Raw genomic sequence first — 113,151 nt, 5'->3', positions numbered from 1 at the left:
CAGGCCGAACAGCTGCAGGCCGCGATCGCCTACTTCCGCCTCGATGAGAAAGCCGAGCAAGCGCAGCAGGTGGCATTGCCCGCGCGCGGTGCCCGGCCGCTGTCGTTGCCCGCCGCTTCACAGGCAGTAGTAAAAAAAGCTCCCCGGCCCAAGAGCGAGGCGGCCGATGGAGGCTTCGCCTTCGACATGCGTGAAGAAAACGATGCATGGGACGCCGAGTTCAGGCGTAGCGAAACCGCCTTACAGGGCCTATCTGATACACAACCTCTGGATACGAAACCCCTCACCGCCTTCGGGAGGTGGGGGGCACGCCGTGTGCCCAACAGGTAAGGGCCAAGGCCGATAGCGCTTTCGCATTCGATATGAGTGCTGACCGCGACGTGTGGGACGCTGAATTCTAGAATCACGCAAACACTTGATGGTCAGTCCGAATGCTCCGGGTCGGGTGTTTTTTCTTTTGGTGCTGACGAGGCCCCCGAACCGGGAAGTCGCTATCCCTGGTAGAGCTGACAGGATGAGTGTCATTTTGTCTATTTATTATCCAGTTTATGTGCCTGGTGTCCGAATTGCGATGCCTGGGGCTGGGCAGGCTTCAGTCTCGTTTGCCGTGGTCGATAGATGGGGTCAAGAAAATGGTTCGATGAGAGTTCTGAACCCACTGAAAAGCCAATCGAAGGAAAGCGAAAGACCATGAGATTCCTGCGTATCTCCATGCGACTCAATCTACTGGCCGTAGTGATGGTTCTGGGAATGGCCAGCCTGGGGGTATTTAGCCTATTCCAGGAGCAGGGTCATCTGGTCGACGAACGCCAGGAAGCGCTGGCCTCTCTGGTTGAGAGCGCCTTGGGCGTTCTGGTGAATTATCATGAGTTGGAACGCAGCGGCGCGCTCAGCCGCGAGGAAGCGCAAAGGCAAGCACTCGATACCATCAAGGCCATGCGCTACGGCGGGGGAAACTATTTCTGGGTCAATGACATGACGCCGGCCATGGTCATGCATCCAACGGTACCTGATCTGGATGGCCAGGACTTATCGGGTTTCGAGGATCCCAATGGCAAGCGGCTTTTCATTGAAATGGTCGATACCGTAAAAGCGCAAGGTCAAGGGAATGTCGAGTATTTTTGGCCTAAGCCTGGCTTCGATGAACCCGTGCCGAAGTCTTCCAATGTCGCCGGCTTCGAACCATGGGGCTGGGTCGTGGGCACGGGACTTTACATTGATGATCTTGACGACATTTTTTGGAGCAATGCTCAGCAGTTGAGCATCATGTTCGCCATTTGCGGGCTCATTCTCTTTATTTTCATCTTCAGCATTTCACGCCATATCAAGGATGGTTTGGCTAGTGCATTGGGATTGGCCAATGCGGTTGCCACCGGCAACCTCGACGCCACGGCAACGGTGAAATCCAATGATGAGATCAAGGAAGTGATCGACGCTCTCAACGCCATGGCTACCAAGCTGAAAGAAGTGGTGGGCGAGGTGGCGCTGGTCACGGGGCATGTGGCTTCCGGTAGCCAGAAGATGGCGGCGGCCTCCGAACAGCTCAGCCAGGGCGCCACCGAGCAGGCCGCCTCGGCAGAGGAGGCCTCGTCCTCGATGGAGCAGATGACCGCCAACATCAAGCAGAACGCCGACAACGCCGTCCAGACCGAAAGCATAGCCCGTGACGCGGCCAGCGATGCCGAGGCTTCGGGCCGCGCCGTGACCGAGGCGGTGGGCGCGATGGAGGCCATTGCCGAGAAGATCCTGATCGTGCAGGAGATCGCCCGCCAGACCGACCTGCTGGCGCTCAACGCGGCGGTCGAGGCGGCACGTGCCGGCGAGCACGGGCGCGGCTTCGCGGTGGTCGCCGCCGAGGTGCGCAAGCTGGCCGAGCGCAGCCAGGCGGCGGCCCAGGAGATCTCGGGGCTTTCCGGCGGCACCGTCAAGGCGGCTCAGTCGGCCGGCGAGATGCTCACCCGGCTGGTGCCGGACATCCAGAAGAGCGCCGAGCTGATCGCCGAGATCTCGCTGGCCAGCAACGAACAGAATGAAGGGGCCGCGCAGATCAACGTCGCCATCCAGCAGCTCGACAGGGTGACCCAGCAGAACACTGCTGCTGCTCGCGAGATGTCGATTACCGCCGGGGAACTCTCCGGCCAGGCCGAACGGCTGCAGGTCGCGATCGCCTACTTCCGCGTAGATGAGCAAGTCGAGCGAGCGCAGCGGGCGGCGTTGCCCGCCGCTTCAAAGGCAACGAAGACTTCAAGGTTCGGGCAGGAGGAGAGCGCCGGGCGTCAAGCGGCCGGTGGTGGCTTCGCCTTCGGCATGCATGAAGAGAATGATGCATGGGGCGCCGAGTTTAGGTGTAACGAGCGCCCTTGATGGCATTGGCCTGAGCTTGCCAGAAATACTGTCGAGCGAAGCTGTTTTTGAGTAACACTTGTTAGTCCCCTTTCCGCCCGGATCGGATCACCCGTGATGGGCGTTTTTTTTTGCGACTCATGTCCGCTTTGCGCGGCAATTATCCACACAGCGTAGGTAGGTCGCAGGGAGGGGTTTAGCCCGAATTGGTGCTGTCGATATTAAAGGTATAGCGCAGTGGGAAGGCCTGTCGTCGTTGTATTTCAACCATGCGCCATTGTGAAACAATGAAAGAGGAAGGATGATGCTTACTCGGCAGCAAAACAGAGTATGGAACGCCATGTCGCTTCGCTCCCTTCAGGCGAAAGTCGGCATCTCGATGGCCGTGCTTCTCGTCTTGGGTTTTGGCGGTGCGATTGGCCTGCTTGCCGAGCGTACCGCCAGGTTGCACGAACAGGCCATTTTGGAGTTGGTAAATGAAATGGCACGTGCCGAGGCGGAGCAGGTCGGCACCGCTTTGGAAAAATCCATGCGAACGGCTCACACCCTATCTGGTGTCTTGACCGGCCTGAAGTTGGAAGGGGCAGCGAACCGCCAGGCGGCGGATGCCATGTTGCGCCAGGTGCTGATCGATGACCCTTCGCTGGTGGGCGTATATACGCTATGGGAGCCTGGCGCGTTCGATGATTACGATGCCGACCATGTCAATGCCAAGGGGCATGATGAAACGGGCCGCTACATTCCTTACTGGACGAATGGCAGCGGTGCCGTGGAGGTCGAGCCGCTCGTCAGTTATGAAGTGCCAGGCGATGGCGACTACTACTTGCTGCCCAAACGGACCGGTAAACCCGTCCTGACCGATCCCTATTTCTACCCCATCGCAGGGGAAGATGTATTACTGACCAGCTTCGTGATTCCCATCGTGATCGATGGTCGGTTTCAGGGCATCGCTGGCGTTGACATGCCCTTGTCTGGGCTTCATGAAACCATCTCCAGGATCGAGCCCTTCGACGGTGCTCGTGCAAGCCTGATTTCTTCCGGCGGCTTCTATGTCAGTACCCCCGATGTTGCCCTGCTGGGCCAGAGTGTGAGCGACACCGATGCCTTCGCTCAGGCCAAGTCACGTATCGTGGCTGGAGAAGCATTCTACGAAACCGTGGGCGACCCCGAAACGGGGGATGAACTCTATCGTACCTATATGCCCGTCACCGTCAGCGGTACCGATACGCCCTGGATGCTGGAGATTGCCGTATCGACGGACGTCATTCTGGATTCGATTGTCGATATACGTAACTTTGCCGCCCTGATCGGGGGTATCGCGGTGGTCGTGCTGCTTGGGCTATTGCTGTGGCTCCTGAACCGGCTGGTCGTCAGGCCGCTCGATCGTGCGGCCGCTGCGGCGGACCGCATGGCCCAGGGAGACCTGTCACAGCGGGTCGAGGTGACATCGAATGACGAAATCGGGCGACTGCAGCATTCCTTGCTGGAGATGGCTGCCAAACTCTCGAACGTCGTCGGGAATGTCACGAAGACCGCCCGCAACGTCGCCTCCGGTAGCCAGGAGATGGTAACGGCCTCGGCGCAGCTTAGCCAGGGTGCCACCGAGCAGGCCGCCTCGGCCGAGCAGGCCTCGTCCTCGATGGAGCAGATGACGGCCAACATCAAGCAGAGCGCCGACAATGCCGCCCAGACCGAGAGCATCGCCCGCGATGCGGCCAACGACGCCGAGGCCTCGGGCCGCGCCGTGACCGAGGCGGTGGGTGCGATGGAGACCATTGCCGAGAAGATCCTGATCGTGCAGGAGATCGCCCGCCAGACCGATCTGCTGGCGCTCAACGCCGCGGTGGAGGCGGCGCGGGCCGGCGAGCACGGGCGTGGCTTCGCGGTGGTTGCCGCCGAGGTGCGCAAGCTGGCCGAGCGTAGCCAGGCAGCGGCCCAGGAGATCTCGGGGCTCTCCGGCGGCACCGTCAAGGCGGCTCAGTCGGCCGGCGAGATGCTCGCCAAGCTGGTGCCGGACATCCAGAAGAGCGCCGAGCTGATCGCCGAGATATCGCTGGCCAGCCGCGAGCAGGATGCCGGGGCCAGCCAGGTCAACGTCGCCATCCAGCAGCTCGACAGGGTGACCCAGCAGAACACTGCTGCTGCTCGCGAGATGTCGGTTACCGCCGAGGAACTCTCCGGCCAGGCCGAACGGCTGCAGGCTGCGATCGCCTATTTCCGCCTCGATGAGAAAGCCGAGCAAGCCGCGCCAACGCAGCGTGCGGCATTACCGGCCGCTTCTCAGGTGGTGGCGAAGGCTCCGTGCTCCAGGCGGGAAGCGGCCGATGGTGGCTTCGCCTTCGGCATGGGTGAAGAGGACGATGCATGGGACGCCGAGTTCAGTCGCAATGAGCGCGCTTGATGGCACCGGCCAGGGCTTGCTCGTGAACTAGCCCCCTTCCGTCCGGCATGGCACCCCTGTGCCGGGCGGCTTTTTCTTCCTTGAGTGGGAATGGACGCCGGGAGTAAGAACATGATGAAGCTGAAAAGCCATCAAAAGCAGGCAATGGTGGAAGAGCTGGTACAAACCATGGAGCGCTTCCATCGGGAGGTACTCGGCACCCCTCAAGCCTATGAGGCGATACATTTGGAGATCGATGCCGCCGGGCGTATTACCATCTTGATTCGCCCCCAGAAGGCTGAGCTGCCTTTTCTTCCTCTGGAGTGAGCTCTTCCTCTGGAGTGGCCTGCGCATTGTCTGAAAACTGCCTGTGCTCGATGTCTTTTTCAGACAACGCATGACGTCATATCGGCCCGTTTGGTCGTGCCGTTCAGACCTGTAGTGCCTCCTGCACCAATGCGTGCCCTTTGTTTTTTGGTCATTTCGTATACGTTTAACGCACAATTTATCCGAAAAGCGCTTTCGGGGGCTGGACGAGCTTTAGTTACTGTTTGCCATTTCCGATACAAAGCCTGAAGAAGGAAAAATGGCAGTGATTTCACGTATGACGGCCTGCCGAAATCCTGGAAGACATTCATGACGACGAAAAAGTGAAAAAAATGCTTGACAAAATTGTTTTTGGGGGGGGGGGGGGGGGGGGGGGGGGGGGGGGGGGGGGGGGGGGGGGGGGGGGGGGGGGGGGGGGGGGGGGGGCGGGGGGNACGACGACGAAAAAGGGAAAAAAAGGTTTGAAAAAGTTGTTTTTACCCCCCCCCCCCCCCCCGAAAAATCCGGGCGGTGAGTCGATCCCTACTGAATGAGAATTGCACGCTGCCTTTGCGCTGCCTCCAGCTGAAGCAATAGAAGGCGTCGAGCGCTGAATAACGACAAGTTCCAGTTCTCAACATGGGGATGAAAGAATGAGGCTGACACTCAAGGCCAAACTCACTGCTGCTTTCGGCGCGGTAATAGTAATCGCTGCAGCAGGCATGGGCATCGGTATCGTCAACCTTGGCAACCTGAACGCCAATGTGGAGCGGATCAGTCAGGAAGACTGGCCAAAGGTCGAGCGATCCAAGGAGTTTCTGGCGCTGGTCAATGAAAATTCACGCGCCAATTTCGAGATGATTCTTGCCGAAGCGGCCGATGAGCGTTCTAGGTTAAGTACACAAATATCGAACAATGCCGCTACCATCACCGATCAGATCAACCAGGTCGAGGCGATGCTCTACGCCGCCGAGGGCCGGGAGTTACTCGCCCGCGTCAAGGAAACCAGAGTGCCTTATGTGGCCAGTTTTGGCGAGATCACGGGACTTCTCGATGGGGGTGACCGCCAGGGTGCCATTCACGTTGCCAATAGCATCATGGTTCCCGCCCTTGAAGAGTTCGTAGGTGCCATCAATGCATTCGTGGCGTTCCAGGGCGACCTCGTGAACCAGGCTGGAGAAGAGGCAGCAGCGGCCTATTCGGATAGCCGCACGATGATGCTGGCCATTTTGGCTCTGGCCGTACTGGTGGCAATGGGCGTGGCATTCTGGATCATTCGCGACGTCACCAGGCAGCTTGGTGGAGAGCCGGCCTATGCCCAGGAAGTCATGCGGGAAATCGCCGCCGGCAATCTCGATGTGGCGGTAGCCACGAGGAAGGGAGACAGCTTGAGCCTGCTGGCGGCTGCCCGGGACATGGCCGCCAAGCTGCGCGAGGTGGTCGGCGAGGTGACCGGCGCGGTGCGCAACGTGGCTTCGGGCAGCCAGGAGATGGCCGCTGCTTCCGAGCAGCTCAGCCAGGGGGCCACCGAGCAGGCCGCCTCCGCCGAGGAAGCTTCTTCCTCGATGGAACAGATGACCGCAAACATCAAGCAGAGCGCCGACAATGCCGCCCAGACCGAAAGCATCGCCCGCCACGCGGCCAACGACGCAGAGGCCTCGGGCCGCGCCGTGTCCGAGGCGGTAGCCGCCATGGAAACCATCGCCGAGAAGATCCTGATCGTGCAGGAGATCGCCCGCCAGACCGACCTGCTGGCACTCAACGCGGCGGTGGAGGCGGCGCGGGCCGGCGAGCACGGGCGCGGCTTCGCGGTGGTTGCCGCCGAGGTGCGCAAGCTGGCCGAGCGCAGCCAGGTGGCGGCCCAGGAAATCTCGGGACTCTCCGGCGACACCGTCAAGGCCGCGCGCAGTGCCGGGGAGATGCTCGTCAAGCTGGTGCCGGACATTCAGAAGAGCGCCGAGCTGATCGCCGAGATATCGGCGGCCAGCCGCGAGCAGGATGCCGGGGCCGCGCAGATCAACGTTGCCATCCAGCAGCTCGATAAAGTCACCCAGCAGAACACCTCCGCGGCCGAGGAGGTGTCGGCTACCGCCGAGGAGCTCTCCAGCCAGGCCGAGCAGTTGCAGGCTGCCATTGCCTACTTCCGCGTCGATGTGCAGTCACGACCGGCGGCTTTGCTGTCGGGCCCTGCCCGGCCAGCTGCGGTCTCGAAGACGCTAGCGACCACGGCCAAGGCGCCACGTGCTCAGCCGGCCAAGTCCGCTGGCGGCTTCGCTCTCGAGATGAGCGATGCCGATGACACCTTGGATGTCGAGTTTGAACGCCGCGAAAACGCATAAGGCAACTGACTCTACTGGTCTGGGCATGTCCGAACCTTCGGCATGAGAAGGCCAGTGGCGGCTTCGCTTGCGACATGCGTGATAGCCGTGATGTATGGGACGCCGAATTCGAGCGTTGCGAAACCACGTGATGAACGGGGTCGCCCGCGGCCCCTGTGTTTGGAAAGTAGCCGGGTGAATCCCCGATCGAGGAGAACTACAATGAGACATCTTTTGGCAGCTTTGGCAATTTCGACTGCGGTAATTTCCGCGCCCGCCCAGGCCGCGGAGCGTGGCACAATGGCGGAGGCTCAGGCCATGGCCGAGCGGGCGGCAGCCTTTCTGAAGGAGCATGGCCGCGATGCGGCACGGGAAGCCTTTTCCACCAAGGGCGGTGAATGGCACGACCGCGATCTATATGTCTTTTCCATGACCGGTCAGGCGGTCATGACCTCGCACGGCCAGATTGAAAGCATGGTCGGTAACGACACGCTCGACATGACCGACGCCGCCGGTCAGCCCTACCGTCGCGAGATGGTGGCGATCCAGGACGCGGACTGGGTGGATTACCTGTTCCGCCACCCACAGACGGGTGAAATCGAACCGAAGTCGAGCTACTGTATCCGCGCATTGCCCGACGATATCGTCTGTGTCGGTGCCTACAAGGAATAACGGCAGAACGCAGGCGGAGCGACAGTTGGCCAAGCCGTGTGCCTTGTTTTCGTTCCGCCTCAACGATTCATTCAGCGCTTTCTGAAGCCCATGAGCACGCATTCCTGCCGGAATGCCAATGTCAGCGACATTCTCAATATCAAGGTCTGGCTGTCTCCGTAGCGGGATGGTTGCCGATGAAAGCCTGCGGCAACGAGGCGATCTCGGCCTCCGGCAACGGCTTGCTGTAGAGGAACCCTTGCGCTAGCTGGCAGCCGTGGGCCGTGAGGAAGGCTGCCTGTTGAACCGTTTCGACACCCTCCGCCACCACCTGTTGCCCGAGGCTGCGTGCGATGGACAGTATCGCTTTCACGAGTTCGGCGCCGTAGTGGTCGGTAATGGCGCTTTGAATGAACGACCGGTCGATCTTCAAGGTGTCGATGGGGAACCGCGCGAGATAGCTCAATGCCGAATAACCCGTGCCGAAGTCGTCGATGGCGATGGTAATACCCATGGCCCGCAGTGCCGACAGCGTATCCAGCGTCCCGTCATTATTGTCGAGGAGCAGACTTTCGGTGATTTCGAGTTCTATCCATTCCGGGCGGCAGGCAGTGTCGTCCAGGATGTCGGCGACTGCCCCGGCCAGGTCCTGTAACTGGAATTGTCTGGCCGACAGGTTGATCGCCACCTTGTGGGCAGGTTTGGCTTCGCCGTTCCACTTGGCAGCCGTGCGGCAGGCCTCTCGCAGCACCCATGCACCGAGATCGACGATCAGTCCGGTGTCTTCGGCGATCTGGATGAACTGCATGGGTGGCACCATGCCAAGCCGTGGATGGCGCCATCTCAGCAAGGCTTCCGAGCCGACCATCATGCCTTCGTGCAGCAACACCTTGGGCTGGTAATGCAGCTCGAGCTCGTTGCGCTCGACGGCCCGTCGCAGTTCCGATTCCAGCACGAGGCGCTGCTGGGCGTTGGCCGTCAAATCCTCCGAGTAGTAACGGAAATTGTTGCGCCCTGAGCGTTTGGCGCAGTACATCGCCGAGTCCGCGTACTTTACGAGATCATCGGCGTTGCTGCTGTCATCAGGGTATACCGCGACCCCGAGACTGCACGAGACGAAGACCTCCTTGCCATCCAGCAGGAAAGGCTCATCGAACTTGCCGAGTATCCTGTCGGCGATACGGCCCAAGCCATCGCCGTGACTGATCTCGGGCAGCAGAATGGCGAATTCGTCGCCACCGAAGCGTGCCACGGTGTCATGGTTGCGTACACACGCTCTCAGTCGTGCAGCCACCTCGCACAGCAGCTCGTCGCCGACGGCGTGCCCCATGGTGTCGTTTACCTCTTTGAAACGATCCAGGTCGATCAGCATCACGCCCGCTATCTGGCCGTGGCATGAAGCGTCGGCGATCATCTGTCGCAGGCGGTCGTTGAACAGCGCTCGGTTTGGCAGCGAGGTAAGGGGATCGTAAAAGGCCATTTGATGGATCTTCTGGCGGGAGGCATTTAGCTCGGTGATGTCGCGCCCGACTGCCAGGACGCTTTCTACCGTGCCATCTTCACCAAATTCCGGTGTCAGGCGGATCAGGGTGCAGAACTCCCGACCACCCTTGTTTTTCCACGTGAACTCGAATTCACGATCTTTCGCGGTCGTGAATACCTTACGCATTTGCTGCTCGTAGATGACGCTGGTTGGTCCACCGGGGCATTCCGAAGGTGTCTTGCCAATCAATACCGTGGCCCCGCCCTCGATCAGTGCAGCGAAGGCCGGATTGACGTACAGGCGCCGGAAATCACGATCGTAGCGCGCCACCGTGTCGGGTGTGTTTTCGACCAGGGTGCGGAATTCCCGCTCGCGCGCGGCGAGTGCCTCCTCCATGTGCTTGCGCTGGGTGATATCGCATCCGACGCCAAATACTCCGGTCATCCTGCCCTTGGCGTCGAATACCGGAATCTTGCGCGTTTCCAACAAGATACGCTGGCCAATCCCGCGGTGTGTGATCCACTCCTCGTCGATGCAGAGGCGCCCGGCCTCTATGGCGGCCCGGTCCGTTTCACGGCAGCGAGTGGCAGTCTCGGGATCGAACAGATCGTAGTCGGTTCCTCCGATGACCTCGGCTTCCGGCTTGCCCACGGCCTGCTCGAATGCCTGGTTGCAAAACAGGAAAATGCCATCCATGTCCTTGAGCCATACCGCATCGGGAATGGCTTGCACCACGCTGAGCAGGCGTGTGCGTGCCTCTTCGAGGGCATGTTCCACCTTCTTGCGCTCGGTAATGTCACGCGACAACACCAGAAAGGAATCTTCGGAAGGTCGTTCGCCGTGCTTCTTCGCCAGGGAGTGCTCGAACCAGAGCAACGTACCGTCCTGCTGGGGGATACTGATGATATGGCCGTAAGACACCCCTTTTTCGTCAGCCGTTGCAAGAGCCTCCATCGCCGAGGTGGCCTGTTCGGGCGGAAGTATCTCGTGGACCGTTCTGCCCAGTAGGGCTTCCTTTGGTGCAGCCAGCAGGTCGAAGTTCTTCGTCCAGACATTCAGATACCTGCCGTCCCGATCTACCTCGAACAGCACGTCGGGGATGGCATTGATGATCCCCTGGGCCAGCTCGAGTGCTTCCCTGGAACTCCACTCCTCTCGCTCGAGCCCTGTACCATTCGTCGTGCAGACGGCAGGTGGCAGGGGCTTGTCGCAGTTATCGTATCGAGTCATTGAACCTCTGTGCTCCAGGTCGGGCAGCTGCGGGGATGGGCTTGGGCAAGGCTGCCCTGGCGATGTGAGGCGGAATTGCCAGGGCCGCTATGCTGCGATTCGAAAGCCCGGTCGAAATCGCTCGGATCATGCCGCGGTCAGGTGGGTGCCATCGGTTAGACGCAGCAGCGCATCAGGCTGCGGTTGCGGCGCCGGAAGAGCGATTGCCTGATCGGTGCCTTCGAGCTTGAATACCCTCACTGCTTCTACCAGGTGTCTGGCCTGCCGGTCCAAGCTGTCGGCGGCCGCTGCGGCCTCTTCTACCAGCGATGCGTTCTGCTGGGTCACCGCATCGAGCTGGGTGGTGGCATCGCTTACCTGGGCGATCCCTATCGTTTGCTCGGCGGTTGCGGCACTGATCTCACCGATCATCCGGGTAACATTGCGCACCTGCTCGACGATCTCGCGCATCGTGCCGCCCGCCTGGCTGGCCAGCTCGCTGCCGGCATCTATCTTGGCCACGCTGTCCTGGATCAATTGGCGTATCTCCTGGGCCGACGCGGAGCTCCGCTGGGCCAGGCTACGCACTTCCTGAGCCACTACGGCGAAGCCTCGACCCTGCTCGCCGGCACGCGCCGCTTCCACCGAGGCGTTCAAGGCCAGGATGTTGGTCTGGAAGGCGATCTCGTCCATGACCGCGATGATGTTGGCAATGCGCTTTGAGGAGGACTGGATGTCCGCCATCGTCGCTACCACCTGGGACACCACCTCGCCACCCTGATTGGCAGCCTCGCTGGCACCGTTGGCCAGTTTCTCGGCATGGGTGGCCGTCTCGGCGCTGTTTTGGACGGTGCTGGTGATCTGCTCCATGGAGGCGGCGGTCTGCTGCAGGTTGGAGGCTTGCTCCTCGGTACGCTGGGAAAGGTCGGTATTGCCTGCGGCAATCTGGGCGGTACCGGCCGCCACCCCCTCGCTGCCTTCACGTACCGTTTTCACCACCTTACGCAGGGCGTCCTGCATCCGTGCCAAGGACGACAGCAGGCTCTGGGGCTTGATGCCTTTCAGCTCGATCGTGGTCGAGAGGTCGCCTTGCGAGATACGCTCTACCAGCTTCCGGACCTTGGCCGGCTCGGCGCCGAGTTGGCCGAGTATGCCGCGGTAGCCCCACCAAAGCAGGGTGGCCACGGCAATGACCAAAGCAGCGGCCAGCGCCAGGGCAATGTTGCTCCACAGATCCCGCATGCGGCTGGCATCGGCTACCGCTCCGGCGGTGCGGGCATCCAGCAGTGCGTAGAACTCATCGATCGGCTCCATGATGTTGGCCTTGTAGCGATGATAATCCTCGCCATACATCATCCGTCGCGCCCGCTGCAGGTTCGCTTCGACCGCCCGTGCGGAAGCCCCACCAGTGGCGCGATGAGCCCGCTCGGCCAGCGCCATGGCCTCGGTCTCGAGTTCGACCAGGTCGTTAGAGCGGCGCTGCGCTTCGGCCAACTGCTCCAGCTCCTGCTCGCTGAAGCCGGCCTGACGCATCAGGTCGAGCAAGCCCGCGGGTTCACCCATAGGGTGGGGGGACGGCTGGTCCGCCGCCAGGAAGTCCCAATGTATCCGCTCGTAATGCTGTGGCCTTGGCTGGCTGCCCGCCCGGATATCGATCACCTCCTGATATTGCTGGGTCCATTTGGGGTCCCCGGTGATGACGAAGGTCCTCGCCAGGCGCGTGAGGGCATCGGAACTCTGTCGCAATTCGGTGGCCAGGAGGAACGACTGGTAGCGCGATTCCGTGGCCGTCTCGAGTGTCTTTTCAGCCTGCTGTGAGGCGTAGGAGGCTGCCAATATCAGAAGCGTGAGTCCGAAAACGACGGAGAACAGAATACGGAATATTGCCTTGACCGACAGTGATTGACTGGAGTCCATTTTCATCTCGCACTGGAAAAGTTCGTTTCTACATGTGTGTTCACTCTTTATCGGCAGATGAGCAGGAATATATTGTCCGTTTTGCGCCGAAGGTATCCAAATTGCGCGCATGAGTGGCGAGGTGGGCTTGGGTCTTTGCAATCGTGGCCGATAGGAGGAGTGTCAAGACGCTGAATATGGAGCAACACGCATGAAACGCCTGTCCATGGTCGCCATGGCCATCGTTCAACCCGCTAACGAGGCTGGCTTACGCTGATAATGATGAAATCGCTTATGACCCTACGTATGCGTCTGCTTCTGATGGCTGCAATCCCGTTCCTGGGACTGTTGTTCTTCGCAGTAACGGACATGATCGAAAAGCGAGAGCTGCTGAACGAGGCGGAAACTGTCAGCTTGCTCAGCGAGTTTTCCGGCAGGGCGGGCAATCTCGTTCATCACCTCCAGCGCGAGCGCGGCGCTTCCGCAGTTTATCTGGCCAGCCGGGGGCAGGAGGGCGGCGACACGCTCGCCAGCCAGCGCCGGCTCACCGACGAGGCACGCACGGCGTTCGATGACTTCATGGCGGGGTTCGACGTCGATTCCTTCGGCGGCGAATTTCGTGCCCGACTCGATGTGGCTTTGACCGGGCTCGGCCAGTTCGATGCCCATCGCGAGACGGTCCAGGCCCAGGGAATATCGGCGGCCGATAGCAATGGCTGGTTCACCGCCACCAATGCCGACCTGCTGAACGCGGTGGCACTCATTGCCGTGCTGTCGAGCGATAGCGAACTGGCCAGAAATGCCATGGCCTATGTCAATTATCTGCGCGGTAAGGAACTGGCGGGCCAGGAGCGGGCGACCGGAGCGGCGGGTATCTCGGCGGGGCGTTTCCCACATGGGGTCTATATGCGTTACCTGAGTGTCGTCGGCGAGCAGGAAACCTTTTTCGGCCTGTTCGAGGATGTCGCCACGCCTGAGATACAGGCATTCTACGCGCAGACGGTAACGGGCCGGTCGGTCGAGGAGGTCGAGCGCATGCGTGGGGTCTCCATCAAGGGAGGGCTCATGGGCCTGCTCGAAGACCTGACCGGGCCTTACTGGTACGAGATGGCGACCGCGCGCATCGACCTGATGAAGCAGGTCGAGGACTTCATCGCCGGGGAACTGGTGGCGCGCGCCGAGACGATGCATGCGGATGCGCGGAATAGCTTGCTCGTCGATGTCTCGGTGCTGCTCGTCGGGCTGCTCGTCATGCTCGCTGCGGTGTTCTTGATTACCCGCGGCATTCTCAAGCAGCTCGGTGGCGAGCCGGCCTATGCGCTCAGGATCATGCGCGCAGTGGCCGATGGCGACCTGGGTATCACCATCGAGGTGAAAAAGGGTGACGAGTCGAGCCTGCTGGCCGGGCTCAAGGACATGGTGATTCGCCTGCGGCACATGATGAAGGACGTCAATGCGGCTTCCGCGGCCGTTTCCACGGGCGCCGGGAATGTTTCCTCGAGTTCCGGGCAGTTGAGCGAGGGGGCAGCCGAGCAGGCGGCTTCCTCGCAGGCGGCGAGTTCCGCGGTCGAGCAGATGACGGGCAGCACCGCCCAGATGGCGGAGAACATGGCGCGCACCGAGCAAATCGCTCGCCAGTCGGCCGGCAATGCCCGCAAGAGCGGCGAGGCGGTGGCCAAGGCGGTCGATGCCATGCAGACCATCGCCGAGAAGATCCTAGTCGTCCAGGAGATCGCCCGCCAGACCGACCTGCTGGCGCTCAATGCGGCAGTGGAAGCGGCACGCGCCGGCGAGCACGGCCGCGGCTTCGCGGTGGTTGCCGCCGAGGTGCGCAAGCTGGCCGAGCGCAGCCAGGGGGCGGCGCAGGAAATCTCGGGGCTTTCCTCCGACACGATGGAGGCGGCACTGCAGGCGGGCGGGATGCTCGACGAACTGGTGCCGGACATCGAGCGGACCGCCCAGCTGGTCGTCGAGTCGGCCGCGGCCACCAATGAACAGAATGCCAGTGTCCAGCAGATCAATACGACCGTCCTGCAGCTCGATGACGTGACGCAACAGGTCGCCAATGCCTCCGAACAGCTTTCCTCGACCGCTGAGGAACTGATGGAGCAGTCTGGGAAGCTTCAGGAGGCGATTTGCTATTTCCGCCTGGAGCGCGATACCGCCACGGCGCAAGTAAGGTCGAGTTCCGAAGCAACCGGAGTCGTGGAGGGCAGGGCGCTGTTGGTGAGCGGAAGTGTGGGTGGCTAGCGATACGTATGACGCTGGTTTCGAAGACGAACGCATCATGTGAATGTAAAGGAGATCCGCCATGGCGGAAGCCGTGCAGTACGTGACTCTCGGCATCGCGAGCGAACTGCTTGCGGTACCGGTCGAGAGAGTCAGGGAAATTCTGGAAAGCCAGCCGCTCTCGCGATTGCCCCATGCGCCGCCCTGGTTCCTGGGCATGATCGATGTGCGCGGACAAGGGGTTCCGGTGGTCGACCTGCGGGTAAAGCTCGGCTTCGAAGCGGGTGAGGATAACGAAAATACCCGCATCATCGTGCTCGAGCTGAGTGGGGAGCAGGGTGAGTTGACCGTAGGGCTCAAGACCGACCGCGTTTATGAAGTCACGCCTCTCGATCAAGCCGAGCTTACTCCACCACCACGGGTTGGTTCTGGCTGGCGGGCCGAGTTCATCGTCGGTATCGGCCGTTGTAATGGAAGCTTCGTCACCGTGCTCGATCTCGATCATTTGTTCGCCAGCACGGAGGTGGCGTTGATCGCACCGGTAGTGGAGCAGGCCAGCATTGATGCTGCCCGATATGGAGAGGGCTAGCTCGATGCCGTTGCCGTCTGGCGGGCACTCAGTGCCGATGCCTGAGCACGACCGCCTGAGCGAGCGGGATTTCGGGCGTATCGCGGAGCTGATCGGCGAGCATGTCGGCATCAAGCTGCCACCGACCAAGCGCTTGATGGTCGAAGGGCGGTTACGCAAACGTGTACGTGGCCTCGGCCACCAGAGCCTGGCGGATTATTGCCATTTTCTGTTCGATGGCCAGGGCCTGGCCAGTGAATGGGTTCATGTGATCGATGCGGTCACCACCAACAAGACGGACTTCTTCCGCGAGCCTACGCACTTCGAGGCCCTCGAGGAGCAGGTCGTGCCGGCTTTGCTCGCCCGGCACCATGGCCCCGAACCACGGCTCAAATTGTGGAGTGCAGCCTGTTCCAATGGCGCTGAGGTCTACACCATCGCCATGGTGATGGCAGAGATCGCTGCCAGGCGGACTCTGCGCTTCTCGGTGCTGGGCACCGATATCAGTACCGAAGTGCTCGAACACGCGGCTCGGGCCATCTACCCACAGGCCATGGTCGAGCCGGTACCGTCGGCACTGCGCCAGCGTTACCTGATGCAGGGCAGTTCGCCGTCGCGTCGCAATGAGGTACGCATCGTACCCGAGTTGCGTCGTATGGTGCGCTTCGGAAGACTCAATCTGATGGAACCTCGTTACGCCATCGACCGTGATGTGGATGTCATTTTCTTGCGCAACGTACTGATTTATTTCGAGAGAGCGACTCAAGAGGCGGTGGTGTCTCGGTTGGTCGATCACCTGCGCCCCGGTGGCTTTCTGTTCCTGGGGCATTCGGAATCGATGATTGGTAGCAACTTGAACCTGCGTCAGGTGGCGCCGGCAGTGTTCCAGAAATCCTGAGAAATGGAGAACGGCGTGGCTGGCAATTCCCTTGACCGCACGACTCCAGCGGAGAAGATCCGGGTCCTGATCGTCGATGATTCGGCTTCGGTAAGAAAAACACTCACCGAGATCATTGCGAGCGCTCCCGATCTCGAGGTGATGGCGACCGCATCCGATCCCTATGTGGCGGCAGAGCGCATCCGCAATGAGATACCGGACGTCATCTTCCTGGATATCGAGATGCCGCGCATGGATGGCTTGACCTTTCTGCGCAAGATCATGGCCCAACGCCCGATCCCGGTGGTGATCTGCTCGACCCTCACGGAGGAGGGGTCGTCAACCTTCCTGCAGGCGCTGGAAGCCGGGGCGGTGGATGTCGTCACCAAGCCTCGAGTCGATACCGCGCGCGCGCTCAACGATGCGCGCATACGCATCTGCGACGTGGCACGGGCGGCGGCACATGCTCGCTTTTCGCGAACCCGCAGGGCGTTTCCCAACAAGGTGGAATCCAAGCTTTCGGCGGATGTCATCATTCCTCCACGTCCTCTACGGCGAGGAGGGAGCCCGCTATCCGACAGGATCGTGTGCATCGGATCTTCCACCGGAGGAACCGAGGCGCTGCGCGTCATTCTTACCGCGATGCCTGCTGACTGCCCTGCCATTGCCATCGTTCAGCACATGCCGGAAACCTTTACCGCTGCCTTCGCCCGGCGCCTCGATGGCCTGTGTGACATCACCGTCAAGGAGGCCGCGGAAGGCGACCTGCTACGACCGGGGCAGGCACTGATCGCGCCGGGTGACCGGCACATGCTGCTGGAGCGGATGGGGCGTCATTATCGGGTCGTGCTCAAGCAGGGGCCTCCGGTTTCACGCCATCGACCCTCAGTCAACGTGCTGTTCCGCTCCGCCGCTTACAATGCCGGTGCCAACGCAACGGGCGTTCTGTTGACCGGCATGGGCGATGACGGTGCCAGTGGGTTGTGCGAGATGAAGTCCGCCGGCGCGCGCACCCTGGCCCAGGACGAGGCGAGCTGTGTGGTGTTCGGCATGCCCCGCGAGGCGATCCGGCTAGGCGGTGCCGACGAGGTGGTCGCTTTGGAGCGTATCGCCGGTGAAATTCTAGGCAACAGGGAGACACGTGCCTCATGACCACATCCAATGCCGGCGCCACGCCTGCCCGGGCCAGCGAGACCTGCAGTACCAAGTTGGACCCGATCCGCGAACGCCTTGCCGTTCCGCGTGCCGATATCGAGCGCGTCTTCCTGGAAATGGGCGATAACCTCGTTGGCTGTGCCCAGTTGCTGAACGACATTGCCACGGCCCATGAAGGAATGCCGGCGGAGTTGGGGGGCGAGGCCTTCCACCAGGCTTCGCAGCGCCTGGAAGCGATTCGAGATCAGGTGATGGAGATGGGAGCTTCGCATTCCACCGGAGGAACGCCCATTACCCGGTTGTCTTCGATGGCGGCGGCAGTGGCCTTTCCGCTGCAGGATCTCAGCCGGGCGGCTGCGACCATCGAGATCATCACCACCAACGCACGCATCGTGGCAGCCGATCTCGGTGGCCAGCAGGGCGAGTTCGCGGTTTTCACTACCGATATGGGGGAACTGGGGCGGCTCGTGGAGCGTGTGGTAGGTGAGTTTTCCCTTGCTTACGCAAGGCTGATGGAAAGCCTGGGCGCCGCGGAGCAGGCCAATGTTGCCTTCGCGTCTCGTCATGGCGATACCCTGCGACACATCGCCGGGCAAATGGGAACTCAGTTGGAAAGCGTGAAGCAGCATCGTGAGCGAGGAGCGGCCAAGGCAGCCGAGCACTCGCGCTTGACCGGCCAGATCTCGGTGCGTGTGGGCACTGCGGTTTCCGCCTTGCAGATCGGTGACATTACCCGTCAGCGAATCGAGCACGTCGAGGAGGCGATGAGCGAGCTGGTGGAGCAGGAGGCGAACGATGGCGAGGCTGCCTTCGGTGAGAAAACCGTCGCCGTCGTGTGCCGCTTGCAAGCGGGGCAGTTGGCCGAAACGGTCGATGATTTCGACCGGCAGGTCACGGAACTGACGGAGACATTGCGTCAACTGGCGGATGATGCGACGGAGGCTCTGCGTGACAATGGCCGGGAATCCGAGGCGTTGCTGGCAACCAGTGGTTCCGCTCTCGTCGCGATGGCAGATGAGCTGCGCAACATTGGTCCCCTCTTCGAGGATTTCGAACACACCCGTGCTGGCCTGGAAGCGGTTGCCGGCCAAGCCGCGCATGCCATGGGCGATATGGTGGAGCGGCTGGATGCGATTCGCGATGTCCAGCAACGCATACGCCTGCTCAGCCTCAATACCGCTATCCGCTGCAGTCAGTTGGGCGAGCGTGGGGGCGCGCTCAAGGTGGTGGCTGGTTTCCTGGGAGAACTCGCCGGCCAGACGGTGGCTGCTTCGGGGGCCATTCTGAGCGGTTTGGAGGAAGCTGACGTCTTGGCCCGAAGCCTCGTGCGGGAATATTCGGCCGATGCGGATGGCAAGGTTGCCGTGCTCGAAAAGGAAATTGACGCCGTGCAGCTCGAACTCGATGGGGTGGTGGCGCGCCTTCGCGAGCGTGCCGAGACGGTGGCCAGTGCCGGGCCGAGGGCGGTGAGCCTACTCGAGGAGGCGGCGGCGAATGCAGCCAGTCATCAAGGGTTCAGCAGCGCTTGGCGAGACGCGCTGTTGGAACTCGAACCCTTCGCTCATCAAGACGATGAGCCTTTCGAACTGGCCGATATCGATGCCGACCTGATCGCTCGACTGCGAACCCACTATACGATGGATAGCGAGCGACGCCTGCACGACAAGTTATTCGGAGAGCCCGAAGCGGAAGAAGAAGCGGCTGCCGATGCAGATGCCGATCTTGAGGATATTTTCTTCTGACAAATAGCAGCTGGAACGTTATAGTTTTATGGAATTAACAAGCATGGAAGGAGAGTGATTGTCGAACCCCTTGGTTTCTAAGCGGAATTAAGAAAAATTAGGAATGAAAATAATTAAAATATAAATTAGTAAAGTCAAAATAAAATCTAATTCAATTGCCAAAGAGAGAGAATAGATGAGCGAAAGTTCGCTCTTGAGTGCACCGCACACGCAGGCGGGGAGGGGCTTCGATGAGTTTCAGGCGCGGTGCGGCGCCTATTTCGATACATTCCGTATTTCATCGGTAGTTGCTAATAATGACTTCCGCTGGTGCTCGAACGTCAAGACCGTCGAAGGACTTACTCTAGGGCGGATCAAGTTCAACGCTGGTTGGTCGATGGCTCAGACGGATGAGAAGCGAGGCCTCAATCTACTCATTCCACGCAATGGTGGTTATGAGGCGACACTCGACAAACGGCAGGTTTCGGTCCGGCCAGGAAAGCTACTGCTTGCTCGCACCCAGCAGTTTCGGCGCATCAAGATAGAGAGCAACGAGATGCGTCCCGGCATTGCCCTGTTCTTCGACGACTCAGCGGTTACCAAGGTGCTCTCCAGCCTGGCCGAGGACATGGCTGTGGACTGTCTCGATATCCAGCCGGTGCTCGAACTTTCGAGCCAGCTGGGGACGGCGCTGAGTGGTGTTGCCCAGTTCCTTGAACGAGGCGCGTTCCTCGAGCAGTCGCTGCAGAGTTCGCCCAAGGCGGCGGCACTGTTGATAGAAGCCGCACTGACTTTCATTTTCGAGAACGTGCCCCATCGTGGTAGCGAAAGAATACCGTGCCAAGTCCCTCTGGTGGCACCACGCCATGTGCAGGAAGCCGTCGACTTCATGCGTGCCAACTTGCACCAACCGTTGACCATGGCCGAGATTGCGGAGGCCACCGGAGTTGGCGTTCGTTCGCTGCAGGCCGCCTTTCGCCACTTCTATGGCACGACGCCAATGGCTCATTTGCGCAAACTTCGCCTCGAGGCGGTGCATGAAGAACTCTCGTCACCGGTAAATCGCCTGTCCGTGGGGGAGGTGGCCTTGAAGTGGGGTTTTCTGCACATGAGTCGCTTTGCTGCCCAGTATCGCGCCGCTTACGGCACCTACCCCTCCGACACCATGGCCAAGGCGCAGCGTCTGCTGTAGTAGCCTTGGCCTTCAGCGCTTGTTCTTCTTGTGTTGTGCGGGCTTCTTCTTGCGCGGCATGGGCTTGGGCGTCTCGGGCGGAACACGGTAGTGCAGGTAGAGGTCCAGCACCAGGTCCGGTAACTGGCCGACCAGCGACTCCAGGCGCGCGGTGTCCGTCGCCATCTCGGCCATGTCCGGCTCGTCGTCGAACAGCCCGGAAAGCGCCATGAACGGCAGCAGCAGGGTGGCGACGGTCTCCTCGTCCTGCTCGAACCAGGCGGCCTCGTCGAGGAATACTCCTTCCATGAAACCGGCGCACCAGTCGCCAATAGGCGTCTCCTCCGGGGCCGTGCCGTCCAGGGTCAGCTCGAAGGGCAATTCCGGCAAGCCACCCTGCTCCAGGGTCTGGATGGCGTTGCCGCGCAGTTTCTCCAGTAATCCCAGGATCTCGCTGCGCTCGCTGGCGTCGGCAAAGGTCGGCTCGCCGTGGAACAGCTCGGCCACCCAGGTAACGGCATCGACTTCGCGCGGTGCCACGGCCAGGGCAACGAGGAAGCCGTGGGCCGAGATCAGGTCCAGGGCGTCGGGGTCGACGCTTTCGGAGTCGAGGAACTCATCGAGTCGCTCGAGCTCCTCGTCCTCGAGCAGGGGCTGGGGCAGGGGCGTGTCGGACATGGGTCTCTCGCATGGCATGGTGAAGGCGGTGTGGCCTCGTAAGGCTGGACACCGCCGTGGCGGGACGTCATTTTAGCACCCATGAGACAACCCGCGCTTCCCGATCCTTGCCCCGAGTGGCTGGCAAGCCTTGACGACGCGGCACTTCACCGGGCCCTGCTGGAACGGGTGGAGGCCGCCTGGCAGCTGTGCCGCCACTACCACCCCGAGCTGCCGCGGCCCAAGGTCTGGTGCGACCTGCGCGGCAAGTGTGCCGGCCAGGCCCACTACGGCCGGGGCGGGCTGCGTTTCAACCCGGTGCTCTACCGCGAGAATCGTCACGCCTTCCTGGTCGAGGTCGTGCCCCATGAGATGGCCCATTGGCTGGTGCGTCACCTGAGCGACGGACGCCAGGCGAGGCCGCATGGGCGCGAGTGGCGCACCGTGATGGAGCGCCTGTTCGGTCTCGAGGCCAGCGTGACGCACTCCTTCGATACCCGCCGGGCGAGCCCGACGCCTTACCGCTACCATTGTGGTTGCCAGGCGCACTTCTTCACCGCGCGGCGCCACTCGCTGGCTCGCAAGGGGCGTCGTTACCGCTGCCTCTCCTGCGCTGAGACCTTGGTCTATCAGTCGTTTGTAGAGCATGAAAAACATGCTACAAATAACTGATTACTAAAGAGAAAATCCTGATACCAATGTCTAAGAGGAAGGCCTGCGCCGAGGGTATATGCTGATGGGCGAATCTGAAGCCGGCGCGACTCACAACAAGGCTGCCGGTAACATCCACCGTGAGGGTGCATCTCCTGGAAGAGGCTAGCCAATGACCGAACAGCACAAAATCCATCCGGTACGCGACGACTTTGCCGCCAACGCCTGGATCGATCGCGAGAAGTATCAGGCCATGTACCAGCAGTCCGTCGACGACCCCGAGGGATTCTGGGCGGAGCAGGCCAAGCGTATCGACTGGTTCAAGGCGCCGACGAAGATCAAGAATACTTCCTTTGACCCGCATAACGTCGACATTCGCTGGTTCGAGGACGGCACCCTCAATGCCAGCGTCAGCTGCCTCGACCGCCACTTGGAGAAGCGTGGCGACCAGACCGCCATCGTCTGGGAGGGCGACGACCCCAAGGATTCCAGGCACGTCACTTACCGTGAGCTGCACGCCAAGACCTGCCAACTGGCCAACGCGCTCAAGGAGCTCGGCATCGGCAAGGGCGATGTCGTCACCCTCTACATGCCGATGATTCCCGAGGCGGCCGTGGCCATGCTGGCCTGTGTCCGCATCGGCGCGGTGCACTCGGTGGTGTTCGGCGGCTTCTCCCCCGACGCCCTGGCCCAGCGCATCGTCGGCGCCGATTCGAAACTCGTGATCACTGCCGACGAGTCGGTGCGTGGTGGCAAGCACGTACCGCTCAAGGACAACGTCGACGCCGCCCTGACCCGCAAGGGCACCGAGGTATGCGAGACGGTGCTGGTGGTCAAGCGTACCGGCGGCGAGATCGAGTGGAAGGAAGGGCGTGACGTCTGGTATCACGACCTGGTCGACAAGCAGGCGACCGATTGCCCGGCCGAGGAGATGAACGCCGAGGATCCGCTGTTCATCCTCTACACCTCAGGCTCCACCGGGGCGCCCAAGGGGCTCAAGCATACCACCGGCGGCTACCTGGTCTATGCCAGCCTCACCCACCAGTACATCTTCGACTACCAGGATGGCGAGGTGTACTGGTGCACCGCCGACGTGGGCTGGGTCACCGGCCACAGCTACATCGTCTACGGCCCGCTGGCCAACGGTGCCACCACGCTGATGTTCGAGGGCGTGCCGAGCTACCCCAGCCATGGCCGCATGGGCGAAATCGTCGACAAGCACAACGTCAGCATCCTCTACACAGCGCCGACCGCGATCCGCGCCCTGATGGCCCATGGCGACGGCGTGATGGACTCCAGCAAGCGCGACAGTCTGCGCCTGCTCGGCTCGGTGGGCGAGCCGATCAACCCCGAGGCGTGGGAGTGGTACCACCGCGTGATCGGTAATTCGAAGTGTCCCATCGTCGATACCTGGTGGCAGACCGAAACCGGCGGCATCATGATCGCGCCGCTGCCCGGCGCCATGGACCTCAAGCCGGGCTCGGCCACGCTGCCGTTCTTCGGCGTGCAACCGGCACTGCTCGACAGCGAAGGCAACGAGCTGAAGGGTGCCGTCGACGGCAACCTGGTAATCCTCGACTCCTGGCCCGGCCAGGCGCGCTCCATCTGGGGCGATCACGATCGCTTCGTGCAGACCTACTTCTCCACCTACAAGGGCGTGTACTTCACCGGGGATGGCTGCCGTCGCGACGAGGACGGCTACTACTGGATCACCGGTCGCGTCGACGACGTGCTCAACGTCTCCGGCCACCGCATGGGCACCGCCGAGATCGAATCCTCGCTGGTGGCCCACGAGGCCGTGGCCGAGGCCGCCGTGGTCGGCTTCCCCCACGACATCAAGGGGCAGGGTATCTACATCTACGTGACCCTGACCGACGGCGTCGAGCCGAGCGACGAGCTCAAGAAGGAGCTGACCCAGTGGGTGCGCAAGGACATCGGGCCGATTGCCTCGCCGGATGTCATCCAATGGGCGCCGGGCCTGCCCAAGACCCGCTCGGGCAAGATCATGCGCCGCATCCTGCGCAAGATCGCCGCCAACGAAACCGATGGCCTGGGCGATACCAGCACCCTGGCCGATCCGAGCGTGGTGGATGACCTGATCGAGAACCGCGCCGTACGCTAACCATCCCGGTTCATGGCTCTCTTCGCCGGCCCTCGGGCCGGCGTTTTCGTCTCAGCCGGCGCTGGCAATCGCCTCGACCAGCTCGGCCTTGCTCATGCGGCTGCGGCCGGGAACGTCGAGCTGCTGGGCGCGTTCGTAGAGTTCGTCGCGGGAGAGGCTGTCCAGTTCGGCAGGGCGGTGCTTGGCGGCAGGGCGCTTCTTCCCCGGGCTGCGCTTGGCCGATGTCTTGCCGTGCTTGCCTGACTTGCCTTTCCTGGCGTTGGAGCTGCTTCCTTCGCGCTCGCTCTGCCCGGGTGGTCGTCCTTCGGCCAGGCTCTGCTTGAGTACCTGCATCAGGTCGATCACCTCGCCGCCCTGTTCCGGCTCGACGTCGGGTTCGTCCTCCTTTCCCAGCGCGATTACGTCCTCGCCGCGGGAGCGTTTTTCCTCGGCGCGCGCCATGATGCGCTGGCTCTGCAGGTCCTGAAGCGCCTCCCGCGCGAGGTCGTCCTCCACCAACGCCTCGATGGCCTGCTGCATGGCCTTGACCTTCTCCTTGTCGGGTTTGGCAGCTTCGGGCAGGTCGATCTCCTCGGGCGCCCTTATCTCCTCGGCGAAACGTAGCGTCTCGGCGCGCAGGATGCCTTTCTCCGCGATGATCGCCACCAGGTACTCCTTGCCGCGCATGACGAAGGTGGCGATGCCGGCGCGCTCGGAGGCTTCCATGCTTTCGGCCAGCAGTCGGTAGGCCTTGGTTACGCCCTTGTCGGGGGTCATGAAGTAGGCGCGCTGAAAGTACATCGGGTCGATCTCGTCGAGCCCGACGAAGCGCTTGAGGTCGATCTCCTGGGATTTCTCCGGGGCGAGCGATTCGAGTTCGCGATCCTCCACCACCACGAACTCGTTCTTCGCGACTTCGTAGCCGCGAATCAGCTCGTCGTAGTCGAGCACGCGCTCCTCCTTCTCGCAGAAGTAGCGCCGCGCCAGCGGCGTGCCGTGGCGGTCTACCATGCGCAGCGACACCGGCTTGGGCCGGTTGGCCGGGTAGAGGTTGACCGGCAGGCTGACCAGCCCGAAGGTGATGGTGCCCGACCACAGCGGGCGCGGACCGCTGGCGTGAAAGCGCTTCTTCTCGTCGCGCTTCGCCGATGGGCCCTTGCGCTTGTCCTTCTCCTTCTCTTTGCGCTTGCTCTGGCGCTTGCTCTGGCTAGGCACGCTTGCGCTCCTTCTTCAGGCTGGCCTCGAGCGCCTTGGACAGGTCGTCGGAAGCCTTGCGGCGACGAATGGGGGTGACCTTGACGCTCTTGCCGCGCTGCTTGGCCTCGATCAGCTCGAGCACCCGCTCGCGGTACTCGTCGTGATACTCCTCGGGGTCGAACTCCGCTTCCAGCATGCCGATCAGTTGGCGTGCCATGTCGAGCTCCTTGGCGTCGAGCGCCTTGCCCTTCGGCGGCTCCAGGGCGTCCACCGGGACCACCTGCTCTTCGTGGCGCAGCGACATCAGCATGGGGGCGCCGCGGTGCAGGCGCAGGGCACCGACGTAGCTCTTCTTGCGCATGACCCAGCGGGCCAGTCCCTCCTTGCCGCTGTTGCCCAGCGCCTCGGCCAGGGCGAAGTAGAGCGACTCGCTGCCGTCGGGGCCGAGGTAGTAGGGGCGGTCGTACCAGCGGTGGTCGATCACCTGTGGGGGCATGAAGCGAATCACTTCGATGTCGCGCCCCGAGTCCGGCTCCAGCGCCTCGAGCTCCTCCTTGTCGAACACCACCAAGCTGTTCTCGTCGGTGCGATAGGCGCGCCGGGTTTCGGCGTAGGGCACGACCTCATCGGTCTCGGGGTTGACCATGGCCTGTTTTACAGGCGAGCGATCCTTCTCGTGCAGCAGGCGGAAGTGAACGCTGCGGTCCTGCACCGCCGAGTAGAGCTTGACCGGAACCTGGACCTCGCCGAAGAGGATCACGCCCTTCCACATCGCTCTTGCTGCCATCAGTCTTCCTCCTCTCGAGGTTCCCCTTCCTCGTGGCATTCGGGGCAGACCGTCTCGCGGCTCTCGAAGCGTGTCGCCACGCACGACGGGCAGATCGGCCTGTCGCAATAAATGCAGTGATAGCCCGCCTCGTAATAGAAGGTTCGGTGGCAGAACTGGCAGGTTTCGGGGCCGGATTCAAGCCACCAGGGCGCTTCGCTCATGTCCTCTCCCTCGCTCCTTGCTGCCTATTTCACGCCGACGCGCTTGAGCAGGTCGGCATCCAGCGGGCGTGCCGCCTCGGTGAAGTCCGCCCAGGGGTCCTGGCGCAGGGCCGTGAGCCGGCGGCGCAGGTTCTCGACGTTGTAGCGGTCGGCGCGCAGCGCGGCGTTGAGCTCATCCCAGCGGATCGGCACCGCCACCGGAGCGTTCTCTCGAGCGCGCACCGTATAGGAGGCCACCGCCGTGGCACCGCGACCGTTGCGCAGGTAATCGATGAAGATGCGCCCCTCGCGCTTGGCCTTGGACATGTTGGTGGTCAGCCGCTGGGGGTCGTCCTGGGCATGTGCTTCGGCGAGGCTCTTGGCGAAGGCCTTGGCCTGGTCCCACTCGGCGCTGGGTTCGAGCGGCACCACCAGATGCAGCCCCTTGCCGCCGGTGGTGCGCAGGAACGGCGTGAGCCCCAGCGATTCGATTCGCTCGCGCAGGGTGCCGGCAACGCGCAGGATCTCCTTCCAGGCCATGCCCTCATCGGGGTCGAGATCGAATACCAAGTTATCTGGCTGCTCGAGATGGTCGATGCGGCTGCCCCAAGGATGGATCTCCAGCGCGCCGGCCTGGACCAGGCCCACCAGGTCGGCGGCGGTCTCGACATAGACGTATTCGGCGCTGCCTTTCTTCTCGGGCACGTCGATGCGCGGCACGCTGGCCGGGATGGCGCGGCGTGGGTGTTTCTGGAAGAAGCACTCGTCGTCGCGGCCCTGGGGGCAGCGCACCAGCGACAACGGCCGCCGCGCCAGGTGGGGCAGAACCCACTCCTGAATCTGCTCGTAGAAGCGCGCCAGGTCGAGCTTGGTCAGGCCCTGCTCGGGAAACAGCACACGGTCGGGGTGGGTGAGACGGACGCCGAGCAGCGAGGTCTCGTCCTTGCGCTTGCGCGTGGTCGGCTTGTCGGGCTTGGCCTCCTTTTCCGAGGTGCCTTCGGCGGCCATCTCCTTGGTCGGGGTCATGCGGATCTCCTCCGGATTACGATCCTCGCGCAGGCCGCGGAAGGCCGGGTGGCGCAGGCGGCCGTCGCGGGTGCGCTCGGTGAACTCCACTTCGATCACCAGCTCGGGGCGCACCCAGTGGGCCGAACGGCTGTCCGGCACGCTGCCGTGGAAGGGCGAACGTTTCACTTCGAGTTCCTGGAGTGTGGCACTCAATTGCTCCAGCAAACGATTGCTGAAACCGGTGCCGACGCGGCCGGCGTAGACCAGCCCGTTCTTGCCGTAGGCCCCCATCAGCAGCGAGCCGAAGCCGCTGCGCGAGCCACTGGGCTCGGTGTAACCGCCGACCACGAACTCCTCTTGGCTGACGCACTTGACCTTGAGCCAGTCGCGGCTGCGCTTCTGCTGGTAACGGCTGTCGGCGCGCTTGCAAATGATGCCCTCGAGCCCCATCTGGCAGGCGCGTTCATGGAAGGCTTCGCCCTGGGTCTCGATGTGATCGGAGTAGCGGATGGTGCCTTCCTTCATTCCCGCGGCATCGAGCAGCACTTCGAGGGTGCGCTTGCGCTCGAGCAGCGTCACGTCCGAGAGGTCATGTCCTTCGAGATAGGGCAGGTCGAAGACCTGGTAGACCAGGGCGGACGTACGACCGTCGGAGAGCGCTTCCTGCAGTTGGCCGAAGCGGCTGACACCGTCGTTGCCCATGGCCACCACCTCGCCGTCGAGCAGTGCCGAGTCCACCGGCAGCGGTGCCAGCGCCCGGGCGATTTCGGCAAAGCGCTGGGTCCAGTCCTTGCCGTTGCGGGTAATGAGGTGCACGTCACCGTTTTCGATGCGAGCGAGCAGGCGGTAACCATCGAGCTTGATCTCGTGGATCCAGTCGCCCTTGCTGGGCACGTCGCGGGCCAGGGTGGCGAGCTGCGGTTTTACCTCGCGGGGCAGCTTCGCGCGCCGGGCACCGTCGAGGTCTGACGGATCGGGCAGGGCACGGCTTTTCGAGGACCAGGTGGCGTCTCGGTCCTCGGCGATCTCATCCATTCTGCGACCGCTGGCGACGCTCGCGTCGAGATCGACCGTGAGCGAATCATCCATGCGTGGCTTCTCGTCGTGGCGCTTGATCAGCAGCCAGTTGCGGCCGTGTTTGTCCTGGCGCTTGCCGCTCATGCGGGTCAGGGTCCAGTTGCCCTTGAGCCGTTCGCCGTCGAGTTCGATGTCGATGCGATCCTGCTTGGGCCGCCCCTTGACCTGCCAGGTGCCCCGGTCCCACAGCATGACGGTACCCCCGCCATAGGACTTTTCGGGGATCACGCCCTCGAACTCGCCATACTCCAACGGGTGATCCTCCACCTCGACCGCCAGGCGCTTCTCGCCGGGCTCGAGGCTCGGCCCCTTGGGCAGGGCCCAACTGCGGAGTACGCCATCCTGCTCCAGGCGCAGGTCGAAATGATCGTGGCTCGCCGCATGCTTGTGCATCACGTAGAGATTTCCCGACGCGGCCTTGCCTTGCGCCTTGCCGGCGGGTTCCCTGGTTCGCGTGAAGTCGCGCTTGCGGCGGTACTCCTCGAGTTTCTCCATCGGCTCCATCCTTGGCCGCTGAATCCCAGGCCACAAAGGCCTCGTCTTTCAGACTAGTCCCGCTTGGCGTAGGCACCAAACCCATAACGCAGCGCAACGGTCTTATCATTTCCCAAGCCCATGCATCGCCGAGTCATGAGGCTTTGCGTGCCGATTTGTTTCACTGGGGTTTGGAAGGGTAAAGAATCGTCTTCCTCATGGAACCTTGGGCAGCGCCTACTTATCTTGATGAATGTAGGGAAGCGAAGAGAGCCTCTCAGTGCGGCTCTCCAAAAGGACTGTCATGGAGATAGACGGATGAAGCGGAACATTTTTGTCGTAGCGCTGGAAGAACAGCAGCGCCAGGAATTGGAAACCTTGCGCCACTCCGATGGGTTCAACGTGCACAGCCTGCTGTCGGTCAAGACGGCCGTGGAGTCGGAGCGTTTTTCTTTCAATGCGTTATTGGATGAAGCGCGCCGCAAGCTCGAGGCCTTCGATGGCTCCATCGATGCCATCGTGGCGCAGTGGGACTTTCCCACCAGCGTGATGGTGCCGATCCTGTGCCGGGAATACGGCATCCCGTCGGCCTCGGTCGAGAGCGTGCTCAAGTGCGAGCACAAGTACTGGAGCCGGCTGGAGCAACAGAAAGTCATTCCCGAAGTCGTGCCCGAGTTTTGTGGCGTGGACCCCTTTGCGGACGATCCGCTGTCCCAGGTCACCCTCGGCTATCCGTTCTGGATCAAGCCAGTCAAGGCGTTCTCCTCCCATCTCGGGTTCAAGATCGAGAACGAGGAGCAATTCCACGCAGCGATCAAGGAAATTCGCGAGGGCATTCGTCAACTGGGCGACCCTTTCAACGAGGCACTGCGCCATGCCGAGCTGCCTCCTGAAATCCAGCAGATGGATGGTAATTCATGCATTGCCGAACAGATCGTTGCGGGTGTGCAGGGTGCACCCGAAGGCACGGTCTATCGTGGCGAATTCAACGTCCATGGCATCATCGCCCAGCCCAATTCGGTCAACAAGGACATTCCCTATGATCGTCTGGAGTATCCCAGCAACCTGCCCGAGCACATTCATCACGAAATGATCGATGTATCGCGCCGATTCCTCGAGCATATCGGCTATGACAACGGCTGCTTCAACGCCGAGTTCATGTGGGACGAGAAGAAGGACAAGCTGTGGCTGATCGAGGTCAATACGCGGATCTCACAGTCCCATAGCGAGATCTTCATCATGGTCGACGGGATGTCGAACCATGAGGTCGCCATCGATATCGCCCTTGGTGAACGGCCCTCACTAGTCAATCGGCAAGGCGTGGCCGCCGTGGCGGCCAAGTGCTATATCCCCTACGAGCACAAGGACGGCATTGTCAGGCGGATACCCAGCGAAGCGGAAATCGAGGCGCTGTGCGAGCGTTATCCCGGCACCAAAGTGCGAATCGATGTGGCGCCTGGTACGCGGCTGGGAGAGCTGCTGCACCAGGACAACTTTTGCTATCGCCTGGGTACCCTCTATGTTGCGGGTGAGGACCATGAACAGATCGAAGAGCGCTACCGGGCATGCCTGGAGGCGCTCCAGTTCGAGATCGAACCCACCGAATGAACCCGCAAGGAGGAATCGTGAGTGTCGTAGATTCGTTTCCCTACAAGGTTCGCGTGATCGAGAACGTCTTCATTCCCATGCGTGATGGGGCTCAGCTGGCAGCCAGGATCTGGCTGCCGGAGGGGGCCGAAAGTGCCCCAATGCCGGCGATCATGGAGTACATCCCTTACCGCAAGCGCGACATCACCCGGGCTCGTGACGCCACCAACCACGCCTACATGGCGGGCCATGGCTATGTTTGCGTCCGTGTCGACATGCGTGGTAGCGGTGACTCCGACGGTGTAGTGACCGACGAGTACACCCGGCAGGAGCAGGAGGATGGCGTCGACGCCATTGCCTGGCTCGCCGAGCATCCCTGGTGCGACGGCAACGTCGGCATGATGGGCATCTCCTGGGGCGGCTTCAACAGCCTGCAGGTGGCCGCCAAGCAGCCGCCGGCGCTGAAGGCGATCATCAGCATCTGCTCGAGCGATGACCTCTATGCCGACAACATGCACTACATGGGCGGCTGCCTGCTCGGCGACAACCTGTCGGAAGCCACGGTGATGTTCGCCTTCAACACCCTGCCGCCGGATCCCCTGATCGTCGGCAACCGCTGGCGCGACATGTGGTTCGACCGTATGGAGAACAGCGGCCTGTGGCTCGAGCCGTGGCTGGAACATCAGCGACGCGGCCCTTATTGGTCGACCAGTTCGGTGAATGAGTATTACTCGGCGATCCAGTGTCCGGTGTATGCCATCGGTGGCTGGGCCGACGGCTTTACCAATACCGTTCTGCGCCTGATGCAGCATCTGGAGGTGCCGCGCAAAGGCTTGATCGGGCCTTGGGGGCACAAGTATCCCCATCAGGGACTTCCAGGACCGGCCATCGGTTTTCTTCAAGAGGCCCTGCGCTGGTGGGATCACTGGCTCAAGGGCCAGGACACCGGCATCATGGACGAACCCATGCTGCGCGCCTGGGAGCAGGACAGTGTGCCGCCCGATACTTCCTATGAGGAGCGTCCAGGGCGCTGGATCGGTGAATCCAGCTGGCCATCCGACAATATCAGCACGAGGCGCTATGGTTTGGCCCCCTATACCATTGCCATGGGCGAGGGGCATGGCGCTCTGCATCAGCGTGAAGGACAGGAGAGTGTGCTGGCGCTGCAGTCGCCGCTCAGCGTCGGCCTGGCGGCAGGCAAGTGGTGCTCCTATGCCGCCACGCCGGACCTGCCGGGCGACCAGCGTGAGGAGGATGGCGGTTCGCTGATCTTCAGCAGTCATCAACTCGCCGAGCCGCTCGACATCTTCGGCATGCCGGTGGTGGAGCTCGAACTCTCCTGCGACAAGCCGCAGGCGATGTTGGCGGTGCGCCTCTCCGACGTGGCACCGGACGGCAAGTCGACTCGCGTCACCTATGGCCTGCTCAACCTGTCGCACCGCGACAGCGACGCCGATCCCGAGCCGCTGGTACCGCACCAGCGCTATCGTGTACGAATCCCGATGAACGGTATCGCCCAGCACTTCCCGGCGGGACATCAGCTACGCGTGTCGATCTCGTCCTCCTATTGGCCGCTGGCCTGGCTGCCACCGGAGTCGGCCCAGGTCGATATCTACCCTGACAGCAGTGTGCTGGTACTGCCTGAGCGAACGCCGGGCGAAGAGGATGGACGCCTGCCCGAGTTCGACGAGCCCCAGGAAGCGCCTCCTCTGGACATCCATACCTTCGCTGCCAGCGAGCACAACTGGCTGTTGCACCGCGACCTGGCGACCAAGGAATCGACCCTCGAGGTGATCAACGACCAGGGGCACTTTCGTATCGAGGACATCGGTACCGAGATCAGGCGCAGCACCCGCGAGTGGTATACCACCGTCAACGACGACTTCACCTCGGCGCGCGGCGAGACCTATACCGAGCGTACCTTCAAGCGCGATGACTGGAACGTGGAGGTCTATACGCGCACCGTATTGAGCTGCGACGAGAGTAATTTCTTCGTCCATGCCCAGCTCGATGCCTACGAGGACGAGTACCGGGTCTTCTCCAAGAACTGGGAAAGGGTGATTCCGCGCGATCACATGTAGGTACACGCCGTCCACACCACGCCGCCCCATCCTCGGGCGGCGTTTTTCATGTCACGGCAGGAGCTGAACGCAAAAAAGCCCCCCGGCCGAATGAAACGCCAACTATTGGGGGACAGTTCAGAACCGGGGGAAGCGAGGGGCTTGGTCTCTCACTGCACGTATCCTTTCCCAGTGGCTCCATGGCCGAGGACATGGCGACACGAGCGAGAAAACTGCCGGAGAACATTCCCCGGCAGCTTCGGCTGCTCAAGACCGGTGATCGATCATGAAGGCATGGATTCAGCTGTTCTTGCCTCCCTTTCGACCAGCTTCGGAGGCCTTCTGACGGTCATTGGCGAAGTTGCCGCCACTCTGCTGTCCGCCTTTCTGACCGGCCTGAGAGGCCTTCTGCCGATCGTTGGCAAAGTTGCCGCTGCTGCGCTGACCGCCTTTCTGGCCGGCTTCAGAGGCCTTCTGCGGGTCGTTGGCGAAGTTGCCGCTGCTGTTCTGACCACCCTTCTGGCCGGCCCGAGAGGCCTTCTTCGGGTCGTTTGCAAAGTTACCGGGGTTCTGGTCGCGCTGTGCCATGGTAATCTCCTTGGATCCTTTCTGCATGGTCGTTCATGCATGTACTTCCATTTACCGGGAATCCGGCACTGCTGGCGTCTGCCATCGTCTTTGAAGATAGAAGCCGCTTTAAAAGCCCATCAAGGAAATTGCTGTTTCCAAGTGAAAAGAAAGTTGTACCGGTTCACTTTCGCAACTCATTTGCATCACGACTTTGGCACATCGTTGTCGACAACGTGCTCCATTCGCTTGGGAAGCGCCCGAGCATGGGGTAACATGCGGTGAACAATCGATGAGCCCGAAGTGGCGGCCCCAGGGCCCCGAGCTCGAGGAACCGGAGGAGAATCCATGGCCTTTGCCCAGAAATTCATCGTTGCCGATGACCATCCGCTGTTCCGTGCAGCGCTGACGCAGGCGCTGCGCCAGCTGGCGCCCCAGGCCGAAATCGTCGAGTCCGACACCATGGAGGCAACCTGTGAGGTCGTCAACCGCCATCCTGACGCCGATCTGATCCTGCTGGACCTGCATATGCCGGGCGCCCATGGCTTTTCCGGCCTGATCCAGCTGCGTGGACAGACCCCGGACATTCCGGTGGCGGTGGTTTCCGGCAGTGACGAGCCCCACGTGGTGCGTCGCGCCATCGACTACGGGGCATCAGGCTTCATTCCCAAATCTTCCTCCCTGCAGCTGATTGCCGAGGCGGTCGGCGAAATCCTTGACGGTGAAGTGTGGTTGCCCCAGGAGTTGGCCGACTCCCTGGGCGATGCCAACGAGGAGGAGACCCGCTTCGCCGAGGCCATCGCCTCGCTGACGCCGCAGCAGTTCCGGGTTCTCAACATGCTCACCGAAGGCCTGCTCAACAAGCAGATCGCTTACGAGTTGAACGTCTCCGAAGCCACCATCAAGGCCCATGTGACGGCTATCCTACGCAAGCTGGGCGTGCATTCGCGCACCCAGGCGGTGATCGCGGCCCAGAAGCTCGAGGTGGAGCCGCCCAAGGTGGAATCCTAGCTTCGAGCTTCGAGCTTCGAGCTTCGAGCTTCGAGCTTCGAGCTTCGAGCTTCGAGCTTCGAGCTTCGAGCTTCGAGCTTCGAGCTTCGAGCTTCGAGCTTCGAGCGAGGGGCCCACGACATGGTCGTGGGCCCCTCGTGTTTTGCATGATGCTCGTTGCTCGTTGCTCGTTGCTCGTTGCTCGTTGCGCTAGGCGCTTGGCGCCCGACTGGCCTGCAGCGTGCGGGTCAGCAGGGCGCGCAGGGCAGCAGGGCGCACCGGCTTCTGCAGTAGATGGTAGCCGCTGCGGCGGATCTCTTCGGCCACCTCCTCGGTACGGTCGGCGGTGATGACGATACCTGGTACCGCGCTCTGCAGTCGTTCGCTGAGGGCTTCCAGCGCCATCAAGCCGGTCACCTCGTTGTCGAGGTGGTAGTCGGCGAGAATCGCGTCCGGCTCGCCGTCGAGGTTACGCAACACCGACTTGGCGCCGCCAATGGTGGTGGCGGTATAGACCTCGCAGCCCCAGCCCGAGAGCATCGCTTTCATGCCTTCCAGGATCAGCGTCTCGTTGTCGACGCACAGGATGCGTGTACCCACCAGCTTGTTGCCCACGCGCCGTGGCGAGGCGGCTTCCTCGGCGCGCTCCGCCTCGCTGCGCGGGGTCACCACCGGCACGCTGACCGAGAACATGGTGCCGACGCCCTCGCGGGAGGTGACCTTGATCGGATGATCGAGCACGCGGCTCATGCGGTCGGCGATCGACAGCCCCAATCCCAGGCCCTTCTCGCTCTCCTTGTGTCGTGTGGTCTGGTCGAGGCGGCGGAACTCCTGGAAGATCTCCGCCTGCTTGGATTCGGGGATGCCCGGGCCCGAGTCCCATACCTCGATGGTCAGACGCGCGCCGCGCCGCCGGCAGCCCAACAGCACCCGCCCCTCCTGGGTGTAGCGCAGCGCGTTCGACAGGAAATTCTGCACGATTCGCCGCAGCATCTGGGGGTCGCTGTCGACCCAGGCACGGGTCGGGACCACCACCAGATCGAGGCCGCGCTCCTCCGCCATGACCTCGAATTCGGCACGCAGCGGACGGAAGATATCGGCCAGCGCAAAGTGGTTGCGCCGCGGGGTGAGAGCACCTGCGTCGAGCTTGGAGATGTCGAGCAGGGTGCCGAGCAGCTCCTCGGCGGCCTGCAGCGAGTTGTCGATATGGCCGATGGTGCGCTTCATGTCCTCGGCGTCCATCTCATGCGAGAGGGCCGAGGTGAACAGGCGTGCGGCGTTCAACGGTTGTAGCAGGTCGTGGCTGGCGGCAGCGAGGAAACGGGTCTTGGAAGCGTTGGCGTCCTCGGCCACCTGCTTGGCCTGGCGCAGGGCCTGCTCGGCCTCGGCCCGTACGCGGTTCTCCTGGCGCAGCGCGGTATTGGCTTCCGACAGTGCCTGGGTACGTTCGCGCACCCGTTCCTCCAGCGTCTCGTTGGTCTCCTTCAGGGCGATCTCGGCCAGGCGCCGCTCGGTAATGTCCTGGTAGAGAGCGAAGAAACCGAGGATGGCACCGCTGTCGCCGAAGTGTGGCGTATAGGTCACCAGCATGTAGCGCAGATCGTCGGCGAGGCGCAGCGATACCTCGAAGTTGACCCGTTCGCCAGCCAGCGCCCGGTGGATCCAGGGCTCGCGCTCGAGCGCCATCTCATCGCTGATGACACTATTGACGTGCTTGCCGATGACCTCGTTGCGATCGATGCCGAAGGCCTGCTCGTAGGCGCGGTTGGTGAAGAGGTAGCGGCACTCCTTGTCGAAGTAGGCGATCAGCGCCGGCACGTTGTCGGTGTAGATGCGGATGTTGTTCTCGGAGCGTATCAGCGCCTCCTCGATGCGCTTCTGCTGGGTGATGTCCTGGTAGGTATAGACGAAGCCGCCGCCCGGCATGGGGTTGCCCTGTACCTCCAGCACGCTGCCGTCCTGGCGGTAACGCACGTAGCGGTGGGGCTGGCCCTCGCGAATGTTGTCGATCAGCAGCTGCACGTGCTCTTCCGGGTCGCCGGGCCCGTATTCGCCGTTGTGGGCGTTGTAGCGGAAGATCTTGTCCATCGGCGCGCCGACCCGGATCAGGTGGTCGGGGAAGCGGAACAGCTCCAGGTAGCGCTGGTTCCACACCACCAGGCGCATGTTCTGGTCGACCACGCTGATGCCCTGGTTGATGTTCTCGATGGTCGCCTGCAGCAGGGCGCGGTTGAACTCCAGTACCTGGGAGGCTTCGTCGACGATGGAGATCACGTCGGAGATGCCGATGCCGCGCCCCTGCAGTGCCGAGTTGACCACGATGCGCGCCGAGGAGGCCCCCAGCACCGAGGCCAGGAAGCGTTCGGTGAACTGGATCACGTCGATCGAGGCGCGGTTGCCATCCTCCAGCGGTTTGCCGGCACGCCGCGCGTAGTCGTCGAAGGCGCGAGCCACCTGGCCGGCGCCGAGGAAGCGCTCGCACAGCACCTTGAGGTCGCCGACGGTAGTGGCGCCGGTCCAGGGGCGGTTGACCGAGGTCTGGCGGGTTTCGACGCTGTCGACGAACAGCGAGGCCTGGATACGTTCGACCACCCGCTGCGAGGTGACCTGGGAAACGAAGATGTAGCAGAACAGGTTGACCCCGAGCGAGAGCATCACGCCATGGGTGAAGGAGTCGCCGAAATTGAGCCCGAACAGCGCGGTGGGCGTCAGCCAGGGATGGCCGAAAGGGCCCCCGGCGAGCCAGTCGGCCGGCAGCACGCCAGCCTGGATCATCCCCGGCATGAGCAGGCTGTAGGCCCAGATGGCGAATCCGGCGTTCATGCCCACCACCACTCCGAGCCGGTTGCCACGCTTCCAATAGAGCCCGCCGATCAGGGCGGGAGCGAACTGGGCCGCTGCGGCGAAGGAGAGCATGCCGATCGATGCCAGCGAGGTGAACTCTCCGATCAACTGGTAAAAGCCATAGGCCAGCGCCAGGATCACGCCGATGGTGATGCGTCGGGCCTGGAGCACCAGGCGCCCGTAGTCGCGCGGGCGGGCATCCAGCCAGCGCAGGCGGAACAGCAGCGGAATCACGATTTCGTTGGAGATCATGATCGACACAGCGACCGTGGCAACGATGACCATGCCGGTCGCCGCGGAGAAACCGCCGATATAGGTGAGCAGGGTCAGCCACTGCTGGCCGGCAGCCATCGGCAGCGCCAGCACGAAGGTGTCGGGCTCCACCGAGCCGTCGGGGAACAGGGCCAGGCCTGCGGCGGCAATGGGCAGAATGAAGAAGGCGAAGGCCACCAGGTAGAGCGGAAACAGCCAGCGTGCCTTGGCGGCATCGTTGGGGTGGGTGTTCTCCACCACGGCGACATGGAACTGGCGTGGCAGGCAGAAGATCGCCAGCATTGCCAGCAGCGTCTGGGCCCAGAAGCCGCGGCCGAAGTCCTGGTCGGCGAGCTGGCGCTGAAGCTCCATTTGGGTGTCGGCCAGTGCCATCAGCTCACCGAGGCCATCGAACATGCCCCAGGTGACATAGGCGCCAAGGATCAGGAAGGCCAGCAGCTTGACCATCGACTCGAAGGCGACGGCATGGATCAGCCCCTCATGATGCTCGGTGGCATCGGTGTGGCGCGTACCGAACAGAATGGCGAACGCTGCCATCACGATGGCAACGAAGAAGGCCGTATCGGCGAAGAGCGGGGTGTGGGTGATGTCGGCCGCATCCGTCAGTACGGCGAACGAGGTCGACACGGCCTTCAACTGCAGGGCGATGTAGGGCAGTGTGCCGATCAGCGCGACCAGGCTGGCGAAGGCCGCCAGGGATTGCGCCTTGCCGTAGCGCGAGGCGATGAAGTCGGCGATCGAGGTGATGTTCTGTCGCTTGGCCACCCGGATCATCTTGGCGAGTATCGGCCAGAACAGCAGGAAGGTCAGGATCGGCCCGACATAGATACTGGCAAAGGACCAGCCGGAAGTCGCTGCCTGGCCGACCGCCCCGTAGAAGCTCCACGAGGTGCAGTAGATGGCCAGGGCCAGGATGTAGATGACCGGACGCTGGCGACTGGCGCCGCGCCGACGCGCATTGCGGTCGCCCAGCCAGGCGATGCCGAACAGTATGGCGATGTAGAGCAGTGAAACCGCGATCAGCAGCCAACCGGCAAACATGGATTCTCCCCCCGGTAACTGCGGACCATTCTAAAGCGATATCGACCCGAGGACACTCGGGCCGGTGATGCCTGGCCCCTGGCCAGGTTGACTGTGCTGACGCCTCACCAGGGGGAGCATACCGCCTGGAAAAGACGCGATTCCTGTTCGATCTGGCGCAGGGCATCGAGGCGTGGCTGACGGCTGCCATTGGTCAGCGGCACCATCTCGGCCGTGGAGCAGTTCATCAGGTAGGGCTGGTGATGAAGCTGATCCACGTACTCCTTCTCGAAGCGGTAGAGGATGAACTCGACCAGCTGCTGCTCTTCGGCCTGCCGAAGCACCATGCTGCTCTGGTCGACCACGCTGAAAGCCTTGGTCATGGGGTATAGGTAGGTCCAGGGCCGCCAGGGCATGCTGTCCTGCTCGGTATCCACCACCCGAGCCGTGGTGGGCAGCTGGCTTTGCTTGTGGTCGAACCAGGAGTATTCGTAGTGGATCTGGTAGCCGAGCATGCCCAGGCCGGCGCAGACCGGGATGATCCATGTCGGCAATCGCTTGCCGCTGGCCAGGCGCAGCATCAGGCCAATGCCGGCAGCACCCAGGCCGGCGAAGATCGCCGCAATCAAGTGCCATATCATAACGCCACCTTTCTCAAAGCAATCGGGCTTCCCGATGGGAAGCCCGATCTGGTTCGGTCCCCGACCCGCAGCGGGCCGGGAGGCCATTATGGCTTAGTGGTCGAGTGCGGCGCCAGCGCCTTTCGGATAACGCACGCTCTGCACCAGATCCTGGATCTCCTGCGGCGGTTCCTCGGTGGCGGTGGAGACCGCATAGGCCACGGCGAAGTTGATCATCGCGCCCACGGCACCGAAGGAGAGCGGCGAGATACCCATGATCCAGTTGTCCTGGGTATTCGGCAGCATGTTGGTGCCGGGAATGAAGAACCAGCCCAGGTAGGTGAAGATGTACAGCAGGGTGGCGATCAGGCCGGCCAGCATGCCGCAGATGGCGCCCTTGCTGTTCATCCGAGTGGAGAAGATACCCATCATCAGCACCGGGAACAGCGAGGCGGCAGCGATACCGAAGGCGAGGGCCACGGTCTGGGCGGCGAATCCGGGAGGATTGAGGCCCAGATAGGTCGCCAACAGGATGGCGCCTGCCATGGAGATCCGCGCCGCCAGCATTTCACCCTTCTCGGTGATGTTGGGGTTGATGGTGTTCTTGATCAGGTCATGACTGATGGCGGAGGAGATCGCCAGCAGCAGGCCCGCCGCGGTGGAGAGCGCCGCCGCGATACCCCCGGCTGCGATCAGACCCACGACCCAGCCCGGCAGGTTGGCGATTTCAGGATTCGCCAGTACCAGGATGTCATTGTTCACCGTCAGTTCGTTGCCTTCCCAGCCGCGCTGCTCGGCGATCGGTTGGAAGGCCGGGTTGGCATCGTTGTACATCTGGATGCGCCCGTCGTTGTTGCGATCGGTGAAGGTGATCAGCCCGGTATCTTCCCAGGTGCGCACCCACTCCGGACGCTCTTCGTAGAGAAGTGCCTGGTCCGCGGCTTCCTCGTAGTCCTGCACCTGACCGGCCATTTCCGGGAAGATGGTGGTGGCCAGGTTGAGGCGTGCCATGGAGCCTACGGCCGGTGCGGTCAGGTAGAGCAGGGCGATGAACACCAGTGCCCAACCTGCGGACCAGCGCGCGTCGGCGACCTTCGGTACGGTGAAGAAGCGGATGATGACGTGGGGCAGGCCGGCAGTACCGATCATCAGCGACAGGGTGAACAGCACCATGTTGAGCTTGTTGTCCACGTCGGCGGTGTAGTCACGGAAGCCCAGCGCATTGACCACTTCGTCGAGCTTGGCCAGCAGCGGCATGCCGGATTCGGTATGGGTGCTGAACATGCCGAACATCGGGATCGGGTTGCCGGTCAGCTGCATGGCGATGAACACGGCGGGGATCGTGTAGGCGATGATCAGCACGATGTACTGGGCCACCTGGGTGTAGGTGATGCCTTTCATGCCGCCGAATACTGCATACAGGAAAACGATGGCCGCGGCGATCCAGATACCCACGCTGCTGGGCACCTCGAGGAAGCGCGAGAAGGCCACGCCGGCGCCGGTCATCTGGCCGATGACGTAGGTCACCGAGGCGACGATCAGACAGACGACGGCAACGATGCGGGCCGTCTTGCTGTAGAAACGATCGCCGATGAAGTCGGGCACGGTGAACTTGCCGAACTTGCGCAGGTAGGGCGCAAGCAGCATGGCCAGAATCACGTAGCCGCCGGTCCAGCCCATCAGGAAGGTGGAGTTGGCATAGCCGCCGGAAGCCAGCAGGCCGGCCATGGAAATGAAGGAGGCCGCGGACATCCAGTCGGCCGCAGTGGCCATGCCGTTGGTGATCGGATGGACGCCGCCGCCGGCGACGTAGAAATCCTTGGTCGAACCGGCACGTGCCCAGATGGCGATGCCGATATAGAGAGCGAAAGAGCCGCCCACGAAGAGAAGGTTGATGGCAAACTGACTCATGCTGGCTTACTCCCCGAGGCCGAACTTCTGGTCGAGCTTGTTCATCTTCCAGGCGTAGAAGAAGATCAGGCCGATGAAGGTCAGGATGGATCCCTGCTGGGCGAACCAGAACCCGAGATCGGTACCGCCGACCGGGATGCCGGAAAGAAGGGGGCGAAACAGGATGGCGCAGCCATAGGAGACGAATGCCCAAACGATCAGGCACCCGGTTATCAGGCGTACGTTCGCCTTCCAGTATGCAGCAGCATTGGTTTTATCATCTGCCATAGTGATGCTCTCCACTTGTTGTTGAGGTTGGGAAGTCGCCAAGAGGGTTGCCAAGCTTCATCAGGGGTTCGCACTAAGCGATTCGAGTCGGGTGGTATGGACGCTGGCGCTGGCAAGCGCCTGATGTTCCCATGCTCCCTGCGGACGAGCCGCACTTCCCACCACGTCTGGTTACCGATCGTCGAGCCGCGTTATCAAGGTACGTCTGCCCCGAATGACTCATGGGCAATAGTGGTCAATAAATCAGAAAAATAAAATCCCAGACTTTGGTATCATGAGCAAACTATAATGATCTTATTCTTACTTTTTCCCTTTTGTATCATGTGGTTGTGATTAGCTTCCGCTGGGATTTGCAATGTTTCCGTCTGGGCGTTAGGACGATTGTCTATCATTGGACTTTTGTCTACGTCTCTTCCTTGTAAGACCATTGTCTAGTGCAGATTGAAAACTCCCGGAGGCAACTCCCTTGGACGTTGGTCTAGGTTATGTCTTGAAAGTCGGGGCTGTTATTCTGCCCTAGGAAGTCCTATTCGATGTGAATGACATCGGAATATAGCGAGGGAATGTTTCTTTATTGTTTCGGGCGACAGGGACGTAGATGGCCCAGGCTGGGTTTCCCTTGGTATTGCGACCTGCTCGCCAGGCCTCCTTTCGGACTCGTTCGGATGCCGATGGCGATGGCGGCCGCACAACGAGGGCTACAACATGGTCGATGTCGATCTTTCCCAACCCCCGTTCTCCTTTCTGGATGAAGAGGGGCGTGAGCGCGTCCGCAATGGCATCGACCTGGCCTATTTCGATCGCGACGAGGTCATCCTCGAAACCGGCCAGCCCGGGGAGTACGTCTTTCTCATCCACAAGGGAGAGGTTGCCGAGCTTGATACCACGCAGCCGGGTGCGCGTGAGCGAATCGGCCATTATACGGCCGGCGATCTCTTCGGGGCCATCAGCATCCTCAATGGCAAGAGCCGCTACCGTTTTCGCGCCGAGCAGGAGAGCCTCTGTTATCTGCTGCCCAAGGCGCTGTTCCTGCAGCTTGCCGACGATTACCCCGCTTTCGCCGAGTTCTTCCGCCAGACATTGGCACACAAGACGCGCCTGCTGACCGAACAGCGCGCAGAGGGGGGCGTGACCATGGCCGGCTTCATGCTGGCAAGGGTCGAAGAGTGCATGCGCCCGCCGCTGTGCATGGGGCCGGGGGCGACCATCGCCGAGGCGGTGGCCAGGCTGCACGAGAGTCATGCCGACAGCTTGCTGGTGGAAGGCGGGGACGGTGCGGGCATGGTGACCAAGACCGACCTGCTCGAAGCATTAGTGCTCCATGAGCGCGGGAAGGAGAGTCCACTGCAGGATATTGCGCACTTCGAGCTGGTCACGGTACGCCCCGAACAGTATCTGTTCGAAGTGCTCGTGATGATGACCCGCCATAAGGTGGAGCGGGTCGTGGTATTGGAGCAGAAGCAGGAACAGGAAAAAGGCTCACCGATCGGTGTCGTGGAACTCACCGACGTGCTCAGCTACTTCTCCAGCCGCAGCTATGTGGTGAGCCTGCAAGTGGAACAGGCGGACAGTCTCGATGCCCTGTTCCGCGCCAGCCGCCGCACACCCGAGCTGGTCAAGGCGCTGATGGCACAAGGCGTCAAGCTGCGCTTCGCCATGGGTCTGCTGGCGGCGCTCAACGGTCGCATCATGTCCAAGGCCTGGAGCTTTCTGATCGACGAGCGTTACCACGCCGACAGCTGCCTGATGGTGATGGGCAGCGAAGGGCGGGGCGAGCAGATCCTCAAGACCGACCAGGACAACGGCCTGATACTTGCCGATGGACTCGAATGGCCGGATGTGGGCGAACAGATGCAGCGGCTCACCGAAACGCTGATCGAACTGGGTTACCCGCCCTGTCCCGGCAACATCATGGTCAACAACCCCGACTGGGTGGGGTCCGTTTCCCAGTGGCGCGAGCGCATCGCCCGCTGGGCCGAGAAACGTGACGGCGACAGCCTGATGAAGCTTGCCATCATGCTCGATTCCCACGCCGTGGCAGGCAATCCAGCGCTGCTCGATCGCGTGCGTCAGGCCCTCTTCGAGCAGTGCTCGCGTGACGAGATCCTGCTCTCCTATTTCGCTCGCACGGCGCTGCGCTTCTCCACCCCCCTGACCCTGTTCGGTTCACTAAAGAAGCCTCAGCACGGCATCGACATCAAGAAGGGCGGCATCTTCCCCATCGTACATGGGGTGCGCACCATGGCGCTGGAGCGGCGCATCAAGCCCACTTCGACATTGGAGCGGCTCGAGGCCTTGGCGGCGGATGGAAGGTTGGAAGAGCGAGTCGCCGAGGATCTGGCCGAGGCGCTGTCGTTGTTCACCGAATTGCGCCTCAAGCAGCAACTGGAGCGCCTGGGCGGCGATACCGACAACCAGAGCCCGGACCGTGTCGTGGTTCAGCAGCTGTCGTCACTGGAGCGCGACCTGCTGCGGGAAGCATTGCACATCGTGAAGGACTTCAAGCAGAGCCTGTCGCAGCGTTACCACCTCGAATACTCCTGAGGGCGGCGACTGCGAGAGGTAGAAAGGAACCAAGGAGGAACGGCATGTTTCGAGCTTTGCGCCGGGCCCATGATCGTCGTCGCCATGCCGGCGGCGAGTATGGCTGGCTTTTTCATCCCTACACCGGGGATGAGCTGGTGGCCATCGATTGCGAGACCACCGGTGTCGATACGCGTACCGCCGAGCCCGTGTCCATCGGTGCGGTCAAGGTGCGCGGCGATAGAGTGCTGACCAGCGAATCGCTGGACCTGCGTCTCAAGCGACCCGCTACGCTGACTGGCGACTCGATCCGTGTGCATGGGTTGCGGGGCATCGACCTCGACGATGGCATCAGCCTGGACGAAGCCTTGGTGACACTGCTCGACTTCATCGGCAACCGTCCGCTGCTGGGCTGGCGGCTCGACTTCGACCTGACCATCCTCAATCGCCAGATTCGTCCGCGCTTCGGCTTCGACCTGCCCAACAGCGGCATCGACGTGGCGCAGCTGTACCACCGGCAGCAGCGTCGCAGTGTCATGGAACCCGAGCCGCGCTCGCAGCGTTTCGAGGCGGTGGCGGAGGCCCTGGGTGTGCCGGTCATGGGGCGCAATACCGCCCTCGGTGACGCCGTGACCACGGCATTGATGTACCTGCGCCTGGAGCGGGCCGCAATGCTGGACCGCCGCGAGGCGTGAGGCGGCAAGACGCCTGGGAAAATTGCCCTGGCAAGGCGGCATGGCGTCGCCACTGAGTCGAGGCGATGGTAGGATGGCCTCCGTCATCCACCACGCTCTGGCAGTCCGTGACCATGCAAGACGCCGTGATTTTCAATCCTCATATTGCCGACGACCCTGATGCTCATCAGGAGCAGGGCAATGGGAGCGAGGAGACCTCGCCCCTGGAGGCGCTCGATGCCAAGGCCCGGCGCGAGTTCAACAAGCTGCAGAAGCGCCTGCGCCGCCAGGTGGGCAATGCCATTATCGACTACGGCATGATCCACGAGGGCGATCGCGTCATGGTCTGCCTATCGGGCGGCAAGGACAGCTATACCCTGCTGGAGATCCTGCGCAACCTGCAGCGCAATGCGCCGGTGAACTTCTCGCTGGTGGCGGTCAATCTCGACCAGAAGCAGCCGGGTTTCCCCGAGCACGTGCTGCCCGAGTATCTCGATTCCGTTGGCGTCGAGTACTACATCCTCGAGCGCGATACCTATTCGGTGGTGAAGGAGAAGACGCCGGAGGGCAAGACCACCTGCGCGCTCTGCTCACGGCTGCGTCGCGGCTCCCTCTACGGCTTCGCCGAGGAGATCGGCGCGACCAAGGTGGCGCTGGGCCACCATCGCGAGGACATCCTGGAGACGCTGTTCCTCAATATGTTCTACGGTGGCTCTCTCAAGGCGATGCCCCCCAAGCTGCTCTCCGACGACGGCAAGAACATCGTCATCCGCCCCCTGGCCTACTGCCGCGAGGCGGATATCGCCGAGTTTGCCCGGCTGATGGACTTCCCCATCATTCCCTGCAACCTGTGCGGCTCACAGCCCAACCTGCAGCGCCAGGTGGTCAAGGAGATGCTGGCCGAGTGGGAGCGCAAGCACCCCGGGCGCATCGAATCCATGTTCAAGGCGGTGACCAACGTGGCGCCGTCGCAGCTGGCCGACCGCGAGCTGTTCGACTTCGAAGGGCTCGAAGCCAAGCAGGTGCGAATGCGCGAGCGCCGGATCGACGCGCTGGATCTTTCGCGCAGCAGCTGACCGGCCGATTCATCCTGTCCAAAGAGAAACCCGCCCGGCATTGCCGGGCGGGTCTCGTTCATGCGTAGGGTGACGTGGGGGCTCGGCTCAGTGGTCGTCCTGGGCCTGGGCCACCAGCTCCTCGAGATTGAGAATGTTCACTTCGCGCCCGGAGACCTCGACCAGCCCCTGCTGCTGGAAGCGGCCCAGGATACGGCTCACCGTTTCCACGGCCAGGCCCAGATAGTTGCCGATGTCCGCCCGCGACATGGAAAGGCGGAAGCTGTAGGGCGAGTAGCCGCGGCGGCGGAAGCGGTCCGACAGGCTGGAGAAGAAGCTGGCCAGGCGCTGATCGGCGGTCTTGCGTGACAGCAGGCGCATCATCTTGCGGTCGTCACGCAGCTCCTTGCTCATGCTGCGGTAGAGCTGGCCGCGCAGCTCGGGCAATTGCTCGGAGAGGCTATCGAGGCGATCGAAGGGGATCTCGCACACGGTGGTGGTTTCGAGCGCGATCACGCTGCCGGGATAAACCTGTTCGTCGATACCGTCGAGGCCGACCAGTTCACTGGGCAGATAGAAGTTGGTGACCTGGTCGTCGCCCGAGCCCTCGGTGGTGACCTGCTTGAGGCTGCCGGAGCGCACGGCAAAGACGCTGCTGAAGGCGCTGCCTTGGCGGAACAGCGACTCGCCCTTCTTCAGCGGCGAGCGACGCCGAATGATGGCGTCGAACTGCTCCATGTCCTCGAATTCCAAGGCAAGAGGCAGGCACAATGAACTCAAGCTGCAGTTCTGACAGCGGGTTTCATGCAGCAGCGAACGCCGCTTGCTGACCGCATTGGCCGCGTTGACTGGCATGCTCCACCTCCTGGGCCGTAATCATTCGTGCATTATGGAGCATTATTGTAGCCGGTAAAATGCCTCTTGCGACCTTTGGCCGCAGTATGATTAGAATTTTCTGGGTAGCGCTTTAAGGTCAGACGATGCGTGAGAACTGGGCATCGGGCTCCAGCGGCAAGCGTGCATCGAAGGCCATGGCCAGGTGGCGGATCAGCAGCCGGCCGATGGGGGTGGCGACCACACGCCTCCCTTCCATGATCGCCAGCCCGTCACGCTGGAGAGGCCCCAGCCGCGTCAACGCATCCGCCAGGTAGCGGGGAGCATCGATGCCGAAGGTTTCGCTCAGTTCATCCAGATCCAGTTCCATCTCGCACATCAGCCGCTCGATGGCATGCCGCCTGACCTGGTCGTCGAAGCTTAGCCGGATGCCGCGTGCGGTGGGCAGGCGGCTGTCGTCGAGGGCCGCTTCGTAGGCGTCCAGGCTGGTGTGGTTCTGGGCATAGACGTCATCGATGCAGGAGATGGCCGAGACGCCGAGCCCCACCAGGTCGCACTGGGCATGGCTGGAATAGCCCTGGAAATTGCGCTGCAGGGTGCCTTCGCGCTGGGCGATGGCCAGGCTATCGTTGGCACGGGCGAAGTGATCCATGCCAATGTGTACGTAGCCAGCTTCGGTCAGCATGGCGACGGTGGTGCGCAGTATCGCCAGCTTCTCCTCGGGCTTGGGCAGGTCCTCGGCACGAATGTGGCGTTGGGCCGCAAAGCGCTCCGGCATATGGGCATAGTTGAAGACCGAAAGTCGCGCCGGCGCCATGGCGATCACCTGCGCCAGGGTGGCGGCGAAGCTGTCGCGGGTCTGCAAGGGCAGGCCGTAGATCAGGTCCAGGTTGAGCGAGCGGAAGCCGAGGCGATCGGCCTCATCGAGCAGCGCTTCGGTGAGGATGCGTGGTTGGACCCGATTCACGGCGCGCTGCACCCTGGGGTCGAGGTCCTGGACACCGAGGCTCAGGCGGTTGAATCCCAGCGCCTGCAGGTGGCGCAAGGTGAAGACGTCGGCCTCGCGTGGGTCGATCTCGATGGCATAGTCGCGGTCGCGGGCGCTCGAGAGGCCGAAGCGCGCGTCGAGCCGGTCGATCAGGTCACTCATCTGGTCGAGGTTGAGAAAGCTCGGCGTGCCGCCGCCCCAGTGCAGCTGCGCCACCTCGCGGCGCGTATCCAGGTAGGGCTTGACCAGCACCATTTCGCGATCCAGTCGCGAGATGTAGGGCTCCACCACCTTGGCGTTCTTGGTGGCTATCTTGTTGCAGGCACAGTAATGACAAGCCTTGCGGCAAAAGGGGATATGAACGTAGATGGACAGCGGCCTGCCGTCGGCGTTGCTGCGGGCGAGGGCGGCCTGGTAGGCCTCCACGCCGAAATCATCACTGAACGAATTGGCTGTGGGGTACGAGGTATAACGTGGGCCATGAGTGTCGTAGCGCCGCAGCAGGGCCTCGTCCCAGGCGAAAGGATCGGCCATCGCTCGATGCACGGACATCGCGGGGACGGACATGATGGCACTCCGAAAGGCTAGCGTTGACATAATGTAGCGGTATGCTGCCCAAGGCGGATTGAGCTGCGTCAAACGAAGTGGCAATGCCGCCTTGAAGCGACGCCTTCAATGACCTGTCGCGCCATGCGGCAGCAGCGAAACGAGCTGCCACAGGGCGAAGGCGATGATGGAAAGTGCTGCGATGGTGCGGGTCGCCGAATGACGGATCAGCGCGCCCAACTGGCGGGCGGCGAAACCGGTGACCAGTAGCGAGGGCAGGGTACCGAGCCCGAACGCGCCCATCAGCGCCGCGCCGCGCAGCGGATCCGCCGTGGCCAGGCTCCAGGCCAGCATCGAGTAGACCAGCCCGCAGGGCAGCCAGCCCCACACGGCGCCCAGGCCGATGGCCTGCGGGATCTTCACCACCGGCATCAGGCGCTTGCCGATGGGCTCCAGGTAGCGCCACAGGTGCCGGCCGACGGCTTCCACCCTGAGCAGCCCCTTCCACCAGTTGGCGATGTAGAGCGCCATCAGGATCAGCATGGTGGCGGCGAACACCTGCAGGACGATCCGTGCCGTGGGAGCGAGTGCCACGACGGTACCGAGCGAGGCGACCAGCGTTCCGGCGACCATGTAGCTCAGGATGCGGCCCAGGTTGTAGCCAAGCAGCAGCCCGGAAAGCCTGGCGGGGCTGCGCATGCTGGGCGGCACGGCGAAGGTCAGCGCACTCATGATGCCGCCGCACATGCCGATGCAGTGTGCGCCGCCGAGCAGGCCGAAGACGAAGGCCGCCAGCAGTGGTGGCAAGCCGAGTCCGGTGGGATCCATCAGCGCTCTGCCGGGTCGTCGTCACCCTCATTGGCCGGCTTGCGCTGGGCGGCCTGGCGCCGTCTCTCGCGCTCCGCCGGGGTCAGGTCGTTCTCGTCTTCGTCGAAGAGGATGCGGTGGGCAGGGCCCTCGAGGTCCTCGAACTGGTCGTTCTTGACCGCCCAGAAGAAGGCCCACACGGCCAGGCCGAGCAGGATCAGGGAGAGCGGAATGAGCAGATAGAGGATGGTCATGCATTCACCAGTTGCGCATCGGGGCTCGGCGTCGGACGGGGGCGCAGGCGGAAGCGATTGAGCCGCAGCGCATTGCCCACCACCACCAGCGAGCTGCCCGACATGCCCAGCGCTGCGACCCACGGCGGTACGATGCCGATGGCGGCCAGGGGCAGGGCCGAGAAGTTGTAGCACACCGACCAGATCATGTTCTGGCGCATGATGCGTCGGGTGGCACGGGCGATCTCGATCGATTCGACGATACGCATCAGGCGCGGGCTCAGCAATACGGCGTCGGCGCTGGTGCGGGCCAGGTCGGTGGCACCGTTCATGGCAATCGATACGTCGGCCCCGGCCAGTACCGGCACGTCGTTGATGCCGTCGCCGATCATCGCCACCTTCTCGCCGGCGGCTTGACGCTCACGAATTCGAGCCAGCTTGTCTTCCGGGCTGGCGCCGGCCTGCCAGGTATCGATGCCGAGCTGCTGTGCCATGCTGCGCACGGCATCGGCGGTATCGCCGGAGAGTAGCTCCACCTGCATGCCGCGGGCCTTCAGCGCCGCCACGGTTTCCGCGGCATCGTCGCGTAGCCGATCACGCAGGGCGAACCAGGCGCGGGGCTCGCCTTCCTCCGCGAGCAACAGCCACTGGCCGTCGCCCGGGGCGGCGAGCTTGTACTCGGGGGCGGCGAAGTCGGGGCGCCCCAGGCGCCAGCGGTGGCCTTTGATCACCCCCTCCACGCCCAGGCCGGTGCGGCTGGCACGCTCGCTTGCCTCTACCGTGGCCTGGCGCCAGGGGCGGAAGGCGCGGGCGATGGGATGTTCCGAGTGGGCCTCCAGCGCTGCCGCGATCGCGTTGGCACGCTCCGCCCCAAGTTCACCAAGTGGCCGGGTGTCGACGAGCTGCATTTCGCCGCAGGTCAGCGTGCCGGTCTTGTCGAAGATCACTCGGTCGACCTGGGACAACGACTCAATGGCATCGGCACGGGTAATCAACACCCCGCGGCGGCGCAGTTGGCCGTGCCCCGCAGTCAGCGCGGTGGGCGTGGCCAGCGCCAAGGCGCAGGGGCAGGTCACCACCAGTACCGAGAGCATCACCCACAGCATGCGACTGGGGTCGATGAACCACCAGGCGGTGGTCACGCAGACGGTCACTACCAGCAGGCGCAGCACGAACAGATGCGACATGCGCGCGGCCATCTGGGCCAGACGTGGGCGGCTGGCGAAGGCGCGGTCGGTCAGGTCGACGATGCTCGCTACCCGCGCTTCCTTGCCGGCGTGGGTCACACGCACCACCAGCGGGCTTTCGATGTTCTGGCTGCCGCCGGTGACGGTGTCGCCGATGCGTCGATTGACCGGCAGGTACTCACCGGTAAGCATCGACTCGTCGAGGCTCGACTCCCCTTCCTCGATCACGCCGTCGGCGGGCACGCCATGGCCGGGTTTGATTAGCACCCGGTCGCCGGCGGCGAGCTCGCTGGCCGGTAGGATGCGCTCCTCGTCATTGGCCTCCAGGCGTACGGCGGAAAGCGGCAGGGCACCGGCCAGGACGTTGCCGGTATGGCCGCTGCGTCGCCGGGCGCGGGCCTCCACGTAGCGCCCGAACAGCAGGAAGAAGGTGAACATCGCCACCGAGTCGAAATAGACCTCGCCGGTGCCGGAGAGCACGGCATAGCCGCTGGCGAGATAGGCGCCGCCAATGGCAATGGAAACCGGCACGTCCATGCCTAGCACCCGCGCGCGCAGGTCGCGCACGGCATTGCGGAAGAACGGCATGGCCGAGAAGAACACCACCGGCGTGGCCAGGGCGAACGACAGCCAGTGGAACAGCGCCAGGAAATCCTCGCTGATCTCGCCGGGGCCGGCCACGTAGATGGGGATCGAGAACATCATCACCTGGGCCATGCCCACGGCGGCCACGATCAGCCGGCGGATGTTCATGCGCTCCTCGAACTGCAGCCGCTGCTGGGCGGCGTCGGGTTCGTAGGGCTGGGCGCTGTAGCCGATGGCGGCCATCTCGGCAAGAATCCGCGACAGCTTGAGCCGGGCCGGATCCCAGGCCACGCGTACGCGGTGATGGCTCAGGTTGACGGCACTGGAGGTCACGCCCTCCAGGGCGTTGAGGCGATGCTCGATCAGCCAGGCGCAGGCGGCGCAGGTGATGCCGTCCACCGCCAGGGTGGCATGCACCATTCCCTCATCGCCCTCGGCATGGACGAACTGGCGCTGCAGCCCGGGATCGTCGAATACCGCCCAGGTTTCCGCCTTCACCGCCTGGCGCTCATCGGGGCGCTCGGGCAGCTCGGTGCGGAAGCGGTAGTAACTGGCCAGGCCGCCATCGACGATGGCATGGGCTACCGCCTCGCAGCCGGGGCAGCACAGTGGGTGCCTGTCGTCATCGAGGGCGATCGACCAGGGCGCACCGGCCGGCACCAGGCTGCCGCAGTGGTAACAGCTCTCGGTGGGCTTCACGTCGTTGGCGGCCAGGGTCATGTCGTCATGCGTCAAGGATGATCACGTCGCTCGTGTCAGCTGCGCTGCTGCACGCCCGGCGTGAGGCTGAAGCTCTCCTCGCTGGGGAGACTTGCCTCGCCGACCAGGCGCCACGCAGGTTGCTCTTCGCTGGGATGAAGCTGCAGGTACCAGCGATGGCGCAGGTTGTCGGGCGCCTGCCCCAGGTAGCGGCCGTCGCGGACGTGTTCGAGCACGAGATCCTGGTCGCGATCGTCCTGGGTCGGGAAGATCAGCCGCAGGTAGAGCCTCTCGGGGCGGTCGTCGCCGTCGAGCTGAACGATGATGTCGCTGGTCATGGGGTCGATGCGCAGGTCCGCGGCCAGGTTCAGCTCATGGGCACGCTGCTGCTTGGCCAGCACCATGTTGATGGCGCGGCCGTGCTCGTAATAGTCCTCCTGGACCATGCCATCGGCCGAGCGGATGGCCAGCACGGCAAAGGTCGAGCTGACACTGATCGACAGCATCAGCAGCCCGAGCAGGAACCACGGCCAGAACTGCTTGTACCAGGGGGAGGTGGGCGTCATGTCATTCATCTCCGGGTTTCACCGATGAAGCGGGTTTCACGCTCGAGCACGATGCGTTCGTTGTCTTGTGACTGCAGCAGCAACTGAATGGCGTGGCTTGGCAATTCCAGTACTGCCGGGTCGGCGGTGACCTGGACGGCGAACAGCCGCGAGGTGCCGGCCGGTACCCGCAGCGTTTCGGTATCCAGTTCCAGGCCGGGCAGGCCGCTCACTTCGAGGCGGTAGGTGTGGTCCCGGTCGTCGAGATTACGCACCGTTAGGGTATAGACGTTGCTGATGCGCCCGTCACGGGTCATCTGGTAGAGCTGGCCACGTTCGCGCTCGGCCTCGAAGTTGAGGGGCATTCTATCGCCCAGTGCCCAGACGAACAGGCCGACCATCACCACCAGCGCGGCGAAGTAGCCAAGCAGGCGGGGGCGCAGGATATGGGACCGCTTGCCTTCCAGGGCGTTCTCGGTGGTATAGCGAATCAGCCCACGAGGGTAGTTCATCCGCTCCATCACGCTGTCGCAGGCATCGATACAGGCCGCGCAGGTGATGCATTCGTACTGCAGCCCATCACGGATGTCGATGCCGGTGGGGCAGACCTGTACACAGAGGTCGCAGTCGATGCAGTCGCCATGGCCAGCCTCGCGGGCCTCGGCATGGCTCAGGCTCTTCTTGCGCGATCCCCTGGGCTCGCCGCGGCTGGCGTCGTAGGAGACGATCAGGGTGTCGGCGTCGAACATCACCGACTGGAAGCGGGCATAGGGGCACATGTAGATGCACACCTGTTCGCGCAGCCAGCCGGCATTGAGGTAGGTGAAGACCAGGAAGAACCCAACCCAGAAGTAGGACCAGCCGTGGGCCTCGAGGGTGGGCAGCTCGATGACCAGTTCACGAATCGGCGTGAAGTAGCCGACGAAGGTCACGCCGGTGGCGAGCGCGATGGCCAGCCAGACGGCATGCTTGGCGCCCTTGCGCCAGGCCTTGCCGACGCTCATCGGCTCGCGGTCGAGCTTGATGCGTCGGTGGCGTGAGCCCTCGAGACGGTGTTCCACCCAGATGTAGAGAAAGGTCCACACGCTCTGGGGGCAGGTATAGCCGCACCATACGCGGCCGGCGAATACGGTAATGAAGAACAGGCCGAAGGCACAGATGATCAGCAGCCAGGAGAGCAGAATGAACTCCTGGGGGTAGAAGGTCGCCGCGAAGATGTGAAACTCGCGCCCCGGCAGGTCGAACCAGATCAGCGGGCGGTCGCCCCAGGTGAGCCAGGGCAGGCCGAAGAAGGCCAGCATCAGGAACCAGTTCGACAGCCGGCGCACGCGCTGGAACAGGCCCTTGATCTCGCGCACGTAGATGTGGCGCCGTTTGGCGTACATCTCTTGCTGTACCATGCCACGCGGCGTGTGGTGGCCCACCGGTTCCGGGGTCACGTCTCGAGTGGGAATCTTATCGCTCATGTCGGACTCGCGGCGGGCAACGCTGGCCCGCAGAGGGAAGGCAATGAAGTGGCTTCATTGTATCGAGAGCCCTGGGCGAGGCGGGAGAGTGCGACTCGACGTCGCACTCCCGCCCCTGTGCGGGCCTCAGTCGCGATCGCGCAGGCTGTAGACGTAGGCGGCCACCAGATGGACACGCTCTTCGCCGATATAGGCTTCCTGAGCCGGCATATGACCGTTGCGGCCATTGCGCAGCGTCTGGCGTACCGAGTCGGCAACGCTCTGACCGGGCGCCTGGTAGAGCCAGGTATCGTTGGTCAGGTTGGGTGCACCCAGCGCCTGGTTGCCGGTGCCGCTCGGGCCGTGGCACGCCGCACACACCGAGGCGTAGACCGCCGCACCCTGCTCGGCGCGCTCGGCGTCGTGTTCCAGGCCGGACAGTGACAGCACGTGGTTGGTGACGTTCTCGATGTTGTTCTGGCCGAGCTGCTGCCAGGAGGGCATCAAGCCGTTGCGTCCGCGTACCAGGGTGGTCACGATCTGCTCCGGCTCGCCGCCGTAGAGCCAATCGTCGTCGGTCAGGTTGGGAAAGCCGTAGCCGCCTTGGGCGTTGGCGCCGTGACACACCGCACAGTTGTTCTGGAAGATCCGCTCGGCCACCTGCATCGCTTCGGCGTCCTGGGCCAGCTCGGGAATGGGGATCTCCTGATACTGGGCGAAGATCGGCGTGAAGCGCTCCTCGGCGCGGGCGACTTCTTGCTCCCATTGGCCTTCCTGGGTCCAGCCGAGCAGGCCGGCAAAGTTGCCCAGCCCCGGATAAAGCAGCAGGTAGCCGAGCGAGAACACCACGGTGGCGACATACAGCTGGAACCACCAGCGTGGTAGCGGGTTGTCGTATTCCTCGATCTCATCGGCGGCATGACCGGTGGTTTCCACGTTGCCGTCGGCATCGGGCACCTTGTCGGTCTTGCGGTTGGCGTAGAGGATCCAGAAGGCGAAGGCGATCGAGCCCAGCGTTATCACGATGATCCAGGCGCTCCAGAACCCGGAAAGGGAGTCATCCCAAAGATTGCTCATGTGTTTTTATCTCCCCCTGTCTTTACGGGAATCGGCGTCGCTTTCCGACTCGTTCTTCGAGTGCCGCTGCGAGGCGCTGGTACTGTCACGGTTGGGTTGCTCATCGTCATCGGCGAAGGGCAGGTGGGCCGCCTCGTCGAAGTCCGGCTTGCGGCGCCGGGAGTAGGCCCACCAGGTGATCCCCAGGAAGGCCACGATCAGCAGAAAGGTGATGATGCCGCGAAAGGTCCCGGTATCCATGATCAACGCGTGCCCTCGAGCACGGTACCCAGCTGCTGCAGATAAGCGACCAGGGCCGTGATCTCCTGCTGGCCACGCACCTCGCGCGTGGCGCCCGCGATGTCCTCGTCGGTGTAGGGCACGCCGAGGGCGCGCAGCGCCTGCATCTTGCGCGGTGTGTCGTTGCCGTCGAGGGTGCGCTCGAACAGCCACGGGTAGGCCGGCATGATCGATTCCGGGACCACGTCGCGCGGGTTGTACATGTGGGCGCGGTGCCAGTCGTCGCTGTAGCGGCCGCCGACACGGGCCAGGTCCGGGCCGGTACGCTTGGAGCCCCACAGGAAGTTGTGCTCGTAGATCGACTCGCCGGCCACGCTGTAGTGGCCGTAGCGCTCGGTCTCGGCGCGGAAGGGGCGGATCATCTGCGAATGGCAGCCGACGCAGCCCTCGCGGCGATAGATATCACGCCCTTCCAGCTCCAGGGCGGAGAGCGGGCGCAACCCTTCGACGGGCTCGGTCGTCTGTTTCTGGAAGAACAGCGGCACGACCTCGGCCAGGCCGCCGAAGCTGATCACCACCAGGATCAACACGGCGAGTAGGCCCACGTTCTTTTCGACGATCTCATGTTTCATTGGTGTCGGTTTCCCCGGTTACTCAAGCAGTCTGCGGAAGCGGCTGCTGGCTGACGGTTTCGCTGCGCTTGACGGTCATGAAGACGTTGTAGGCCATGATCAGCATGCCGATGACCCAGAACAGACCGCCGATCAGGCGCACGATGTAGCCCGGGCCGCTGGCCTCGACCGACTCGATGAAGGTGTACATCAGGGTGCCGTCGGGGTTGATGGCGCGCCACATCAGGCCCTGCAGGATGCCGTTGACCCACATGGCGGCGATGTAGAGCACGGTGCCGATGGTGGCCAGCCAGAAGTGCACGGCGATCAGGCCGACCGAGTGCATCTCGGTGCGCCCGAACAGGCGCGGGATCAGGTGATACATGGAGCCGATGGTGATCATCGCCACCCAGCCCAGGGCGCCGGCGTGCACGTGGCCGATGGTCCAGTCGGTGTAGTGGGACAGTGCATTGACCGTCTTCACCGCCATCATCGGGCCTTCGAAGGTGGACATGCCGTAGAACGACAGGGCCACGACCAGGAAGCGCAGGGTCGGGTCGGTGCGCAGCTTATGCCAGGCGCCGGAGAGGGTCATCATGCCGTTGATCATGCCGCCCCAGGAGGGTGCCAGCAGGATGATCGACATCACCATGCCCAGCGACTGGGCCCAGTTGGGCAGGGCGGTATAGTGCAGGTGGTGCGGGCCGGCCCACATGTAGATCATGATCAGCGCCCAGAAGTGGACGATGGACAGGCGGTAGGAGTAGATCGGACGCTCGGCCTGCTTGGGTACGAAGTAGTACATCATGCCGAGGAAGCCGGCAGTCAGGAAGAAGCCCACCGCATTGTGCCCGTACCACCACTGGACCATGGCATCGATGGTACCGGCATAGATCGATGTGGAGTACGTCAGGGTGACCGGGATCGCGGCATTGTTGACGATGTGCAGCACGGCCACGGTCAGGATGAAGGCGGCGAAGAACCAGTTGGCCACGTAGATGTGGGAGGTCCTGCGCTGCTTGATGGTCATCAGGAAGACGATGGCGTAGCTGACCCACACCACGGCGATCAGGATGTTGATCGGCCACTCGAGCTCGGCGTACTCCTTGGTGGTGGTGATACCGAGCGGGAGCGTGACCACTGCCGACAGGATCACTGCCTGCCAGCCCCAGAAGGTGAAGGCGGCCAGCTTGTCGCAGAACAGCCGTGTCTGGCAGGTGCGCTGTACCACGTAGTAGGAGGTCGCCATCAGTGCGGAACCGCCAAAGGCGAAGATCACCGCGTTGGTATGCAGCGGGCGCAGGCGGCCGAAGCTCGTCCAGGGCAGGTCGAGGTTGAGTTGCGGCCATACCAGTTGTGCGGCAAGGATGACACCGAGGAACATGCCCACGATGCCCCACACCACTGTCATGATCGCGAACTGCCGAACTACCTTGTAGTTGTAGGTCGGATGCTCTAATGCTGTGCTCATGTCAGGTTCCCATCGAACGCGTATCGAGAACTCGCGGTGGCATGGCCACGACGAACTCCCGGTTGGCTGAAGCAGGTCAGAAAGCAGGGCGGATTCTAGCGCAGCCGCCTGACAGACTGAAACAAGGATACAGGTGAAACTCGTATAGGAATTTGACGTGTGTCGAACTTTGCACGATTAGATCCGGTTTCGATTGGCCCCCATCAGCTGCGCGAACAGGGGCTCGATCGCGAGCCTGGCGACTGGCTCGTCGAAGGCGTCGGTCCGCTCGAAGTGAGGGGGAGCGGAACCGCCGGACGATTGCTGATCGCCCATGGCGCGGGGGCTGGGCAGCACTCTCCCTACATGAGGCAATTACGGGATGCGCTTGCCGGCCAAGGGGTTCAGACCCTGGCCATCGAGTTCGGCTACATGCAGCGCATGCAGCGCGAAGGGCGGCGGATCCCACCTTCCAGGATCGACCGCCTGGTAGAAGAATTATCGCGTTGGTGCGACATTCTGACACAGCCGCAAGGAGGTACCCTTTGGCTCGGCGGCAAGTCCATGGGCGGCCGTGCCGCCAGCCTGTTGGCGGCACGTGACCAGGCGGCCGGCCTGGTGCTGTGCGGCTATCCTTTCCATCCGCCGAGCAAGCCCGATAGCCTGCGGCTTGCACATTGGCCGCTGATCGACTGCCCCACCCTGGTGGTGCAGGGCACCCGCGATCCCTTCGGCACGCAAGAGGAAGTCTCACACTATGAGTTCGCCGCCCAGGTGCACCTGCACTGGCTGGAGGACGGCGACCACGACTGGAAGCCACGGCAGCGGTCGGGCCGTACCCAGGCGGAACTGATCGAGGAGGGTGCGGCCGTGATTGCCACTTTCATGCAAGCGCGTCGGCCGCCGGAGTGAGCAACGTTACGGTTGGCGCGGGCTGCAGCAGTTTTCGCCTCGAGAGCCTGGGTTGTCGATAGCGTTTTGCATGGCCAGGGCATTGACAACCAAGCCGATCCCTGTAGAATTCAGCGCCACGTGACCAGGGGTGGTTAGCTCAGCTGGGAGAGCACCAGCCTTACAAGCTGGGGGTCACAGGTTCGAACCCTGTACCACCCACCATCGCGCTCGAGCACCAAGCGATAGCGAGCGGTAGTGATCACGTAGGAAGCATGCAGCGGACCGGTAGTTCAGTCGGTTAGAATGCCGGCCTGTCACGCCGGAGGTCGCGGGTTCGAGTCCCGTCCGGTCCGCCATCGTTTCCGTCGCAGGTGTCATCTGTCGTGGACCGGTAGTTCAGTCGGTTAGAATGCCGGCCTGTCACGCCGGAGGTCGCGGGTTCGAGTCCCGTCCGGTCCGCCATGATGCCCTGCCTGTATGTCCTCATCGCAGCAGTGCGATATGCGTGGGTGATTAGCTCAGTTGGTTAGAGCACCAGCCTCACATGCTGGGGGTCACTGGTTCGAGTCCGGTATCACCCACCACGCGGACCGGTAGTTCAGTCGGTTAGAATGCCGGCCTGTCACGCCGGAGGTCGCGGGTTCGAGTCCCGTCCGGTCCGCCATTCGATTTCAGGCCCCGAGCTTCAGGCTCGGGGCCTTTTCGTTTCGTCTATACTCCCTCCGTCTTGCCTTCGCCCGATATGCATGAGTCGCGGCGTCTCCCGTAGCGAGAGCAAAGCGTACTTCGTCTTCGGGCGGAAGCGTCGTTTTTCTTTGCGCCTGCCGCCTGGCTATCATACAGTTGTTTGAAATCTACCGTGACTCGACCCAAGGAGGAGTTCGGCGTGCGCTATCCTCATCTTTTCCGTCCGCTCGAGGTGGGCCATCTGACGCTGCCCAATCGCGTGCTGATGGGCTCCATGCATACCAACCTCGAGGAGGCGCCGAACGGCTTTGCGCGGTTGGCGGCCTTCTATGCCGAGCGCGCCCGCGAGGGCGTGGGCCTGATCGTCACCGGGGGTATCGCTCCCAACGCGGAGGGTGCGGTGTTCCAGGGCGCCGCCACGCTGGAGCGGGCCGAGCAGGTGGCCGACCATCGCGGCGTGGTCGAGACGGTACATGCCGAAGGCAGTCATATTTGCATGCAGATACTGCATGCCGGACGCTACGCCTATTCGCCCGAGCTGGTGGCGCCGTCGCCAATCCAGGCGCCGATCAACCCCTTCACTCCGCGCGAGCTCAGCGACGCTGAGGTGGAGCTCCAGATCGACGCCTACGTGCGCTGCGCTTCCCTGGCCCGCGAGGCCGGCTACGACGGCGTCGAGGTGATGGGTTCCGAGGGCTACCTGATCAACCAGTTCCTGTGCCTGCGCACCAACCATCGTGACGACCGCTGGGGTGGCCCTTTCGAGAACCGCATGCGCTTTGCGGTCGAGATCGTCTCGCGTATCCGTGAGGCGGTGGGCGCCGATTTCCTGATCATCTTCCGCCTTTCGATGATCGATCTGGTGGAAGAGGGCAGCACCTGGGAGGAGGTCGTGACCCTGGGCCATGCCATCGAGTCCGCCGGGGCCAGCCTGATCAATACCGGCATCGGTTGGCACGAGGCGCGCGTGCCTACCATCGTCACCAGTGTGCCGCGGGCGGCCTTCACCGAGGTCACCCGGCGTATGAAGGCCGAACTCTCCATTCCGCTGATCACTACCAACCGCATCAACATGCCCGAGGTGGCGGAGCGCGTACTTGCCGAAGGGCACGCCGACATGGTCTCCATGGCGCGCCCCTTCCTGGCCGACCCGGCCTGGGTGAGCAAGGCAGCCGAGGGGCGGGACGACGAGATCAATACCTGCATCGCCTGCAACCAGGCGTGCCTCGATCATACCTTCCAGGGCAAGCTCACTTCCTGCCTGGTCAACCCTCAGGCGTGTCACGAGACGGAACTCGTCGTTGAGCCGGCCGAGACGCCGTGTGATGTCGCCGTGGTAGGGGGCGGCCCGGCAGGCATGGCGGCGGCGCTTACCGCCGCTCGACGCGGTCATCGTGTGGTGCTGTTCGAGCGTACCGGCGAGCTGGGCGGGCAGTTCAACCTGGCGCGCAAGATTCCCGGCAAGGAGGAGTTCGACGAAACCCTGCGCTACTTCAAGGTGATGCTCGCCAAGCACGGCGTTACGGTCAAACTCGGCAGTGAACCCGACGTGCAGGCACTGCGCGCCTTCGATGCGGTGATCCTGTCCACCGGCGTGCGCCCGCGACGCCTGGAATTGCCGGGCATCGAGCATCCCAAGGTGATGAGTTACCCCACGGCCATCCTGCACCCCGAGCGGGTCGGGCGGCGGGTGGCGATCATCGGTGCCGGCGGCATTGGCTTCGACGTGGCCGAGCTGCTCACCCACGTGGGCCATCCTTCGCTGGATCGTGAGGCCTGGTGCGCCGAGTGGGGCGTGGACCTCGGCGTTTCCGAGCGCGGCGGCATTCGTCCGCCCGAGCGCCCCGACACGCCGCGCCAGGTCTTCCTGCTGCAGCGCAAGTCGTCCAAGCCGGGCAAGGGGCTGGGCAAGTCTACCGGCTGGGTGCATCGGGCATCGCTGCGCCACCGCGGCGTCGAGGCATTGGCCGGCTGCGAGTATGTCGGTATCGACGACGCAGGCCTGCATATCCGCCATAACGAGGAGCCGCGCCTGCTCGAGGTCGACAGCGTGGTGATCTGCGCCGGCCAGGATCCGGTGCGCGAGCTGCTCGAGCCGCTCCGGGAAGCCGGTGTGGCGGTGCATCTGATCGGTGGCGCCGACGAAGCCGCCGAACTCGATGCCAAGCGTGCCATCGAGCAGGGCACTCGGGTGGCAGCAGGGCTCTAGCGTGCAGCGTTGACGACAGAATCCGCCAAGGTAGCTAAGCTGAAGAAATCACATGCTACCCACCCAATGACATTTCTGCAGCACGTGACGGCCGGTTGCCCGACCAGCCGTCACGTTGTCGATCCTCGGGGTTGGGGCGTTTAGACTTCGAAATGGGTCCCAGGCCACGTGCCATGCGCCTTCAGGAATTTCACCGCCCGTTCGGTCGATGCGAGCGGGGCGTGCTCGGCTGCGTCCTAACAGCGTTTAATCCCATCTTTCTCAGCCATCGAACCCTTGGCGTCTCCGGCGTTCTCATGATTATCCTTACCTTGCGTTGATTCTTTGCCACCCACTCCGTCCCGAAGTGTCTAGGCTGATGAGTAACCCAAGGGGGTCATTCCGACCGGGTGGCCAACAGGGTAGGCAAATAGGAGGCTTCGATGAGCATCTTCGATCATGTGCAGAACCGCTTCTCCCGTGTTCAGCAGGAGGAAATGAGCCTGCAGGAATACCTGGAGCTGTGTCGCGAGGACCCTATGGCCTACGCCAGCGCCGCCGAGCGGATGCTGAAGGCCATCGGCGAACCCGAGGTGATCGACACTGCCAAGGATCCGCGGCTCTCCCGAATCTTTTCCAACAAGGTGATTCGCCGCTATCCAGCCTTCTCCGAGTTCTATGGCATGGAGGAGGCGATCGAGCAGATCGTGGCTTACTTCCGCCATGCCGCCCAGGGGCTCGAGGAGCGCAAGCAGATCCTCTACCTGCTGGGGCCGGTGGGCGGTGGCAAGTCGTCGCTGGCCGAGCGGCTCAAGCTGCTGATGGAGCGAATTCCGTTCTATGCCATCAAGGGCTCGCCGGTGTACGAGTCGCCGCTGGGCCTGTTCTCGCCCGAGGAGGATGGCGAGCTGCTCGAGAAGGAGTACGGCATCCCGAGCCGCTACGTGAAGAGCGTTATGTCGCCCTGGGCGGCCAAGCGGCTCAAGGAGTATGGCGGCGACATCTCGCAGTTCAAGGTGGTGCGGCTGTATCCCTCGCGGCTCAACCAGATCGCCATCTCCAAGACCGAGCCGGGCGACGAGAACAACCAGGACATCTCCTCGCTGGTGGGCAAGGTCGATATCCGCCAGCTCGAACTCTACTCCCAGGACGACCCGGACGCCTACAGCTTCTCCGGCGGCCTGTGCAAGTCCAACCAGGGGCTGATGGAGTTCATCGAGATGTTCAAGGCGCCGATCAAGGTGCTGCACCCGCTGCTGACCGCCACCCAGGAGGGCAACTACAACCCCACCGAGGGCATGGGTGCGATTCCCTTCGAAGGCATCGTGCTGGCCCACTCCAACGAGAGCGAATGGCAGGCGTTTCGCAACAACCGCAACAACGAGGCGTTCCTCGACCGTGTCTACATCGTCAAGGTGCCCTACTGCCTGCGTGTCACGGAAGAGATCAACATCTACAAGAAGCTGCTCGAACACTCGTCGCTGGCCGAAGCGCCCTGCGCCCCCGATACCCTGCGCATGCTGGCCCAGTTCTCGGTGCTCTCGCGGCTCAAGGAGCCGGAGAACTCGAGCATCTATTCCAAGATGCGGGTCTACGATGGCGAGAACCTCAAGGACACCGACCCCAAGGCCAAGTCGATCCAGGAGTATCGCGATTCGGCGGGCGTCGACGAAGGCATGGACGGGCTCTCCACGCGCTTCGCCTTCAAGATCCTGTCCAAGGTGTTCAACTTCGACAACCACGAGATTGCGGCCAACCCGGTGCACCTGCTCTACGTGCTGGAACAGCGCCTCGAACAGGAACACCTGCCCAAGGAGACCTTCGAGCGCTACCTGCGCTACATCAAGGAGTTCATGGCGCCGCGCTACGTCGACTTCATCGGCAAGGAGATCCAGACCGCCTATCTCGAGTCCTACTCCGAGTACGGCCAGAACATCTTCGACCGCTACGTCACCTACGCCGACTTCTGGATTCAGGACCAGGAGTATCGCGATCCGGAAACCGGGGAGTTGTTCAACCGCCAGGCGCTCAACGAGGAGCTGGAGAAGATCGAGAAGCCGGCAGGCATCTCCAATCCCAAGGATTTCCGCCACGAGGTGGTCAACTTCGTGCTGCGGGCGCGGGCCCAGAACAACGGCATGAACCCCAGTTGGCAGTCCTACGAGAAGCTGCGTGGGGTCATTGAGCACAAGATGTTCGCCAACACCGAGGAGTTGCTGCCGGTGATCTCCTTCAACGCCAAGGCTTCGACCGCGGACCAGAAGAAACACGAGGACTTCGTGGCTCGCATGAAGGAGCGTGGCTATACCGAGAAGCAGGTGAGGCTGCTCTCCGAGTGGTATCTGCGGGTGCGTAAATCGCAATAATCGGCGCGAGCCAGGAGGTCAACATGACCTATTTCATCGATCGACGCGCCAACGCCAAGAACAAGAGCGCCGTGAACCGCCAGCGCTTCCTCGATCGTTATCGCACGCACATCAAGCGTTCGGTCGAGGAAGCCGTCAACCGCCGCTCGATCACCGACATGGAGCGCGGCGAGAAGGTCTCGATTCCGACTCGCGACATCTCGGAGCCGGTGTTCCAGCACGGCCCGGGCGGCAAGCGCACCATCGTCAACCCCGGCAACAAGGAGTTCGTCGAGGGTGATCGCCTGCGCCGCCCCGGCGGGAGCGGCGGTGGAGGAGGCGCCGGCGAGGGCAACGCCTCCAACCAGGGCGAAGGGATGGACGAGTTCGCCTTCAGCCTGACCCGCGAGGAGTTTCTCGACTTCGTCTTTGATGGGCTGGAGCTGCCGCATCTCGAGCGCAAGGCGCTCAAGGACCTGGATGACGTGAAACCGGTGCGTGCCGGGGTTACCCGCGACGGGGTGCCGGCGCGGATCAACATCGTGCGCTCCATGCGCGAGGCGTATGCCCGGCGCATTGCCATGCGTGCGCCCATTCGTCGTGCACTGCGCGAAGCGCAGGAGGCGCTGGAAGAGGAGGAGCGCAAGGACCCGGTACTGCGTAATCCATCGCGCATCAGCGAACTCAAGGCGGAGATCGAGCGTCTCGAGAAGCGTCTCGAGGCGGTGCCTTTCATCGACACCTATGACCTGCGCTACAACAACCTGATCAATCAGCCGCAGCCCTCGAGCAAGGCGGTGATGTTCTGCGTCATGGACGTTTCCGGCTCCATGACCCAGGCCCACAAGGACATTGCCAAGCGCTTCTTCTTGCTGTTGTACCTGTTTCTCGAGCGCAACTACGAGAAGGTCGAGCTGGTCTTCGTGCGCCACCACACCGCAGCCAAGGAGGTCGACGAGGAGGAGTTCTTCTACTCGCGGGAGACCGGCGGCACCATCGTCTCCAGCGCCCTGACGCTGGTCGACGAGATCATCACCCGGCGCTACCCGCCCACGCAGTGGAACCTCTACGTGGCCCAAGCCTCGGACGGCGACAACTGGGACGATGACTCGGTGAATTGCCGCGAGCGGCTGATGAAGTCGCTGATGCCGCGCCTGCAGTACTACACCTACGTGGAAATCACCCCCCACGCGCACCAGGCGCTGTGGGAGGAGTACGAGACGGTGGCCGCCGAGTTCCCCGACCGCTTCGCCATGCGTCAGATCGTCGAGGCGGGTGACATCTACCCGGTGTTCCGCGAGCTGTTCAAGCGCCGTGCCGCCCATTGACGTGACGAGGAGGCAACATGACCCGACGCAAGCCGATTGCCACCGGTTCCGACTGGAACTTCGAGATCCTCGAAGCGTATGAACGGGAGCTGGCCAGGCTGGCCGACGAGTATCGGCTGGACACCTATCCCAACCAGATCGAGATCATTACCACCGAGCAGATGATGGATGCCTATGCCAGCGTGGGGATGCCGGTGGGCTACCATCACTGGTCGTTCGGCAAGCAGTTCCTGGCGGTGGAGCAGGCCTATCGGCGCGGCCAGATGGGGCTCGCCTACGAGCTGGTGATCAACTCCGACCCTTGCATCGCCTATCTGATGGAAGAGAACACGCTGATGATGCAGGTGCTGGTGATGGCCCATGCCTGCTATGGCCACAATTCCTTCTTCAAGGGCAACTACCTGTTCCGCGCCTGGACGGATGCCAGTTCGATCGTCGATTACCTGGTGTTCGCCCGCCGCTACGTGGCCGAATGCGAGGAGCGCCACGGCGTGACGGCCGTTGAACAACTCCTCGACGCCTGCCATGCCTTGCAGAACTATGGTGTCGACCGCTACAAGCGGCCGTCGCCGATCTCCGCCGAGGAGGAGGTGCGGCGCCAGGCGGAGCGCGAGGAGTATCTCCAGGCCCAGGTCAACACGCTGTGGCGTACCATTCCGGGGCGCCAGCAGGCCGACACCCTGCCTGGCAGCCTGGACAGCGAGGAGGATCCCCTGGGTCTGCATACGGCTGGGCGCTATCCTCCCGAGCCCCAGGAGAACCTGCTCTACTTTCTCGAGAAGAACGCACCGCTGCTGGCGCCCTGGCAGCGCGAGATCGTGCGCATCGTACGCAAGCTGGCACAGTACTTCTATCCCCAGCGCCAGACGCAGGTCATGAACGAGGGCTGGGCCTCGTTCTGGCACTACACCCTGATGAACCGGCTCTATGACGAGGGCCTGGTCGACGAGGGCCTGATGCTGGAGTTCCTGCAGTCGCATACCGCGGTGGTCAGCCAGCCCGGCTTCGACAGCCCCTACTACAGCGGTATCAACCCCTATGCGCTGGGCTTCGCCATGTTCAGCGACATCAAGCGCATGTGCGAGAACCCTACCGACGAGGACCGTGAGTGGTTTCCCGACACCGCGGGTAGCGATTGGCTGGAGGCGGTGCACTTCGCCATGTGCAACTTCAAGGACGAGTCCTTCATCCAGCAGTTCCTGTCACCCAAGGTGATGCGCGACCTCAAGCTGTTCAGCATTGTCGACGACGACCAGGAAGAGATGTTGGAGGTGACCGCCATCCATGACGAGCGTGGCTATCGCCGGATCCGCGAGGCGTTGGCGCAGCAGTATGCGCTGTCGCTGCGCGAGCCCAACATCCAGGTCTACGAGGCCAACATCCGCGGTAACCGCTCGCTGACCCTGCATCACGTGCAGGATAGCCGGCGCCCCATGGGCCGCAGTGTCTACCCTGTGATCCGGCACCTGCATCAACTGTGGGGCTTCCCCGTACGGCTGGAATCGCTCTCCGAGGAGGGGGCGGTCGTCCGGCGCTATCAATGGCCGCTCCCCGACGAGGAAGGCAAGGAATAGTGCATGGAAAGGAGGGCAGTGGCGGGCCTTGGGGCTCGCTCAGTCCATACTGACCCAGGATTGGCACCAGCCTGCGGGCTCGACGCTGTTCTGGGGGAATAGCTGGCAGCCTTCGCTGCGGCGTTCGAAGAACATGCAGTTGCTGCAGGTTTCTCCCGCTTCGTAGGCAGGATGGTCGCTGGCTTGCTCAGCCACTTCGACATAGTTCAACGCCTGGGCCTGCTCATCGTTGGGGTCGAGCCTTGGCAGGTTCTGGGCGAAGGCCTGACGCGAGAGGATACCGATTCCCAGGGGCAGGGCGGCGACGCCCAGCAAACCATTGCGAAGAAAGGTTCGTCGGCTCTGTGTAGCCATGGGGTGGCTCTTTTCGGCCATGGATGGTTCTCCTGCTTCGACACGGTCCAATGAAGATTACCCCGTTTCCGGCCAGACTGGCGCCAAGGATGAGTAACACCATCCCGATACTCTGACTCGCTGAGGGGGCACGAAGTTCTTAGTGTTAAGCCGAGGGAACACTTTTTCTTGCCAGGGCGCAATTGCCGAATGTTTCGCCGCGTTGCCAGCCGGTGTCATGCGGTTTCGGCAGGAGAGGCTGTGTAATGGGGTGAGAGAAGCCCTGCATAGCGGCGCATGGCAAGTCGCCCGAGTAAACCTGGCCTCGCTGCCCTACATTGGGTAGGGTGGGGTCACACTGCTGCTGCAAGGATGCTGTCATGCCGTGGATCAAGATTCTGCACATCGCCATGCTGCTGTGCTGGTGTGCGGCGTTGCTCTATTTGCCGGCCCTGCTGTTGGCGAGTGCCAGAACGCGGGGGGAGGCCAACTTCGAGGTGCCTGCGCCGGCCCTGCTGCGTTTTCTCTTCACCCATGTCGCCACTCCCTTCGCCCTGCTGGCGATCATGAGTGGCACGGCGCTGTTCCTCGTCGGGCAGCTCATCGGCGGCTGGCTGGTCGTGAAACTTGCGGCAGTGAGCGGCATGGTGCTGTGCCATGTCTTGTGCGGCGCCCTGATCGTGCGGCTGGAGCGCAACCGGCGTCGCTTCCTGTTGCCGGCGAGTGGTTTGATTGCCGCCTTGGCGGCATCGCTGATGCTCGCCGTGCTGGTGCTGGTGCTGAGCAAGCCATTCGCTTGAGGCATGACAAGGAGAGTCTCGATGCGCAACTCGACCCGCCAAGCACGGTTTGCGTCACTTGTCGTCGATTTCAACGCCGACCGCCTCGTCGTAGACGAGCATGCCGCCGATGATCCCGGTGAGCACGATGAGCCCTGCCGTCATCAGCGTCAGGCCCACGGCCCAGGGCAGCAGGTCGGTGGGGGCGAGGAATCGCCACAGCCAGTTGAGCGAGGCCAGCGACAGCATCATTACCGCGAGGATGGCGTGGCACCAGCCGAGAATCAGCTCGCGTATGCGCTTGACCGTAATCAGGTCGATGAGGCCGGCGATACTGGCGACCCAGCCGCCCAGCGCGCCGATGCCGGCAAGCCACAGGCTGGTGCGCGCCCAGAACGTGTCGCCGGTGTAGAGAAAGAGGGCATCGCTGCCGACCACCAGCATCAGGCAGGCGATGGGGAAGTGCACCAGGGTGGGGTGGAGAGGATGGCCGGCAATGGCGGCGCGGCTCTTGATCGAGCGTCTCGGTCGGTCAGCCATATTCGCGTCCTTTGCGATCGGTTCAATGCTCTCCCTGGCATTCAACGCCCTGGCCGGCACCGGGTCAACCGCTCACGCACACTAGTGTGGAGCGTCTTGCCGCTGCTTGGCCTGCTGACCGGCTGCAGCGGCGAGATGTCGATCATGGACCCCTCGGGGCCGGCAGCTCGGGCGCAGTTCTGGGTGTGGTGGGCCATGTTCGGCATCAGCGCGGTCGTTGCGCTTACGCTATTCGCGCTATGGCTGTTCACCTTTCGACGGCGGGAGCAGCCGCAGCGAACGCCGCGGGAGGAGCAGCGCATCATGCTGCGCTGGGTCCTCGGTGGCGGCGTTTTGCTGCCTGTCGTCAGCATCATTGCATTACTGGTATTTGCCGCGCCGACGGGACGCGGCATGCTGCCCTTGCCGCTACCGGAGGGCGAAGCCGAGCGTATCGAGGTGGTCGGGCACCAGTGGTGGTGGGAGATACGTTACCCCGGCGAGGAGGGCGAGCGGGATGTCGTCACCGCCAATCGGCTGGTGATGCCGGCCGGCGAGCCCGTCGACTTTCGCTTGACCAGTGCCGACGTCATCCACGCTTTCTGGATCCCGCGGCTGGGCGGCAAGCGGGACATGGTTCCAGGGCGGTACACCACCATTCGCCTCGCGGCCGATGCGCCCGGTGTCTTCGGCGCCCAGTGCGCCGAGTACTGCGGTGCACAGCACACTCACATGCTGCTTCACGTCGAGGCGCTGGAGCGTGACGACTTCGAAGCCTGGCTGACCGAGCGGCGCTCGCCACCCGAGCCGCAAGAAGGGTTCGACCAGGCGCGTGAGGCCTTCGGCGAGCACTGCGCGGCCTGCCACACGGTCGATGGCTTCCCCGAAGAGCTCATCGTCGAGGACGTGACCCACGACATTCAAGGGCCCAACCTCAGCGACATCGGCTCCCGCCCCACGCTGGGCGCCGGTGTGTTGCCCATGGACGAGGGCGCCATCGCCTACTGGCTGCAGCACCACCAGACGCTCAAGCCCGGCAATAGGATGCCGCCCCACAACCATGTCGGAGCCGAGACATTGCAGGACATCGGTGCCTGGCTGGAGGCGTTGGAACCATGAGCGATACCAAGGACGCGACTCTGACACCGGAAGTTCGCCGGCTGCATGAGGGGTTGGCCAGGGTCTGGGCCAATCCGCCCGGCCTGGGTGCCTTGACCGTGGTCAACCACACCAGCGTCGGGCTGCGCTTCATGGTTACCGGGGCGATCTTCTTCTTGATCGGCGGGCTTCTGGCCATGCTGATCCGCACCCAGCTCGCCTTCCCCGATAACGACTTCATGTCGCACGAGACCTACAACCAGGTCTTCTCCATGCACGGCACGGTGATGATGTTCCTGTTCGCCATCCCCATTCTCGAGGGGCTGGCGATCTACATGATCCCCAAGATGATCGGTGCACGCGACCTGGTTTGCCCGCGGCTTTCCGCCTTCGGCTACTTCTGCTATCTGTTCGGCGGCATCATCCTGACCTCCAGCCTGCTGCTGGAAATGGCGCCGTCAAGCGGCTGGTTCATGTATACCCCGCTGAGCAGCGGTGACTATTCGCCCGGGCCTGGGTCGGATTTCTGGCTGCTGGGCGTTACCTTCGTGGAAATCTCGGCCCTCTCCGCCGGGTTGGAGCTGGTGGTGTCGATCCTGCGCACGCGCACCGAGGGCATGGCGCTGCACAAGATGCCGCTGTTCGCCTGGTACATCCTGGCCATGGCGCTGATGATCGTGGTCGGCTTTCCGCCACTGATCCTCGGCAGCATTCTGCTCGAGCTGGAGCGTGCCACCGGCATGCCCTTCTTCGACGTGGCCGGGGGCGGTGATCCGGTATTGTGGGCTCACCTGTTCTGGCTGTTCGGCCACCCCGAGGTCTACATCATCTTCCTGCCGGGGGCGGGCATCGTCTCGACCCTGATCCCGGTCTTCGCCAGGCGCCCCATCGTCGGCTACGGCTGGGTGGTGGCGGCCATCGTCATCATGGGCTTCGTCAGCTTCGGCCTGTGGGTGCACCACATGTTCACCCTGGGCATCCCACAGCTGGCGCTGGCGTTCTTCTCGGCGGCGAGCATGCTGGTGGCGATTCCCACCGGCATCCAGATCTTCGTCTGGCTCGCCACGCTGTGGCTGGGGCGGCCGGTCATGTCGCTGCCGATGCTGTGGATCGTCGGCTTCCTGGTGATCTTCGTGCTGGGCGGGCTGACCGGTGTGATGCTGGCGCTGGTGCCGTTCAACTGGCAGGTTCACGATACTCACTTCGTGGTCGCCCACATGCACTACGTGCTGGTGGGCGGCATGCTGTTCCCGCTGATCGCCGGACTCTACTACTGGCTGCCGCTGGTATCGGGGCGCATGCCGTCGGAACGGCTGGGCAAGTGGAGTTTCTGGCTGATCTTCCTCGGCTTCAACGTGACCTTCCTGGTCATGCACTGGACGGGACTACTGGGCATGCGCCGGCGCGTGTTCACCTACGACAGCGCCATGGGCTGGGACATCTACAACCTTATCTCCTCGGTCGGTGGGTTCATGATGTCCGCGGGCGTGGCGCTGTTGATCCTCGACGTCGCGCTTCACTTCCGCTTCGGCAGGAAGGCGCCGCAGAACCCGTGGAACGCCGACACCCTGGAGTGGGCCATGCCCAAGCCGCCCACGCCCTACAATTTCGTCAGCCTGCCGCGGCTGGAGACGCGCCATCCGCTATGGGACCACCCCGAGCTGCCGCGCACCATCACCGAGGGGCAACATGGCCTCAATACCATCGATCATGGCCGGCGCGAGACCTGGGGCAGCGATGCGCTGACCGGCAAGCTGCGCGAAGTGGTGCATCTCCCCACCAACTCCTGGTGGCCGTTCTTCGCTGCCCTGGCCTTGGCGGCGGTCTGCATCTGCCTGCTGGCCAGGCTCTATCCGCTAGCGGGGGTAGCGACACTCGTGGCCGCCGTGTTCCTGTTGCGCTGGTCGTGGGAGAACGGTGCCCATCCCCAAGCTGCGCCCGACTCCACGGTAGCGCCCGGACAGCCGCCGCTTCATTCGCGCACCATGAACGGACCCGGGGTCTGGACCATGTCGGTGTCCCATCTGGCCAACGGCTCGCTCTACCTCTCCCTGCTGTTCGGCTGGTTCTACCTGTGGACCGTAGCGCCCGAGTGGCAGATGCCGGAGACGTCACCGCTCTCCATGCCGATGATGGTGGGGGCCGGCATCGCCCTGACGCTGGGTACCGCGTGGCTGGCCAAGCTGGTGCGCCGCTTGCGCCGACGCAATGATGCGGGGCTTGGCGGGGGCATGTACCTGGCTGCCGGGCTCGGCACGTTGCAGTCGGTCCTGCTTGGCCTGACGATTTGGCAGGCGGGGCTGGCGCCGACCGAAACCGCCCACGATGCCACGCTGCTGGTGGCGTTGCTCTACGTATTGATCCACGCGTTGCTGGGCGGCTTGCTTTGCCTGCTGCAGGGGCTGCGGGTCGGCTATGGCTTCGTCAGCGCCGAGGCCCCCCTCGAGCCGCTGGTGGTGCTGCGTCTGTGGTACTACAACCTGGTCGTCTACTGGACCCTGTTCGTGGCCATCTGGGTCATACCGACCCTGCTGGGAGGGGCGTCATGAAGCATTTGTTGAGGCTGACCCATCCGATCCATCTCGTCACCGGCCTGACCATCTGGGGACTCTGGTTCGTGGCCATCTACGCCGGGCTCTCGGTGGCCTGCTCGGTGGCGCCACCCGCCCCCGAGCGCGATATGCTGACCGCCATCAATGTCGGGGTCGGGTTGGCCACGCTGGTTACCACCGCGCTGCTGCTGTGGCTGACCTGGGCCAGCGTCGCGGCAGGGCGCAAGGCAGAGTTGCGCGAGTGCTATTTTGCCTACGTTTCGGCGGGTGTCTTCCTGTTCTCGGCGGGCGGGACGCTGTTCGTCGGCTATCCGATAATGTTTCTGCCCCCCTGTTTGTAGGGGGGGGCGTCCGGTGTTTTATTCAGCCGCCGTGGCTGGCCTGCTATACTCGCGCCAGCGCGGCGGTGCCATGCCGCACGAACACCTAACCGGGGAGGGTGCCCGATGCAGAATGCCGTGATCCTGATCAATACCGACAAAGGGCAGGTCAAGGCGGTGGCCGAGCGGCTCGCCGACGTCGAGGGGATCAGCGAGGTCTATTCCACCTGTGGCCGCTACGACCTGGTGGCGATTGCCCGTACCCGGGACTTCGAAAGCCTGGCCGAGCTGGTTACCGAGCGCCTCAATGCCGTCGAGGGTATCCGCGATACCGAAACCCTCAATGCCATGCAGGTGCATTCCCGGCACGATCTCGAGACCATGTTTTCGCTGGGCTGGTAGCACGTCGGTTCTCTATCCCATTGAGTTGAATGCCGGTGCCTAGGCGTGCCGGAGCAGTACCATTCGGAACGAATCATGGCCTTAGCACGCTCTCGCGGCAGGCGTCGTCGCGCTTCGCTGCCTCGCTGGCGCTCGCGCGTCCGCCAGTTCGGTATCACGCTCGTCTTCGTCGTGGTCGGCAGCGGCCTGTGGTACACCCAGGAGCAGGAATACCGTGACCAGCTCAGTTGGATGGGCGTGCCCACCTGGGAAAGCCCGACACCGCTGACGGTACATCGCGTGTTGCGCAATGACGGCTTCCTGGTCGGCTGGTCGGACGTGCGGGTCAATCCGCTCTGGGTCAGCTATCTGCTGCACGAGGTGGAAGATCCGAGGCCGGGTCCCAGGCCCGATTTCCGTCGCGATTGGCGTACCCTCTGGCCGATCGCCGCCGACAGCTATTTCGGCAGCGGCTACGACCGCGGCCACCTGGCTCCCAACTACGCCATCGCCACGGTGTATGGGCGCCAGGCTCAGGAGCAGTCGTTCCTGATGAGCAACATCTCGCCCCAGCGACCCGATCTCAACCGCCGGCTCTGGCAGCGCCTGGAAGAGGTGGTGATCGACCACTTCGTGCCGCGCTTCGGCGTGGTACAGGTGATTACCGGCCCAGTGTTCCCCGAGCGCTTTCTCGACAACGTGACGCATCGGGTGGGGCTCGTCGAGATCCCCGAAGCCTTCTACAAGATCGTCGTGGTGCCGGCCGAGGAGCCGATGGCGCTGGCCTTCATCATGCCCCAGGAGGTGCGCGGTGACGAACCACTGGACGACTATCTGGTGAGCATCGACGAGGTGGAGGCACGCACCGGGCTGAATTTCTTCCCGCGTCTGCCCGAAGACGTGGCCGAGCTACTGGAAGGGGAGGTGGTGGCCGAAGGGTGGGCATTAGAAGAGGTGGCCCGCCTGCCCGCCCGTTACTGAAATAAATGGCTGCGCGAGCGAATCACAGGCACAAAAAAACCGCGATTGGTCGCGGTTCTTTTCATTCGTCAATTCGCTCTGGCGATGTGTCAGCCTGCATGACGCGATGTGCTCGTGAAGAGCAGTGGTGCCCAGGAGAGGACTTGAACCTCCACATCCGTAAGGATACTAGCACCTGAAGCTAGCGCGTCTACCAATTCCGCCACCTGGGCGCATCATGCCGTCGTTGCATCTGCCGTCGTGTTCGCGTGCCTGGGATGGTGCCCAGGAGAGGACTTGAACCTCCACATCCGTAAGGATACTAGCACCTGAAGCTAGCGCGTCTACCAATTCCGCCACCTGGGCGAACACGGGGCTTTCGAACTGACAAAGAGCAGGGGGCCTGACCCCTACCATCGCTCCCGAAGGGAGCGAATGGTGCCCAGAAGAGGACTTGAACCTCCACATCCGTAAGGATACTAGCACCTGAAGCTAGCGCGTCTACCAATTCCGCCATCTGGGCAGGCGACGCGTATCTTACCCAAATTGTGGCCCAATGCAAGAGCGTTGGGCGAATTTTCGCCTCCCATCCCGGCGGCGTGGATGACGTCAGCGGGGGAGTTCATCGAGAGTTTGCGTTGGGCTTTATCCTCGGATCATGCCGCCATGGTTGGGCCGAACCGGCACCGGCGCTATAATGCGGGCATGACAAACGACTCCATTAGCAACACCCTACGTACGCGGCCTCTCGCCCGCGCCCTTCCCGGAACGCTGCCCCCGTTGCCAAGGATGCCCCACGCATGACTCATTGGACGCTCAGCGACGACCCCCATGCCAGCCGCGAGGCCCACAAGTACGACAAGCCGGCGCCCAGCCGCGAGTACCTGCTGGCGCGCCTGGAAGAGTACGGTAAGCCGGTCACCCATGAAAAAATGAGCCGCATGCTGGACCTCGACGACGAGGACCTGCAGGAAGCGGTGCGCCGTCGCCTGGCGGCCATGGAGCGCGACGGCCAGGTGCTGCGCAACCGCGCCGGGGCCTATGCCCTGATCGACAAGCTCGACCTGATCAGGGGCAAGGTATTGGGCCATCGCGACGGCTTCGGCTTCGTGCTGCGCGACGACGGCAAGAAGCCCGACCTGGTGCTGCCGCCGCGGCAGATGCGCCGGGTCTTCCATGGCGACTACGTGCTGGTGCGCATCAGCGGACGCGACCGCCGCGGGCGCGACGAGGCCACCATCGCCGAGGTGCTGGCGCGCAATACCCAGACCATCGTCGGCGTGTTCCGCGAGAATACCTCAGAGTTCGGCGTGTTGATCCCCGAGAACCCGCGCATCACCCAGGAGGTGATCATCCCCCACAGCGCCTGCGGTGGTGCCCGGGACGGCCAGGTGGTGTCGGCGAAGATCGTCCAGCAGCCCGATGCCCGGGTGCAGCCGGTGGGGGAGGTGGTCGAGGTGCTTGGCGAGCGCATGGATCCGGGAATGGAGATCGACATTGCCATCCGCAGCTACGAGATTCCGGCCGAATTCCCCCCCGAGGTGCACGACCAGATCGCCGAGATGTCCGCCGAGGTGGCCGAACAGGACAAGCAGCACCGCATCGACCTTCGCCATATTCCGCTGGTCACCATCGATGACGAGACGGCCAAGGACTTCGACGATGCGGTATGTGCCTGGAAGACCAAGTCCGGCAGCTGGAAGCTGCTCGTCGCCATCGCCGACGTGTCGCACTACGTGCGTCCGGGCACGCCCCTCGACGAGGAGGCGATCCGCCGCGGCAACTCGGTCTACTTCCCGGGGCAGGTAGTGCCGATGCTGCCTGAGCTGCTCTCCAACGGGCTTTGTTCGCTCAACCCGCACGTCGATCGGTTGGCCTTGGTCTGTGAGATGAACATCTCCAAGAGCGGGACGATCAGTCGCTACCACTTCTATGAGGCGGTGTTCCAGTCTCATGCGCGGCTGACCTACAACAAGGTCGCGGCGATCCTCGACGGCGACGATGCCGAGGCGGACGCCCTGCGTGAGGAGTACCGCGACCTGGTCAAGCCGCTCCAGGGCCTGCACGAGCTCTACCGGGTACTGCGCCAGGCCCGCGAGGAGCGTGGCGCCATCGACTTCGAAACCACCGAGACGGCGATTCTCTTCAACGAGGAGCGCAAGATCGAGAAGATCGTGCCTCGAAGCCGCAACGACGCACACAAGATCATCGAGGAGTGCATGCTGGCGGCCAACGTGGCCACGGCGCGCTTCCTCGACAAGCACGACCTGCCGGCGCTCTATCGCATCCACGAGCGGCCCTCGCCGGAGCGCCTCGACAAGCTGCGCCTGTTCCTCAACGAACTGGGGCTTTCGGTGGGTGGTGGCGACGAACCCACGCCGCAGGACTACCAGGCGCTGGCCGAGGCGATTCGCGGCCGCCCGGATGCCGACGTGATCCAGACCGTGATGCTGCGCTCGATGAGCCAGGCGGTCTACTCGCCGCAGAACGAGGGGCACTTCGGCCTGGCCTATCCGGCCTACGCCCACTTCACTTCGCCGATTCGCCGCTACCCCGACCTGCTGGTGCACCGTGCGATTCGTTCGGTGATTCGCGGGCCGCGCCAGACCAACACCGTGCTGCGCGCCGAAGGAGCACCGGTGGAGCCGCCCAGCAAGTGGTGCCCCTATACCTTCGAGCAGATGCTCGAACTCGGCGAGCACTGCTCGATGACCGAGCGGCGCGCCGACGACGCCACCCGCGACGTGGAGGACTGGCTCAAGTGTGAGTTCATGTCCGACAAGCTGGGTGAGGTCTTTGATGGCACCATCGCCTCGGTCACCCAGTTCGGTATCTTCGTGCGCCTCGACGAGGTCTACGTCGAGGGGCTGGTGCATGTCACCTCGCTGCCTTCGGACTACTACCATTACGAGCCGGAGAAGCACCGCCTCAAGGGTGAGCGTACCGGCATGAGCTACCGCCTGGGCGATGGCGTCACGGTGCAGGTGGCGCGCGTGGACCTGAACGACCGCAAGATCGACTTCGCCCTCGAGGATGAGAAGCCGCGACCCAAGCGTGAGCCACGCAAGCGCCGTGGGGGAGGCGAGACGACCTCCACGCCCAAGCCCGCCGCTGACAAGGCTCAGGCGGAAGACAAGGGCGAGCGTGGCAAGGGCAAGGGCGGCAAGCGCCGCCGCGGCCCGCGCAAGCCGAGGGCTCGGAGCTGATGGCGCAAGGTCGCAAGGGAAGGTCGCGCGATACAGGCAGGAGCAGGAAGCCGGGTCCTCGCCACGCATCCAGCATGCCTGGCGTGCCCGGTGGGCTCGATGCGGTGTTCGGCGTTCACGCCGTGCGCGCCCTGCTGGAGCGGGGCGACGCCCCGCGAGTGCTCTGGGTACAGGAAGGCGAGGCGCAGCAGCGTCTGGCCGAATTGGTCGACAAGGCCCGGCGAGGCGGGGCGCGAATTGAGCTGCATCCGCGTGACGAGCTGGATCGTCTGGCCCAGGAAGCCTCTCACCAGGGCGTCGTCGCCTTCACCGCTCCGCTGGCCTTCGAGAGCGAAACCTCACTGTGGTTCAAGCTCGAAGCCTGGCCCCACGAGTCGCCGCCGCTGCTGCTGGTGCTCGATGGCGTCACCGACGTGCACAACTTCGGCGCCTGCCTGCGCAGTGCCGATGCGGCCGGCGTGCATGGCGTGATCGTGCCCAAGGACAAGGCCGCACCACTCAACGCCACGGTGCGCAAGGTCGCCTGTGGCGCCGCCGAGAGTCTGCCGGTCTACCAGGTGACCAACCTGGCCCGCGCCCTGGCCCGGCTCAAGGAGTTCGGCGTATGGATCACCGGCACCGCCGGCGAGGCCGAGGCGATGCTGTTCGATGCTGATTTCAGCGGCCCCGCCGCGCTGGTGATGGGGGCCGAGGGCAAGGGCATGCGCCGCTTGACTCGCGAGGCCTGTGACGGCTTGGTCAAGCTGCCCATGGCCGGCAGCGTCTCCAGTCTCAACGTCTCGGTGGCCACCGGCATCTGCCTGTTCGAGGCTGTGCGCCAGCGTCGGGGCGCCGGCGGCTGAACCGCTAACGCCACACTGCCTTGCAAGTGGCGGTGCGGATCACTAGAATACAGGCGCCCGTTCCTGCGTGAGCGGGCGTTGCTATTTGACTATCACCTCCTTGCTTCCCTTGAGTGCCAGTCCCGTATGGAACAGGTTCACGCGGAAGCTGCCAACCCGAAAGGAGATCCCATGCGTCATTACGAGATCGTGTTCATGGTCCATCCGGACCAGAGCGAGCAAGTGCCGTCAATGGTCGAGCGTTACTCCAGCATCGTCACCGAGAGCGGTGGCACCGTGCATCGCCTGGAGGACTGGGGCCGTCGTCACCTGGCCTACCCGATCAACAAGATTCACAAGGCTCACTACGTGCTGATGAACGTCGAGTGCAGCGGCGAGACCCTCGATGAGATCGAGAACATCTTCCGCTTCAACGATGCCATCATTCGCAGCCTGGTGGTGCGCTGCAAGGAAGCCATCACCGAAGCTTCGCCGATGATGAAGCCGGCAGACGACAAGCGTCCGCGTCGCGAAGAAAGACCGCGTACCGAAGAAGAAACTGCCGAAGCCAACTGATCGCACGTACCGAGGAGTCTTTACATGGCACGCTTTTTCCGCCGTCGCAAGTTCTGCCGTTTCACCGCTGAAGGCGTGAAGCAGATCGACTACAAGGATCTGGACACGCTCAAGGCCTACATCACCGAAACCGGCAAGATCGTACCTAGCCGCATTACCGGTACCAAGGCCCGTTACCAGCGTCAGCTGGCTACCGCCATCAAGCGCGCGCGCTACCTGGCTCTGCTGCCTTACACCGACAGCCACCAGTAAGCTGCGACTCGATGTTGCCGATTGCCCGATGGCTGATGCGTGGCATGCCCTACGCCGCAGGCGGGGCGGCATTGGCTGCGATCGTACCCTGGCTGTTCTGGCTGAGCGGTGCCATCGTGGCCCTGGTCACCCTGCGGCGCGGCCTGTCGCCGGCACTGCCGGTGCTGGTGGCGGCTGCCGTTCCTGCCGGTTGGTGGTGGACCCAGGGCGATGCCATTCCGCTGGCCAGCATACTGCTGGTCACGCTGATGGCGGTGGTGCTGCGCTCGCGCATGCGCTGGGGCGAAGCGCTGATCGTCGGCACCCTGGCCACTGCGGCGATGATCCAGCTCGGCATCTTCGTACCGCCGGGCGGTACCGGGCCGCTGCTGGAACAGCTGCGGCAGGGGTCGGCCGACATCGACCGCATGCTGACCGAGCTGGCGCGGCAGGGCTTCGACACCGAAGAGCTGGCAACGCTGTTGATCGGTGGCATTACCGGCCTGGTCGTGCTGATCGCCGCCATCGGCTGTCTGGCACTGGCGCGCGCCTGGCAGGCGGGGCTTTACAACCCCGGCGGCTTTCGCGAGGAGTTTCATGCGCTGCGCCTGGCGCCGCGCGAACTCGGCCTGCTGGTACTGCTTGGCGTGGTGGGCATGGTGCTGGACCTGCCGTCGCTCTCCATGCTGGTCTGGGTGCCGCTGTTGGTGGCCGGTATCGCCCTGGTGCACGGCTTCATCGGGATAAAGGGCATGAACGGGCTGTGGCTGATCGCCTTCTATGTACTGCTGATCACCACCTGGCCCATGATTCTGATAGTGCTGCTGGTGGCCTTCGTCGATGTGTTTGCGGATTTCCGCAGCCGTCTGGCCCCTCGCAGCGACTGACATGAGGTTAACGAGATGGAAGTCATTCTGCTCGACAACATTGGCAAACTGGGCGGTCTGGGCGACAAGGTCACCGTGAAGCCCGGCTATGGCCGCAACTACCTGGTGCCTTACGGCCTGGCCGTACCTGCCACCAAGGATAACGTGGAAGCCTTCGAGGCCCAGCGCGCCGAACTCGAGTCCCAGGCCGCCGAGCGCAAGGCGATCGCCGAGTCCCGTGCCGCCCAGCTGGCCGAGATCGAGCTGTCACTGGTCGCCAAGGCCGGTGAAGAAGGCAAGCTGTTCGGCTCCATCGGACCGCGTGACCTGGCCGAGGCGCTGGGTCAGGCCGGCATCGAAGTCGCCAAGAGCGAAGTTCGCATGCCCGAAGGCCCGATTCGCCAGACCGGTGAGTACGACATCGACCTGCACCTGCACGCCGAAGTCGACGCCACCGTTCGCGTGGTCGTAGTCGCCGAGTAAGCTTTTTAGCTAGCTCAGTAACGACGCCGAGGGGCGCGGGGAGAACTCCCTGCGCCCCTTGTTTTTGCTCGCGATGAGGTCGGTCTCTTAGACATTGGTAGTAATATTACGGTTTGTCTTTGCGTCATCACTCTTAAACGATTAAGTTCTGCCTGACCTGGAGGCGTTGCGCTTCAGGCCAGGGCAACAAGGCCATTGAGACAGCATTGCGATGCCTGTCTGTAACGATACAGTGCCGTGTTTCGCCCCGTTCTTCTTGTGAAAACAAACGAACAAACAAACATAAAGGAACAACTGCGATGAAGACCGCCTTGCTACGAACTCCGCTCGTTGCCGCTGTGGCCGTGGCCAGCTTCGGCATGATGGGGCATGCCGTCGCCGATACCGCTGCCCTGGAGCAGCGCCTGCTGGAGCTCGAGAATCGCATCGCCGCTGCCGAGCAGCGGGCCAGCGCCGCCGAGCAGCGCGCCGAGCTCGCCGAAGCCCAGGCCGAGGGTCGCCTGTCCGCGGAGGAGGTGGAGGAGCGCCTGGCCAAGGTCGAGCGCCAGGCCAGCGGTGAAGAAGGGTTCTCGTTCAACGTCTACGCGCGCTCGGGGCTGCTGCTGGGCGAGGATCGCAAGAGCATCGAGGGTGGGCCCTACGTGACGCCGGCCGGTGGGCTGGGCGGCGCCGTAGGCCGGTTGGGCAACGAGCCGGACACCTACGCCGAGGCCATCCTCAATTACCGCATGCAGTTCGACAACGGTGCCAAGGCGCTCTACCGCACCATGCTGGCCAGCGGCACCACCACCAGCAACGACTGGGACGACGACTCCAACCTCAACGTGCGCCAAGTCTATGCCGAGTTCAGCGACCTGCCGAGCTTCACCGGTGCCTTCGAGAACGCCTCGATCTGGGCCGGCAAGCGCTTCGACCGCGACAACTTCGACATCCACTGGCTCGACAGTGACTTCATCTTCCTCGCCGGGACCGGTGCCGGTATCTACGACATGCAGCTGGCCGACAACTGGCGTTCCAGCTTCTCGCTCTATGGGCGCAGCTTCAGCGACTTTCCCGTCGATAGCGAAAATCCCGGCGATACCGGCTCTACCGATAGCCTGATCGTCACGTCCAACAACTACTTCGGCAACTGGCAGTGGATGCTCAACGGCCTGTCGGCGGCCGACAACGACGAGCGCGACATCGGCGAGAATCAGACCGCCGCCGACAGCGGTTTCCACACCATGGTGGCCTATCACGGCGACAGCTTCTTCGGCCTGGGAGAAGGCAACTTCAAGCTGGCGCTGCTGCACGGCCAGGGCCTGGGCGCTCAGGTCAAGGGGCTCGGCAGCGACGGCGATCTCACCGACGACGCCACCGCGACTCGTCTCGGCATCTACGGCACCACCTACGTGGCGCCGAAGTGGCGCGTGGCGCCGGCGATTCTCGCCGAGACCAGCGAGGACCGCTACGTCGAGGGCGATCAGTACGACTGGGCCACTCTCAACGTACGCCTGGCCAACGAGCTGACCGAGAACTTCGAGATGCAGTACGAGGCCAGCTACCAGTGGATGGACCTCGACGCCCGTGGCTACAACGGCAATGGTGCCGCCGAGGGCGACTACACCAAGTTCACCATTGCGCCAACCTTCAAGCCCCAGGTGGGCGGCTTCTGGCAGCGCCCCGAGATCCGCCTGTTCGCTTCCTGGAGCGATTGGGACGAGGAGCTCAACGGCTACAGCGGCGACGACGCTTTCGGCAGCGATGGCTTCACCGGCGGTCAGTGGAGCTTCGGCGTACAGACCGAAGTCTGGTTCTAAGCCAGGCCCGGCTGCGGCCGGGCCACTGCTCGCGCCCTGTTTCGATCCCTTGCCGCGACCGGTTTCGGTCGCGGTTTTTGTCGTTTCGAGAGGTAGGGCGGACCCCGGCCATCGGGTAGAATGGCACGGCCCGTTCCCATGAAGGTTGTTGCGCCATGAACGACACGCTCGAGCTCGACAAGGAAACCGCTGCGCTCAAGGTGCCGCCGCACTCGCTCGAGGCCGAGCAGTCGGTGCTGGGTGGCCTGATGCTCGACAACCAGGCCTGGGACAACGTGGCCGACCGACTGGTGGCCGACGACTTCTACCGCTATGAGCATCGCCTGATCTTCAACGCCATGAGCGGCCTTGCCGAAGCGGGCAAGCCGCTCGACGTGGTCACGCTTTCCGAGGCGCTGGAAGGGCGCGATCAGCTCGATACCGTGGGCGGCCTCGCCTACCTGGCCGAGCTGGCCCGCAGCACGCCCTCGGCGAGCAATATCCGCGCCTATGCCGATATCGTTCGCGAGCGGGCTACGCTGCGCAAGCTGATTCGTGCAGCCAACCAGATCGCCGACGGCGCCTTCAGCCCCCAGGGTCGGCCGGCCGACGAACTGCTCGACGAGGCTGAGCGCCTGGTGTTCCAGATCGGCGAGGAGCGACCCAAGTCGGGCGGTCCCATCGGCATGAGCGAGCTGCTGGCCAAGGCGGTCGATCGCATCGACGAGCTGTTCAACATGAAGGGCGAGATGACCGGGCTCTCCACTGGGTTTCGCGACCTCGACGAGATGACCTCGGGCCTACAGCCTTCGGACCTGGTGATCATCGCGGGGCGCCCCTCCATGGGCAAGACCACCTTCGCCATGAACGTGGTGGAGCATGCGGTGATCTCCAGCGACAAGCCGGTGATGGTGTTCTCCATGGAGATGCCGGCGGATGCGTTGATGCTGCGTATGCTGTCGTCGCTGGGGCGCATCGACCAGACCCGGGTGCGTACCGGCCAGCTCGAGGACGAGGACTGGCCGCGGCTGACCTCGGCGGTGAATCTGCTCAAGGACAAGCAGCTGTTCATCGACGATACCGCGGCGCTGTCGCCCAACGAGATGCGCTCGCGAATGCGCCGCCTGGTGCGCGAGCACGGCAACCTGGCGATGGTGATGATCGATTACCTGCAGCTGATGCAGATCCCTGGCTTCTCCGAGAACCGCACCGGCGAGATTTCCGAGATTTCGCGCTCGCTCAAGGGACTGGCCAAGGAGTTCGGCTGCCCGGTCATCGCGCTATCCCAGCTCAACCGTTCGCTGGAGCAGCGTCCCAACAAGCGGCCTGTAATGTCGGACCTGCGCGAGTCGGGCGCCATCGAGCAGGATGCCGATGTGATCGCCTTCGTCTACCGCGACGAGGTCTACAATCCGGATAACCCCGATAACCAGGGCCTGGCCGAGCTGATCATCGGCAAGCAGCGTAACGGCCCCATTGGTACGGTGCACATGGCCTTCATCGGCAAGTACACCCGCTTCGAGGACCTGGCGCCGGACAGCTACGGTGAGGCATTCGGCGAGTGAGGCCCGGCGGCGCTTGAGCCTCGCGTGCGGCTCCGTATAATGCCGAGCCCCCGACAGACGAAAAGCGAGGAGTGACCATGGCAGGCGGATTTCGGCGCGGCAAGCGCCAGCGCACCCCCAAGCTGGAAGCACGCGGCGAGCTCGAGTCGCTGGAGCGTGAAGGGCCATTCAAGGAGTGGCTGGGCATGCCGGACCTCTACCGCTTTCACCTGGTCGTCGATGGCGAAGCCTACAGCTACCAGACCGAAGATGCCGAATTGACGGTGGCAGTGGGCGACCGCGTGGTGTTCCGCTACAAGGAGACCAAGGCGGGCAAGTGGGTCGACCGCAACTCACTGGCCAAGGCGATCGACCCCTCTGACTATCAGTAGCCTAGCCACTCGCGCAGTACCCACCGGCCCGGGCGAGCGTGTTGGGAACCCTCCTGGCTCCAGCGCTGTCATACAATGAATATGCCAGCGTCATGCAGGTTTCATCGGGCACAGTCATGCTGTGCCCGATGCATATCCTGCAGGCCTCAACGGAACGCCATTCCAAGACATGGAGGGAGCCATGGAATTCGAGCAGTTGAAACACTTCGTCGCCCGGCACGACAATTTCGAGGTACGTGTCATCACGCATTCCGGCAGCCACTGCTACCAGGTGGAGCTGGAAGACGTAGAAGGGAAGCGCCACATGCTGACCCGCCGCGGCAAGCCAACGGTATTTCGCTCGCTGGAGGATGTCTATCTCGAGTTGCAGCGCGCCGGCATCAATCGCGCCTTCCTGGTCCAGCACGTGCCGCAGGATGAGGTCGTCGGCCGCGAGGCCCACTATCGCGATCCGCTTACCTCACGCATGCCGCTGGTTTTCTAGGAAACACTGCACAAATGCCTACACGAGCGAATCACTGCGTTGCGCGGTGCCGAAGCGTCGGACCGTCGGAATCCTCACATATACCCCATATGCTCCGGTTGACTCGCAGCCTTCGGCTTCTCGCCCCTTCGGGGCCAGCCTACGGCTGTTTGTCGCTTCGCTCGGTTCTGTGCTCCGTGCGCCTTGCGACCCACAGGGATGTGGGAAGTGCGTTGGTTCGTAGGGAACGAACCTAGCCGCTTCATCTCGCTCGGCGATTTGTTCAGCGATTCCTTTAGGACTTGCGGCGGCCCGGGCGGCTCGCCCGGGTACCTTCCTTGATCCAAGTTATACAAATCGTATTCATAGTATAACTTCATGCCCCACACGGTTTTCGCCTGATACAATGAGCGCTTCTTTTTCTCACCCATGAGGAGCGCAGCGCATGGCCGCATCGCAAGTGGAACCGGACCCGACAGAACGTCAACGTCCTGCCCATGCTCCGGCGGACCATCCCGCGATTCTGCGGCCCAAGGTAGGCGTCGTGCTGGCCAACCTGGGTACGCCGGATGGCACCGACTACTGGTCGATGCGACGCTACCTCAGCGAGTTTCTCTCCGACAAGCGAGTCGTCGACTACCCGAGCTGGAAGTGGCAGCCGCTGTTGCAACTGATCATCCTCAGCCGACGTCCGTTCAAGTCCGGGGAAGCCTATCGCGGCATCTGGAACAACGAGAGGGACGAGAGCCCACTGTTGACCATCACCCGGGAGCAGGCCCGCAAGGTGGCGGCGGGGCTCCAGCAGCGCCATGGCGACCGGGTGCTGGTGGATTTCTGCATGCGCTACGGCAACCCCTCCACCGACAGCGTGTTGCGCCGCATGCAGGCCGAGGGCTGCGAGCGCATCCTATTCTTCCCGCTCTACCCGCAATACGCCTCGCCGACCACGGCCACGGCCAACGACCACGCTTTCCGCACCCTGATGAAACTCAAGTGGCAGCCGGCCATTCGCACCGTGCCGGCCTATTTCGAGCACCCCGCCTATCTCGAGGCACTGGCCAACTCGGTGCGCGAGGCCTACGCTGCCGCCGACACGACGCCTGAGGTGCTGGTGGCCTCCTACCATGGCGTACCCAAGCGTTTCCTCACAGAAGGCGATCCCTACCACTGCCAGTGCCAGAAGACCACGCGGCTGCTACGCGAGCGGCTGGGCTGGGAGGAGAGTGCTGTGCAGACCGCCTTCCAGTCGCAGTTCGGCCCGGAGGAGTGGGTCGGGCCGCCGACCGTGGATCACGTGGCGGCGCTGGCACGCCAGGGCAAAAAGCACATCGCGGTGATCTCGCCGGCGTTCTCCTCCGACTGTGTGGAGACCCTCGAGGAGATCAACGAGGAGATCCGTGACAGCTTCCTGGCGGCCGGGGGGGAGCGCTTCACCTACGTTCCCTGCCTCAACGACCGCGATGACCATATCCAGGCGCTGCTGGCGATCATCGACAATGAGCTGGGCGGCTGGTGCTGAGTCGTTCCTGCGCCACGAAACTGGCTCAGCGGAACAGGCGCGAACGCTTCTGCTTGCGGTATTTCCAGGGGTGCCTGGCCCGGGCCGGGCGGGCGACCCGGCTCTGGCCCACGTCCTCATCGCGGAATTCCGGCACCGAGCCCTGAGTGCCGGTGATGAAGCGCAGGTGCATGTGCAGCCCCGTCTTGGCCAGCATGTGGCCGGTGACCGGGGCGGTGATGAACAGGAACAGCGTGATCAGCAGTTCCTGAACGTGCAGTTCGCGCTGGGTAATGGTGAAGTAGAGCATCGAGGCGATCAGCACGCAGCCGATACCCAGCGTGGTGCCCTTGGTGGGGCCATGCAGGCGCATGAAGAAGTCCTTGAACTGCAGCATGCCCAGCGAGCCGGTGAAGGCGAAGATGCCGCCGGCCACCAGCAGGAAGGAGATCACGCCCTCGGCTATCACGTAGAAGGTCATGTGGTGTCCTCTATTCGATGATGTCGCCGCGCAGCAGGTAGCGGCAGATGGCCATGGTGCCGACGAAGCCGAGCATGGCGATCAGGATCGCCGCCTCGAAGTAGGTCTTGGTATTGAGCCACAAGCCCAGCAGCACGATCAGGGCGATCGAGTTCACGTAGAGCGTATCGAGGGCCAGCAGGCGGTCGGGCACGTCGGGGCCGATGGCGAGACGGTACACGTTCATGGCCATGGCCAGCACGATCAGGGTCAGGCTGATCAGCAGGGCGGTATCTAGCATTCGAAGATCTCCTTGAGCGGCCGCTCGTAGCGATCGCGGATCTCGCGGATCAGGGCCTGCTCGTCGTCGAGGTCCAGCACGTGGATCAGCAGCGAGGAGCCGTCGAGGCGGATGTTGGTCGACACGGTGCCGGGCGTCATGGTGATGGTATTGGCCAACAGGGTGATGGCCAGGCGATCCTTCACCTCGAGCGGATACTCGACGAACCCGGGATGCGGCTCGCGCCGCGGCAGCAGGATCAGCAGGCTGACGTGCACGTTGGCCTTGGCGATGTCCCACAGCACCACCAATACGAACCAGACCAGCTTGAGCGGATGCTTGACCCGCGGCAGCGGCTCCCAGAAGCCTTGTGTCAGCAGGGGGATGCCTACTGCCAGGACCAGCCCCAGCAGCACCTGGCCGGGGGCGAGGCTGCGGACCATCAGTAGCCACACCACCAGCAGTACCAGCGACAGCGTGGGTGTGGGCAGGTAGCGTCCCAAGGCCTTCATAGGGTGTCTCCCTGTGTCTCGCCGAGCGCTAGCTGGCGAAGCTGCGCGATCTCCTGGGTGGGCTCGTCACCAAGCAGCTGCTGGATCACCGCCTGGGGCGCGGCCAACTGTTCGGCGGTGGCCTGAGCATAGTGGCTGACGGGGCCACCGAAGGCGACCAGTACGGGGGCGCTGGCGAGCAGCCACACCACACCGGCGAGTTGGGCGCGGCTGACCTTGCCGGCGGCCACCTCGCCCTTGTAGCTGGCCCAGAAGAATACCGAGCCGGCGCGGGACATGGCGATCAGGGCGCACAGGCCCGCCAGCAGCAGTAGTGGCCATAGCCAGAGCCGCGCCACGCCTTCGGTGGCCTGCATCAGTAGCAGCTTGGCCAGTGAGCCTGCCAAGGGGGGCAGGCCGACCACGCCCACGGCGGCGATCAGGAACATGACGCCGAGCAGGTGGCGCTGGTAGAGGCGTCGCGCGCGCACCAGGCGCGTACCGGCCTTGCCACGCTGTTGGCCGATCAGTTCGGCGATCAGGAACAGCGCGCCACAGATCAGCGTGGTATGCGGCAGGTAGTAGAGCAGTGCGGTCGTGGCCGAGGAGGTGCCCAGCGCCGTGGCTGCCAGTAGCGTCCCTACCGAGACCAGCACCAGGTAGGCGATCAGCGGGCGCAGGTCGCGTGCCGCCACCACGCCGATGGCGGCCAGCAGGATGGTGGCCAGCCCCGACCACCATAGCCAGCCGGTGATGGCGGCGGCGGCGGGGGTGTCGATGAAGATCAACGACTGGACCCGCAGGATGGCATAGAGGCCGACCTTGGTCATGATGGCGAACAGGGCGGCAACCGGTGCCGGCGCGGCGGCATAGGTGCGTGGCAGCCAGAAATAGAGTGGCAGCAGGGCCGCCTTCAGGCTGAAGACCACGATCAGCAGCAGAGCGCCGGCGGTGACCAGGGCGGCATCGTCGCCCGACATGTCCTCCACGCGACGCGCCATGTCGGCCATGTTGAGGGTGCCGGTGGCGCCATAGAGTACGCCTAGCGCGATCAGGAACAGTGCCGAGCCAGCCACGTTGAGGATGACGTAGTGCAGGCCGGCACCGACCCGGGCCTTGTTGCCGCCGTGCATCAGCAGGGCGTAGGAAGCCAGCAGCAGGATCTCGAAGAACACGAACAGATTGAACAGATCGCCGGTGAGGAAGGCACCGTTCAGGCCCATCAGTTGCAGTTGGAAAAGACCGTGGAAGTTGCTGCCGCGGATATCGTCACCGGCGCAGGCGAAGATGATGCAGCCCATGGCCAGCACAGCGGTCAGGGCCAGCATCAGCGCCGCGAGACGATCGAGCATCAGTACGATGCCGTAGGGTGCCTGCCAGTTGCCCAAGGCATAGAAAGCCAGTTTGCCGCCGGCCGCCTGGTGCAGCAGCAGCAGGCTGACGAGCAGCAGCAGGCCGGTAAAGGCAAGGCTCAGGCAGCGCTGGGTATGGTCGGTTGCCTTGCCGGAGAGCAGCAGTACCAACCCACCCAGCATGGGCAACAGGATGGGTAGCGAGATCAGATGCTGATTCATCGTGGGCTGTCCCCATCCTCACCTTGCTGTCCGTCCACGTGGTCGGAGCCGAGATCGCCGCGGGCGCGAATCGCCAGGATCACGACGAAGGCGGTCATGGCGAAGCCGATGACGATGGCGGTGAGCACCAGGGCCTGGGGCAGGGGGTCGGCGGGAGTGAATGACTCACCGATCACTGCGGCGGCATGGGTGTTGAGCCCACCGGTGGAGAACAGGAACAGGTTCACCGCATAGCCGAGCAGTGCCAGGCCGACAATGACGGGAAAGGTGCGCCCGCGCAGCAGCAGGTAGATGCCGCTAGCGGTGAGCACGCCGACGACGAGCGAGAAGAGGGCTTCCATCAGCGTTCCTCCAGCGTTGGACGGTTCATCGTGGTGACGCGGCCCAGGTTGATCAGGATCATCAGCGTGGCGCCGACCACGGCCAGGTAGACCCCAACGTCGAACAGCATCGCCGTGGCGAGTTCGAATTTACCCACCAAGGGTAAGTGAAAGTAACCGAATGCCGAGGTCAGGAAGGGATAGCCGAACAGCCAGCTGCCAAGGCCGGTGGCCAGGGCTACGGCCAGGCCCGATACGGCCACGACGGGATAGGAGAGCGGCAACCTTTCGCGGGTCCAGTCGTGGCCGCGCGCCATGTACTGCAGCAGCAGCGCGGTAGCGGTGATGAGCCCGGCGATGAAGCCGCCGCCAGGCTGGTTGTGGCCGCGCAGGAAGATGTAGACCGAGACCAGCAGCGCCAGCGGCAGCAGGATCTGAGCTACCACCGCAAGGATCAACGGGTAGCGATGCTGCGACCAGCGAATGCCCTCGATATTGCCGGAAGGCATGAACAGGCGCAGGCGGTTGAGCAACTTGAAGGTGGCAAGGCCGGCCAGGGTCAGCACGGTGATCTCGCCCAGGGTATCGAAGCCGCGGAAGTCGACCAGGATGACGTTGACCACGTTGGTCCCGCCACCGCCGGGTACGCTCTCGCGCAGGAAGTAGTCGGCGATGGTCGCGCTCTCCCGGGTCAGCAGCGCGTAGTTGAGCATGGCCACCACCAGGCCCAGCGCCGTCGCCAGGATCAGGTCGCGCAGGATGCGTCGTCCCGATACCAGCAGCGGCGGCCGCTGGGGCAGGAAGAACAGCGCCAGGATCATCAGGATCATCGAGGCGACCTCCACCGACAGCTGGGTCAACGCCAGGTCGGGGGCGGAGAAGCGCACGAAGGTCAGCGATACCGACAGCCCCACCACGGAGAGCATCAGTAGCGACACCAGCCGCCAGCGGTGGCTCATGGCGCTGCCGATGGCACCGAAGATCATCAGCCCGGCGCCAAGGAACAGCATGCCGTCGAGCGGCTGCAGCCCGCGCTCGCCGGTCAGGTTCTCCAGCTGTGTCAGGCCGATGGCGGCCATGGCCAGCGCACTCAGGATCAGCAGTGCCTGGTAGCGCTGCAGTGAGCCGTTCTCCAGCTTCAGGGTCAGCCACAGGGAGGCCTTGATCAGCCGCTGTATCGCCGCCTCGAAGATCAGCCCGGCATCGCGTTCGGGGAAGAGCCCGGCGATGGCGGCGAAGCGGCGTTGCTGACGCAGTACCAGGATGCCGCCGGCAACGGCAGCCACGCTCATCAGCAGCGGCATGTTGAACCCGTGCCACAGGGCCAGGCTGAAGACCGGGGTGGTTTCGCCCTGTACGGCGAGGCTCGCCGCGTTCAGTAGCGGCGCCGCCAGGGTCATGGGAAACAGCCCGATCACCAGGCTCATGGCGGCCAGGAAAAGGCCGGGAGCAAGCATGCCCCGAGCCGGGTCGTGGGCTTGCAGCGGCGGCTGGGCCTTCTGCTCGCGGGTCAGCTTGGGTTCGGCGAAGAACAGGCTCCAGATCAGGCGCAGCGAATAGGCGACCGAGAGCATGGCAGCGACCACTACCAGCAGCGGGATGACGATGCTGAGCGCTCCGAGCAGGTTGTTGATCAGGCTCTGCTCGAACAGCATCTCCTTGGACAGGAAGCCGTTGAACGGCGGGAAACCCGCCATGGCGGAGCCGGCCAGGATCGTCATGGTGCCGGTCAGCGGCATCATCGACCACAGCGCACCGAGGCGGTCGATGTCGCGGGTGCCGGTCTCGTGATCGACGATGCCTACCATCATGAACAATGCCGCCTTGAAGGTGGCATGGTTGAGGATATGGAATACCGCGGCGACGATGGCGAGCGGGCTGCCCAGCCCCAGCAGCAGCGTGATCAGCCCCAGATGACTGACGGTGGAAAAGGCGAGTATGCCCTTGAGGTCGCGTTCGAGCAGGGCGAACCAGGCGGCATAGAGCATGGTTGCCAGGCCCACCAGCGACAGGCTGACCGCCCACAGCACGGTGTCGCCCAGGGCCGGGTTGAGGCGCGCCATCAGCAGCACGCCCGCCTTGACCATGGTCGCCGAATGCAGGTAGGCGGAAACCGGCGTGGGCGCGGCCATGGCGTGGGGCAGCCAGAAGTGGAACGGGAACTGGGCCGACTTGGTGAAGGCGCCGAACAGTACCAGTGCCAGGATCAACGGGTAGTGTTCGGAGGCGCGGATCAGGTCGCCGGCTGCCAGCACGTCGCTCACGGCGAAACTGCCGACGACCTGGCCGATCAGCAGGATGCCGGCGAGCAGGGTCAGCCCGCCGGCGCCGGTGACGATCAGTGCCATGCGCGCGCCGCGCCGGGCATCGCTGCGGTGGCCCCAGAAGCCGATCAGCAGGAACGACGAGATGCTGGTGAGTTCCCAGAACAGCCACAGCAGGATAAGGTTGTCCGCCATGGCGATGCCGAGCATGGCGACCATGAACAGCATCATGTAGGCGAGGAAGCGGCCGTCATCCTCCTCGCTCGAGAGGTAGTAGCCGGTATAGAACAGGATCAGGCTACCGATACCCAGGATCAGCAGCGCGAACAGCAGGGTCAGGCCGTCGATTCGCAGCGCCAGGTCGAGGCCCAGCAGAGGGAGCCAGGGTATCTGTAGGCTGACCACGTCGCCGGCGATGACGGCCGGCGCATTTACCAGCACCAGGCCGAGGGCGAGCAGCGGGGCGATCAGGGTAGCGGCGACACAGATCTTGCGACCATGGCGAGAGGTCATTATCGGCACGAAGATGCCGGCGATGGTGAGAAGGGGGATCCACAGCAACGACATGGTGGTTCGTCCATTCTGGCGGCGGGTCGGACATTGCTCCATGGCGCCATCGCGTGGCGGCGCGCCCGAGTACCACTCACAGGCTAATTATAATGATTGAGAATCGACGCGGTGGGCTGCCGGAAGGGAATGAAGAAACGGAGGGAAATCGCTATACTAGCAAGCCGTTTCGTCGTGAAATCAATACTTACCGTAGCCAGCCGCGGCGCAAAGTCTACTGCTTTTGCGCTGCAATAGACAGTCTGGGGCGACGGCTGACGCTCATCCTTTGGGCGTATTTTTTGAGCCTAATCACCGTTTCTTGATCTGGTGCACTATCGACTCGAAGCTCCCTCAGAAGGGGCTTGACAAGGCTGGTTTGCCAGCAATCTGACGATGCCGTACAGGGGCGCCCCTGCTTCGGTGTAAGGACTGACAGAAGGGAACTGCATGATGCAACTCGCCGTGCTATCAGGATTCGTGCTGGCCGCCTTTGCCCCCTTGCTGCATCACTGGTTCGGTGCGCGCACCAGCTTCGTGCTGGCCGCATTCCCGGCCTTGCTGGCGCTGTGGTTCCTGGGCCAGGTGCCGGCGGTGATGGAGGGCGAGGTGTTGCAGCTCCAGCTCGACTGGGTGCCGTCGCTGGGCATGAGCCTGACCTTCGTCATCGATGGCCTGGCATTGCTGTTCGCGCTGCTCATTACCGTCATCGGCACTTTCGTGCTGATTTATGCCGGAGGCTACCTGAAGGGCCACCGCGACCTGGTGCGCTTCCATGTCGTCATGCTCGCCTTCATGGTGTCGATGCTGGGGCTGGTGCTGGCGGACGGCTTGCTCACCCTGTTCGTGTTCTGGGAGCTGACCAGCATCACCTCCTACCTGCTGATCGGCTTCAGTCACGCCGACATCGAGGCGCGCAAGTCGGCGCGCCAGGGCCTGTTCGTCACCTTCGCTGGCGGGCTGGCGCTGATGGCGGGCCTGGTAATGCTCGGCAATGCCAGCGGCAGCTGGTCGCTGGCCGAGATCGGTGCCGGAAGCGTCGACCTGCGCGAGCACGACCTCTACCTGCCGCTGCTGCTGTGCCTGCTGCTGGCCGCCTTCACCAAGTCGGCCCAGTTCCCGTTCCACTTCTGGCTGCCCAATGCCATGGCCGCGCCCACGCCGGTGTCCGCCTACCTGCACTCGGCGACCATGGTCAAGGCCGGTATCTACCTGCTGGCGCGCCTGCAGCCGAGCCTCGGCGGTACCGAGGAATGGATCGGCATCCTCTCGGTGGTGGGGGCACTGACCATGTTCACCGGGGCTTTCCTGGCCATCCGCCATACCAACATCAAGAAGTTGCTGGCGTATTCCACGATCATGGCGCTCGGTACCCTGACCATGCTGCTCGGCATCGGCACCGAGGGAGCGCTGATCGCCTTCGTCACCTTCCTGTTGGCGCACTCCCTCTATAAGGGGGCGCTGTTCATGGTGGCCGGCATACTCGACCACGAAACCGGCACCAAGGACGTCACTGCCATGGGTGGCCTGCGCCCACTGATGCCGGTAACGGCGATCATCGCCGTGGTCGCGGCGCTGTCGCTGGCGGGTGCGCCACCGCTGTTCGGTTTCATCGCCAAGGAGCTGCTGTTCGAGACGGCGCTGGAAGCCGAGGCCTTCGGCTGGCTGATCCTGCTGCTCTCCTTCGTTTCGGCGTTCCTCACCATCGCCGTGGCGGCCATCGTCGCCCTGCGTCCGTTCTTCGGCGAGCGGCGCCCGACGCCGCGGGTGGCGCACGAGGCGCCGCTTTCGATGCTGCTGGGCCCCGCCTGCCTGGCGGTGCTCTCGCTGTTGCTCGGCGTGCTGCCGGTGCTGGCCGGGACGGGCGTGCTCACCGCGGCGGCCTCGGCGGTGATGGGCGAGCCGGTGACCGTCTCCCTGGCGCTGTGGCACGGTATCAACCTGCCGCTGATCATGTCGATCGTGACGCTGGTGCTGGGCTACCTGCTGTTCAAGCGTTGGGACCGCCTGCGCGCCCACCTGGCACGGCTCGACCCCGTCATGGCCCGTGGCCCCGAGGCCGGTTACGAGGCGCTCATGCACTGGATTACCGTGGTATCCGACTGGCAGACTCGCATCCTGCAGAACGGCTACATGCGCAACTACATCCTGGTGATGGTGCTGGTGTTGATCGCGCTGATCGGCAACTCCCTGCTGATTCGCCATTCGCTGGAGATAGGCTTCGAACTCGACGTGCGTTTCCACGAGGTGGTGGTAGTCACCCTGATGGTGCTGGGCGCACTGTTTGCTGCCATCGCTCGCTCGCGGCTCAGTGCCGTGGTATCGGTGGGTATCATGGGCTTCTCCATCGCGCTCACTTTCATCCTTTTCAGCGCTCCCGACCTCGGCATCACCCAGCTCCTGGTAGAGACGCTGACGGTGATCCTGCTGGTCCTGGTGCTGTTCCGCCTGCCGCGTTTCGCCAGCCTGTCGACGCCGCTCGAGCGGGTGCGCGACGTGCTGGTGGCGGGTAGCGTGGGGGGGCTGATCACGCTGCTGATCCTCACCGCCTGGGGGATCGACCAGTTCGTCCCGATTTCGGACTACATGATCGAGAACAGCGCACCACTGGCCCACGGCCGCAATATCGTCAACGTGATCCTGGTCGACTACCGGGCACTGGATACCCTGGGCGAGATATTCGTACTGGCGCTGGCAGCCATTGGGGTCATCGCCATGCTCAAGCTGAGGGCGCCGGTCAAGTCCGCCAAGCCGGCGGCGCAGGAGAAGGAGTCGAGCAATGGTTAAGTCGGGCACTCTGATACTGCACACGGCAGCACGCATTCTGATGCCGCTGCAGCTGCTGTTCTCCGTGTTCCTGCTGCTGCGCGGCCACGACGAGCCTGGCGGTGGCTTCATTGCCGGGCTGGTAGCGGCTGGGGCATTCACCCTTTACTTGTTCTCCTTTGGCGTCAGCGCCACGCGGGAAGTGTTGCGTATGGTCGACCCCCGCGACCTGATCGGCATTGGGCTGCTGCTGGGCATGGTCTCGGTGCTTCCCGCCTGGTTCGTCGACCAGCCGTTCCTGACGGCCCAGTGGTGGACGATACCCGGTGTCGATTTCAAGGCATCGACACCGCTGATATTCGACATCGGTGTCTATCTCGCAGTGCTGGGATCGGTGCTGGGCATGGTCATGACGTTGATGGAGGTGGACAAGGATGAGCCCTGAGCACTTGGGCGCCACGGGTGCCGTAGCGTTGAACCCACACGGAGGAACGACATGGAACCGGTGATGGCCGTGGCCATTGGCCTGCTCTTTGCGGCAGCGATCTTCCTCATGCTGCGCCGCTCGATCGTCAAGCTGGTGATCGGGCTGATGCTGCTGTCCAACGCAGCCAATCTGCTGATCTTCACCTCGGCGGGGATGACCCGTGGAGCGCCACCGCTGATCCCTAAAGGGCTCACGGCACCGCTGGGGCCGGTGGCCGATCCCTTGCCCCAGGCCGTGGTGCTGACCGCCATCGTGATCGCCTTCGGCGTGCTGGCCTTCGCCGTGGTGCTGATCCGCCGGGCCTACGAGATCGTCAAGGCCGATGACCTGGACAAGATGAAGGAAACCGATACGTGAGGCCCGAAGTCGCCCTTCCCGTTCTTCTTCCGCTACTGTCGGGTGCCATCTCGCTGCTGTTCTGGCGTTCGCGTCCCATGCAGCGCTTCACTGCCGTGGCCGGCAACCTGGCCCTGCTCGGCCTGGCGCTGTGGCTGCTGGTCACGGTAACAAGCGAAGGTTATGTAGTGATCCAGATGGGGGGCTGGCCGGCTCCCTATGGCATCACGCTGGTGGCGGACATGCTCAGTGCGGTGATGGTGGTGCTGACCGGCATCATCGGCCTGGCATTATCCATTTACTCGCTGGCCTCCACCGGGCCGGGGCATGAACGCTTCGGTTTCTATCCGCTCATGCACCTGCTGCTGGCCGGGGTAGCCGGCGCCTTCCTCACCGGCGACATCTTCAACCTCTACGTCTGGTTCGAGGTAATGCTGGTGGCCTCCTTCGCGCTGCTGATTCTCGGTGGCGAGAAGGCGCAGATGGAGGGGGCGATCAAGTACGTCACCCTCAACCTGCTGGCCTCGGTGATCTTTCTCACCGCGGTGGGTCTGCTGTATGGCACGGTCGGCACCCTCAACATGGCGGATGCCGCCCAGCGCCTGGCCGTGGCGGAACACCAGGGCATGGTCGAGGTGCTGGCGGTGATGTTCATGGTGGCATTCGGCATCAAGGCGGCGGCCTTTCCGCTGTTCTTCTGGCTGCCGGCCTCCTATCACACGCCGCCGGTAGCGGTGTCGGCGCTGTTCGCCGGCCTGCTGACCAAGGTGGGTGTGTATGCCCTGTACCGGGTCTTCACCCTGATGTTCGACCACACCATGGGCTACACCCAGGATCTGCTGCTGTGGGGGGCGGCGTTGACCATGGTCACGGGCGTGCTCGGCGCGGCGGCGCAGTTCGAATTCCGCCGTATCCTGTCGTTCCATATCGTCAGCCAGATCGGCTACATGATTCTCGGCCTGGCACTGTTCACGCCGTTGGCGATCGCCGGGGGCGTCTTTGCAGTCATGCACAACATCGTGGTCAAGACCAACCTGTTCCTGATCAGCGGCGTGACCCGGCGGCTGCAGGGTACCTACGAGCTGAAGAAGATGGGCGGGCTCTACCGCGAGCGGCCGTGGCTGGCGGTGGCCTTCTTCCTTTCGGCCTTCTCGCTGGCGGGAGTTCCGCCGCTGTCGGGCTTCTTTGCCAAGTTCGTCATCGTGCGCGCGGGCATCGAGGCGGAGGCCTACGTGGTCACCGCGGTCGCCCTGCTGGTGGGCCTGATGACCCTCTATTCCATGGTCAAGATCTGGAACGAGGTATTCTGGAAGACCCTGCCCGAAGACAACCTGGTGCCGGCCGAGGAGGTGGTGGCGGGTGACGATAGCCGCATGGTACCGGCCAGCCTGTGGCTGATGTATCTGCCGGTAGCCGTACTGGCGGTGTTCGCGCTGCTGATCGGGATCTTCGCCGAGCCGCTGATGGCAATGATGAACACGATCGGCGACCAGCTGATGCACCCGCAGGGCTATATCGAGGCGGTAATGGGTGGGGCGGTCGGCGTCGAGGAAGCGCTGATCGATACGACGGTTCAGGAGGAGCTGCCATGACCGGTGCGATCTGGAACCTGCTGCTGGCGCTGGCCTGGGTCATCCTGTCCGGCGATTTCTCGGGGCTCAACCTCGTGGTCGGGCTGGTATTCGGCTACATCACCCTGGTGCTGATCGAACCGCAGGTCGAGGCCCTGGCCGGCTACCCGGGGCGTGTGCCGCGGATATTGGCTTTTCTCGGGTTCTTCATCAAGGAACTGGTGCAGGCCAACCTGCGGGTCGGTTTCGATATCCTGACACCGCCCTGGCACATGAGGCCGGGGGTCATTGCCATGCCCCTGGCAGCCCGCACGGAGCTCGAGATCACCATGGTCGCCAACTTGATTTCGCTGACGCCGGGTACCCTGAGCCTCGACGTCTCCGATGATCGCAAGGTGCTCTATATCCATGCCATGTTCCTCGATGACGAGGAGGAACTGCGCCGCAACCTCAAGGAAATGGAATGTCGCGCTCTGGAACTGTTCCGTTGACATCGACGAAGAGGGAGCCGCAATGGATGTCGTGATCCTGATCAGCCAAGTATTGATGGGCCTGGGCCTGATCCTGGCCTTCGTTCGGGTCGTGAGGGGCCCCAGTCTTCCCGACCGGGTAGTGGCGTTGGAGCTGTTCGCCAGCATCGTAGTGGGGCTGGTGGGGGTGTATGCCATTCGTACCGATGTCTCCAGCTTCCTCGATGCCGCCATCGTAATCGCACTGATGGGCTTTCTGGCCGCCATCGGTTTTGCTCGTTTCCTGGAGCGTGGAGGGCCGCGCGATGATTGAAGCCATCAAAGGGTTCCTGATCCTCACCGGGGCCCTCTTCATGCTGCTGGCGGCGCTGGGAATCCTGCGCCTGCCCGACTTGCTCACTCGCATGCACGCCACCACCAAGGCCGCTGCCCTGGGGGTGATCCTGATCATGCTTGCGGTGGCGTTGCACTTCGGAGACGTGGCCGTGGTGGCGCGTGCCTTCGCCATCATCGTCTTCGTGCTGATGACCGCGCCGGTGGCGGCCCACGTGATCGGGCGGGCGGGCTACTTCGTCGGCTCCAAGCTGTGGAGCGGCACGGTAAAGGACGAGCTGCGGCCCAATTACGACCCACTTACCCATGAGCTCAAGAGCGGCCTGGAAACGGATGCCAACGCCGTGCATCAGCCTCGCGGGAACGATCCCAAGTGACGTCCGTGCCGGCCTCTGGCGGGCGGTTACACAAGTCGACGAATCCGCGGCCCGGAGGGCTGGCCTGACGGCCGCTTCTGGGCCATTATCGGTGGCCTTCGATGTAAAGGAATACCGTGCCATGACCCGTCCACTTTTTCCTGCTGCCTTCTTCCTTCTGCTGCTGGCCGGATGCCAGTCCGGCCCCGTACAGGATGTGGCGGCCGATGATCGCCAGCCGGATGCCGCCGCCTCGAACGAGACTGCCGCACCCGAGCCTGCCCCTGACGAGGCCGAGCGGGCCGCGCCTGCAGACTTCCAGGCCTGGCTAAGCGACTTTCGCCGTCAGGCCCGTGGCGAAGGGGTCAGTGAAGCGACCCTGGCGCGCGCGCTGGATGGCGTTCGCTATCGGGCACGTGTCATCGAGCTGGACCGTTCGCAGCCGGAGTTCGTACGTCCCATCTGGCAATATCTGGACAGCGCCGTTTCCCAGGCCCGTGTGAGCCAGGGGCAAGCCAAGCTCGCCGAGCATCGGGACACGGCCCGGCGCATGGAGCAGCGCTATGGGGTGCCGGCCGAGGTCATCGTGGCGATCTGGGGCATCGAGAGCAATTACGGCGGTAATTTCGGTGACTTCTCCACGCTCGAGGCGCTGGCGACCCTGGCCTTCGACGGGCGGCGGCGCGACTTCGCCCGCGGCGAATTGCTGGCCGCACTGCGTATCATCGAGGCAGGTGACATTGCGCCGGATCGCATGATCGGCTCTTGGGCGGGTGCCATGGGACATACGCAGTTCATTCCCTCCAGCTTCGAATCCTATGCCGTGGATGGCGACGGCGACGGGCGCCGTGACATCTGGGGCAGCATTCCGGACGTGATGGCATCTACCGCCAACTACCTGGCGCGTGCCGGCTGGCAGCCCGGCCAGCCTTGGGCGGTGGAGGTGCGTCTGCCGCAGGGCTTCGACTATGCCCAGACCGAGCTGACCACGCGCCGTTCGAGCCGCGAGTGGGCGCAGCAGGGCGTGAGTCGCATCGGTGGGGGGAGTCTACCTGGCTTCGAACAGGCGTCGGTGATTGCGCCGGCCGGCGCCCAGGGGCCGGCCTTCCTGGTGGGGCCCAATTATCGCGCCATCCTGCGCTACAACAACGCCACCAGCTACGCCTTGGCGGTGGGGACCTTGGCCGACAGGATCGCCGGACGCGAGGGCATCCGGGCCGAATGGCCGCGCGATGCGCAGCCGCTGTCGCGCAGCCAGGTACGCGAGATGCAGCAGGCGCTCAACGCGCGCGGCTTCGATGTCGGCACTCCGGATGGCGTCATGGGACCGAACACACGGCAGGGGCTGCGCGAATTCCAGCGCAGCATCGGCGTCACGCCGGATGGCTTTGCCACCGTGGGCCTGCTGCAGCAGCTACAGCGTTGAGGACTCCAGGCCCGCATGGGCCTGGATAGCCTCTGCCGGTCGAGGTGGGCTCAGTCGTCGTTGGTCCAGTTGTCGAGGGTCTCGCTGATTCGCCTTCCGGCTTTCTCGGCACCCTCCTGGGTACGCTCCCATGCGCTTTCGGCGCCTTCGCCGATGCGGTCCAGCCCCTGCTGGGTATGGTGCCAAGCGCTCTCGGCGCCCTCTCCGGCGCTATGCCAGGCCTCGCGGGTACGTTGCCGTGCGCTGTCCCACCACTCCTGGTCGTAGCGAGGCATGGCCTCGAGGGCTTCCTGGTCGGCGTCGACGATGATGTCGTGGCTGGTTTCGCCATCTTGCTCGTGGTTGACCAGGCGGAAGTGAGCGTTGGTGATCACCAGATAGTCGCCGTTCTGCCCCACGGCGTCATCAGAGCGAACCACGATGGCATGCACTTTCTTGTCGTCCCCCATCAACATGTCGACGACTTCGCTGGGGTCGCTGTGCGGGGCGGTCTCGAAGTGCACGTCGGCATCGAAGATGGCACGGGCGGAGTAGAGGCCCTGGGGGTCGAACTGAGCCTGTACGCCGATGGCGAGACCGGCAATGAACAGGCCAGCCGAGGCGGCAATGGTCGTCCTTGTGATCCGTGTGCGTGGCTGTGTCATCGTTTTGCCCTCCTTATCCTTGGTGACACGAATAGTGTAGTAAACGTAACGCCTGTGTCAGGTAGCCGGAACCGCAGCGCCGGGCCGGGGTCCACTGAGCTTTGACGACGAAAGGAGGTTTCGTTCATGCCCATGCGGGAATTGAGTCTTCATCGCCAAGCCTATCGTTGCTGCCTGTATCGGTCGCTGCTGGCAGCGGGGCTGCTGTTGGCCGGCTTGGCGCCGGCCCTTGCCGATGAGGAGAAACCGGTATTCGGCTGGATCGAGAAAAGCACCCTCGAACCCTGGGGAGTCGAGGTGAAGGCCAAGCTGGACAGCGGCGCGCTCACCTCGTCCCTGGATGCCCGAGACATCGAGACCTTCGACAAGGAGGGCGAGGAGTGGGTACGTTTTCGCCTCGAGCTAACCGATGAAGCCAGCGGCGAGGCGTTCGAGGAGCAGCTGGAGTTACCCCTGTACCGCGATATTCGCGTACGCGGCGCCGGCGGCCGCGACGAGCGTCCGGTGGTACTGATGAAGGTCTGCATGGGCGATACGATCTACGAGGAGCAGTTCAGCCTGCGCGACCGTGGAGAGATGCACTATCCGCTGCTGCTCGGCCGGCGCAGCATTGGTCATCTGGGCCTGCTCGACGTGACCCGTACCTTCCTCAACAAGCCCGATTGCAAGGACGACGCCGAGGTCATGCGTTACAACGGCGAGGAAGAGGGTGATATCGAGGACGACGAAGAGTGATTCCCGCTACCTGGTTTGGGTACTTCAGAACAGCCGGGCGAGCAGGGCGACCACTGCCGTTTCCACCCGCAGGATACGCGGGCCCAAATGAATACCCTCGCAGCCGGCCTCGAGCAGCCGCTCCACTTCATGGGGGATGAAACCGCCTTCCGGACCGATGAATAGTGCGGTGGGCTCACTGAGGCCAGTCGGACAGGCCTGAGCCATGCCGGGGTGGGCGACGAGCCCACGCCGGCCTTCGAGCAGACTCGGCAGGCGTTCCTCGGCGAAGGGGCGAAAGCCCTTGGCCAGATTTACCTCGGGTAGCAGCGTGTCACGTGCCTGTTCGAGCCCCAGCACCAGGTGTTCGTGAATTTTCGCCGGGTCGAGCTCCGGCGATTGCCAATAGCTCTTCTCCACCCGGCGAGTGTGCAGCAGCGTGATGTGCTTCACGCCCAAGGCGGTGACATGCTCGAGGCTCCTGGCCAGCATGCGCGGGCGCGGCAGGGCGAGCACCAGGTGTACCGGCAGCGCTGGCGGCGGTGGCGTGTCGAGTCCGTCGAGCGTGAAGCGAGCCTCGTCGTCGCTAAGCAGCGTGAGTTCGCCGCGACCAATGCCGCCACCCGCCACACCCAGGGTCAGGCTGTCGCCGACCTGGGCGCGATGAACCTCCCTCAGATGGCGCAGGCGGCGTGGGTCGCGCAGGCACGCCAGGCGGTCGTGTTGGATCTCATCGGGGCTTAGCAGGATCAGGTTCATCGGGCCTCGTTGGTCGCTTCGATTTGCAAGGGCGGTGGCGCGGTGCACAATAGCATCCAAGGGCAGTCTGCCTTTCCAACAAGGAGTGCCACCGTGCGCGTGATTCGCAAGTATGCCAACCGTAGGCTCTATGATACCCAACAGAGCCGCTATGTGACGCTCGAGGATCTGCGCCGCTTGATTCTCGACGAGGAGCCGTTCCGGGTCGAGGATGCCAAGAGCGGGGAAGACCTGACCCGTACCATCCTGCTGTCGATCATCATCGAGCAGGAGCAGGCCGATGGCGAGGCCGAGGTGTTCTCCAACGATCTGTTGGCACAGTTCATCCGCGTCTATGACATGGCCCAGCCGCTGCCGCTGGCACGCTATCTCGAACAGGGCACGCAGTTGATGCTCGAACAGCAGAAGCGCATGCAGGATCAGTGGCAGCAGGCCATGCGCCACTCGCCCATGGAACTGATGCGCGAAATGGCCGAGGAGAACATGCGTTTCTGGCAGCAGGCGATCGGCCAGGGCCAGCCTGGCAAGCCGGAATCGAAGGAAAAGAAAGCGTCGCAGGAAAAGAAAGGCAAAGACGACGGCAAGACGTCATAGCGGGGCGGCGTACCGGGCGGCTTTCTGCCATAATGCCGCGACGTTTCCCAGCCGAACACCAGGCCCATCGTCAATCGGGCCTGCGCAGCAAGAGACAGGAAAAGAAAGCGGATGAAGGTTCTGATCATCGGCGGCGGTGGCCGCGAACATGCCCTGGCCTGGAAGGTTGGCCAGTCGCCCCGCGTCGAACGGGTTTTCGTGGCGCCCGGCAATGCCGGTACGGCACACGAGCCGGGCCTGACCAACGTCGCCATCGGGGCGAGCGAGCTGGAGCGCCTGGTGGATTTTGCCCGCGACGAAGGCATTGGGCTAACCATCGTCGGCCCTGAGGCGCCGCTGGTCGAAGGCGTGGTCGATCGCTTCCGCGAGGCTGGGCTAGCCATCTTCGGCCCCACCCAGGGTGCTGCCCAGCTCGAGGGCTCGAAGTCCTTCACCAAGGACTTCCTCGCCCGCCACGCCATCCCCACGGCCGCCTACTGCACCTTCACCGAGGTCGAGCCGGCGCTGGCCTATCTGGCCGAGCAGGGCGCACCGATCGTGATCAAGGCCGACGGCCTGGCCGCAGGCAAGGGTGTGATCGTGGCCATGACTCTGGCCGAGGCCGAGGCGGCGGTGCGCGACATGCTCGAGGCCAACGCCTTCGGCGACGCCGGGGCCCGCGTGGTGATCGAGGAGTTTCTCGAGGGCGAGGAGGCGAGTTTCATCGTCATGGTCGACGGCACGACAGTGCTGCCGATGGCCACCAGCCAGGATCACAAGCGTGCACTCGACGGCGATGCCGGCCCCAATACTGGCGGCATGGGCGCCTACTCACCGGCCCCGGTGGTGACCGAAAGCGTGCACGAGCGCATCATGGAGCGCGTCATCATGCCCACGGTGCACGGCATGGCGGCCGAGGGGCATCCCTATACCGGCTTCCTCTACGCCGGCCTGATGATCGACGCCGAGGGCAATCCCAAGGTCATCGAGTACAACTGCCGCTTCGGCGACCCCGAAACCCAGCCGATCATGCTGCGCCTCCAGTCGGACCTGGCCGAACTGTGCCTGGCCGGCGCACGCGGCGAACTGGCCGGCCATACTTGCGAGTGGGATCCGCGTGCCGCCGTGGGCGTGGTACTGGCGGCGGGAGGCTATCCAGGCAGTTACCGCAAGGGTGATGCAATCGAGGGCCTCGAGGCCGCCGTTGCCACCGGCTGCAAGGTGTTCCATGCCGGCACCGCCGAGGACGACCAGGGCCGTGTGGTAACCAGCGGTGGTCGGGTGCTGTGCGTCACCGCGCTGGGTCATGGGGTATCCCAGGCTCGCGACCTGGCCTACCAGGGTGTGGCGGCCATTCGCTGGGACGATGTGCAGTCCCGCAGCGACATTGCCTATCGCGCCATCGCCCGCGAGCGACAGGCCGGTTGAGTCACGGCAACCTGCCGCATCGATCAGATAACAAGATTCAGGGAGTGGCATGGAGCGCATCAAGCTGGAGTTTCCCGAGTCCGCCATCGTGCACCGGCAGCCGCTGTCGGTGCGCATCACCGACATGAACTACGGTCGCCACCTGGGCCACGACACCCTGGTGTCGCTGCTCCACGAGGCGCGTATCCAGGCGTTCGGTGCGCTCGGGCTGTCCGAGTGGGACATGGGCGGGTTTCCCAGTGTGGTAGCCGACCTTGCCGTGCAGTACCAATCCGAGGCACGCTGGCCGGATGCGCTGGTGGTGGAAACCGCGATTCCGGCGCCGGTTGGCAAGGCGATCGTCGTCTATCACCGGGTATGTCATGCCGAAGGCGGTCGTCCTGTGGCCACCGCGCGCCTCAACGTGGTGCTGGTCGATCCCGCCAATGGGCGCAGCGTCACCATCCCTGATGCCGTTAGCCAGGCCATCGTCGGAGCGGAGAGCGCCTGATGTCGCGCGAATATCCGATCATCGCCGTGACCGGCTCGTCAGGCGCCGGTACCACCACGGTGAAACGTACCTTCGAGCGCATGTTCTCGCGCGAGGACGTGCACGCGGCCTTCGTCGACGGCGATGCCTTCCATCGCTATACCCGTGAAGAGCTGGCCCGCATCTTCCGGGAAGAGCCCGAGCGCAAGGACCAGCTCTCCCACTTCGCCGTCGAGGCCAACCTGCTGGACCGCCTCGACGCGCTGTTTCACGAGTACGGCGAGCACGGTACCGGCACCTACCGGCACTACATCCACGCCGAAGACAAGCAGATGATCGAGGCCGGCCACCAGGTCGGCACCTTCACCGAATGGCAGCCGCTGCCCTGCGGCACCGATCTGCTGTTCTACGAAGGCCTGCACGGCGGGCTGGTGACGGCGGAGCACGACATTGCCCGCCACGTGGACCTGCTGGTGGGCGTGGCGCCGACCATGAACCTCGAGTGGATCCAGAAGATCGACCGCGACATCAAGATGCGCGGCTATTCGCAGGAAGCGGTGATCGACACCATCCTGGGTCGCATGGACGACTACGTGCGCTACATCCAGCCGCAGTTCTCGCGTACCCACATCAATTTCCAGCGCGTACCGACGGTGGACACCTCCAACCCCTTCGAGGTGCAGGACATTCCCAACGACGCCGAGTCGTTCGTGGTGATCCGCTTCCGCGACCCCTCGACGGTGGACTTTCCCTGGCTGCTGGCCATGATTCAGGATTCCTTCATGAGCCGGCCGCACACTCTGGTGGTGCCGGGTGCGCGCATGTCGCTGGCCATCGAACTGATCCTGGCGCCGCTGGTGCGCCACCTGCTGGCTCAGCGGCGCTTCCGGTAACCGATAGGAGCTCGAGCCGATGCAAGACTGCCTGTTCTGCAAGATCGTCAAGCGCGAGATCCCGGCCGACATCGTCTACGAGGACGAGCAGGTCCTGGCCTTCAACGACATCAACCCCCAGGCCCCGACCCACATCCTGATCATTCCCAAACAGCATATTGCCACGCTCAACGACATCGCCGAGGGCGACTTGGCGCTGGTCGGTCGCTTGCCCCACGTTGCGGCTCGGCTAGCCGAGGAGCGCGGCTTCGCCGACGCCGGCTACCGCGTGGTAATGAACTGCAATGACCAGGGCGGTCAGACGGTCTATCATATTCATATGCACCTGATGGGCGGTCGCCGCTTTACTTGGCCGGCTGGCTAGCCGGCGCCTGGCGGAGCAGTCCGCGCGCGTCGAGGCGTGCGACGCATCAGGTGCACCTTATTCATGGCGCCACCCCTGCGGGTGGCGCTGCCATGCTTGCCGGCAGCCTTTCGTTGATGCATGTCAAAGACGAGCTTGTCGTGCCGCTCTTGGCTGAGGCTGCATACAGAAAGGCTTCGTAAAGGAAGAGCGAGATGAACCGCAACTACTCCCATGCCGATAACCTGATCCATCAGTTCGATACCGTGCTGCGTACCCTGGTGCCCCGAGCGGCCGTCGCTTCGCGCCCGACACCGGCCACGGCGGAGATTCAGGACGACGACATGACCGCCGACGAGCGGCGCCATGCCGCGGGGCTGATGCGGGTCAACCATACCGGCGAGGTGTGTGCCCAGGCGCTCTATCAGGGGCAGGGGTGCACCGCCAAGCTGCCGGAAGTGCGTAGCCAGATGGAGCACTCCGCACAGGAGGAGATCGATCACCTGGCCTGGTGTGACGACCGCCTGCAGGAGCTCGACAGCCACACCAGTGTGCTCAACCCGCTGTTCTATGCAGCTTCCTTCGGCCTGGGGGCGGTGGCCGGGGCCATTGGCGATCGGATCAGCCTGGGCTTCGTCGCTGCCACCGAGGAGCAGGTGGGCAAGCATTTGGAGGAGCACATGGTCAAGCTGCCCGCGGGCGACCGGCGCTCCCGCGCCGTGCTGCACCAGATGGCCATCGACGAGGCGCACCATGCCCAACTGGCGCTGGAGGCCGGCGGTGCGCGTTTCCCGGCACCGGTCAAGTTCGGCATGAGTCTGATGTCCAAGGTAATGACCAAGAGCGTCTATCGACTCTGAGTACGACACTATGGCAGACGAGATCCACCGGCGCTGCGTCGAAGTCGCCTACGAGCTGAGCCCGCTGCTCGCCGAGGCCATCGAGCACGGCGGGCCGGTGGCGCTGAGCGCCGATGATGGCCAGCCGTTGGCCGAGCGCCTGTGCCGCTCGATAGCAGGGCAGCAGCTGTCGGTGAAGGCGGTGCGCTCGATCTGGGCGCGGGTCGTCGAGGCCGCCGGCGATGCCCCGCTGATGGAGTTCTTCAACGAGCCGAACCAGGATGCGCTGCGTGGCTGTGGCCTCTCCCGTGCCAAGGCGAGGGCACTGTGCCTGATCGCCGCAGAGGCCCGCGCCGGCCGGCTAGAGGCCGACGAGCTGCGAATGCTCGACCATGCCGAGCGTTCGCGGCACCTGACCGCGCTATGGGGCGTGGGGCAGTGGACGGCGGACATGATCTCGATCTTCTATTTCGGCGAGCCCGACGTCTGGCCGGAGGGCGACGTGGCTGCGCGCAAGACCCTCGAGCGCCTCACCAGCCCGCGGCGCAAGACACAGCGTACCGCAACGCGTTTCGCTCCCTATCGCTCCTACCTCGCCCTTTACTTGTGGCGGCATGTCGATGCGCCGCCTGTCTAGGCTTGGCCCGAAAGTGCCTGCGCTCGTCGACTTTTAGAAATAGCCGGGAGATCGCCCGTCCGATGCTTCCAGTCCGTTCGGAACCAGGAAGGCCCGCCTGAGCGGGCCTTCAGCAACATGTTCTTCACAAGAAGCGTTATTCAGCATAAGAGCCATCAGTCGTCGACGATGCTGTAGGAGTGGGTGACCTCGACGCCGCCCTTGGCCAGCATGATCGAGGCGCTGCAGTACTTCTCGGCGGAGAGTTCGACGGCACGCTTGACCTGGCTCTCCTTGAGGTTATGCCCGCTGACGGTGAAGTGCACATGGATCCGGGTGAACACTGACGGCACCTCGTCGGCGCGTTCGGCCTCGATGCTGGCCACGCAGTCGGTCACGCCGGCACGCGACTTCTCGAGAATCTCCAGTACGTCGAAGGAGGTGCAGGCGCCCATGCCCATCAGCAGCATCTCCATCGGGCGTGGCCCGGTATTGCGCCCGCCATGATCGGGCGGGCCGTCGATCACCACGCTATGGCCGCTACCCGATTCGGCGACGAACTGGCGACCATCGGTCCACTTGACGCTGGCTTTCATGAGCAGGGTTTCCTTATCGAAGCGTTCATGCGGACAGCTTACCACTGTGCGGCGCGTGACTCAGCCTTGGCGCAATTCCCGCTCCAACTCGGCCAGGCGCTCGGGCGTGCCCACGTCGACCCAGCGGCCGCGGTGATGGGTACCGCCGACGCGTCCGGCGTTCATCGCCTCGCGCAGCAGCGGCGCCAGGGGAAACTCGCCCGGCGTCTGGTCGGCGACCAGGGCTGGGTCGATCAGACTGAGGCCGGCAAAGGTCAGGCGCGGCTCACCCCGGGCGTGTACCCGGCCGGCGGCGTCGAGGCGGAAGTCTCCCGTGGGATGATGCGCGGGATTGTCGACCAATAGCAGATGGGCCAGGTCATCATTGCCGAGCGATGGCAGAGTGGCCGGATCGAAATCGCTCCAGACGTCGCCGTTGACCAGCAGGAAGGGCGCCTCGCCCAGCAGCGGCAGTGCCTGGCGAATGCCGCCGCCGGTCTCCAGCGGGTGTGTCTCCCGGCTCCAGGCGATACTGACGCCATGCTCGCTCCCATCGCCCAGTGCCGTCACGATCTGCTCGGCGCGGTAGCTGACGTTGATCACCACGTCGTGAATCCCGGCCTCCGCCAGCCGTTCCAGGTGGTGCACGATCAATGGCTTGCCCGCCACTGGCAGCAGCGGCTTGGGGCAGTGGTCGGTCAATGGCCGCATGCGCTTGCCGAGGCCGGCGGCGAGGATCATGGCCTTCATGGTGCCTCCCGTAGGCCCCTTTCGACCAGGCGTCTCTCGAGCGCGGGGCGGAAGCTCTCCTCCAGCCAGCGCTGGAAGGCCGCATGTTCGGGCAGTGCCGCGAGGCTTTCCTCGAGATGGACGAGGAAGTGCGGCAGGCGTTCGAGATAGCCGTCGCGGCCGTCGCGCAAGGTCAGGCGACAGAAGATGCCGAGCACCTTGAGCGCGCGCTGGGCGGCCATGGCCTGGACCTGATGGTGGAAGGTCTCGCTGCCGGTGGTTACGGGGAGGCGACCGTCGCGGATCGCCTGTAGCCGGAAGCCCTCGACCCAACCGGCGAAGCGTTCGGCAGGGAAGCGGCAGTAGCGACCGCGCAGCAGAGAGATCAGGTCGTAGCTGATGGGGCCGGCCACGGCGTCCTGGAAATCGATCAGGTAGAGCCGTTCGTCATGTACCATCAGGTTCATGGCGTCAAAGTCGCGGTGCACCGCGACCACCGGCTGGGCCAGCGCGGACTCGACCAGCGCCTCGCGCAGCTCGCTCCAGCCAGGTGGCAGGGCGGTCTCGCCGAGCCACTTGTCCAGGCACCACTCGGGGAAGAGGTCCAGCTCGCGGCCGAGCAGGGCGCTGTCGTAGGCCGGCAGGAGATCCGGCGCGGCGCGGTTCTGCAGCTCGTGAATCAGCGCCATGGCGCGCTCGTGCCAGGCCAGGATGTCGGCATGGTCGTCGGCGGCGAAGCGGTGCTGCAGCGGTGTGTCGCCGAGGTCGTCGAGTTCGAGGAAACCCGCGGCGAGATCCACCGCGTGCAGGGCCGGCACCGGCAGGCCGCCGGCTCGCCAGCGCCGGGCGATTTCGACGAACGGCCGGCTGTCCTCCTGGGCGGGCGGAGCGTCCATCAGCATGCGCGAGCGGCCGTCGGGCAAGTACAGGCGAAAGTAGCGGCGGAAGCTGGCATCGCCCGCGGCCAGGCGCAGGTCGAGCGCTGCTGCAGGCAGGCCATGCTGCATCGCCGCCCAGTTGAGCAGGGCGTCGAATCGCGGCGTGGTATCGGCCGAGGTCATGCTGGCTCCTTGGTTGTACCGGACGCTGCCGGTTGACGCTCGTGGGGCGCCGCCGCATGCTGAGCGGTCAGTCGCATACGACAGGCTGGGTGCGGTCTGTATAATACCGATTCTCTTCGCCAAGGACATCGAGGGACCATGGGCAAGCGACATGCAGGAGCGGCGTTGGCCGGCCTCATCACATCCGGTCTGACGTTTGGTGCGCCACAGACGCTGGCGCTCGAGCCGTTGCCGGCATGGCAGCTCGACTGGCACCCCTGGAGTGACGATCGTCCCGCCGAAGCGTTGTGCCGTGGCGTCTACGTGATGCCCGCCTATCGGCTGCCTGCCACCGCAGAGCCCGATCAGGTCCGCACCGAATCCGACAGCGCCTATTACGGTGACGATGGCGAGACCATTCTCGGCGGCGAGGTGATCCTGCGGCGCGGCGACAGCCAGCTCGAATCTCCGCGAGTGAGCGTGCCGCCCGATCGTGAGCGAGCCTATGCCGAGGGGCCGCTCGCCCTGCGCGATCTCAACCTGCTGGTACGCGGCGAGGCCGGCGAGGTCTCGCTGACCAGCGATGCCGCCAGTATCGATTCGGCTCACTTCGTGGTGCACGACCAGCACCTGCGTGGCGACGCGATGCAGTTGGCAAGGCTCGAGGACGGCCGCTTCCGGCTCACCTCGGCGAGCTTCACCACCTGCGACCCGGGCAGCAACCTGTGGCAACTGGTCACCGGCGACCTGGTGCTGGACCGCGTAAGCGGCTTTGGTACCGCGCGTCACGCACGCCTGGAGGTGGGCAATGTCCCGGTGTTCTACTGGCCCTGGGTGCGTTTCCCCATCGACGAGCGCCGTCATACCGGCTTCCTGTGGCCCGAACTGGGGCTATCTGGCGGCGCGGTGGACTATGCCCAGCCGTTCTACTGGAACATTGCGCCCAACCACGATGCCACCATCACGCCACGCTGGATCAGCGAGCGCGGCCTGCTGCTCGGCGGCGAATATCGCTACCTGTTTCCCAGCGATGCCGGCCAGATCGAAGGGGCCTACCTCTCGAGCGACGGGGGCGGCTCCAGCGACAATCCCGACGATCCGTCGCGACGCTACGAGGGTGAGGATCGCTGGTACGTCGACTACCGCCACAGCGGACGCTTCGATTCACGCACCAGCTATAACCTGCGTTACGGCGCGGCCAGCGACGGGCGCTACTTCGACGACTACGGTAGCGTCTTCGGCGACGACCCCAGCAACATGCCGCGCCTGGCCCAGGTCAACTACCGCGGCGATGTGTGGAATCTCGATGCGCGTGCCCAGGGCTACCAAAAGCTGGACGATCCGCTGCGCGACCGGAAGAAGCCCTTCTATCGGCTGCCGAGCCTGACCGCCGATGGGCGCTGGTCCCAGCCCGGTGGGCTCTATCAGCAGTGGCGCTCCAACGTCACCTACTTCTGGCGTGACGTGAATGAAGTGGCGCTGGCCCGGGACCGCGAGGCAGCGGTGGGCACTCGCCTGCATCTGGCGCCGGCTACCGGCTGGCGGTTCGACGAGACCTGGGGCCACCTCGAGCCGCGCCTGGAGTGGCTCTATACCGCCTACGACCTCGACTACGGTGAGCGAGTAACGGAGCGCGATACCTCGCTGCAGCGCGACGTTCCGGTGGCGTCCATCGATGGTGGCCTGGTGTTCGAGCGTGAGCTGGAACTCGCTGGCCGTGCCTATCGTCAGACGCTCGAGCCACGGCTCAATTATGCTTTTGTACCGGCCCGCGACCAGCGTGAATTCCCGGACTTCGATACCAATGAGCGTGCCTTCTCGTGGAATCAGCTGTGGTCGCCGTATCGCTTCTCCGGTGCCGATCGAGTGGGTGACCTCAATCGTGTGTCGCTGGGCATCGACTCGCGATTGCTAGAGGATGCGCGCGGCCGCGAGCGGCTTGCCCTCGGCGTGGGGCAGGCATACTACCTCGACGACCGCTACATCGATATGGACGGTAATGCTGACACTCTGCCTCTCGCCCCAGAGCAGGGTGGCAGCTTCGAGCCCTGGTACAACGCTACGCGAGACCGCTCATCCGTGGTGACCCGGCTCGATTGGCAGATCAGCGATGGCTGGCACAGCCGCTGGCAGTGGATCTACGACGACAAGCAACAGCGAACCGAGCAAACCTCGCTGGACCTGAGCTATCGCAGTCCCGTCGGTCACGTATTGAACCTCGGCTACCGCTGGGAACTCCAAGGATTCGATCCGTCGGTGGAACCGGGGGACGACGAGTTCCGCGACTATGACCGTGAGGAGTACGATCTGTCATTCGCCTGGCGGCTCTCGCCGCGGGTGGATCTGATCGGTCGAGCGCTCTACGACTACACCAATGAACGTATGCTCGATCAGATGGCGGGTGTGCAGTGGAACGACTGCTGTTATGGTCTGCAGCTCGTATGGCGCGAGTGGGTCGACGATAACGATACCGCCAGGGTAGAGGACGATAGCAACGAGCGCGGAATATTCCTGCGCTTCGTCTTCAAGGGATTGGGTGGCGTCGGCGGCGATGCCGGCGATTACTTCGAACGGGCCATACCGGGCTACCGCTCTACGGCTTTCTGATCGGTGCGGGACGCCATACAAGTGAAACATATGAGAGGAAAGAGAAACATGCGGATTTCGCCAATTGCCACCCTGGCCCTGGGCATGGCCCTGTGCCTTGGCGCCATGCCGCTGACAGCCATGGCCCAGGACTTCCAGCCGGTACAGCGGCAGTCGCTGGATCGAATCGTGGCCGTGGTGAACCAGCAGGCCATCATGCAAAGCCAGCTCGAGGATCGCCTGGAGCAGGCGCGTAGCCAGCTTGCTGCCCAGGGGCAGGGGGTACCGCCTGAAGCGATGCTGCGTGAGCATATGCTCGAGCAGATCATTCTCGAGGAGATCCAGCTGCAGATGGCCGCGGATGCCGGCCTCAGCATCGACGACACTGCGCTGAATCGCCAGATTCGCGAAATCGCCGAAAGAAACGGCATGTCTCTCGATCAGTTTGCCGATGCGCTGGAAGCCGACGGCCTGAGCATGGCGTCGGTGCGTGAGGAGATCCGCCGCGAGATGCTGCTGCGCGAGTTGCACCAGCGTCAGATCAGTGGTCGAGTCAACGTCAGCAATCGTGAGGTGGAGCGCTTCATCGAGCAGCAGGGCGGCAGCGTGAGCGAGGACCAGGCGCGCCAGATGGTATTCCAGCGCAAGGCCAACGAGGCGCTCGACGCCTGGCTCCAGGAGATCCGCGGCGAGGCCTTCGTCGACAACCGGCTCGCCAACGGGCGCTGAGCGCAGTGGCTAGCCCTGAGCCCGTGCTGGCCGTGACTACCGGCGAGCCCGCCGGCATTGGCCCCGAACTGACCCTGCAACTGGCACTGGGAAAATTGCCGCCCGGGCGAGTCGTGGCGATAGGCGATCCGCAGCTCCTGGCCGAGCGAGCTGCACTGCTTGGCCTTGAGGTCAGCCTGGTCGAGCTCGCACCGGGCGAGCCGGTGCCGGCAGCTAGGCCGGGTGTGCTGCCGATATGGCCGGTGATGCTGCGTGAACCCTGCCAACCGGGGCGCCTCGCCGTGACCAATGCCGGCTACGTACTCGAGATCCTCGACGTGGCGATCGAGGCCTGTCGCCATGGGCTTGCCGATGCGATGGTCACTGCACCGCTGCACAAGGGCGTGATCCTCGACGCCGGCCACGCCGGCTTTCGCGGACATACCGAGTACCTGCGCGATGCCTGCGGCGTTGACGAAGTGGTGATGCTACTGGCCACCGACAGCGCCCTGCATGCAGGGCAGCCTGGCTGGCAGGGCGACGCTGCGCTGCGGGTAGCCCTGGCCACCACCCATCTGCCGTTGAGTGAGGTGGCAGGTGCCATTACCGGGCCCAGCCTCGAGCGTATCCTGCGTATCCTGCACGCGGACCTGGTGCGCTGGTTCGGTATCGCCGCACCGCGCATCGCCGTCTGTGGGCTCAACCCCCACGCGGGGGAGGGAGGCTACCTGGGCCGCGAGGAGATCGAGGTGATCGAACCCTGTCTCGAGCGCCTGCGTGGTGAAGGCTTCGTCCTTGACGGACCGCTGCCGGCCGATACCCTGTTCACGCCGCGTCATTTGGCCGGCGTCGATGCCGTGCTGGCGATGTATCATGACCAGGGCCTGCCGGTGCTCAAGTATGCCGGCTTCGGCCGGGCCGCTAACGTCACTCTGGGCCTGCCGATCGTGCGCACCTCGGTGGATCACGGCACGGCACTGGACCTGGCCGGCCGTGGCCTGGCCGATGCCGGCAGCCTGCGAGTCGCCGTGGCGTTGGCCGCCGAGATGGCAAGACGCTGCTCGACCGCGACAACTTCCTGACGAACGCACAGACAAGGATTCATCGAATGGCATCGCGCCCGCCGGTTCATCGCGCTCGCAAGCGCTTCGGCCAGAATTTCCTGCGTGACCCCGGCATCATTTCGCGTATCGTGCGTGCGATCGCGCCGCGCCCCGGCGACCGGCTGGTGGAAATCGGCCCCGGCCAGGGCGCCCTGACCGAGCCGTTGATCGAGGCGGCAGGTGGCCGCCTCGAGGTGATCGAACTGGACCGTGACCTGATCCCGGGCCTGCGCGTGCAGTTCTTCAACTATCCGGACTTCGTCGTGCACGAGGGCGATGCGCTGAAGTTCGACTTCCGCACCCTGCGCGGCGATGGCGAGCCGCTGCGGGTGGTGGGGAACCTGCCCTACAACATCTCGACGCCGCTGATCGGTCACCTGCTCGAGGCAGGCGATGCCATCGCCGACATGCACTTCATGCTGCAGAAAGAAGTGGTGGAGCGCCTGGCGGCCGAGCCGGGCGGTCCCGACTGGGGCCGGCTCTCGGTGATGGCGCAGTACCGCTGCCGCGTCGACGACCTGTTCACGGTGCCGCCGGAAGCGTTCGTGCCGCGGCCCAAGGTCGACTCGGCCATCGTGCGGCTGACGCCTTTCGCCGAGCCGCCGTGGCCAGCCAATGACGAGGCGCTGCTGTTCCGAGTCGTGCGCCAGGCCTTTGGCCAGCGGCGCAAGACCCTGCGCAACAATCTCAAGGGGCTGATCGAAGGCGAAGCCATGGCGGAGCTCGATATCGACCCCGCGCGGCGGCCCCAGACCCTTAGCGTCGAGGAGTTCGTTCGCATCGCCAATCACCTGGCCGCTACGGAGGCGACGCCATGACCCAGGCGCCGGACATGCCGCTGGAACGGGAAGTGCTGGTCGACGTGGAGCCCGCCTTTCGCGACGACGAGTCCTCGCGCGACGAGTCGCGCTACGTGTTCAGCTATACCGTGACGATTCACAACCATTCGAAACGCAGTGTGCAACTGCTGGCTCGGCACTGGCGTATCACCCAGGGCAGCGGCAAGGTGCAGGAGGTACGCGGCAAGGGCGTGGTGGGGCAGCAGCCCATGATCGGCCCGGGGCAGACGTTCCGCTACACCAGCCGGGCGATTCTCGACGGCCCGGTGGGGGTGATGGAAGGTGCCTACACCTGTGTCGATACTGCCAGCCAGCGCCCCTTCGAAGTCACCATCGCTCCCTTCCGCCTGGCCGGCCCCAACCAGGTACACTGACCGCATTGGCCCGAGGTGGCCTTCGGGTCGCCTGGGTACCCACACCAAGCCGCAAGGGAAAGTGCCCATGACCGCCTACGCCATCGGAGACCTGCAGGGCTGCCACGCCGAGTTCGTCGAGTTGCTGGAGCGAATCGCCTTCGATCCCGCCTGCGACCGCCTGTGGCTGGCTGGCGATCTGGTCAACCGTGGCCCCCAATCGCTCGCCTGTTTGCGTGAGGTGCGTGCGCTGGGCGAGGCCGCGTATACCGTGCTCGGCAATCACGACCTGCACCTGCTGGCCGTGGCTCGCGGCGGTGCGCGGCTCAATCGCAAGGATACCCTTGACGAGATCCTGGCCGCTCCCGATCGCGAAGCGCTGCTCG

101 protein-coding genes and 8 tRNA genes (2 of these 109 cut by a window edge) are annotated in these 113,151 nt (G+C 63.7%); 69 read left to right on the top strand and 40 right to left on the bottom strand.

The annotated features are described in order from the left end of the window. On the top strand, positions 1–330 hold the final stretch of the coding sequence (locus ACUY1T_RS15620; protein ID WP_446024327.1) for a methyl-accepting chemotaxis protein. 1,443 nt of this gene lie to the left of the window's left edge; the window shows 330 of its 1,773 coding nt (coding positions 1,444–1,773); the start codon falls outside the window, past its left edge; its stop codon occupies positions 328–330. A 420-nt stretch (positions 331–750) separates the two neighbouring features. After that, entirely contained in the window at positions 751–2,364 is a 1,614-nt protein-coding gene (locus tag ACUY1T_RS15615) for a methyl-accepting chemotaxis protein (RefSeq protein WP_446024325.1), read from the top strand. Between the two features lie 175 nt (positions 2,365–2,539). Here the strand turns inward: ACUY1T_RS15615 and ACUY1T_RS15610 are convergent, their stop codons facing one another. Further along, positions 2,540–2,887, bottom strand: a complete 348-nt coding sequence (locus tag ACUY1T_RS15610) for a hypothetical protein (RefSeq protein WP_446024343.1) — start codon at positions 2,885–2,887, stop codon at positions 2,540–2,542. Here ACUY1T_RS15610 and ACUY1T_RS15605 point away from each other — a divergent pair. The 4 genes from ACUY1T_RS15605 to ACUY1T_RS15590 all read left to right on the top strand — a co-directional run bounded on the left by ACUY1T_RS15605 (position 2,825) and on the right by ACUY1T_RS15590 (position 8,019). Further along, entirely contained in the window at positions 2,825–4,744 is a 1,920-nt protein-coding gene (locus ACUY1T_RS15605) for a methyl-accepting chemotaxis protein (protein WP_446024341.1), read from the top strand. The two genes, ACUY1T_RS15610 and ACUY1T_RS15605, sit on opposite strands and share 63 nt — an antisense overlap. 111 nt (positions 4,745–4,855) lie before the next feature. After that, positions 4,856–5,050 (top strand): hypothetical protein, encoded by a 195-nt coding sequence (locus tag ACUY1T_RS15600; RefSeq protein WP_446024323.1) that lies wholly within the window; start codon positions 4,856–4,858, stop codon positions 5,048–5,050. Positions 5,051–5,682: 632 nt separating this feature from the next. After that, positions 5,683–7,368: a methyl-accepting chemotaxis protein gene (locus ACUY1T_RS15595; protein ID WP_446024321.1), complete on the top strand. Its 1,686-nt coding sequence runs from the start codon at positions 5,683–5,685 to the stop codon at positions 7,366–7,368. A gap of 42 nt (positions 7,369–7,410) precedes the next feature. Then, positions 7,411–8,019, top strand: coding sequence for a cache domain-containing protein (locus ACUY1T_RS15590; protein WP_446024319.1), 609 nt, complete (start codon positions 7,411–7,413; stop codon positions 8,017–8,019). A gap of 139 nt (positions 8,020–8,158) precedes the next feature. On the opposite strand, the gene ACUY1T_RS15585 is transcribed toward ACUY1T_RS15590, so the two are convergent. Continuing rightward, a complete protein-coding gene (locus ACUY1T_RS15585; RefSeq protein WP_446024317.1) occupies positions 8,159–10,711 on the bottom strand; it encodes a sensor domain-containing protein in 2,553 nt (850 codons plus the stop codon). A 126-nt stretch (positions 10,712–10,837) separates the two neighbouring features. Further along, on the bottom strand, positions 10,838–12,607 hold the full coding sequence (locus tag ACUY1T_RS15580) for a methyl-accepting chemotaxis protein (RefSeq protein WP_446024315.1): 1,770 nt from the start codon (positions 12,605–12,607) through the stop codon (positions 10,838–10,840). Between the two features lie 273 nt (positions 12,608–12,880). Here ACUY1T_RS15580 and ACUY1T_RS15575 point away from each other — a divergent pair, with 273 nt between their 5' ends. The 6 genes from ACUY1T_RS15575 to ACUY1T_RS15550 all read left to right on the top strand — a co-directional run bounded on the left by ACUY1T_RS15575 (position 12,881) and on the right by ACUY1T_RS15550 (position 20,328). Next, a complete protein-coding gene (locus ACUY1T_RS15575; protein WP_446024313.1) occupies positions 12,881–14,836 on the top strand; it encodes a methyl-accepting chemotaxis protein in 1,956 nt (651 codons plus the stop codon). 61 nt (positions 14,837–14,897) lie between these two features. Beyond that, complete coding sequence (locus ACUY1T_RS15570) at positions 14,898–15,404, top strand: chemotaxis protein CheW (RefSeq protein ID WP_446024311.1); 507 nt, start codon at positions 14,898–14,900, stop codon at positions 15,402–15,404. Between the two features lie 4 nt (positions 15,405–15,408). Beyond that, positions 15,409–16,281 carry a CheR family methyltransferase gene (locus ACUY1T_RS15565; protein ID WP_446024309.1) on the top strand — a complete coding sequence of 291 codons (873 nt, stop codon included), beginning with the start codon at positions 15,409–15,411 and terminating at the stop codon, positions 16,279–16,281. A gap of 15 nt (positions 16,282–16,296) precedes the next feature. Beyond that, positions 16,297–17,412, top strand: coding sequence for a protein-glutamate methylesterase/protein-glutamine glutaminase (locus ACUY1T_RS15560; RefSeq protein WP_446024307.1), 1,116 nt, complete (start codon positions 16,297–16,299; stop codon positions 17,410–17,412). Further along, positions 17,409–19,157, top strand: coding sequence for a hypothetical protein (locus tag ACUY1T_RS15555; protein WP_446024305.1), 1,749 nt, complete (start codon positions 17,409–17,411; stop codon positions 19,155–19,157). The genes ACUY1T_RS15560 and ACUY1T_RS15555 overlap by 4 nt, the downstream gene beginning before the upstream one ends. Before the next feature lie 175 nt (positions 19,158–19,332). Beyond that, complete coding sequence (locus ACUY1T_RS15550; RefSeq protein WP_446024303.1) at positions 19,333–20,328, top strand: helix-turn-helix transcriptional regulator; 996 nt, start codon at positions 19,333–19,335, stop codon at positions 20,326–20,328. Between the two features lie 12 nt (positions 20,329–20,340). Here ACUY1T_RS15550 and ACUY1T_RS15545 read toward each other — a convergent pair whose 3' ends face one another. After that, entirely contained in the window at positions 20,341–20,985 is a 645-nt protein-coding gene (locus ACUY1T_RS15545) for a YecA/YgfB family protein (RefSeq protein WP_446024302.1), read from the bottom strand. A gap of 81 nt (positions 20,986–21,066) precedes the next feature. Between ACUY1T_RS15545 and ACUY1T_RS15540 the strand changes: the two genes are divergently transcribed. Then, the gene (locus ACUY1T_RS15540) at positions 21,067–21,636 is read left to right on the top strand and encodes a SprT family zinc-dependent metalloprotease (protein WP_446024301.1); all 570 of its coding nucleotides are present in this window, start codon (positions 21,067–21,069) and stop codon (positions 21,634–21,636) included. Between the two features lie 151 nt (positions 21,637–21,787). Then, positions 21,788–23,737 (top strand): acetate--CoA ligase, encoded by a 1,950-nt coding sequence (acs, locus tag ACUY1T_RS15535; RefSeq protein ID WP_446024299.1) that lies wholly within the window; start codon positions 21,788–21,790, stop codon positions 23,735–23,737. A gap of 51 nt (positions 23,738–23,788) precedes the next feature. Here the strand turns inward: acs and ku (ACUY1T_RS15530) are convergent, their stop codons facing one another. From ku (ACUY1T_RS15530) to ligD, 4 genes are read right to left on the bottom strand one after another with little or no spacing between them, the layout of a single operon-like run. Beyond that, positions 23,789–24,931 carry a non-homologous end joining protein Ku gene (gene ku / locus ACUY1T_RS15530; RefSeq protein WP_446024297.1) on the bottom strand — a complete coding sequence of 381 codons (1,143 nt, stop codon included), beginning with the start codon at positions 24,929–24,931 and terminating at the stop codon, positions 23,789–23,791. Beyond that, positions 24,924–25,700, bottom strand: coding sequence for a non-homologous end joining protein Ku (ku, locus tag ACUY1T_RS15525; protein ID WP_446024295.1), 777 nt, complete (start codon positions 25,698–25,700; stop codon positions 24,924–24,926). Before ku (ACUY1T_RS15525) ends, ku (ACUY1T_RS15530) begins: the two co-directional genes overlap by 8 nt. Beyond that, a complete protein-coding gene (locus tag ACUY1T_RS15520) occupies positions 25,700–25,903 on the bottom strand; it encodes a hypothetical protein (RefSeq protein WP_446024293.1) in 204 nt (67 codons plus the stop codon). Before ACUY1T_RS15520 ends, ku (ACUY1T_RS15525) begins: the two co-directional genes overlap by 1 nt. 24 nt (positions 25,904–25,927) lie before the next feature. Continuing rightward, positions 25,928–28,462, bottom strand: coding sequence for a DNA ligase D (gene ligD, locus ACUY1T_RS15515; protein WP_446024291.1), 2,535 nt, complete (start codon positions 28,460–28,462; stop codon positions 25,928–25,930). A 297-nt stretch (positions 28,463–28,759) separates the two neighbouring features. On the opposite strand from ligD, the gene ACUY1T_RS15510 reads away from it, so the two are divergent. Next, positions 28,760–30,049: an ATP-grasp domain-containing protein gene (locus ACUY1T_RS15510; RefSeq protein ID WP_446024289.1), complete on the top strand. Its 1,290-nt coding sequence runs from the start codon at positions 28,760–28,762 to the stop codon at positions 30,047–30,049. A gap of 17 nt (positions 30,050–30,066) precedes the next feature. Continuing rightward, entirely contained in the window at positions 30,067–32,109 is a 2,043-nt protein-coding gene (locus ACUY1T_RS15505; protein WP_446024288.1) for a CocE/NonD family hydrolase, read from the top strand. A 279-nt stretch (positions 32,110–32,388) separates the two neighbouring features. On the opposite strand, the gene ACUY1T_RS15500 is transcribed toward ACUY1T_RS15505, so the two are convergent. After that, positions 32,389–32,676 (bottom strand): general stress protein, encoded by a 288-nt coding sequence (locus ACUY1T_RS15500; RefSeq protein ID WP_446024286.1) that lies wholly within the window; start codon positions 32,674–32,676, stop codon positions 32,389–32,391. 327 nt (positions 32,677–33,003) lie between these two features. Here ACUY1T_RS15500 and ACUY1T_RS15495 point away from each other — a divergent pair, with 327 nt between their 5' ends. Further along, on the top strand, positions 33,004–33,666 hold the full coding sequence (locus ACUY1T_RS15495) for a LuxR C-terminal-related transcriptional regulator (RefSeq protein WP_446024284.1): 663 nt from the start codon (positions 33,004–33,006) through the stop codon (positions 33,664–33,666). Between the two features lie 189 nt (positions 33,667–33,855). Here ACUY1T_RS15495 and ACUY1T_RS15490 read toward each other — a convergent pair whose 3' ends face one another. The 4 genes from ACUY1T_RS15490 to ACUY1T_RS15475 form a co-directional block, all read right to left on the bottom strand. Beyond that, positions 33,856–37,803: a hybrid sensor histidine kinase/response regulator gene (locus ACUY1T_RS15490; protein WP_446024282.1), complete on the bottom strand. Its 3,948-nt coding sequence runs from the start codon at positions 37,801–37,803 to the stop codon at positions 33,856–33,858. Positions 37,804–37,907: 104 nt separating this feature from the next. After that, positions 37,908–38,423: a hypothetical protein gene (locus ACUY1T_RS15485; protein WP_446024280.1), complete on the bottom strand. Its 516-nt coding sequence runs from the start codon at positions 38,421–38,423 to the stop codon at positions 37,908–37,910. A gap of 93 nt (positions 38,424–38,516) precedes the next feature. Further along, positions 38,517–40,313 carry a sodium:solute symporter family protein gene (locus ACUY1T_RS15480; protein ID WP_446024278.1) on the bottom strand — a complete coding sequence of 599 codons (1,797 nt, stop codon included), beginning with the start codon at positions 40,311–40,313 and terminating at the stop codon, positions 38,517–38,519. A 6-nt stretch (positions 40,314–40,319) separates the two neighbouring features. Continuing rightward, complete coding sequence (locus ACUY1T_RS15475) at positions 40,320–40,580, bottom strand: DUF4212 domain-containing protein (protein ID WP_446024276.1); 261 nt, start codon at positions 40,578–40,580, stop codon at positions 40,320–40,322. A gap of 705 nt (positions 40,581–41,285) precedes the next feature. Between ACUY1T_RS15475 and ACUY1T_RS15470 the strand changes: the two genes are divergently transcribed. The 3 genes from ACUY1T_RS15470 (at position 41,286) to ttcA (ending at position 44,853) form a co-directional block, all read left to right on the top strand. Then, the gene (locus tag ACUY1T_RS15470) at positions 41,286–43,124 is read left to right on the top strand and encodes a putative nucleotidyltransferase substrate binding domain-containing protein (RefSeq protein WP_446024274.1); all 1,839 of its coding nucleotides are present in this window, start codon (positions 41,286–41,288) and stop codon (positions 43,122–43,124) included. Positions 43,125–43,168: 44 nt separating this feature from the next. Continuing rightward, positions 43,169–43,798, top strand: a complete 630-nt coding sequence (locus tag ACUY1T_RS15465; RefSeq protein ID WP_446024272.1) for a 3'-5' exonuclease — start codon at positions 43,169–43,171, stop codon at positions 43,796–43,798. A 113-nt stretch (positions 43,799–43,911) separates the two neighbouring features. Beyond that, positions 43,912–44,853, top strand: a complete 942-nt coding sequence (gene ttcA / locus ACUY1T_RS15460) for a tRNA 2-thiocytidine(32) synthetase TtcA (protein ID WP_446024270.1) — start codon at positions 43,912–43,914, stop codon at positions 44,851–44,853. Positions 44,854–44,940: 87 nt separating this feature from the next. Here the strand turns inward: ttcA and fnr are convergent, their stop codons facing one another. From fnr to ccoN, 11 genes are all read right to left on the bottom strand, one after another. Beyond that, on the bottom strand, positions 44,941–45,687 hold the full coding sequence (gene fnr / locus ACUY1T_RS15455) for a fumarate/nitrate reduction transcriptional regulator Fnr (protein ID WP_446024269.1): 747 nt from the start codon (positions 45,685–45,687) through the stop codon (positions 44,941–44,943). Positions 45,688–45,805: 118 nt separating this feature from the next. Beyond that, complete coding sequence (hemN, locus tag ACUY1T_RS15450) at positions 45,806–47,221, bottom strand: oxygen-independent coproporphyrinogen III oxidase (protein ID WP_446024267.1); 1,416 nt, start codon at positions 47,219–47,221, stop codon at positions 45,806–45,808. Positions 47,222–47,326: 105 nt separating this feature from the next. Continuing rightward, complete coding sequence (locus tag ACUY1T_RS15445; protein ID WP_446024265.1) at positions 47,327–48,028, bottom strand: sulfite exporter TauE/SafE family protein; 702 nt, start codon at positions 48,026–48,028, stop codon at positions 47,327–47,329. Then, on the bottom strand, positions 48,028–48,261 hold the full coding sequence (ccoS, locus tag ACUY1T_RS15440) for a cbb3-type cytochrome oxidase assembly protein CcoS (protein WP_446024263.1): 234 nt from the start codon (positions 48,259–48,261) through the stop codon (positions 48,028–48,030). Before ccoS ends, ACUY1T_RS15445 begins: the two co-directional genes overlap by 1 nt. Next, the gene (locus ACUY1T_RS15435) at positions 48,258–50,732 is read right to left on the bottom strand and encodes a heavy metal translocating P-type ATPase (RefSeq protein ID WP_446024339.1); all 2,475 of its coding nucleotides are present in this window, start codon (positions 50,730–50,732) and stop codon (positions 48,258–48,260) included. Before ACUY1T_RS15435 ends, ccoS begins: the two co-directional genes overlap by 4 nt. Positions 50,733–50,767: 35 nt before the next feature. Then, positions 50,768–51,277 carry a FixH family protein gene (locus tag ACUY1T_RS15430; RefSeq protein ID WP_446024261.1) on the bottom strand — a complete coding sequence of 170 codons (510 nt, stop codon included), beginning with the start codon at positions 51,275–51,277 and terminating at the stop codon, positions 50,768–50,770. A gap of 5 nt (positions 51,278–51,282) precedes the next feature. Next, on the bottom strand, positions 51,283–52,722 hold the full coding sequence (ccoG, locus tag ACUY1T_RS15425; protein WP_446024259.1) for a cytochrome c oxidase accessory protein CcoG: 1,440 nt from the start codon (positions 52,720–52,722) through the stop codon (positions 51,283–51,285). 126 nt (positions 52,723–52,848) lie between these two features. Then, the gene (gene ccoP, locus ACUY1T_RS15420) at positions 52,849–53,778 is read right to left on the bottom strand and encodes a cytochrome-c oxidase, cbb3-type subunit III (protein ID WP_446024257.1); all 930 of its coding nucleotides are present in this window, start codon (positions 53,776–53,778) and stop codon (positions 52,849–52,851) included. A 6-nt stretch (positions 53,779–53,784) separates the two neighbouring features. After that, the gene (locus tag ACUY1T_RS15415) at positions 53,785–54,018 is read right to left on the bottom strand and encodes a cbb3-type cytochrome oxidase subunit 3 (RefSeq protein ID WP_446024255.1); all 234 of its coding nucleotides are present in this window, start codon (positions 54,016–54,018) and stop codon (positions 53,785–53,787) included. Positions 54,019–54,020: 2 nt separating this feature from the next. Next, entirely contained in the window at positions 54,021–54,629 is a 609-nt protein-coding gene (gene ccoO / locus ACUY1T_RS15410; protein WP_446024253.1) for a cytochrome-c oxidase, cbb3-type subunit II, read from the bottom strand. A 22-nt stretch (positions 54,630–54,651) separates the two neighbouring features. Further along, positions 54,652–56,079, bottom strand: a complete 1,428-nt coding sequence (gene ccoN / locus ACUY1T_RS15405) for a cytochrome-c oxidase, cbb3-type subunit I (RefSeq protein WP_446024251.1) — start codon at positions 56,077–56,079, stop codon at positions 54,652–54,654. A gap of 159 nt (positions 56,080–56,238) precedes the next feature. On the opposite strand from ccoN, the gene ACUY1T_RS15400 reads away from it, so the two are divergent. From ACUY1T_RS15400 to ACUY1T_RS15355, 10 genes are all read left to right on the top strand, one after another. Further along, the gene (locus ACUY1T_RS15400) at positions 56,239–56,970 is read left to right on the top strand and encodes an alpha/beta family hydrolase (protein ID WP_446024249.1); all 732 of its coding nucleotides are present in this window, start codon (positions 56,239–56,241) and stop codon (positions 56,968–56,970) included. 128 nt (positions 56,971–57,098) lie between these two features. Continuing rightward, positions 57,099–57,174, top strand: a tRNA-Val gene (locus ACUY1T_RS15395). 57 nt (positions 57,175–57,231) lie between these two features. After that, positions 57,232–57,308: transfer RNA gene (locus tag ACUY1T_RS15390), tRNA-Asp, on the top strand. 29 nt (positions 57,309–57,337) lie between these two features. Then, positions 57,338–57,414, top strand: a tRNA-Asp gene (locus tag ACUY1T_RS15385). 45 nt (positions 57,415–57,459) lie between these two features. Further along, positions 57,460–57,536: transfer RNA gene (locus tag ACUY1T_RS15380), tRNA-Val, on the top strand. A gap of 3 nt (positions 57,537–57,539) precedes the next feature. Next, a tRNA-Asp gene (locus ACUY1T_RS15375) sits at positions 57,540–57,616 on the top strand. 288 nt (positions 57,617–57,904) lie between these two features. Continuing rightward, positions 57,905–59,848 carry an FAD-dependent oxidoreductase gene (locus ACUY1T_RS15370; RefSeq protein ID WP_446024337.1) on the top strand — a complete coding sequence of 648 codons (1,944 nt, stop codon included), beginning with the start codon at positions 57,905–57,907 and terminating at the stop codon, positions 59,846–59,848. 422 nt (positions 59,849–60,270) lie between these two features. Further along, the gene (locus ACUY1T_RS15365; RefSeq protein ID WP_446024247.1) at positions 60,271–62,193 is read left to right on the top strand and encodes a PrkA family serine protein kinase; all 1,923 of its coding nucleotides are present in this window, start codon (positions 60,271–60,273) and stop codon (positions 62,191–62,193) included. A gap of 23 nt (positions 62,194–62,216) precedes the next feature. Beyond that, positions 62,217–63,500: a YeaH/YhbH family protein gene (locus ACUY1T_RS15360; protein ID WP_446024245.1), complete on the top strand. Its 1,284-nt coding sequence runs from the start codon at positions 62,217–62,219 to the stop codon at positions 63,498–63,500. Positions 63,501–63,517: 17 nt separating this feature from the next. Next, on the top strand, positions 63,518–65,074 hold the full coding sequence (locus ACUY1T_RS15355) for a SpoVR family protein (protein WP_446024243.1): 1,557 nt from the start codon (positions 63,518–63,520) through the stop codon (positions 65,072–65,074). Between the two features lie 39 nt (positions 65,075–65,113). Here the strand turns inward: ACUY1T_RS15355 and ACUY1T_RS15350 are convergent, their stop codons facing one another. Then, complete coding sequence (locus ACUY1T_RS15350; protein WP_446024241.1) at positions 65,114–65,428, bottom strand: high-potential iron-sulfur protein; 315 nt, start codon at positions 65,426–65,428, stop codon at positions 65,114–65,116. Between the two features lie 359 nt (positions 65,429–65,787). Here ACUY1T_RS15350 and ACUY1T_RS15345 point away from each other — a divergent pair, with 359 nt between their 5' ends. Beyond that, positions 65,788–66,207, top strand: a complete 420-nt coding sequence (locus ACUY1T_RS15345; protein ID WP_446024240.1) for a CopD family protein — start codon at positions 65,788–65,790, stop codon at positions 66,205–66,207. Between the two features lie 54 nt (positions 66,208–66,261). On the opposite strand, the gene ACUY1T_RS15340 is transcribed toward ACUY1T_RS15345, so the two are convergent. Next, complete coding sequence (locus ACUY1T_RS15340; RefSeq protein ID WP_446024238.1) at positions 66,262–66,726, bottom strand: DUF2231 domain-containing protein; 465 nt, start codon at positions 66,724–66,726, stop codon at positions 66,262–66,264. A 96-nt stretch (positions 66,727–66,822) separates the two neighbouring features. Here ACUY1T_RS15340 and coxB point away from each other — a divergent pair, with 96 nt between their 5' ends. The 5 genes from coxB to ACUY1T_RS15315 all read left to right on the top strand — a co-directional run bounded on the left by coxB (position 66,823) and on the right by ACUY1T_RS15315 (position 72,037). Continuing rightward, on the top strand, positions 66,823–67,824 hold the full coding sequence (gene coxB / locus ACUY1T_RS15335) for a cytochrome c oxidase subunit II (RefSeq protein ID WP_446024236.1): 1,002 nt from the start codon (positions 66,823–66,825) through the stop codon (positions 67,822–67,824). Beyond that, positions 67,821–70,352 carry a cytochrome c oxidase subunit I gene (ctaD, locus tag ACUY1T_RS15330; protein WP_446024234.1) on the top strand — a complete coding sequence of 844 codons (2,532 nt, stop codon included), beginning with the start codon at positions 67,821–67,823 and terminating at the stop codon, positions 70,350–70,352. The genes coxB and ctaD overlap by 4 nt, the downstream gene beginning before the upstream one ends. Next, on the top strand, positions 70,349–70,696 hold the full coding sequence (locus tag ACUY1T_RS15325; RefSeq protein ID WP_446024232.1) for a hypothetical protein: 348 nt from the start codon (positions 70,349–70,351) through the stop codon (positions 70,694–70,696). Before ctaD ends, ACUY1T_RS15325 begins: the two co-directional genes overlap by 4 nt. 105 nt (positions 70,697–70,801) lie before the next feature. Next, entirely contained in the window at positions 70,802–71,077 is a 276-nt protein-coding gene (locus ACUY1T_RS15320) for an Lrp/AsnC family transcriptional regulator (protein ID WP_043510462.1), read from the top strand. A 75-nt stretch (positions 71,078–71,152) separates the two neighbouring features. Next, positions 71,153–72,037: a DNA/RNA non-specific endonuclease gene (locus ACUY1T_RS15315; RefSeq protein WP_446024230.1), complete on the top strand. Its 885-nt coding sequence runs from the start codon at positions 71,153–71,155 to the stop codon at positions 72,035–72,037. Positions 72,038–72,162: 125 nt separating this feature from the next. Here ACUY1T_RS15315 and ACUY1T_RS15310 read toward each other — a convergent pair. The 3 genes from ACUY1T_RS15310 to ACUY1T_RS15300 all read right to left on the bottom strand — a co-directional run bounded on the left by ACUY1T_RS15310 (position 72,163) and on the right by ACUY1T_RS15300 (position 72,539). Further along, positions 72,163–72,249, bottom strand: a tRNA-Leu gene (locus tag ACUY1T_RS15310). Between the two features lie 46 nt (positions 72,250–72,295). Continuing rightward, positions 72,296–72,382: transfer RNA gene (locus ACUY1T_RS15305), tRNA-Leu, on the bottom strand. 70 nt (positions 72,383–72,452) lie between these two features. After that, positions 72,453–72,539 (bottom strand) — tRNA-Leu (locus ACUY1T_RS15300). A 277-nt stretch (positions 72,540–72,816) separates the two neighbouring features. Between ACUY1T_RS15300 and rnr the strand changes: the two genes are divergently transcribed. From rnr to hemH, 11 genes are all read left to right on the top strand, one after another. Further along, positions 72,817–75,222 carry a ribonuclease R gene (gene rnr, locus ACUY1T_RS15295; RefSeq protein WP_446024229.1) on the top strand — a complete coding sequence of 802 codons (2,406 nt, stop codon included), beginning with the start codon at positions 72,817–72,819 and terminating at the stop codon, positions 75,220–75,222. A 74-nt stretch (positions 75,223–75,296) separates the two neighbouring features. Continuing rightward, positions 75,297–76,064 carry a 23S rRNA (guanosine(2251)-2'-O)-methyltransferase RlmB gene (gene rlmB, locus ACUY1T_RS15290; RefSeq protein WP_446024227.1) on the top strand — a complete coding sequence of 256 codons (768 nt, stop codon included), beginning with the start codon at positions 75,297–75,299 and terminating at the stop codon, positions 76,062–76,064. A gap of 171 nt (positions 76,065–76,235) precedes the next feature. Beyond that, positions 76,236–76,619 (top strand): 30S ribosomal protein S6, encoded by a 384-nt coding sequence (rpsF, locus tag ACUY1T_RS15285; RefSeq protein ID WP_446024225.1) that lies wholly within the window; start codon positions 76,236–76,238, stop codon positions 76,617–76,619. 24 nt (positions 76,620–76,643) lie between these two features. Beyond that, on the top strand, positions 76,644–76,871 hold the full coding sequence (gene rpsR, locus ACUY1T_RS15280; RefSeq protein ID WP_010629658.1) for a 30S ribosomal protein S18: 228 nt from the start codon (positions 76,644–76,646) through the stop codon (positions 76,869–76,871). A gap of 11 nt (positions 76,872–76,882) precedes the next feature. Continuing rightward, positions 76,883–77,737, top strand: a complete 855-nt coding sequence (locus ACUY1T_RS15275; protein ID WP_446024223.1) for a hypothetical protein — start codon at positions 76,883–76,885, stop codon at positions 77,735–77,737. Between the two features lie 15 nt (positions 77,738–77,752). Further along, positions 77,753–78,199 (top strand): 50S ribosomal protein L9, encoded by a 447-nt coding sequence (gene rplI / locus ACUY1T_RS15270; RefSeq protein WP_446024221.1) that lies wholly within the window; start codon positions 77,753–77,755, stop codon positions 78,197–78,199. Positions 78,200–78,498: 299 nt separating this feature from the next. Next, a complete protein-coding gene (locus tag ACUY1T_RS15265; RefSeq protein ID WP_446024219.1) occupies positions 78,499–79,998 on the top strand; it encodes a carbohydrate porin in 1,500 nt (499 codons plus the stop codon). Between the two features lie 155 nt (positions 79,999–80,153). Next, entirely contained in the window at positions 80,154–81,542 is a 1,389-nt protein-coding gene (gene dnaB, locus ACUY1T_RS15260) for a replicative DNA helicase (protein WP_446024217.1), read from the top strand. A gap of 77 nt (positions 81,543–81,619) precedes the next feature. After that, entirely contained in the window at positions 81,620–81,913 is a 294-nt protein-coding gene (locus ACUY1T_RS15255; protein ID WP_446024216.1) for a hypothetical protein, read from the top strand. A 181-nt stretch (positions 81,914–82,094) separates the two neighbouring features. Next, positions 82,095–82,397, top strand: coding sequence for a DUF6482 family protein (locus ACUY1T_RS15250; RefSeq protein ID WP_446024214.1), 303 nt, complete (start codon positions 82,095–82,097; stop codon positions 82,395–82,397). 424 nt (positions 82,398–82,821) lie between these two features. Continuing rightward, positions 82,822–83,895 carry a ferrochelatase gene (hemH, locus tag ACUY1T_RS15245; RefSeq protein ID WP_446024213.1) on the top strand — a complete coding sequence of 358 codons (1,074 nt, stop codon included), beginning with the start codon at positions 82,822–82,824 and terminating at the stop codon, positions 83,893–83,895. Between the two features lie 25 nt (positions 83,896–83,920). Here the strand turns inward: hemH and ACUY1T_RS15240 are convergent, their stop codons facing one another. Genes ACUY1T_RS15240 through ACUY1T_RS15215 form a run of 6 tightly spaced genes read right to left on the bottom strand, consistent with a single transcriptional unit; the run spans position 83,921 to position 89,830 of the window. Continuing rightward, positions 83,921–84,355, bottom strand: coding sequence for a Na+/H+ antiporter subunit G (locus ACUY1T_RS15240; protein ID WP_411792995.1), 435 nt, complete (start codon positions 84,353–84,355; stop codon positions 83,921–83,923). A 10-nt stretch (positions 84,356–84,365) separates the two neighbouring features. Beyond that, positions 84,366–84,635 (bottom strand): K+/H+ antiporter subunit F, encoded by a 270-nt coding sequence (locus ACUY1T_RS15235; protein WP_159550058.1) that lies wholly within the window; start codon positions 84,633–84,635, stop codon positions 84,366–84,368. Then, positions 84,629–85,126, bottom strand: coding sequence for a Na+/H+ antiporter subunit E (locus ACUY1T_RS15230; protein WP_446024211.1), 498 nt, complete (start codon positions 85,124–85,126; stop codon positions 84,629–84,631). Before ACUY1T_RS15230 ends, ACUY1T_RS15235 begins: the two co-directional genes overlap by 7 nt. Continuing rightward, positions 85,123–86,679 (bottom strand): monovalent cation/H+ antiporter subunit D, encoded by a 1,557-nt coding sequence (locus ACUY1T_RS15225; RefSeq protein WP_446024209.1) that lies wholly within the window; start codon positions 86,677–86,679, stop codon positions 85,123–85,125. Before ACUY1T_RS15225 ends, ACUY1T_RS15230 begins: the two co-directional genes overlap by 4 nt. Next, a complete protein-coding gene (locus tag ACUY1T_RS15220; protein WP_446024207.1) occupies positions 86,676–87,020 on the bottom strand; it encodes a Na+/H+ antiporter subunit C in 345 nt (114 codons plus the stop codon). Before ACUY1T_RS15220 ends, ACUY1T_RS15225 begins: the two co-directional genes overlap by 4 nt. Beyond that, a complete protein-coding gene (locus ACUY1T_RS15215) occupies positions 87,020–89,830 on the bottom strand; it encodes a monovalent cation/H+ antiporter subunit A (protein ID WP_446024206.1) in 2,811 nt (936 codons plus the stop codon). The genes ACUY1T_RS15220 and ACUY1T_RS15215 overlap by 1 nt, the downstream gene beginning before the upstream one ends. Positions 89,831–90,262: 432 nt before the next feature. Here ACUY1T_RS15215 and ACUY1T_RS15210 point away from each other — a divergent pair, with 432 nt between their 5' ends. The 8 genes from ACUY1T_RS15210 to ACUY1T_RS15175 all read left to right on the top strand — a co-directional run bounded on the left by ACUY1T_RS15210 (position 90,263) and on the right by ACUY1T_RS15175 (position 97,554). After that, positions 90,263–92,596, top strand: coding sequence for a putative monovalent cation/H+ antiporter subunit A (locus tag ACUY1T_RS15210; protein ID WP_446024336.1), 2,334 nt, complete (start codon positions 90,263–90,265; stop codon positions 92,594–92,596). Continuing rightward, on the top strand, positions 92,589–93,020 hold the full coding sequence (locus ACUY1T_RS15205; protein ID WP_446024204.1) for a Na+/H+ antiporter subunit B: 432 nt from the start codon (positions 92,589–92,591) through the stop codon (positions 93,018–93,020). The genes ACUY1T_RS15210 and ACUY1T_RS15205 overlap by 8 nt, the downstream gene beginning before the upstream one ends. A 51-nt stretch (positions 93,021–93,071) precedes the next feature. Beyond that, complete coding sequence (locus ACUY1T_RS15200) at positions 93,072–93,419, top strand: Na+/H+ antiporter subunit C (protein ID WP_446024202.1); 348 nt, start codon at positions 93,072–93,074, stop codon at positions 93,417–93,419. Then, on the top strand, positions 93,416–94,990 hold the full coding sequence (locus ACUY1T_RS15195; RefSeq protein ID WP_446024201.1) for a Na+/H+ antiporter subunit D: 1,575 nt from the start codon (positions 93,416–93,418) through the stop codon (positions 94,988–94,990). The genes ACUY1T_RS15200 and ACUY1T_RS15195 overlap by 4 nt, the downstream gene beginning before the upstream one ends. Then, entirely contained in the window at positions 94,987–95,460 is a 474-nt protein-coding gene (locus ACUY1T_RS15190) for a Na+/H+ antiporter subunit E (RefSeq protein ID WP_446024199.1), read from the top strand. The genes ACUY1T_RS15195 and ACUY1T_RS15190 overlap by 4 nt, the downstream gene beginning before the upstream one ends. Positions 95,461–95,482: 22 nt before the next feature. Beyond that, positions 95,483–95,752, top strand: a complete 270-nt coding sequence (locus tag ACUY1T_RS15185) for a monovalent cation/H+ antiporter complex subunit F (protein WP_446024197.1) — start codon at positions 95,483–95,485, stop codon at positions 95,750–95,752. Next, a complete protein-coding gene (mnhG, locus tag ACUY1T_RS15180; RefSeq protein WP_446024195.1) occupies positions 95,745–96,149 on the top strand; it encodes a monovalent cation/H(+) antiporter subunit G in 405 nt (134 codons plus the stop codon). Before ACUY1T_RS15185 ends, mnhG begins: the two co-directional genes overlap by 8 nt. 121 nt (positions 96,150–96,270) lie before the next feature. Then, positions 96,271–97,554: a lytic murein transglycosylase gene (locus ACUY1T_RS15175; protein WP_446024194.1), complete on the top strand. Its 1,284-nt coding sequence runs from the start codon at positions 96,271–96,273 to the stop codon at positions 97,552–97,554. Between the two features lie 50 nt (positions 97,555–97,604). On the opposite strand, the gene ACUY1T_RS15170 is transcribed toward ACUY1T_RS15175, so the two are convergent. Further along, positions 97,605–98,198 (bottom strand): hypothetical protein, encoded by a 594-nt coding sequence (locus tag ACUY1T_RS15170; protein ID WP_446024192.1) that lies wholly within the window; start codon positions 98,196–98,198, stop codon positions 97,605–97,607. A gap of 126 nt (positions 98,199–98,324) precedes the next feature. Here ACUY1T_RS15170 and rloA3 point away from each other — a divergent pair, with 126 nt between their 5' ends. Continuing rightward, the gene (gene rloA3, locus ACUY1T_RS15165) at positions 98,325–98,933 is read left to right on the top strand and encodes a retropepsin-like aspartic peptidase RloA3 (RefSeq protein WP_446024191.1); all 609 of its coding nucleotides are present in this window, start codon (positions 98,325–98,327) and stop codon (positions 98,931–98,933) included. Between the two features lie 24 nt (positions 98,934–98,957). Here rloA3 and ACUY1T_RS15160 read toward each other — a convergent pair whose 3' ends face one another. Continuing rightward, positions 98,958–99,671, bottom strand: a complete 714-nt coding sequence (locus tag ACUY1T_RS15160) for a 16S rRNA (uracil(1498)-N(3))-methyltransferase (protein WP_446024189.1) — start codon at positions 99,669–99,671, stop codon at positions 98,958–98,960. Between the two features lie 93 nt (positions 99,672–99,764). Between ACUY1T_RS15160 and phaR the strand changes: the two genes are divergently transcribed. From phaR to ACUY1T_RS15125, 7 genes are all read left to right on the top strand, one after another. After that, a complete protein-coding gene (phaR, locus tag ACUY1T_RS15155) occupies positions 99,765–100,265 on the top strand; it encodes a polyhydroxyalkanoate synthesis repressor PhaR (protein WP_446024187.1) in 501 nt (166 codons plus the stop codon). Positions 100,266–100,376: 111 nt separating this feature from the next. Beyond that, a complete protein-coding gene (purD, locus tag ACUY1T_RS15150; protein WP_446024185.1) occupies positions 100,377–101,672 on the top strand; it encodes a phosphoribosylamine--glycine ligase in 1,296 nt (431 codons plus the stop codon). Between the two features lie 49 nt (positions 101,673–101,721). Then, a complete protein-coding gene (locus ACUY1T_RS15145) occupies positions 101,722–102,162 on the top strand; it encodes an acyl-CoA thioesterase (RefSeq protein ID WP_446024183.1) in 441 nt (146 codons plus the stop codon). Then, on the top strand, positions 102,162–103,034 hold the full coding sequence (locus ACUY1T_RS15140; RefSeq protein ID WP_446024181.1) for a phosphoribulokinase: 873 nt from the start codon (positions 102,162–102,164) through the stop codon (positions 103,032–103,034). Before ACUY1T_RS15145 ends, ACUY1T_RS15140 begins: the two co-directional genes overlap by 1 nt. Positions 103,035–103,053: 19 nt before the next feature. Next, positions 103,054–103,398, top strand: a complete 345-nt coding sequence (locus ACUY1T_RS15135) for a histidine triad nucleotide-binding protein (RefSeq protein ID WP_446024180.1) — start codon at positions 103,054–103,056, stop codon at positions 103,396–103,398. A gap of 194 nt (positions 103,399–103,592) precedes the next feature. After that, positions 103,593–104,237, top strand: coding sequence for a 2-polyprenyl-3-methyl-6-methoxy-1,4-benzoquinone monooxygenase (gene coq7, locus ACUY1T_RS15130; RefSeq protein ID WP_446024178.1), 645 nt, complete (start codon positions 103,593–103,595; stop codon positions 104,235–104,237). Positions 104,238–104,247: 10 nt separating this feature from the next. Continuing rightward, positions 104,248–104,853 carry a DNA-3-methyladenine glycosylase family protein gene (locus ACUY1T_RS15125; RefSeq protein WP_446024177.1) on the top strand — a complete coding sequence of 202 codons (606 nt, stop codon included), beginning with the start codon at positions 104,248–104,250 and terminating at the stop codon, positions 104,851–104,853. 155 nt (positions 104,854–105,008) lie between these two features. Here ACUY1T_RS15125 and ACUY1T_RS15120 read toward each other — a convergent pair whose 3' ends face one another. From ACUY1T_RS15120 to ACUY1T_RS15110, 3 genes are read right to left on the bottom strand one after another with little or no spacing between them, the layout of a single operon-like run. Further along, complete coding sequence (locus tag ACUY1T_RS15120) at positions 105,009–105,428, bottom strand: OsmC family protein (protein ID WP_446024175.1); 420 nt, start codon at positions 105,426–105,428, stop codon at positions 105,009–105,011. A 60-nt stretch (positions 105,429–105,488) separates the two neighbouring features. Continuing rightward, positions 105,489–106,157, bottom strand: coding sequence for an N-acetylmuramate alpha-1-phosphate uridylyltransferase MurU (gene murU, locus ACUY1T_RS15115; RefSeq protein ID WP_446024174.1), 669 nt, complete (start codon positions 106,155–106,157; stop codon positions 105,489–105,491). Continuing rightward, complete coding sequence (locus ACUY1T_RS15110; protein ID WP_446024172.1) at positions 106,154–107,197, bottom strand: aminoglycoside phosphotransferase family protein; 1,044 nt, start codon at positions 107,195–107,197, stop codon at positions 106,154–106,156. Before ACUY1T_RS15110 ends, murU begins: the two co-directional genes overlap by 4 nt. Before the next feature lie 138 nt (positions 107,198–107,335). On the opposite strand from ACUY1T_RS15110, the gene ACUY1T_RS15105 reads away from it, so the two are divergent. From ACUY1T_RS15105 to ACUY1T_RS15080, 6 genes are all read left to right on the top strand, one after another. After that, complete coding sequence (locus tag ACUY1T_RS15105) at positions 107,336–109,783, top strand: LPS-assembly protein LptD (RefSeq protein WP_446024170.1); 2,448 nt, start codon at positions 107,336–107,338, stop codon at positions 109,781–109,783. A gap of 48 nt (positions 109,784–109,831) precedes the next feature. Next, complete coding sequence (locus tag ACUY1T_RS15100) at positions 109,832–110,491, top strand: SurA N-terminal domain-containing protein (protein WP_446024168.1); 660 nt, start codon at positions 109,832–109,834, stop codon at positions 110,489–110,491. Between the two features lie 5 nt (positions 110,492–110,496). Then, complete coding sequence (pdxA, locus tag ACUY1T_RS15095) at positions 110,497–111,552, top strand: 4-hydroxythreonine-4-phosphate dehydrogenase PdxA (protein ID WP_446024166.1); 1,056 nt, start codon at positions 110,497–110,499, stop codon at positions 111,550–111,552. A 26-nt stretch (positions 111,553–111,578) separates the two neighbouring features. Further along, a complete protein-coding gene (gene rsmA, locus ACUY1T_RS15090; RefSeq protein WP_446024164.1) occupies positions 111,579–112,391 on the top strand; it encodes a 16S rRNA (adenine(1518)-N(6)/adenine(1519)-N(6))-dimethyltransferase RsmA in 813 nt (270 codons plus the stop codon). Further along, positions 112,388–112,786, top strand: coding sequence for a Co2+/Mg2+ efflux protein ApaG (gene apaG, locus ACUY1T_RS15085; protein ID WP_446024163.1), 399 nt, complete (start codon positions 112,388–112,390; stop codon positions 112,784–112,786). Before rsmA ends, apaG begins: the two co-directional genes overlap by 4 nt. Positions 112,787–112,853: 67 nt before the next feature. Next, positions 112,854–113,151: the start of a symmetrical bis(5'-nucleosyl)-tetraphosphatase gene (locus ACUY1T_RS15080; protein ID WP_446024161.1), read on the top strand. 530 nt of this gene lie beyond the right edge of the window; the window shows 298 of its 828 coding nt (coding positions 1–298); it begins with the start codon at positions 112,854–112,856; its stop codon lies off the right edge, out of view.

The sequence above is a fragment of the Billgrantia sp. Q4P2 genome (genome assembly GCF_052806135.1).
The sequence above is the reverse complement of the archived record's forward strand: the minus strand, read 5'-3'. Positions and strand labels throughout refer to the sequence as shown.

Excerpts from the sequence above, each read along its gene's own strand:
- ku (WP_446024295.1), bottom strand. The coding sequence starts at position 25,700 with ATGGCAGCAAGAGCGATGTGGAAGGGCGTGATCCTCTTCGGCGAGGTC.
- ACUY1T_RS15230 (WP_446024211.1), bottom strand. The coding sequence starts at position 85,126 with ATGAAGGCCTTGGGACGCTACCTGCCCACACCCACGCTGTCGCTGGTA.
- ACUY1T_RS15185 (WP_446024197.1), top strand. The coding sequence starts at position 95,483 with ATGGATGTCGTGATCCTGATCAGCCAAGTATTGATGGGCCTGGGCCTG.
- purD (WP_446024185.1), top strand. The coding sequence starts at position 100,377 with ATGAAGGTTCTGATCATCGGCGGCGGTGGCCGCGAACATGCCCTGGCC.
- ACUY1T_RS15325 (WP_446024232.1), top strand. The coding sequence starts at position 70,349 with ATGAAGCATTTGTTGAGGCTGACCCATCCGATCCATCTCGTCACCGGC.
- ACUY1T_RS15575 (WP_446024313.1), top strand. The coding sequence starts at position 12,881 with ATGACCCTACGTATGCGTCTGCTTCTGATGGCTGCAATCCCGTTCCTG.
- hemH (WP_446024213.1), top strand. The coding sequence starts at position 82,822 with ATGGCCGCATCGCAAGTGGAACCGGACCCGACAGAACGTCAACGTCCT.
- ccoP (WP_446024257.1), bottom strand. The coding sequence starts at position 53,778 with ATGAGCAATCTTTGGGATGACTCCCTTTCCGGGTTCTGGAGCGCCTGG.
- ACUY1T_RS15220 (WP_446024207.1), bottom strand. The coding sequence starts at position 87,020 with ATGGAAGCCCTCTTCTCGCTCGTCGTCGGCGTGCTCACCGCTAGCGGC.
- ACUY1T_RS15275 (WP_446024223.1), top strand. The coding sequence starts at position 76,883 with ATGTTGCCGATTGCCCGATGGCTGATGCGTGGCATGCCCTACGCCGCA.
- ACUY1T_RS15240 (WP_411792995.1), bottom strand. The coding sequence starts at position 84,355 with ATGACCTTCTACGTGATAGCCGAGGGCGTGATCTCCTTCCTGCTGGTG.
- ACUY1T_RS15345 (WP_446024240.1), top strand. The coding sequence starts at position 65,788 with ATGCCGTGGATCAAGATTCTGCACATCGCCATGCTGCTGTGCTGGTGT.
- apaG (WP_446024163.1), top strand. The coding sequence starts at position 112,388 with ATGACCCAGGCGCCGGACATGCCGCTGGAACGGGAAGTGCTGGTCGAC.
- ccoS (WP_446024263.1), bottom strand. The coding sequence starts at position 48,261 with ATGACCATCCTCTATCTGCTCATTCCGCTCTCCCTGATCCTGCTCGGC.
- ccoG (WP_446024259.1), bottom strand. The coding sequence starts at position 52,722 with ATGAGCGATAAGATTCCCACTCGAGACGTGACCCCGGAACCGGTGGGC.
- ACUY1T_RS15340 (WP_446024238.1), bottom strand. The coding sequence starts at position 66,726 with ATGGCTGACCGACCGAGACGCTCGATCAAGAGCCGCGCCGCCATTGCC.
- ACUY1T_RS15435 (WP_446024339.1), bottom strand. The coding sequence starts at position 50,732 with ATGACCCTGGCCGCCAACGACGTGAAGCCCACCGAGAGCTGTTACCAC.
- acs (WP_446024299.1), top strand. The coding sequence starts at position 21,788 with ATGACCGAACAGCACAAAATCCATCCGGTACGCGACGACTTTGCCGCC.
- fnr (WP_446024269.1), bottom strand. The coding sequence starts at position 45,687 with ATGCCAGTCAACGCGGCCAATGCGGTCAGCAAGCGGCGTTCGCTGCTG.
- ACUY1T_RS15430 (WP_446024261.1), bottom strand. The coding sequence starts at position 51,277 with ATGACGCCCACCTCCCCCTGGTACAAGCAGTTCTGGCCGTGGTTCCTG.
- rnr (WP_446024229.1), top strand. The coding sequence starts at position 72,817 with ATGACTCATTGGACGCTCAGCGACGACCCCCATGCCAGCCGCGAGGCC.
- ACUY1T_RS15370 (WP_446024337.1), top strand. The coding sequence starts at position 57,905 with ATGGGCTCCATGCATACCAACCTCGAGGAGGCGCCGAACGGCTTTGCG.
- ACUY1T_RS15355 (WP_446024243.1), top strand. The coding sequence starts at position 63,518 with ATGACCCGACGCAAGCCGATTGCCACCGGTTCCGACTGGAACTTCGAG.
- rlmB (WP_446024227.1), top strand. The coding sequence starts at position 75,297 with ATGCCTGGCGTGCCCGGTGGGCTCGATGCGGTGTTCGGCGTTCACGCC.
- ACUY1T_RS15255 (WP_446024216.1), top strand. The coding sequence starts at position 81,620 with ATGGCAGGCGGATTTCGGCGCGGCAAGCGCCAGCGCACCCCCAAGCTG.
- ACUY1T_RS15595 (WP_446024321.1), top strand. The coding sequence starts at position 5,683 with ATGAGGCTGACACTCAAGGCCAAACTCACTGCTGCTTTCGGCGCGGTA.
- ACUY1T_RS15415 (WP_446024255.1), bottom strand. The coding sequence starts at position 54,018 with ATGGATACCGGGACCTTTCGCGGCATCATCACCTTTCTGCTGATCGTG.
- ACUY1T_RS15175 (WP_446024194.1), top strand. The coding sequence starts at position 96,271 with ATGACCCGTCCACTTTTTCCTGCTGCCTTCTTCCTTCTGCTGCTGGCC.
- rsmA (WP_446024164.1), top strand. The coding sequence starts at position 111,579 with ATGGCATCGCGCCCGCCGGTTCATCGCGCTCGCAAGCGCTTCGGCCAG.
- ACUY1T_RS15235 (WP_159550058.1), bottom strand. The coding sequence starts at position 84,635 with ATGCTAGATACCGCCCTGCTGATCAGCCTGACCCTGATCGTGCTGGCC.
- ACUY1T_RS15205 (WP_446024204.1), top strand. The coding sequence starts at position 92,589 with ATGGTTAAGTCGGGCACTCTGATACTGCACACGGCAGCACGCATTCTG.
- ACUY1T_RS15225 (WP_446024209.1), bottom strand. The coding sequence starts at position 86,679 with ATGAATCAGCATCTGATCTCGCTACCCATCCTGTTGCCCATGCTGGGT.
- ACUY1T_RS15140 (WP_446024181.1), top strand. The coding sequence starts at position 102,162 with ATGTCGCGCGAATATCCGATCATCGCCGTGACCGGCTCGTCAGGCGCC.
- ACUY1T_RS15500 (WP_446024286.1), bottom strand. The coding sequence starts at position 32,676 with ATGGCACAGCGCGACCAGAACCCCGGTAACTTTGCAAACGACCCGAAG.
- ACUY1T_RS15520 (WP_446024293.1), bottom strand. The coding sequence starts at position 25,903 with ATGAGCGAAGCGCCCTGGTGGCTTGAATCCGGCCCCGAAACCTGCCAG.
- ACUY1T_RS15145 (WP_446024183.1), top strand. The coding sequence starts at position 101,722 with ATGGAGCGCATCAAGCTGGAGTTTCCCGAGTCCGCCATCGTGCACCGG.
- ACUY1T_RS15555 (WP_446024305.1), top strand. The coding sequence starts at position 17,409 with ATGACCACATCCAATGCCGGCGCCACGCCTGCCCGGGCCAGCGAGACC.
- ACUY1T_RS15445 (WP_446024265.1), bottom strand. The coding sequence starts at position 48,028 with ATGGATCCCACCGGACTCGGCTTGCCACCACTGCTGGCGGCCTTCGTC.
- ACUY1T_RS15365 (WP_446024247.1), top strand. The coding sequence starts at position 60,271 with ATGAGCATCTTCGATCATGTGCAGAACCGCTTCTCCCGTGTTCAGCAG.
- coq7 (WP_446024178.1), top strand. The coding sequence starts at position 103,593 with ATGAACCGCAACTACTCCCATGCCGATAACCTGATCCATCAGTTCGAT.
- ACUY1T_RS15605 (WP_446024341.1), top strand. The coding sequence starts at position 2,825 with ATGGCACGTGCCGAGGCGGAGCAGGTCGGCACCGCTTTGGAAAAATCC.
- ACUY1T_RS15570 (WP_446024311.1), top strand. The coding sequence starts at position 14,898 with ATGGCGGAAGCCGTGCAGTACGTGACTCTCGGCATCGCGAGCGAACTG.
- ACUY1T_RS15190 (WP_446024199.1), top strand. The coding sequence starts at position 94,987 with ATGACCGGTGCGATCTGGAACCTGCTGCTGGCGCTGGCCTGGGTCATC.
- mnhG (WP_446024195.1), top strand. The coding sequence starts at position 95,745 with ATGATTGAAGCCATCAAAGGGTTCCTGATCCTCACCGGGGCCCTCTTC.
- ACUY1T_RS15100 (WP_446024168.1), top strand. The coding sequence starts at position 109,832 with ATGCGGATTTCGCCAATTGCCACCCTGGCCCTGGGCATGGCCCTGTGC.
- ACUY1T_RS15600 (WP_446024323.1), top strand. The coding sequence starts at position 4,856 with ATGATGAAGCTGAAAAGCCATCAAAAGCAGGCAATGGTGGAAGAGCTG.
- dnaB (WP_446024217.1), top strand. The coding sequence starts at position 80,154 with ATGAACGACACGCTCGAGCTCGACAAGGAAACCGCTGCGCTCAAGGTG.
- rpsF (WP_446024225.1), top strand. The coding sequence starts at position 76,236 with ATGCGTCATTACGAGATCGTGTTCATGGTCCATCCGGACCAGAGCGAG.
- ACUY1T_RS15265 (WP_446024219.1), top strand. The coding sequence starts at position 78,499 with ATGAAGACCGCCTTGCTACGAACTCCGCTCGTTGCCGCTGTGGCCGTG.
- ccoN (WP_446024251.1), bottom strand. The coding sequence starts at position 56,079 with ATGAGCACAGCATTAGAGCATCCGACCTACAACTACAAGGTAGTTCGG.
- ACUY1T_RS15120 (WP_446024175.1), bottom strand. The coding sequence starts at position 105,428 with ATGAAAGCCAGCGTCAAGTGGACCGATGGTCGCCAGTTCGTCGCCGAA.
- ACUY1T_RS15315 (WP_446024230.1), top strand. The coding sequence starts at position 71,153 with ATGGCCTTAGCACGCTCTCGCGGCAGGCGTCGTCGCGCTTCGCTGCCT.
- ACUY1T_RS15490 (WP_446024282.1), bottom strand. The coding sequence starts at position 37,803 with ATGTTTGCCGGTTGGCTGCTGATCGCGGTTTCACTGCTCTACATCGCC.
- ACUY1T_RS15250 (WP_446024214.1), top strand. The coding sequence starts at position 82,095 with ATGGAATTCGAGCAGTTGAAACACTTCGTCGCCCGGCACGACAATTTC.
- ACUY1T_RS15590 (WP_446024319.1), top strand. The coding sequence starts at position 7,411 with ATGAGAAGGCCAGTGGCGGCTTCGCTTGCGACATGCGTGATAGCCGTG.
- ACUY1T_RS15550 (WP_446024303.1), top strand. The coding sequence starts at position 19,333 with ATGAGCGAAAGTTCGCTCTTGAGTGCACCGCACACGCAGGCGGGGAGG.
- ACUY1T_RS15495 (WP_446024284.1), top strand. The coding sequence starts at position 33,004 with ATGGCCTTTGCCCAGAAATTCATCGTTGCCGATGACCATCCGCTGTTC.
- ACUY1T_RS15320 (WP_043510462.1), top strand. The coding sequence starts at position 70,802 with ATGCAGAATGCCGTGATCCTGATCAATACCGACAAAGGGCAGGTCAAG.
- ttcA (WP_446024270.1), top strand. The coding sequence starts at position 43,912 with ATGCAAGACGCCGTGATTTTCAATCCTCATATTGCCGACGACCCTGAT.
- ACUY1T_RS15110 (WP_446024172.1), bottom strand. The coding sequence starts at position 107,197 with ATGACCTCGGCCGATACCACGCCGCGATTCGACGCCCTGCTCAACTGG.
- ACUY1T_RS15565 (WP_446024309.1), top strand. The coding sequence starts at position 15,409 with ATGCCGTTGCCGTCTGGCGGGCACTCAGTGCCGATGCCTGAGCACGAC.
- ACUY1T_RS15170 (WP_446024192.1), bottom strand. The coding sequence starts at position 98,198 with ATGACACAGCCACGCACACGGATCACAAGGACGACCATTGCCGCCTCG.
- rloA3 (WP_446024191.1), top strand. The coding sequence starts at position 98,325 with ATGCCCATGCGGGAATTGAGTCTTCATCGCCAAGCCTATCGTTGCTGC.
- ACUY1T_RS15465 (WP_446024272.1), top strand. The coding sequence starts at position 43,169 with ATGTTTCGAGCTTTGCGCCGGGCCCATGATCGTCGTCGCCATGCCGGC.
- ACUY1T_RS15615 (WP_446024325.1), top strand. The coding sequence starts at position 751 with ATGGCCAGCCTGGGGGTATTTAGCCTATTCCAGGAGCAGGGTCATCTG.
- ACUY1T_RS15210 (WP_446024336.1), top strand. The coding sequence starts at position 90,263 with ATGCAACTCGCCGTGCTATCAGGATTCGTGCTGGCCGCCTTTGCCCCC.
- ACUY1T_RS15125 (WP_446024177.1), top strand. The coding sequence starts at position 104,248 with ATGGCAGACGAGATCCACCGGCGCTGCGTCGAAGTCGCCTACGAGCTG.
- ACUY1T_RS15510 (WP_446024289.1), top strand. The coding sequence starts at position 28,760 with ATGAAGCGGAACATTTTTGTCGTAGCGCTGGAAGAACAGCAGCGCCAG.
- ACUY1T_RS15485 (WP_446024280.1), bottom strand. The coding sequence starts at position 38,423 with ATGATATGGCACTTGATTGCGGCGATCTTCGCCGGCCTGGGTGCTGCC.
- hemN (WP_446024267.1), bottom strand. The coding sequence starts at position 47,221 with ATGTCCGTCCCCGCGATGTCCGTGCATCGAGCGATGGCCGATCCTTTC.
- ACUY1T_RS15540 (WP_446024301.1), top strand. The coding sequence starts at position 21,067 with ATGAGACAACCCGCGCTTCCCGATCCTTGCCCCGAGTGGCTGGCAAGC.
- ACUY1T_RS15585 (WP_446024317.1), bottom strand. The coding sequence starts at position 10,711 with ATGACTCGATACGATAACTGCGACAAGCCCCTGCCACCTGCCGTCTGC.
- ACUY1T_RS15350 (WP_446024241.1), bottom strand. The coding sequence starts at position 65,428 with ATGGCTACACAGAGCCGACGAACCTTTCTTCGCAATGGTTTGCTGGGC.
- ACUY1T_RS15135 (WP_446024180.1), top strand. The coding sequence starts at position 103,054 with ATGCAAGACTGCCTGTTCTGCAAGATCGTCAAGCGCGAGATCCCGGCC.
- ACUY1T_RS15215 (WP_446024206.1), bottom strand. The coding sequence starts at position 89,830 with ATGTCGTTGCTGTGGATCCCCCTTCTCACCATCGCCGGCATCTTCGTG.
- ligD (WP_446024291.1), bottom strand. The coding sequence starts at position 28,462 with ATGGAGAAACTCGAGGAGTACCGCCGCAAGCGCGACTTCACGCGAACC.
- ACUY1T_RS15475 (WP_446024276.1), bottom strand. The coding sequence starts at position 40,580 with ATGGCAGATGATAAAACCAATGCTGCTGCATACTGGAAGGCGAACGTA.
- rplI (WP_446024221.1), top strand. The coding sequence starts at position 77,753 with ATGGAAGTCATTCTGCTCGACAACATTGGCAAACTGGGCGGTCTGGGC.
- murU (WP_446024174.1), bottom strand. The coding sequence starts at position 106,157 with ATGAAGGCCATGATCCTCGCCGCCGGCCTCGGCAAGCGCATGCGGCCA.
- ACUY1T_RS15160 (WP_446024189.1), bottom strand. The coding sequence starts at position 99,671 with ATGAACCTGATCCTGCTAAGCCCCGATGAGATCCAACACGACCGCCTG.
- ACUY1T_RS15480 (WP_446024278.1), bottom strand. The coding sequence starts at position 40,313 with ATGAGTCAGTTTGCCATCAACCTTCTCTTCGTGGGCGGCTCTTTCGCT.
- ACUY1T_RS15580 (WP_446024315.1), bottom strand. The coding sequence starts at position 12,607 with ATGGACTCCAGTCAATCACTGTCGGTCAAGGCAATATTCCGTATTCTG.
- ACUY1T_RS15470 (WP_446024274.1), top strand. The coding sequence starts at position 41,286 with ATGGTCGATGTCGATCTTTCCCAACCCCCGTTCTCCTTTCTGGATGAA.
- ccoO (WP_446024253.1), bottom strand. The coding sequence starts at position 54,629 with ATGAAACATGAGATCGTCGAAAAGAACGTGGGCCTACTCGCCGTGTTG.
- ACUY1T_RS15545 (WP_446024302.1), bottom strand. The coding sequence starts at position 20,985 with ATGTCCGACACGCCCCTGCCCCAGCCCCTGCTCGAGGACGAGGAGCTC.
- ACUY1T_RS15105 (WP_446024170.1), top strand. The coding sequence starts at position 107,336 with ATGGGCAAGCGACATGCAGGAGCGGCGTTGGCCGGCCTCATCACATCC.
- ctaD (WP_446024234.1), top strand. The coding sequence starts at position 67,821 with ATGAGCGATACCAAGGACGCGACTCTGACACCGGAAGTTCGCCGGCTG.
- ACUY1T_RS15360 (WP_446024245.1), top strand. The coding sequence starts at position 62,217 with ATGACCTATTTCATCGATCGACGCGCCAACGCCAAGAACAAGAGCGCC.
- rpsR (WP_010629658.1), top strand. The coding sequence starts at position 76,644 with ATGGCACGCTTTTTCCGCCGTCGCAAGTTCTGCCGTTTCACCGCTGAA.
- ACUY1T_RS15200 (WP_446024202.1), top strand. The coding sequence starts at position 93,072 with ATGGAACCGGTGATGGCCGTGGCCATTGGCCTGCTCTTTGCGGCAGCG.